Source organism: Patescibacteria group bacterium, from assembly GCA_028716045.1.
Taxonomy (GTDB): Bacteria; Patescibacteriota; Patescibacteriia; order JAQUQO01; family JAQUQO01; genus JAQUQO01.
This window is the reverse complement of the sequence record JAQUQO010000001.1, coordinates 115,344-228,560: the sequence shown is the minus strand read 5'-3', so window position 1 is coordinate 228,560 and position 113,217 is coordinate 115,344. Positions and strand designations below refer to the sequence as shown.

Below are 113,217 nucleotides of genomic sequence, written 5' to 3'. Positions count from 1 at the left end.
AAACATTGGTTGTCCCTAAATCTATTCCGATTTTTTTGATAAACATATTAATTAGAAATTGATGTTAAAACTGCACTAGGGATTCTCTGTCTTGCCGCAGGGTATAAATAAACTTTATCTGCTTATCGCTTTGCTGGCGGGAAGAATATCCGAGCGGCAGCCAGGACTTAATCTTTTTATCAAAATTAAGGTCTATTGTCAAACTGTGTCCTTCCGTGCCAGATTGTTTTTGAACAAAAAGTTTATACAGCCCCAGGTCGTATTTGGTTTTTACCCATTTGGGCAAACGATACTTCACGCTTAAACTCCTTGTCTCTCCGGGTTCTACGGCAACAAATGCTCCGAAATAAGTTTTCCCTAACTCTTCGCCAACATCGGCTTGCCCTGGTTTTCTTTCGGGATCTTTAACTTTATCATTCTCCATTGCGCCCCTAACTTCAATGAGCTCACTCCCCTGCGGCACATAAAAACGAGTATACGTGCGATAACGAGTTGTCTTCCAGCTAAAATTGCCATTATTGGTATAAGTGATTCCCGCTTCGGCAATCAAATCGTCTCCTTCTACGCTGACGGTATAATTTATTTTTCGAGCCATCACCTGGTCGGTTTTTAAGCTGGCCATATTGGAATCAATGACCGAGAGATAATCTCCGTCATATTTTACCAACGCCCCGCCCCAATTGTTCTCATCAACAAGCATCTGCAAATCCGCGCTATTATCATAAACCAAAACCTGCTTTTCGTTTAAATTCTTTTTCAGGATATCCAGGGCCTCAGGCCACCGCGAGGATGGTAATTCAAATAAACGTTTTTTGAGTTCCACCGCCAGTTTGCCTACGATTTCCTTGCGTTGGATATCCGGTACCCCCTGCTCGTAATAACCCTTTTCTACCTGATATTCCAGGGCCTCCACTAAATTTTCAGCGTCAAAAATTTGCCCGTCAATTTTAATCTGTCCAACCAACTTTAAAAGGTCTCGAATAAGATTGGGCGTAATGGCAATCACTCCGTCAATTTTCGGCTCCACCGTCGCTTTCCAGATATCATCTTCTCCCTTATTAAGATGCGACTGAATTTCTTGATTATAAAACCACTCTGCCTGACGGGCGCTGGTGGGAAAATCCGGCGACCAATTGGAATCGCGCAAGAACCAGCCGTTCTGGCCCAATAAATATTTTTTAAGCGGTTCGGGCGGATTAACTTTCAAAGTATTGATTACCGAAAAATCCAATTTATAAATATTGTCCGTGGCAAAAGTGACCAAATCCCCGCTGTCTAATTTGACAATGCCAAAAGTTCCGATAAATCCGCCGGTGGGACGAATTTCGTGGTTATTTTGCAGAAGAAATAAATATGTCTTGGGATATGGATATCCCAAAACCTGCGGTAAAATTTCCGAAGCCGGAATGGCTTTACTGATTGTTTCCTGCAACGCCGGAAGTTTATCGCGCAACGGTTCAATCGCTTTTTTAAACGGATAAAAAATTTCATCTTCCGGTATCTGGTTAAAGGAAAGCATCGCCAAGTCTATCTTGGCTTTGGCGCCCTGAAGCTGCGGTGAGGACTCAAATAAAGTTTTTAAAATTCTTTTTTTCTGTTCTTTGGAAATTTTGTCAAAAGACAAATCGCCCTCGCCAAAATCAGTCTGCCCGCTCAATATTGAAGCCATCTCAACGGTTTTAAAAATATCCTTCGCAACCAAAACGATTTCCTTAACGGCCGAGGTGGTTTCTATGCCGGTGAGCAGAAGATTGTCCAGGGCGGAAACTTGTTTCCCGATAATCGGCAATTTTTTAAAAAGATAAAACTTTGCAAATTTTTCCCGGGCCGCAGATAAGTCGCTTTCCGCTTTTATTAAAAAAATTTCGGCATTTTCCAAATCTAATCTCCCGGCGTAATCCTCGGCCTGCTCCAAATTATTTCTCCCCTCTTTGGCTAAAGCATAGATATCCCGCGCCGTGCCGATAAAGGGGTAAATAAAAAATCCTCCGGCGATGATTATAATCACGACTGCTAAAAAAAACGCTTTAACAATTTGAAAAAACTTTCTGCGCCGGCGCTGCCAAGGAAAAATCAAATGGCGTCTTAAAAAATCTCCTTTAATTTCCATAGATTTGGGGAGTATCGCTATTTTTATATTTTCTCAAATACTTAATCCAATCTTTAATATGAATGCGGGTAAGGGGGTTAAACACAGAGGCCAAACCCTTGTTTTCCGCCGACTCGCGGCGATGATAATGAACCATCGGCGCTTCCGCCACGTAATAAACCTTATAACCGTTTTCCCAAAACCGGCGGCACCAGTCAACGTCAGCAAAATAGACAAAGAACCTTTCATCCATCAAACCAACTTTCTTCATCGCCTCTCGCCTCACCATAATGGCGCTGCTCATCACCCATTCTACGGGGCAGCTGCGATCATGGCAAAAGTCTGCCATAACATAACGACTTATATCCGCTTTAGCAAAAGACCAACGTCCCAAAAAAGTGCGGCGGAAAAGCGGCGTGAGTTTTGAGGGAAAACGCAAACAGGACTGTTGCGGCGTTTTGTCGGGATTTAATAATTTAGCCCCGGCCAAACCAATATCCGGCGTCTTTTCCAAAAAGTCATACAGATTCTTTACCCCTCCTTCAAGCGGAGCAATGTCGGTATTTAAAAGTAAAATGTATTTGCCTTGCGCTTCTTTTATTCCTAAATTATTTCCTTTGGCGTGGCCTAAATTCACCGGCGCTTCAATCAACTTAACATTGGGAAAATTTTCCTTAATCATTTCCGCCGAACCGTCGCCCGAGGCGTTATCCACTACTATTATCTCATAATTTAGCCCATGGTTAAACATCTCTATCCCGCGGATACAGGTCTTTAAAAATCCTCTGGTTTTATAATTTAGAATTACTATGGAGAGGTCCATAATTTAATGACAATTTTCGGTTAAATACAATATATTACTCTGTATCTCTTTTATATCATTAAAAAAACTTTCATAATATTGGTCTGAGGCGAGGTCAGCATTCTTTTTTTGATTAGTATTCCACCCCGACCCCATTAATAAATTGTATATAAAATGGATGGAATCATTAATTTTATTAGCCCCCTCCATTTTAGAAAGAGTAACCAAAAACTTGTACTGACATTTATCTGACATATTATCGGTAATACGACTAGAATTATTAAATAATATGTCGGTATGAAAATAATTATTATATAACAATTTTGTCTGATTATTAAGAATATAATTTGCAATTGACAAATTATACTGAAAGACATTTCTTATGATGCCCACTTCTCGTGTAAAATAATTGTAGCTACTAAAAGAATAAGTTAAAAATATCAAAATAACTGATGATATTGTCAATATTGATATGGCCAAGTTTTCTCTCACATATCGTTTGCAATTCTTATTAATAAATAAAAAAATAAAAACTATCACCAGTAAAATTGTTAATATAAATATAAACTTATCAATTCTATAAATAAAATAAAAAAATGGTGCCATCACATACCAAAAAAATGACCCAATTAGAAATAGCACTGCCAGGGGAAAAAATATCTTACTTATTTTTAGCATATTTCGAAAATATTAATCTTCTCTTTTCTAAAGAGTTTGGCAATTGCCTAAAGAATTCGGGAATCGCTTTGAGAGTCGGCCATTCAAAAAATAAAATATATAAAAACTTTTTTAATTCGTACCAAAATATAAAAGGAAAATTTTTCAAAAAGTCGCCCCACCGCTCATTTTTTACTAAAGTCAAAAGGTGATTTTTGTAAGAATAATAATTAACTAATTTTGACTTTTCTTTTCTATTTTTAATAATATTAATTGCGCCAACTTTTTCACCACCCGCGGCACCGCGATAGTGATAAGCAACTGCTTTTGGTACCAACTCCGCCCCCCAACCCCTATTCTTCAACCGCCAAGCCAAATCAACATCTTCTTTATACATAAAATAATCTTTATCAAAATACTCTCCTTCAGCCAACCTAACCCCTTGTAGGGCGTTTAGACGGTAAAGCGCTAAGGCTCCGGAAATTCCAAAAACCTCTTTTTGACCATCAAATTGGCTATTATCAATTTCTCCGGCCCCACGGTCAACGGTTCGGCGAGAACGGAACATTTTTAAACCAGTAGAATCAATTATATCGGTTTTAACTATATTTTTCAAGTCCTCGCCAAATTCAAAGCGCTTCAACTTCGGGCCAACACTACCCAACTTCTCTCCTCCCTCCATCGCCTCCACCAATTTACCCAAACAATCTAGCTCCATCACAATATCAGGATTCATCACTAAAACATATTCAAATCCTTCTCCCATATTTCTTAGCCCATATTCTATATTTCTATTATGCGCCACATATCCTTCGTTTCTACCGTTCCTGATTAATTCCGCCTCTGGATAATTTTTCAAAACAAAATCCGCTGTCCCGTCAGAAGAATCGTTGTCTAAAACAACTAACTGAAAATTATTATACGTCTGGCTATAAATAGCGGGTAAACAAAAGGGTAGAAATTTTTTACTATTCCAGGTTACTAAACTTATTAATATTTTTGGACTAATTGACATATATTTAAGATTTTCCTACAATCTAATTATCGCACCTTTACAAAGGAGGGATTATGAAGGATTTACTTAAAATACTAATAGGGTCTTTAATGATTACGACTGGCATGGGAACGGTAATGATTACGACTGGCCTAGGGGAAATTCTACCTGGCAATACCGACCCCCTAATAGTTATACCCATAGGATTTATCTTTTTGGGTCTAACCATCGGCGGTATATCCATTATTTTCTCAACCATCAAAAAAATAACTAACGCGCCTTAAAAAGACGCGTTTTATTTTCGTATTTTTTCCGTCACCCAAAATCCCAAATACTTGCCAAACATCAGGCGGGTTTGCGCGTCTATTGCCGGCAAAGACCCGAATATTATCAAAGTCACCGGTAAAAAAATCCACTGCAGGGCCAGAATAAGATAAGTATATCTGCCTTTTCCTGCCGGCGGTGGCGGCATCAGCAAAAGCCCAAAAATCGCCGAAACCAAAATACCAAGCATAGCCGCGACCATTAATTTTTCCAAGACCAAAGGAGCATTCTGAATAATTGCCTCGGTTTTAATTGTTTCTGACGCCACCAGCAAGGGTAATCGTCCTAAAACAAAAAGTAAAATCGGAGCGCTGGCCCACGAAAACATCCCCTCGGTTTGATTCCAGGTATATTTTATCTTTTTAAACAACGGGATTTTTTTATTACGCAGAAAATGATAAACCATGAAAGGAAAATTCTCTATACCCCAAGCCCATCTTCTCTGTTGCTTGTAGAGATTCTTAACGCTCTCCCAAATATTCCCCGCCATCACCGTATCCATGGAAATAGGAATGTGCATCGGCGCGACTGAATATTCTCCATCGTAATGTATAAGACATTGCAGAAAGATTCTGGAATCGTCGGAAACTATGTCTTTCTGCCAGAACCCAACATCCACCAACGCCTTGTAACTCATGGAATGGGAAGAAAAAGTAAATAATCGGTCGGGGCGAGCCAGCTCCGTCATCAGCCAAAAAGTAGTGCCGAAAGCGGTGATACGAGTGAAAAACAAAGCATTCCAGATATTGTTATTATAGAGAGCTACCGGTTGAAAAGAAGTGCGGGTGGGATTGGGGTGGGTGGCGTATTTATAAGTCAGACAAGAAAAATATTTCGGATGGACGCAGGTGTCACAATCAAAATAAGAAACAATGATTTTTTCATAGGGTATGCCCAACCCGTCAATAATTTTTTTAGATTCCCGGCCGGCATAATTGGCGTTTGAACCCTTGCCTTTGATTTCTCCAATCACTCCGTCGGGATGAACCGTCACTATAAATTTAAAAAATTTGCGGCCGTATTCTTTTTCTAAAATTTCGGCTTTGGGCAAAAAATCGTCCGCCTTCCTACCTTCGCCCGCCAAAACAAGAATAAATTTATCAAGCGGCATCTCGTTGGCGGTGATACTGTTTAGGGTGGTCCGAAGAACTTCCAGCGGCTCGCCGGCGGTAGGAATAAAAATCATATGATAATAATCGCGCCAATTGGAAAGTTCGTTTAGTTTGGCCATCCAATCGGTATTCACCTCGCACTTATATCTCCGCCAAGAATAAACCATGTAAAAAACAAAATAGGTCACGCGGAAAAGCCAGTAAACGGTAAAAACGATAATAAAGTAAACCACCCAAATCGGCCTGACAAAAGATAAGATGATTGATAAAATAAAAACTCCCCAAAGCAGAGCTCCCGGGAAAATTTCTAAAAGACGATATTTTTGCCTGTCAGTCAATGCCATAACACTAATAAATGTAACAAAAATCAAAGCTCTTGACAAGTCCTATTTTTTATGATAAGTTAAGGCGTTGGATAACCCAACCAGCCCCATCAGGGGTTAAAAATCAAGCTTTTTGACAACAAAGGAGGTGAGAAAGAATTGGGAAATACCGAGTACGTGGCGGAAGAAATGGCTAAGTACAAAGTAGAAAATCCGGTAATCTTTGAAATCCTTAGCCAAGCGCTGTTAGATAAAGGTTTTGTTAATAAACCAGAAGTGATGCTGTGTTTATTAAAAATCCTTGAACAAATCAAAAATCAAAGGATTTTAACGACCGAACTTATCATAACCCCAGAAACGAGTAAACGGGTCAACAAAGAAAACCAAGGTAAAAATCTCTATAGGGAATTTCTGAGAGAACTTGAAAAGTGGGGAAAGATAAACAAGGATTTGGCCATTTCCATTGGCATTGCCCTGACAATAGAAATCACTGCCACAAAAGACCAGGAAAAATCCCGGGAATATATGGGTGTCATTTTGAAAAACATTCGACTGGAATGCAAAAAATAAAACACCCAAACTGTAAAAATAGTTTGAGTGTTTTTTATTTTATCTAATAAATCTTACATCTTGAAACCCTCTATGGTTTTCCTTATCACGTTGTTTACTGCTTTTTCGAAAGCCTCGTTAGTTTGTCCATAGTTCTCCACGGACTCTAAATGAGTGGGCAGAGCGCGTCGTATAGCTTCTCTAAACCTATCTTCTTTTTTTATGCCGGTTTTACCTGTTTCCTCGCTAAGTAACCCCTTGGTCACAGGGTCTAACTGAGCAACCTTCATATTAATATAAGTGTCAATTTTATCGGGGTCATCTAGCATCTCCTGTGCCGTAGGTAATAATTGCTCAAGCTTGGCTTCTACAATTCTTGGCCTTTCAGATCTTGACCCTGAAGATTGTTGACTATTATTTGGCATAAATTCAAAACTCATAATTTTAACTTATTATTTATATAAATAATATAGCATAAAAAGCTGAATTTGTCAAGACACGTCAGTCGCGACCGACGTGTCAAGATTTCCGGCGGGTGATGTTTGGCTCTTTGCCGTAGAAAGGGGCGACTACCGTATCCCCTCCTTTTTTAATCTTGGCTATGCCCTTTTTAATAAGACCGCTTTGATTTTTCACTTCCTCCAAATTCATTCCAGCCACGGGGATACCCAAAGCGAAAGATAAAGTATTGGCTAAAACAACAGCTGACCGCAAACGGCTAAATCTTCCCGGACCGGTCACTACGATAATTCCTTTTATTTTTTCGGAAAAAAATTTGCTGGCCAATAATAATTTATCAACCAACCCTAACAACGATTCCCTTCTCTCCGCACCTTCCTTAATTTCCGCGGCTTTCAAAATTGTTCCAGTAGCGGAAATCAGCCCCGCCAGTAATCTCTCTTCTTCGGCTGTATTAATAAATAAAAACATAGCTTTTTATTTGCCCCACTTATCTACTAAAACTATCTTCTTGCCGTCCAGAATACCATATAAAAATCTATCCGTTATATTACGGCGATATTCAAATTCTTTCACCGCCATCAGTGTCACCCGCAATTCCATTCCCAGCTCCTTCTCAAATGTTCGCACTAATCTTTTCAATTTTCTTCTATCCATTTTGCCAACAATCAAAATATCGGTCGAGGAATTGTCCTGCCCGACAAAAACTCCGGATAAAGCCAAATAACTTAGGCTACCGAATTTTTTTAACTTTTTAATAAAATCATTCTCTAAAAGAACCTGTGCTTTGACCAAAAGATTTTTTAAATCTTTGTAAAGGATAAAACTTCTGTCCGCCTTAAAAAATTTCTTCTGGCTAGCGCGGCTCTTTTTTATTTTACCTCCCTTCTTTCCTTTACCCTTGCCCGGAGCCGACTCTTCCGCCGCTCCCCTATCCACCATAATGATGCCAATGGTTTCTAGGTTTTGCAATTCTCTTCTGATGGAATTAATCTGTAATTTCAAATAACGGCTAAGCTCCCGAACAAAAAATGGTTTATCCGGATTATTCAAAAACAGGCGCAATAATTTCACCCTGGCTTTTGAACCAAATAAGTGTTCAAGCATAAAATAAGATATTAACAAAGATTCTTTTACTTTTTAGCTATTTATATTATAATATAAATAAATGTGAATAACAAATACCACCCCAAAAATGATTAGACCCGCTGTCCAAATTGACCGTTTAATTATCACCTCCCCGCGAAGTCGTTCGACTTGCTATGCTTTTACTTCCAATATCACTCCCGATGAAAAAAATTCTCTCGGGAATCTTTTTGGTATCATCGAAATCAATTATCAGAGCAAAGACAGCCAAAAGATAATCAATACTATAATCGCTGAAATGGAAAATGCTTATTATGGAACCTTTAATAAATTGATGCTTAATCAACCGGCAGGAGCGACCCAACTTTATTTGGACGGGCTGGAAAATATAGAAACAATTTTTGAAGAATCCCTGCAAAAGATAAATCAAAAATTAACTCATTTGATAAAAGAGCAGAATCTCGATTTAGTTCCGGAAAAATTAAATGCTCTTATCGGGGTTATTAAAAATAAATATCTTTATTTTACAAACATTGGCCAAACCAATGCTTTTTTAATTCATAAAAAGAAAAATGACGATTACATCATGCTTAATGTCCTGGAAGGCGCGCCGAGTGAAAGCGAAAGATTAAACCTTATACGAATTTTTTCCAATATAATCAGCGGGAAAATCAATTCTGAAGATTCTTTACTGTTTTGCACTTCCGCTTTACTGGATTATTTCTCTTTGGAAAAACTTAAAACTACGCTCACCACCCTAACTGTCACTTCGGCTCTTCAACAATTGAAAAATCTGCTTAACGAGGCAAACCCCAATGTAAGCGTGGCGGCGATTGTGGCCAAATTAAGCGACCAAAGGGAAAAACCTTCAAACCAGCCATCTAAACTGACCTCCCAGACATCTATCGCCCAACTCCTTGGCACCGAAGAAAAAACCAAAGAATTCCTCTCTCCCTCTCTATTGTTGAACATCCGGAGGAATTTATCTAGAACATCTGGAATTTTAAATATGCGGAGCAAAATTTTCGTGAAAAAACTCCTGGAAAAAATCAAGGAATATAAAAAAGAATATCACACCGCCCGACAAAAAAAATTAAAAACCAGACAACTGCGAAAACAGCAATGGCTCTTGGAACAAAGAAAAATTGAAGAAGAAAAGAAAATGTTGATTTTAGAGCAAAGTCAAAAAATCACTATTGACGGGGAGGAGCAAAAAATAACTGCGGATGCGGTAGCGACGGAAATAATTCCCGAGCTGACTGAAATTCTCCCGAATAAACCCGGAAAAATTGCCCTTTTATGTGGGAACGTCTACGGCCGATTATTTAAGCTGGCCGGCTTTTTAAAAATTTCTTTCTTTAATGGCTGGCTGTGGATGGAAAAAACCGTTAAAAAAACAGCTGATGCGGAAAAAATCAGAAAATTCTCTCCGGCCCATATTATTGACAATGAAAAATTAAAAACGAAAACTAAAGAATTTGGGGAAAAATTCGCAAGATTACTGTATTACCTGAAATTTAAATTTAAACAATTGCCGCGCACCAGCCAAATTTTGCTTATCATAACTATTGTCTTGGGGATACTCTTTATTAGCAGTATCGCCGTTCTTTCTTTAAAACAAAAAAGTGAAGAATCTGCAATCGCCTACAATGACCAATTGCAAGAAATAGAAAATAAGAAAAACGCCGCCGAAGCAAGTATCATCTATAACGACGAAAATAAGGGTCGGGGCTTGCTTTGGGAAGCGAAAAAATTGGTTGAAACCCTCCCTGCTGGGCAAAAAAAACAAAGGGAAACAAAATCTAATCTTCTTGATGAGCTAAATGTCTTATTGGAAAAATTGAGAAAGGTGGAAAACATCTCTGCCCCAATAGTAGTAGCTGATTTTAAAACCGTTGACCCGACGATTCAATTATTTAAAATTATTGCCAGCGGCAATAAACTTTTCACTTTTAACCCCTTTAATAACGTGATCTATCGGCTCAATCTCGGAGCGGAAAATACGATTGATATTTTAAAAGAAAGCTCTACTTCACTCGGGCATCTTAATTTAGCTATAAATAAAAATGAAAACACAATCCTTTTTTACCGCAGTAACCGCAGCCTCGTAGAATTAAACATCAAAGATAATACCCTCAAAGATGTAGCTATTAACCTAAATAACAGCAGCGCGGATATTAAAGAAATGTCTCTCTATAATAATAGACTTTACTTATTGGATACTTTTAATCGCCAGATTTTCCGCCACAATGAAGCTTTGGACGGATACGCCCGCGGCAATGCCTGGATAAAAGATGAAACGGTAAACCTTGACGGCCTCGTTTCTTTCGCGGTAGACGGCGGCGCCTATGTACTCAAAAATAACGGCGAAATATTAAAATTTCTAAGCGGCTATAAACAAAAATTTGAACCAACTCTGCCTGACCCCGCTTGGGCCAATCCTTCTAAATTATGGACTTCCGCAAAGTCAAGCTACCTCTATGTTCTTGAACCCCCAGAGAAAAGATTGCTTGTTTTTGATAAAAACGGAAAGCTGACGGTTCAATATTATTCCGACAAATTTAACGACCTGAAAGATTTTACCGTTGATGAAACATTAAAAAAAATCTACCTGCTAAACGGAACGCAAATTTACAGTATTAATGCTACTCACTTAAAATAACCAATTCAAAAACTCTCCCGAGTATTCGGGAGAGTTTTTGAATTGTAAACTTTATTAACAATCTTATTTCAGGGCCACTTTGGCGCCGGCTTCTTCCAATTTCTTCTTCATTGTTTCAGCATCGGCTTTAGCGACTCCTTCTTTAACAACCTTCGGGGCTCCATCAACCATATCTTTAGCATCTTTTAGACCAAGACCAGTAACTTCACGAACCGCCTTGATAACGGCAATCTTATTGGCGCCAGATTCAGTTAATTCCACATTAAAGGAATCTTTTTCTTCCACGGCCGGAGCGGCGGCTCCCGGCATAGCGCCGACCATCGCCACCGGAGCGGCGGCGGAAACGCCGAACTTGTCTTCTAAAATTTTAACCAGCTCAGCTAAATCCAAAACGGACATTTTTTCGATTTCCCCAACTAAAGATTTAAACTTTTCGGGAACAATAACTTCTTTTTTTTCTTCGCTCATATGTTTTTTGTTAGTTAATTATATGATTAATTAGTTTTTTGATTTTTAATAGCGTTGAGCACGTTCGCTAAACCGCGTAAATTACCCGCGAGAACATTGACAAACCCGCTCACCGGAGCCTGAATACTGCCTACCATTTTAGCCAATAATTCTTTCTTTGAAGGCAACTTGGCAAGACCTTTGACTTCTTCGGCGGTCAAAATCTTATTTTCTAAAATACCGGATAAAAATTTAACCTGCTCGTGGTCTTTGGCAAAAATGTCTAAAATCTTAGCAGCGGCTACTTCGTCTTTTTCGGAAAAAGCCACGGCAATTTCACCGTCTAAGGGAAGATTAAAGCCGGCCTCATCTAAAGCTTTCTTTAACAAGGTCTTTTTGGCTACGCCGTAAAAAACCCCCTCCTTGCGGCATTTATTGCGTAAATCAGTTATGTCCTTAACGGTTAAACCGGTAAATTTGGCAAAAACAACCGCTTTAGCGGTGGCTAATTTATCTTTAAAACTTTTTAAAATTTCCTGTTTTTTTTGTTTAGTTTTGGGCATATTTTTATGGATTAAAAATAAAAAATCTGCGGAAAAACCACAGATACTAAGAATATCTTCTGCTAACCTCGGCAGGGTTTGGGTTTAATCCCGAACGCTCGGGACCCCGCTGTCTGTGGTTAAAAATTAACTAAATTATTAACTTTTAACTTATTATAACAAACCCTAAAAATCTGTCAAGACCAGTCAGTCGCGACTGACTGGTCAAGACCCATCGGTCGCGACCAACGGGTCAAGCGATTTAAAAAAGCGTCATTTTAGACGCTATAATCAACCCCCGGCTTAAATTTCGCCCGACCAGTCATCTATTTAATTACCGACCCCTTGAAACTTTTCCCGCCCAAACATCTTTCTAAATTAACAAAATTCCGGCCATTTAAAAACACCGCTCTTATTTTTTTCTTTTTCCCCAACTGGCTGGCAATGGGGTCAAACGGCAGATTGGACCCCGGCACCCATTTATTCCCGACTATTTTCAGATATTCTCTCCATGACAACTCTTTTTGGGGGCGGGCGGTTTTATATTTCAGGGGATTTTTATCGTAAATAAAATCAACATTGGATAAATTAACAACGGTTTTAATTTTAAATTTGTCTGCTAAATATACGGCATCATAATCTGTTGACCACCCCGGTTTCCAGCCGGCGGCTACCAAAACTTTTTTAGACCATTTTATCGTGCCATTAAGATTAATGGCTATTTGGTCTTCGCATAAATTACCGAGGGCGATTTTCACTAACGAAGCATTGGCTCGCGTCGCCATTATCCCCGCCCAATCAAGGTCAACATCGCTGGCGGTTTTTATCTTTCTGACAACCTCCTGATAGTTTCGCGCTAAAACTCCGCCACCGACGACAATAATGAATTTCACGTTTCTCTTAGTTTGCGCAACTATAAAATTTCTGAATTTTCTCAAAAAATTGTCATCAATCCCCGACTTGGTATACACCAAAGAACCGCCCAGGGAAATAACTACTTTTTTAGATGGCATATTTTATTCTCTCTTTCTTTTCTCTGCTCCCTTTGTGCGGTGTTTCTTCAACCGGCAAACTCGCTTTTTGGGGCTTATTGGCCAAAAAACGCGACGGCATCCGATAAGCGACCTCTTTTTTGTTTAAATTTCGGCGCGAATGGTTTTTCATAATCAACGGCAAATAATTTTAATCTTCTTTAAAAATCCAATTAACAGCTAAAGAAATAATCCACAAAAGCAAGGCCGCCCACAGAGCTGAACCAAAATCCGCTATATAAAAACCTTTAACCATAGTGCTGGCTAACCACAACATCAGGGCATTGATAATAAAAGTAAAAATCCCCAGACTCAAGATATTTATGGGCAAAGTCAGAATAATAACCAGCGGCCGGATGAGCGCGTTAATCAGTCCGAGAATCAGGGCGGCTATCAAAGCCGAATAAAAGCTGGCTACTGCCACGCCGGGAATCAAATAAGCCGCTAAAATAAGGGCGGCGGCGTAAATCATCCAGCGCAAAAATAATTTCATAAACTATAATTTATTTTTTAATTCTTTGGACAAGGCATCGTACCACGAACAAAAGGGGCAAGCGGCAGACGGCTCCGGAATCTGGCCGCGTAAAATTTTAATCCCCTCCTCTATTCTCTTTAAAGTATTTTTGGTATTGGTTTTTAGTGTTTCCACGTGGATAATCATCGGGAAACCATTGTGCAGTTTTTCACTATGGTCGGGATAGAAATAAATAAGATGACCGATGCCGCTCGCCGGTTTCCCGTTTTTTTCCAAGAGAAAAGCGTAGGCGTCCAATTGCTCCTGATAAGCCGGCAAGGTTTCTTTTTCGCGCGGGTCGGAACTGGAAGTTTTGTGGTCCACCGGCGTATATTTACCGTCCTTACCGACTAAACATTCGTCCAGCTTGCCGTAAAAACCATAATCATTATCATAATCATAAAAATATATCTCCTGAAAAGGATTTTCTAATTTACCTTTCACTTTCCCCTCAATCATCGGCGGCAATTCTCCTAAAGGCCGATAAAGGTCAAAATAATTCTTAATAACATTGTCAAATCTGTTAGCCAAACGGGAAACTATTCCTTCGGGCTGGTAAATTCCTTTGTTATATTGCAGCCAAAAACACCTAGGACAACGTTCCTTGCCGGAAAGTCCGCTATGCGACAGCCATTTTTTCTTTTTCTTTATAGACATAATTATTTTAACTTTTTAAACTTCTGAATCAACTTTTTATACTCCCTGAGCAAACGATGGCCCCACTCATTGCTTAAAGACAAATAAACATTCTCATGAAATTTAATCTGTGCACTTCGCCCGCCGTGAAATTTTTTCCATAAATTTTGACCGGATTTTTTGTAAGTCTCGCAAAAACAGCTTAAATTATGAATTTTGTCGGCAGCCACGACCGCCTTGGCTCCGCTGGGAGCAAACCTTAATTTTTTTATGTATTCTTCCATTTTTTCCTCCCAAAACAGTCGATTGTTATGGGTAGCATATTCTACTATTTCTACAACGTCTTCCCCTACTTCTTTTATCATTTCCTCTTTGCTAAAATTAGTATCCTCAAAAACATCGTGCAGAATCCCCGCGGCCACAACTTTATCATTAAATCCTTCTTTTAATAAAATCATTCCCACCGAAATCGGATGGAAAATAAATGGCAACTTTTTGTTGTCTTTCCTTTTTTGATTGCCATGCGCCATCACCGCAATTTTCACGGCTTTTTGTATCAAATCGTACATAAAAAGTATTTAGTTATAATATCATTTATCGGCCGGCGGAGCAATTATAAAATAATCCACAGTATTATTGGGAGAAATAATAAAATATGGTATAATTACCCTGCGTTTTAAAAAATAAAATTAAACCTATGTTGAAACTAGGCGGCGGAAAGAAAATCTTCAAAAAAATAAAATTAAACTCCGGAAAAAATAATAAAAAAATCTCTCTGACCAGCGGAGCAATTATCATTCTAATCGCGCTTAATATCGGTCTGCTTTTTTGGATGGCGCTCCTCACCAGACAACTTCACATCGTTTCTAATTATTTTGCCGAAACTGCGGAGCAATACTACTCCCGCTACTCCGAACAGCAAAAAGATATTAACTCACAGAATAAAAAACTCGGAACACTGGCAGAGCCGACAACTAATAACTCCGCTTCAAATGCTCCGCAAATTTACACCAATGACATTTATAAATTCACCGTCCAATATCCAAAAAATTGGACTTACGCGAGTTCCACTTTTGACCCGGAGACTATCGCTGAATTTTATCCAAAATTAAAAATCGGGGGCGAGGGGACAATAAAATTTACTATCAGCCCGGAGAAAAGTTTAGAGGAGGCGGCAGAAAAAAGCTTGTTAACCGAAAATAAGGACTGGAAACTTTCTTCCAGCGAAAAAATTACTATTAATGGTTTCGACGGGCTGGAAGCATTTTATAAAAATAAAAACGGCCAAATCTTCGCGCACTACTTCTTTAAAATGGCCGACAAAATAATGGAAGGCGCTTTGGACAGCGACGACCGGGGATATAAAAAAGTTTTTGAAGACATGGTGGCTGGTTTAGAAATAAAATAAAAAGAAAAAGAACGTAGAGGAAAAGGAGAGTAAGAGAAATTTGGAGGGGAAACTATTAAGCTTAAAAAGCTTAAAATATTTTTTTGTGAGAGAAAACTCTCATGAAAAAATGTTTCCTTTAAATTTCTATATTGTTTTTTTACTCTCTTTCTACGTTCTTTTCTAAATTTTGACCCTCCTTCTCGGGGGGAAAATTTTGTGGGCTTAAGTAATGTGCAAATCCGTTATAGAGCCGGAAAAGGCTGAATAGCAGAAAAGACAAAACATAAGCTTTGACCCCCGAAGGGGCATCCCTCTCGGGATGGAAACTTAGCTATATTTTCTCTATTTATAGCCAAATTTTCATCCCAAAAGAGTGCTTTCCGCTAATCTTAGCCAACTAAATTTTCCAGGCACTATAACGTTATATCATAGCATGTTTTGAAGGATTTGTCAAGACCCGTCAGTCGCGACTGACGGGTCAAGACCCTGAACACTTTCAGCATCAAGGGTTCAAGGGTAAAATATAAAAAATCTCCCCCGTTTAACGGGGGAGATTTTTTTAGTAATATCTTATTTTAATCCCACTATTTCTTCCCAGGGATAGGCCGCATTGGTAAAGTGGCCATAAGCGGCTGTGGGTTGATAGATTGGTCTTCTTAACCCTAACCTTTCAATAATTGCTCTTGGCCTAAAGTCAAAATTTTTCTTAAGAACTTCCGTCAAATCTTGGCCGCCGGAAGTTTTAGCCACAAGCATCAAAGGGTCTTCTTTGCCGATAGCATAGGCTACTGAAACAAGACAACTTTTGGCCAACCCACTGGCCACTATATTTTTAGCGGCAAAGCGGCACATATAAGCGGCGCTTCTGTCAACCTTGGAGGGGTCTTTGCCGGAAAAAGCCCCGCCACCGTGAGGCAAAAGCCCACCGTAAGTATCTACCATTATTTTTCTGCCAGTGAGTCCGGTATCAGCCATAAAACCTCCGGTGACAAAACTGCCGCTGGGGTTTATCAAAATTTCAATCTCGGACAAATCGCCAACTAACGGCTCTATCAAACCCTTGATTAGTTTTTCTCTAATATCACCCTGACTCATATTATCTTCATGCTGGGTGGAAACCAAAACTGTTTTAATTTTCCCGTCGGCAAAAGTGGCTTGAGTTTTCCCGTCCGGCCGTAACCAAAAAAACTCCGGGTCATTTCTTCGCAAATAAGCCAAACGGCGAGCTAAATTATGAGCTAAAATTATCGACTTTGGCAAATACTCCCCCGTCTCCATGGTCGCATAACCATACATAATCCCCTGGTCCCCCGCTCCGCCAAAATCAACCCCCCGACCAATCTCCGGCGACTGCTGAACAATATGAGAAATAACTTCCAGCTCATCGTTATAACCGATTTTTTTATAAACCTCCCGAGCAATCTGTTCTGGATTAAAATTCGCCTCACTCGTCACTTCCCCGCCGATTACCAAAAGACCGTGGGCGCCAAAAGTTTCCACCGCCACGCGCGAGTTCGGGTCCTGCCTCAAACAGGCGTCTAAAATGGCGTCGGATATCTGGTCGCAAACCTTGTCGGGATGGCCTTCCGTCACGCTTTCCGCTGTTTTTAAATACATAAAGATATTCGCTTATAAATAAAAACTTCTGTTCATCTTAACCCGGCTTCAAAAAAAAGTCAATAAAACCCCGTTCCGAATTTATTCGGCAACGGGGTTAGCGTTTTTTAAAGGTCGTGGGAAATTGATTTGAGATAGCCGTAAGCAGTTTCAAAATCGTGCTGGCTTAAAAATTCATAAACGGAATCAAACCTGTTCCAGAAAGAAACTGTAAAAACTTTCTTTATAAATCCTTCGTCGCTTATCTTGCCCTTGATTCCTTTTTCAAATTCTTTCACTTTCTCTTTCGCTTGGAGAAAAAATTCTTTGCGGTTTTCAATGCCCTTTAAATTCTCGCCCTTAAACCACCAGATTATCCGTTCTAAATCGCGCTGGCGCAATTTGCATAGCGCGCCATTGCGGGTCAGAGAAATTTTCTGGCGGAATCCTTCGTAATCTTCATTGAGAAAAGCTGATAAAGCCCCCGATAAATCCAGTTCGCAATAATAAGCAGTAGCGGAAAAAGGCGCTACTTTTATATTATCAAGCTGGGCTTTAAATTTTCTCAAATCCTCAATTATTTCTTTCTGTCCGGAAAAAAATTCTGCTTCTTTGGAATTTAAGATGCGGGAAGTAAACTGTTCGGTTTCGTCAAAAACCCCGACTGACTCTTTAATGGTTTGGAGAAGAATTGTCTCCCAAAAATGAAGTTTTTCGGAGATTCGGTAAACTTCCTTGATTCTCGCTTCAAGACGCGCCCGGGCCGCCGAAAGTTTAGCGCTAGTCGCCGAAGGATTAATTCTCCCTAAGCTGTCAATTACGTCAAAGCTCTTTTCTATATAATCCCTCGCCTCATTCTTTAAAAGATTGCGGGATTTTGACAGACGGAGGTAGAGATTCTCTATGGATTTATTGATTTTTTCTTTTTCTTCATCGGATAGCGAGGAAAATCGCAAAATATCCGCAACCGCTTCGCGTAAATCATTTATAATATCTCCCAATTCTTTCTTCTCTCCGCCGCTCAGTTTTGTCTTACCATAACCAATCACCGCCGTCCTCTTACTGCGTAAGGCCTCATAAGCTCCGTAAGGAAAAAATTGATAATTACCCAAATTTGGTATTAAAATAGTCCCCCGCCCTATCTCAATCGTCTCTCCCCCGTTTTTAATCGCCCGGGGCTTAATAACAGCAAAAATGTTGGTATTTTCCAAAGACACAGCGTCAAATTTCTTTTCACCGTAAGCAGTTCTAACGACTATTTCCATTCTTAACCCTCCTTATTTTGATTGTTATTCAATTTTCAAAGAAATCTCTACAATTTATACCAAAACCGAAAAAATGTCAAGAAGGTGTTGACAAAATTTCACTATTATGCCAAAATATAATGAAACTTGAACTTTAACAACCAACATAAAGAGGTGAGAAATGAACCAAAAAGAAAAAATTGTTTCCTGGATTTTGTTTGGAATATTTCTTATAATTATGATTCCTTGGGGTGAAATTTCGAATCGTATAAAGGAAAACCAAAAAATCCGCGAAGAAAAAATCGCCGAGGCCGGCGAAACCATTATCCAGGCAGAAAAACTTTTTGAGCGCGTTCAAAATAACGTCAAAAAAGAAAGTTACACTGCCGAAATTTTTGCTCAAGATATTTACGACCTGAGAAAAACGGAAAGTGAGTTGAAATACCTCGAGGGCTACATGACGCTACCGCAGGGAAATCTCTACTACAAAAAATCTATAGCATATGTAAATTATCTTGCGGATACTTCCCTTGACCGACTTAAAAAAAATTACGAGGCTTCTATGGAGAATGGCAATAACTGGTGGAAAATGTATAATGACATTGCCATAGCAAGGGAAAAACTAGAGATCGTACCGAGGGTTAGCGACGGCATACTTAAAACTATAGGCTGGTGGTATTTATGTTTTATTCCTTTCGCTTTTCTGATACTTTGTTGCCGACTTTTTTATTCTGAACGCTATTCCCTGAAAGAAGAACTAATACTGGCTCCGCAGAAGATTATGCTAGCTTCAATCGTCTGGATACTTGGGCTATCGTTCTACCCGGATGGAACTCCGACTTTAGAGAAAAAGATAAACTCCTTATTAAGCAAAATGTTCCCTGACAAATTGCCGTGGGGATGCTCCAAAGAAGAAGTTTTGTTAGCGGAAGAAATCGCAAGGGTCCCATTAGAAAGAATTGACAAAGTTGTTGAAGAAGCAACTAAAGTACCCGAATTAGCAAAAACTCAAGCCCGTACAGCAATAACCGTCACTTCCCTTTTCTCAACACTTTTATCTCCCATCTTCGCCTATGCCGACGATGTAATCACCACCGTGTTTTCTGGTAGTGGCAATGGCAATGCCATGTCTTTCCAATATGAGCACTCCGAGAAATCATGGCAAACTAACGCCGCCTTTCAACTCACAGGAAACTCAATAAACTTGCTAGGTGGACCGCGATTTACCGTTAACGGTTTCTCGTTTAAACCGGAGATTGGCGGAAAAATCAGCACAGAAGAAAAGCTCTCGCTTAATACGGGAGTAGCCGGATTTAAAATAATCGGAGAGAAAGAGGGGGTGAATATCTGGTCTATCAACAAATATTTTCTGAATTTTAAGGAAAAAGCACAACACGCCCTCTCACAAGAATTTGCTCTTCACTACTTTTTCACCACACCAATTGCCGCCGGATTTGGCATCTGCAACAACTGGACACCTTTCGCCCAAGAAAAAGACAGGGGTATAAGCGGAACACTAGGGCCAAGATTGCTTTTCAAGATATCCAAAAACTTGCCCATGCTTGAAGCGGCACTAGGACTTGATTTTTTAAATCAATTCCAGCCCAAAGAATTCCGTCTAATGGCATTTTTCGCTTTTTAACTTCAAAAAACAAAAGACCTCCGAATATTCGGCGGTCTTTTTTAATTCTAGCTCCTTATTTTAAATATCTACTTTTATTAGCCAAGTGCTCTTCGTAAGTGACGCTGTAAATAACTTTGTCATCGGGCGTCGTTAAAAAATACCAATAGTCATTCGGCGTCGGGTTAATCGCAGCTTCAATGGCCGCTAAACCCGGGTTGCAAATCGGCCCCGGGGGTAAACCGCGATAACGATAGGTATTGTAAGGAGAGGCGATATTAATATCATCGTATGTCGGCCTCTCCGTATTTTTATGAGTGATGTAATTGACGGTGGCATCGGATTGCAACGGCATACCGATTTTTAACCGCCGACCAAAAAGATAAGCGACCATTTTTTTATCCGCGTCGCTTTTAACTTCTTTTTCAATAATACTCGCCAGCGTCATAATTTCGTGAACGGTTTTGCCTTGATTCTTTATTTGCCCCTGAAGTTCCGTAGTTAATTTTTGCCCCAAATTATTAAGCGCTTTTTTAATAACCTCTTCCGCGGAGGAATTTTTATAAATTCTGTAAGTATCCGGAAAAACATATCCTTCCAGACCCACGCCCGTGGGTTTGCTTGATAAAAAATCATACTCGCCGCTCAAATCAGCTTCTGCGGATTTATAAAAATCCTCTGCCCTGGAAATTCCTTCTTTTTCAAGATATTCTCCGATATCACGCAAAGTCCAGCCCTCAATTAAAGTGATGACACGCTCATTGCTTAAAGAACTCCCTGAAACCAATTTGCTGGTCAATTCTTTTATGCTTAATCCCTTGTTTAAGCGATGCTCGCCGGCCTGGATATTTGTTTCCAACCCCTTCGCCCAAATAAAAAATTCAAAAACAAGCTTGCTTCTGACAAGCCCAGCGTTACTTAAATCTTGGCTAATTTTGTTAACTCCGCTGCCTTCCTTAATCATAAAACTTGCCTCCTCCCCGGGACGTGACGGCGCATAAATTAAAATGAGTCCGTAAATGATGGAAAGAACCGCGAAGATAAAAATAATCCGCCCAAGCTTGGCTAAAAACTTCATAAAAATTTTATAAATATTTTTTAAGTTTTTGTTTTTTTAGTTCTGCCACCACCTTTTTCACCTCCTGCGCCCGTTCTTGCGGACAGATTAAAATGGCGTCGCCGGTTTCCACGATAATATGATTTTTAACTCCCACTGTGGCAATTAATTTTTTGCTAAAACTTAAAACGAGATTCCCGCCGCTGTCAATCCCGATATATTCTCCGTTCGCGACATTTTCCCCCTCTTTTTTGGCTAAAATATCTCTGATTGTCCGCCAATGACCCACGTCCGACCAACCGAAATCCGCCGGTATCACCAGCATTTCTTGACCGATTTTTTCCATAATGCCGTAATCAAAGGAAATCGGTTTAATTTTCCGAAACTCTTCTCTGATAATTTTTTCTTCATCTTGACCGCCCAGGGCCTTATAGATATTCATCAATATATTATACATTTCCGGCAAATGCTTTTCATAAAGGTCCAATAGATGGTCAACCCTGAAAACAAAAATTGCCGGGTTCCAAAGATAATCCCATCTTTTAAAATATTTTTTAGCCGTTTCCAGATCCGGCTTTTCCACAAATTTCTCTCCGTAAAAAACCGCATCCTGACCGATTTTTCTCCACTGCCGACCGAGCTTGATATAACCATAACCCGTCTCGGGATAACTCGGATTAATGCCAACGAGAACAGCTCGTTCCGGATTCTCGCTTGCCACCCGTTCAGTCAACTTTAAAATTCTGACATACTCTTTGGAGTTTTTAATATGGGCGTCGGAATTAACTGTCACTAAAATATTGCGCGGATTATCATGATAAAGCTTCAAAGCGGCCAGCCCAATAGCCGCGGCCGTGTCTTTTCTCTCCGGATCCAAAATCAGGTTGACCAGATGTAAATTCGGCAGCTGCCTTTTTATATATTCTCTGTATTTTATATTGGAAGAAACAAAAATATCTTCTTTTTTAAAATCACCAGCCACGCGCTTCCAGGTCGCCTGAAGCAAGGTGTCTTTGCCGATTAGAGGATGGATTTGTTTGGGAGAATTTATGCGGGAAATGGGCCATAAGCGCGTGCCGCCGCCGCCGGCCATAATCACGAGTTTCATTTGGCCGCGGCGATTATTCAAAAAATCTTCCGCCTGCCTTAATAAATTTTTAGTATTAGAATACCCGGCTCTTCTCATCGCCTCTTTATAATCAACCCAAATATACCCCTTGTGTTCCGGCGGAGAAACCGTAATATTTTTTTCTTTGGTCTCGGCTAAAAAATATACAATGTCTTTATTAATATTTTTCTGCTTATTAACAAAGCCGCCGCGAACTTTAAACCCGGAAATGAATTTTAGATTTTTTAAACCTGTCTCTTCCTGAATTTCTCTTTTCGCCGCCACCACGTCCGTTTCCCCTTTTTCTATATGCCCACGTGGCAAACTCCAATAGCCATTCGTGGAATACAAAAGCAGATATTTTCTCCGACTATTGGCTTTTCTAAAAATAACCGCTCCGGCTGAATATTCTTTTTGATTCATATCTTAATTATTTTAATAATTTTAACATTTCTCCCAAGGGATAAGTATTAATGACATCTTCTTTTCTCGCCCAGCCCTTGCGCGCTTCGGCGATGCCCAATTCCATAAACCATAAATGGTCAACGGAATGAGCGTCCGTGCTGATTTCCAGTTTCACGCCAGCGCGCACCGCTTCCCTGATTCTTTCCGCCTCCATATCCAAACGGTTAAAATGGGCGTTGATTTCCAAAATCGTTCCGGTGTTTTCGGCTGTTTTAAAAACTCGCGGCCAGTCCATCGCGTAGCCCTCGCGCCTTTGAAGCACTCGCCCGCTCGGATGAACTATCACATCAACATTGGGATTACGCATGGCTCTTTCCATCCGCCGGGTCATCTCTTCTCCGCTTTGATTAAAATGCGAATGAACTCCCGCTAAAACTATATCCAATTTGTTTAACACACTATTCTCGATATCCAAATTGCCGTCTTTTAAAATATTGACTTCCACTCCCGCCAAAACTCGCATCCCTCTCAAGCGCCGGTTGATTTTCTTGATAGCCTCAATGTATTTTAAAATTCTTTTCTCGTCTAACCCATTAGCCATGGCCAGATATTTGGTATGGTCGGTGATGGCAATATATTCATAACCGATTTTTTTCGCCGCCATCACCATTTCTTCCAAAGAATTATGGCCGTCGGTCCAATTGGTGTGGAGCTGTAAATCGCCGCGAATATCTTTATAGGAAATAAGTTTGGGCAATTTGCCGGCAGCGGCGGCCTCTATTTCTCCGTTATTCACGCGCAATTCCGGTTCAATATAAGGCAAACCCAGGGTGGCATAGACATCTTTTTCAGTTCTGCTCGCCAAACACTTGCTCCCGCGAAACACCCCGTACTCGCTGATTTTCAAGCCCCGGCTTTTAGCCAAACTGCGCAAAGCGATATTGTGGTATTTATCACCGGTAAAATGATGTAAAACTGAACCATACTGGTTTTCCCGCACTACTCGCAAATCCGCATCCAGGCCATTATTTAATCTTACGGACGACAAAGTTTTACCCTTATCGTGAATCTCCGCCACCTCTGGCAGAGAAACAAAAAAATCCATCGCTTTTTCTGGATTGCCGGAAGCGGCGACAAAATCAAAATCGCCGATAGTCTCTTTGCGCCGGCGCACTGAACCCGCCACGGCCGCTTTCTTAACATAACCTAATTTATTAAGACGACTCTCAATTTCTCTCGCCAAGGGCAACGCCTGCCCCAAAAGCTTGCGCCCTTTGCTCTTTTTTAAAAATTCTACACCGCGCAAAATGTTTTCTTCTGATTTTTCTTTAAACCCCGGCAGGCGGTGAATTTTCCCCGCCCGAGCCGCTTTTTCCAGCGAAGCAAGGTCTGTGATTTTTAGACGACGATAAAGCTCCTTGGCCACCCTTGGCCCCACGCCTTCAACGGCAGTAAGTTCTTCAATTTTAATGGGTATCTGCCGACGCAAATCATTATAATACCTAACCTTGCCGGTTTTAATATATTCTTCAATCTTCCTAGCCATGCTCGCGCCGATGGCTGGCAGGGCTTCCAGCGCTTTAACCCCGCCCCTGTTATAAACATCCTCCGCGCTTTCATCTAAGGACTCTAAAAACTGGGCGGCCTTGGCATAGGCCCTTGGTTTAAACGGTATTTCATCCATCTCTAAATAATCGGCGACGTTATAAAAAATTTGAGCCAGCTGTTGATTAATCATCTTGTATTTTGGGCTTAGCTATGCTATAATTATAATAGAAAAACAAAAAAGATTCAAAGAATCCGGCGGGAAAGAATAAAAAAACAAAAATGAAAAACAAAAACAGCCAATTTTTAAAATTAATTTTACCTGCTCTAATCTTATTGGTATACTCAAGCGGTATACTTTTTTTATCCCCGCCAGTCGCGAGAGCGGATGTTAAAGAACAAAATCTTACGGCATCAATCAATGGCCTTAGAATCCAAAACAGATTATCCCCGCTTCAAGAGAATGAAAAATTAAACCGCGCCGCCCGGGCCCGGGCGGAAGATATGTTTAAAAGGCAATACTTCGCCCATCAATCGCCCAAAGGGCAAACTTTCATTGATGAACTATTAAAAGAAGAGTATTATTTTGAATCAGCTGGAGAAAATTTAGCGCAGGATTTCCGCGCTGAAGATAAATTGCTGGAAACCTGGCTTAATAGTCCGGCTCATAAACAAAATATCTTTAACCCAGAATTTGAAGAAACTGGAATTGCAAAAGTTGAAGGTATTATCGATGGCCAGCAAACAATTTTGGTGGTTCAAATTTTTGCCAAACCTTCTACCCAAAAAAATGACACTTTCATCTTTATTAATAATACTAAAAAACAAAATAACGTTTTAGGGGCTTACATCTCGCCTAATTTTGGCCGCCAGTGGAAAATTTTTGACTGGCTGCTCCTTGGCTCCATCGTTGTCGGCGCGGCTTGTTGCTTAAGAAAAACTTTTAAACATTATTGAAAATACTAATTATGTACGACATTTTAATCGCCACCTTAATCGCTGGTTTCGGCGCGCAAGTATTAAAAATTTTAATTGAAACAATCCAGGGCAAAAAAACCTGGAAAGACCCGTTTGTCTACGGCGGAATGCCTTCTTCCCACGCCGCTTTTGTCGGAGCGCTGGTCACCGGGGTAGGAATTGCCGACGGCCTTAATTCCACTACCTTTGCCATTGCCCTGATTTTTGCCATTCTCGTTATCCGCGACGCCGCCGGACTGCGCCGCCGCGTGGGTTATCACGGCATAGTTCTTAAAAAATTAATCGCAGACGTCAGAGATAAAAGTCAATTTCCGGAAATCACCACCCGCTTGGGCCATACGCCGCTGGAAATCACTGCCGGATTGGCCTTAGGATTTATCGTCACTTATTGGTGGATGCTATTGAGATAAAAAATAAAATAATAAAAACCGCTCAAATTATCAAGCGGTTTTTTAATAAAATTTTTCCTTCTTTAAACTGCGCATTAGGGGCCTAAAGAACTAGCCCAAAGAACTACCACTTGCGGACAACGAACGCGAAACCATCGTCACGACCCCACTTGTCGCCACGACTGTCGGAGCACGTACGCAACCAACAACCATCATCGTGCTGGTGCACACTCAGAAGGCGCTGAATGCCAAAGGAATCTTTGATGGGTTTGTGCATGGCAACAATCCACCGAAACCCCATGGCTTCCAGCTCCCCATCCGTAAACATCTCGCGGATGAGACAGGCGATTTCGGCGTTGGGTTCGGTCAGGTGGCGGCGGTCTGCCTCGGCGCAAATATTCTTCGTGAAGCGCTCGTTGTCATTGAACAGCCTTCCCCTGAGCACCGCAATCTCGGTCGTGACGCCTTTTGTGGGCTTAAAGTCCGACGAGCATAACACGTCCTCGGCATAGTTGCTCACACGGAAGCCTTTCTTTATCAAGCGTCTAATCCACTCTTCGCCGGTTGTGCCGTCAGAGGTCACCGAGAAATAGATAACGCCGTCTTTTTCGCGCCAACGAGGCTCCTTGGACACGATTTTTGCTTGACCGCGAACTACCTTGCGAACATCAGAAAGCTTTTTGTAATTCCGCAGACTTGTCACGTCTCCAGGCTGTAATGTACAAAACATTTCAATATATCACATTTTGACAATTTCGTCAAGACCCGTCGGTCGCGACCGACGGGTCAAGTTTAAAATTACAGCTAAATTACAGTAGTTGGTTCAATCTTTAAGATTGAACCAACTAATTTTAATATCCAATATCTCTTATTTCTATCTCCCCTATTGTTTTTTCAACTATTTCTTTAATATTCAAATTTTTTTCCGCCCCTCCCACTTCTTTCAAATCCGCTCTTGTTTCCGGATGGCGCGGTGCGAACAGCGAGCAACAATCGTCAAATGGTTCGGCGGAAATATCGTGCGTGCCGATTTTTTTAGCCAAGTTTATAATTTCCTCCTTATCCCAGGAAACAAGCGGCCGGTAAATCGGCAATGACACCGCCGCGCCGATGGCCAACATATTTTCCAATGTCTGCGAGGCCACTTGGCCCAAATTATCGCCGGTGACAAGCCCTAAAGCTTTTTCTTTTTGGGCTATGGCTTCGGCTAATCGCAACATCATCCGGCGATATAAAACAATCCTTAATTTTTCCGGCGCGTTGGCAAAAATCTCTTTTTGAATATCTAAAAACGGCACAAGATATAATTTGGCGCCAAACTGATAATGGCTCAAAATTTTAACCAACTCTCTGACTTTTTCCAAGGAACCCTTGGAAGTATTCGGGTAACTGTGAAAATGGACAAAAATAATTTCCGCCCCGCGCCGCATCATCTGCCAGGAGGCCACGGGCGAATCAAATCCTCCGGAAATAAGGGAAACTAGTTTGCCGGCGGTACCCACAGGCAATCCGCCCGGACCTTTTATTTTGTCAAAATAAATAAAAACGTAATCGTTGACTATTTCTATATGACAAGTGATATCCGGATTTTTTAGATTAACTTTTTTATCACCAAGAGATTCAAAAATATAACCGCCGACTTCCCGCTCTATTTCCAAAGATTTCAGCGGGAAATTCTTAGTACCCCGCCGCGCTCGCACGGCAAAAGTTTTAAAATCCCGATTTTTTAAAAGACGCAGCGACTCTTTTTTAATAGATTCCAAATCGGACCTAACCAAATAAGCAAAAGAAAAATAAGCAATACCAAAAACGCGCGATAACTTTTCACTCACTTCCGTTTCATCTTGCCATTCTCCAGTCAAGAGCAATCTCCCAAAAATATTCTTAATCCTAACATCAAAATCGCCGAGGGCCATTTGGATGTTGCAGATTAGTTTCTTCTCAAAAAAATCCCGATTGCCCCCTTTCAACCCAATTTCACTGTAATGTATTAAAATATGTTTGACCATGTTTTAGTTATATAAAAAATCCGGACGTTAGTCAACGCCCGGGGGTTCTTTTCAAAAATAACATTCCTATTTTTGGCAAACCGGGCAAAAACACGAGCTTCTGCCGCCTAGCTTTATTTTTTTAATGACTCCCCCGTCCCCGCGACGGCACTTGGCTCCGGCCCGCCCGTAAACTTTAAGCAAGGGCACAAAATTACCCTTTTCCCCTCTCGCGTCTACGTAGGTGTTGAAAGAAGTCCCGCGATTCTTAATGGCTGACTGTAAAATCTTTTTTATGCCCTGAAAAAGTTTTTTAAAATCCGCTGCCGACAAACTCGCCACTGTCCGCGCTGGTTTCACCTTGGCAAAAAAACAAATCTCGTCAGAATAAATATTGCCAATGCCGGCAATCAGCTCCTGCCTCATTAAAACTTGCTTGATTTTTCCGCGGGGATATTTTTTTACAAGCTCAATAAATTTCTTCAAAGTGAACTCTTTCTCCAATGGTTCTATCCCTATCCCCGCCTCAATTTTTTCCGATCCTTTTCCGTCCACCAATTTTATATAACCGAACTTCCGCACGTCATTAAAATACAAAATACTTTTATCATTAAAATAAAAAATGGCGTGTGTGAATTTATTCGGCAAATCTCTCTCCCCCGTGATCGGATGCCCGCCGGCGGTAATTTTCGCTTGGCGGACATAAACCAGCTGGCCGGTCATTTTCAAGTGGAAAAGAAGAAAAATCCCGCCGTTTAATCCCATAATCAACATTTTAGCGCGTCTTTCTATCTTTTTAATCTCACGGCCCTTTACCTTCCTTCTGACAGAATTAAAATTGGGGGTAAACATTTTGGGATTATCGGTGGCGATATCCCTTATCTTTTTACCCCTTAACTTCAAATCTAAATCACGGCGTATAGTTTCCACTTCCGGAAGCTCCGGCATAATAATAAATTGAACTTAAAAATTTATATCCCTAATTCTTTTTTAAATATCGCGTGATAAATATCGCGACGGCTCACTATTCCTAAAACTTTCCCCTCCTCGTCAACCACCGGCAAACGATTTAGTTTGCGGGAAAGCATAATAGCTCCGGCCCTCATTACTGCGTCATCAGGGCGGAGTGTAATCACCGGCGTTTTCATAAATTCTTCCACTTTTTTATCCTTAACCGCTTGAGCGCGACTCTCCATATCCTCGTAATCAGTAGATAATTCCGGATTTTCATAATAATCATTATACTGCGGATAAAGCAAACGATAAATGTCTTTTTCTGAAACAAAACCAACTAATTTTTCGCCAGCCATTACTAAAATCCCGCTAATCTGCTTTTTAAACAATGTCTGAGCTACGTCTTTAAGCGTAGCGCCCACTTTGATAGAAACAATGTCATTTTTCATTATGTCTTTAACTTTCATAAATATTTGATTATTTATTAAGTAAAGATTTGCCCTTCATTTCTTTCGGCTTTTTTAGATTCATCACCTTCAAAATGGTCGGGGCGACGTCAATTAAACTCCCGACTGGTTTTACCAAAGAAAGGTCTCCACCGGGCACTTCCACTCCGCCGGTTCTGCCTTCGTAAGCATCGCCGACAATCAGAAAAGGAACCGGATTGGCGGTATGGGTCTTTTTCGTTTGGCCGGTGCCGCTATGTAAAATTTCTTCGGCATTGCCATGGCTACCAACAATAAATAACACCCCATCTTTAGATAAAACTGTTTCTTTTATTTCTCCGATGCATTTATCCAAAACTTCAATCCCCTTTTTGGCCGCCTCCAAATCCCCGTAATGGCCGAGCATGTCGGCGTTGGCAAAATTTAGAACTATAAAATCCTCTTCTCCTTTGTTAATGGCGCGTATCACTCTGTCTTTTATTTCCCGAGCGCTCATCGCCGGCTCTTCAATACACGTGGAACCCTTGGAAGGAATTAGCTCCCACTCCTCTCCCTTTACCTTTTCCTCGTTAAAAGCGTCAAAATAATAAGTGGCGTGGGCGTACTTTTCGCTTTCGGCAACATGAAGCTGCTTCAATCCAGCCTCGTTTAATTCTTTGGCTAAATAATGTCTGGCGACTTCACGGGGGAAAGGCAAAGAAAGCGCCAGCCCCCTGTCTCGGCTCCAAAAAGAAACCAAATGAAGATTTTTTAACGGCTGTTTTTTAAAACTGTTGAATCTTTTATCAGCAAACGCTTTTATTAATTGTTCAAGACGGCTAATTCCGAAATTAAAGAAAATTACCGCATCATTATCTTTTATCTTTCCCAACGGCGTCCCCTGAGCATCAGTAAAAACAATTGGCGGGATATCTTCATCGTAAATTTTATTTTCATAAAAATTTTCAATGGCGGAGATAGCGTCGTTGAAATTTTTCTCGCTTTTCCCTTCGCTGATGGCCCGATAAGCTTTTTCGGTTTTCTCCCAATGGCCATCGCGGTCTAGGGCGTAAGAACGCCCACAAAGAGAAGTGATTTTCGCTTCCGGCGGCATCTTTTGCAGTAATTCCTTGATAAAATCTTCTCCGGAATTAAAAGCCACATCCCGACCATCTAAAAGCGCATGGATAAAAATTTTTCCTTGCCAACCCACGGAGCGCGCCATATCTAAAAGGGCGTAAAGATGTTCTTTGTGGCTTTCCTTACCGCCGTCACTTAAAAGCCCGACTAAATGAAGGTCGGAATTATGTTTTGCGGCATGTTTAAAAGCGCCGAGTAATTTTTTGTTTTTTAACAAAACGCCTTCCCTTATCGTTTTGCTAATCCGTACTAAATCTTTATAAAAAATCCGCCCGCTGCCGATAGTAGCATGACCGGCTTCCGAATTACCCGCCTCCCCTTCACCCAAGCCAACCACCTCGCCGGAAGCTTTCAAAACCATGGCTGGATATGAATTAACCATTTTATCAAAATTGGGGGTATCGGCCTCGGTAATGGCATTGCCCGCGCCCGGCGGAGCCACTCCCCAACCATCAAGAATAATGAGAACAATCGGTTTTGGAATTTTTATTACTTCATTCATAGATTAGCTTAGAGCTTATGGACTACCGACTACGGCAGCAGTTTCGACGGTAGTTCGTAGTCCATTAGCTATTAGCGATTAATTAGACTAAACTTTTCCCTGCCATTTCTCTTGGTTTTGATATATTTAAAATCTTTAAAATAGTCGGTGTTATATCTGCCAAAATACCTTTGGATATTTTCTTTCCCTTTTTAAATTTATATTTCTTGCCGGCCAAAATAAATGGTACCGGATTTCTTGAATGCTCCGTCAAAATTTCTTTTTTACTTTTATCATACATGCTCTCCGCGTTTCCATGGTCGGCGGTAATAATTGCCAAACCGCCGTTGCTAACCGCCTCACGGGAAATTTTACCAATACATTCATCAACCGCTTTTATGGCCTTAACTGCGGCCGCTAAATTTCCTGTATGGCCCACCATATCCGGATTAGCGAAATTAACCGCTATAAAATTATATTTGCCAGACTTTAAAGCCCCCACTGCCCGACTGGCTATTTTAAAAGCACTCATCTCTGGAATCTTATCATAACTGTCAACATGGGGAGAAGGAATCCTCATTCTCTCTTCTTTACCGATTGGGTCAGCATGGCCACCGTTGATAAAATAAGTGATGTGGGCGTATTTTTCACTTTCAGCGATATAGAGCTGTCTTAAACTATTTTTCCCCAAAACAAACGGCAAACTTTTTTCCACGTTATGGCTTGGAAAAGCCGTCCAAATGTGATTTAGGTCCGGACCAAAATCAGTCAAAGCGCAAAAACGGATATTTTTTAAAACTTTTTTTCTTTTGAAAACCCGGCCATTACTTTTTTCGAAATTCGCCTGCACAAACGGCTTGGCGAGCTGTCTTGCCCTGTCACTTCGTAAATTAAAAAATATTACGGCGTCCTTATCGCCAATCGTTGTCAAGGGCTTTCCGGCGGCGTTAACGATAACTGTCGGTTTGATAAACTCATCCGTTTCTCCGCGATTATAAGCGGAAGTGATAGCTTCCATTTCATTTTTTGCCTTAAGACCCTTGCCTAAAACCATAGCGTTATAAGCGGCTTCAGTTCTTTCCCAATATTTATTCCGGTCCATGGCGTAAAAACGCCCGATGATGGAAGCGATTTTTTGTTCTGGAAACATCCGTTGTTTTAATTCTTTAATCAGCCGCGGAGCGGCAAAGCGGGTCGTATCGCGCCCATCGGTAAAAAGGTGCAGAAAAACTTTTTTTATACCCGACTCATGAACTAACTTCAATAAAGAATATAAATGTAAAGGATAAGCGTGCGCGCTTTGACCATTAGAAAGCAGACCCATTAAATGAACTTTGCTATTATGTTTTTTCGCGTATTTTAAGGTCTCTTTAAAAGCGGTATTCTTAAAAAAAGTTCCGTTCTTAATCGCTTCGTTAATATAAACCACGTCCTGTTTGACGATTCTGCCAGCGCCGATATTCAAATGACCGGCCTCGGAATTGCCTTCTTGATTTGGCAAAAGGCCAACGTTTTTACCGTGAGCAAACAAAGTGGTGTGCCAATAATTATCCCAAAAATGATTGAAATTTTTGGGATTAGCCAAGGCAATGGCATTACCCTTTTTTTCTTTAGATAAACCCCAGCCGTCAAGAATAATCAAAACCAACGGGCTATTGTTCTTATTTTTTCTAATCTTTCCGCGTTTAATCATATTATGAATGAATAATAGCAAATATCAGCGATTTTTTCAAAAATAAAAACCGCCCGTTTATAATAAGGGCGGTGTTTTAATAAACTCAAAATGTACTGTCAACGATACTCGCATCGCCAGCCGTTACAAAAGTAGCCGGTACTTCTGTCAGGCGACATCTTTTGCTCCTCCTTGGTAGGAGCGGCAGACTTGCTTTTTTTGGCTTCAATAGCCTTAGTTACTTTTTTCAGGATGTCCGGATCGTTAGCAATAATCTCTTTTAACTGCTGGCAATCAAAATTTTTAACCTGCTCGATTTTACTGTCTTGCGAATTACTTGCTTGCTGATTCTGTTTTGACCCCTCCAATCTGTTTAAAAAACTGGCACACTGATCTTTGGGCACACACCAGTCCCTGCAACATATCTGGTTTTTCCCCGGGCAGCCGCTTTCGGTGTCAAAATTGCAACTGACGAAGGCAAGCATTACCTCGGCTTTTTCCTCGGGCAAAGGCGAGGGGGTTTTGGATTGCACGGCGACGCTTCCTTGAATCAAAAGCATAATAATCGCCAAATTAACGATAATAACCACCATCTTAAAAGCTTTCATTGACTTCTCCTTTCTGGTTTAAATAATTTCTCTCCAAAATTTTCTTTATAAAAGAACGTCTTTTTTGACTCTCCTCTCTTAATATACGTCAATTTTAAAAAATGTCAAAACACTAAAAGATTATCAGGGAAAGACAAGCGGAATAATTTTGTCCTTCTCTTTATTCAAAAGGTCAAGAATTGTCGTATATGTTTCGTGCATCTTTGGGGTGATGATACCATCTGACAATTTTTGATTAATCAAAAATTTTAGAATCTTGATTGCTTCTTCGTGAGTTTGAGAACTTCGTTCCCGAAAGGCCTGGTATTTATCAACTAAAATTAGCAACTGATAACGGTCAATGCTTTCAATGGCTGCCGCGCCGCCATGCCCTTCTTCCAAATTAATCTTGGCCGGATTATGTCCTTCGAGCAAATGGTGCGAAGCGGCAGTATTGATAATTTCCTCATCTAACCACTTGCTTTTGCCCTTTTCCAAAATCTTGTTCTCTTTTAAAATATCGTAGGTCCAATAAATATGGCGCGCCCAAAATTCTTGCATCTTTTCTTTGCCGATATCAATGCCCAAACGGGTGAAAAAAGAACCGCCAGAGGGGCTTAATTTAATCTTTTCACGTTTCAAGGCTTCTTTAATGGTTAGTTCTTTCATCCCCGTGAATTTTTTATTGTTAAACATAACACCGGCCACGAATAAACGTTCCTCGGAATTGGCGTCAGCCGGCCCGCTTTTGCCGATATCATGGAGAAGGGCAGTTATTTCAAGTTTTTGCGGAGAGAGGTTTAATCTAAGTTTTTCATTGAGCGGCTGGGCCAGAGCTTTAATAATTCTTGACATAATCACCGCATCTTTGAAATGCGGATATTCGGTCTGGTTAAGTTCAGTAAGACGTTCTGCTAAATCCGGATAATCTTCAATTTTAAAACCAGCTCTTTCACATTCCTGTCCGACATCAAACTCGGGCGAAGGATTAAGTTCAGGTCTTTCTTGGGGTTTTTCTTTCATATTTAAAATACTTGTTTAAGCATTATCTTAATTCCTCCTCAATTTCCATTAACCGATTATATTTTTCCACTCGCTCACTGCGGGACAGCGAACCGGTTTTGATAAATTCCGAATTGACTGCCACGGCCAAATCAGCGATGGTGGTGTCAGCTGTCTCGCCCGAACGATGGGAAATGCTGGTTTTATAGCCATGCTTCTGCGCTAATTTTATCGCGTCAATCGTTTCCGATAAAGTCCCGATTTGATTGACTTTGATTAAAATGGCATTGGCCACTCCCGTCTTTATCCCCTGCCGCAACCTCTCGCTATTGGTCACAAATAAATCATCGCCGACCAAAATCACTTTTTTGCCGATTTGGCTGGTCATCTTCCGCCAATTTTCCCAGTCGTCTTCCGCCAGCCCGTCTTCAATGGAAATTACGCCGTATTTTTTCGGCCACGCTTTATATTTAGCGATTAAATCTTTGTAAAACAATTCTCTGACTTTGCCGGTTTTATTCCAATCCGCTTTATCCCAGCGATAGCCGCCGGTTTTATCATTATGAAATTCCGAAGCCGCCACATCGCAGGCAGTAGCCACGTCTTTGCCTAATTTATAGCCAGCTTTTTTAATCGCTTGGATAATGAGTTCAAACGCCGCTTCGTTGCTTTTTAAATTCGGCGCGAAACCGCCTTCATCACCCACGGCCGTCACTTGCTTTTTGGATTTGAGAATTTTCTTTAACGCCTGAAATATCTCGGCGCCGACTCTCACCCGCTCTTTCATCTTCTTGCCAAGCGGAACAATCATAAATTCCTGCAGGGACAAATTGTTATCCGCGTGTTTGCCGCCGTTAATAATATTCATGGTCGGAACGGGCAATTTCCAGCCCTTATATTTTAAACGGTAAACGCCACGAATATATCTATAGAGCGGCTGTTTTTTATAATTAGCTCCCGCATGGGCGCAAGCCAAAGACACCCCCAAAATCGCATTAGCTCCCAGTCGGCTTTTGTTTTTCGTGCCGTCAAGCTTGAGTATTTTCTCGTCAATTTCCCGCTGGTTTATAATATTCATTCCTTTCAATCTGGGAAATATTTTCTTATTAACATTATTTACCGCCCTTAACACGCCCTTACCGCCGTATCTTTTTTTATCACCATCGCGCAATTCCAAGGCCTCGTGTACTCCGGTGGAAGCGCCCGAAGGAACCGAAGCAACGCCAACCGTTCCGTCAGTTAAAATTACTTTCACAGATATAGTGGGATTACCGCGGGAATCGAGAATTTCGCGGGCATGGATTTGTTTAATTTTCATAAAAAAGCTTACGGTCTACGGCTTACTGACTACAGCTAAAACCGCTAACCAATATAATTATTTCTTAATTGAATTTACCAAAGCATTTATCTTAGCCGCCAACATATTTGCTTCTGCATAAAGCGCATCAAAGTCATCTTTCATCATAAACTCTTGATCTAAAGCAATATACAAAGCGGCAATAACCTCATCTAAAGAAGCAACGGATATTCTTAAAAATCTAATAAATTCCATATCCGACTTTCTATCACTCCCCTCTGCGATATTTAAAACAATAGAAATGGCGGCACGTCTTAATTGAGAAACTAACCCAAAAATTTCTTCTTTGGGGAAATTCTTGGTTTTTCTGTAAATTTCTCCCGCAAAAGAACGACTTAATTGCCAAATTTCTAAATTTTCAAATCTAAAACTCATAAGCTGTAGTCGGTAGTCTGTTAGCTATCAGCTATTTTATCTCGTAAACCACCGTGGCGTAGACGCTGATTTCCAAACTGCCGCTTTGAATATCCGGAGACGGCATGCCTCCGGCGGATTCAGCGCTGATGGCCTTCATACTGTCATAACGATAATAAGGCGGCTCGACACCACCACTGCTCTCCGAAAAAGAAACGATTTTCCCCAACTTAACTCCCGATATATCTGCCAGCGCTTCAGCTTTTTCTTTGGCGTTTTCCAGGGCCTTTTCTCTCGCTTCCTGACGCAAAGACTCTGGCTCATCAATAGTAAATTCCAGCCCGCCTATTTGGTTAGCGCCGAGTTCCCCGGCCTTAGCGAGAATTGCTCCGACATTATCTAAATCGCGTATTTTAATCGTCAATTGCTGGCTAACCTCATACCCCAAAAGTTTGGTACCGCTTTCGGTATAATCATATTTGGGATAGATATTATAACTAGAGGTCTCCATATCTTTGGCCTCTATTTTTAAATCCTTAAACGCTTTGATAATAGTATTGACTTTCTCGGTATTTTCTTTTTGAGCATCGGCCACTTGTTTCTTCTCCGTGGTCAAACCAATGCGTACCATGGCGATATCGGGAATGGCGGTGACTTTGCCTTCGCCGGAAATGGTAATGGTATCACGCATAGCTTCGGGACGGCCGATGTAGGAATAAGATTTAATTTTGGAAACAATGGTCACCCCCAACCAGCCAATTACTCCTAAAAAAACTAACACAATTAAAATGGTACCGACTGCGCCAAACCATTTACACTTTGGACAAATTTTGTCTAACATAAGTTTTGAATTATGAATTAAGAATTATGAAACAAAAATTGTTTACTATACCCCCCCCTGACAAGGGGGGTTGGGGGGGGTTAATCAATTCTCAAACCCCCATAGTCCCTCTTATCAGGGGGATAAAATTAAAAACCCAACGCTTTAATCCCTGGTAATTTTTTTCCTTCCAAGAATTCCAGCATCGCTCCCCCGCCGGTGGAAACGTGGTCAATGTATTTAGCCATCTTGGTCGCGGCTAAAACGTCCAATGTCTCTCCCCCGCCGACTACGCCAAAAGCCCGACCCGATGAACGCGCGGCCACCAACCGGCCCAAGGCGATACTGCCGTGGCTGTATGTTTTATTCTCGTAAAACCCCATGGGACCATTCCAGACAAGCGTGTTGGCTTTACGAATTAACTTAGCAAAAAGCTTAATGGTCTCCGGACCGATATCTAAAATCATTTCGTTTTCCTTAACGGCTTTTATCTGGCGGACAATTGGCTTGCCGTTCTTATTTTTAGCCACTACCACATCAACCGGCAAAACTATTTTTCTATTGGCCAAAAACTTTTTAGCCAATCTGACGCCCTCTGGTTCTACTAAAGATTTCCCGACTTCATATCCCTTGGCTTTTAAAAAAGTGTTGGCTAAGCCCCCACCGAGTAAAATATAATCGGCTTTGGATAATAAAAATTTTATCATGCCGATTTTCGTGGAAACCTTCGCGCCGCCCATCATTACCAGCAGGGGACGACGAGGATTTTTCACTACGCGGTTCAACGCCTCCACTTCTTTCTCCATTAAAAATCCGGCGTAGCTCGGCAGATACTTGGTAATAGCCACCGTGGACGCCTCGGCGCGGTGGGAAACGCCAAAAGCGTCATCTATATACAATCTGCCTAAACCCGATAAAGAGCGCGCGAATTGGACGCCATTTTTATCCTCCCCCGGATGAAAACGTAAATTTTCTAAAAACAAAATTTCGCCCTTACCCATCAAATCAACGACTTTTCTGACGGCGGAAAAATTCCAGCTCTCCATATAACCGATTTTCTTCTTATCTTTTGGCAAAAGCCGCTTCAAACTCTCTACTGCCGGCGCCATTCTTAACCCCTTCGCAAACTTTCCTTCGGGACGGCCGAGATGAGATAGTAAAATAATTTTCGCGCCTTGTTTTAATAAAAACTCAATGGTCGGCAAAGACGCTTTTATTTTACTGTCATCGGCAACAATAATTTTACCCTTATTATCTTTGGCCAGCGGCGCGTTAAAATCCACCCGCAATAAAACTCGCTGACCGGATAAATCCTGAAGGTTTTTTATGGAACGCATATTTAAATGTTATTAAATTTTTCTGCCGACTTCCCTTGCCAATTCCGCCAAGCGGTGCGAATAACCTAATTCATTATCATACCAAGCGATGACTTTTACCAAATCGCCATCAACCACTTTTGTTAAAGATAAATCAACAACAGCCGAATATTCATTGCCGATAATATCAGATGAAACAATCGGCCTGTCGGTGACCGCGAGTATATTTTTGTAAAACGGGTGCTTGGCCATCTTTCTAAAAATGTTATTTACTCTCTCCACGGTCGTCTTCTTTTTTGTCAAAAAAGTGAAATCAGACAGCGAACCCACGGCCACTGGCACGCGGATAGCGAGGCCGTCAAATTTGCCCCTGATAGCCGGAATAATTTCGCCGGTAGAAATGGCAGCGCCGGTAGTGGTGGGAATAATATTGATGGCGGCCGAGCGGGCGCGGCGCAAATCCTTGTGCGGCCCGTCCACTAAATTTTGGTCGGCGGTATAGGCGTGAATGGTGGTCATCAACGCTTTTTTAATTCCAAAATGGCTTTGGATAATCGCCGCCACCGGAGCAATACAATTGGTGGTGCAAGAAGCATTGTTTATCACCTTTTCGCTTTTCTTGTATTTATGGCTGTTCACTCCCAAAACATAAGTCGGCACATGGCCGCCTTTGGCCGGAGCGGAAATAATCACTCTCTTGGCGCCGGCGGTGAGATGTTGGCTGGCTCCTTCTTCATTAGTAAAAATGCCGGTGCATTCCAAAACCACATCAATGTTCAATTCTTTCCACGGCAAATTCTTGGGGTCGCGTTCGGCAAAAACTTTGATTCTCTGGCCATCAACAATAATCTCGTTTTTGGTAGCTCTAACCTTACGGTGATACTCATGATAAACTGAATCATACTTTAAAAGATAAGCCAAGGTTTTAGCATCGGTCAAATCATTAACCGCTACCCACTCAATCCCCTCTTTGCCAAATCCGGCTTTAAAAGTAGTGCGGCCAATACGGCCAAAGCCATTGATAGCCACGCGTATTTTTTTAGACATAAGATATTGTGATTAGTTTTTAACTTATATTTATTATAGCAAATTTTAGAGAAAATAACCAAACTCCAAACACCAATAAAGAAGAGAGAAAATTGGATAATAATAAAAATTCTCCCCCTTAGCTAAGGGGGAGCGAAGAGGGAGTTTGTTATTTTAAAATCCAACCACCCCCTTCCCCTCCTTGTCTAAGGAGGGAAAAAATAATGATTGGTTCAATTTTAAACTGCGTTAAAATAAAAAACCGCCCATATTTATAAGCGGTTTTGAAAGAACAAATGGTTAAAAATTAAGCATCGTAATCTTGAACAATTTCTGTGTCATCAATAGTGCGGTGGAGTATCATCTTTTTCCGGACGGGAATTTTTAAGTTTGCCGCGCCTCCTCCAAGCTCAAAAACGAAATCATGCTCACTTAAACGTAATTCAACTTCCCTAAGTTTGACGTTTTGGGCATCTAAAACGGCTTCAATCCTCTCAAACCTTTTGTTTCGCGCCGTCAGTGCGGATTCAATTTTTTCAAACCTCTCGCGTTGCTCCTTTTGCATGGATTCAAGTATTTTTTTGAATTCTAACTCATCCATTACTACTCCCTCCTTCTCTATCTTTAAAAATTTTCCCAAATTAAAAAATCATTTATTATCAAGAAACAATCCATATGTCTTCAATATAACTCAAATTGCCAGTCAAGTCAAATTGTATTTACTATACCGCTATATCAATAAATCTATTTTTTTATCTCGTTCGCCGGCACTGTTATAATCGTATCCTCGTCCAACTGAACTTTTACCGCTTGCTTTAAAATCTCATGGCCAATCACCTTGCCCTTGCCTTTGGATGTCTTGACGGTGCTATCAATAGCCGGCAATTTCTTTTTTAATTCCTCGTAAATCGGCAATTCGTAGCGCAAACAGCATTTCAGTCGCCCACATTGCCCGGATAATCTTTCCAGCCCGCGATGCGCCACCTGTTGTTCATAAGCCATTTCCGTATTAACGCCGCCGTAATTTTCTCTAAGAATTTTTTTACAGCAAAGCGTCCGGCCGCAAGGGCCGACATCGCCGGATATTTTGGCTTCATCGCGCACGCCGATTTGGTGCATCCGGATGGATTTCTGAAAACGGCGAGTTAAATCTTTGACTAAATTTCTGAAATCAATGCGCCCGTCGGCGATAAAAGCGAAAGTTATCCGCCCGCCGTCATAAGAAAAATGAACGTCCACGAGTTTCATCGGCAAACTGTGTTTTTTGATGAGCTGACGACAAACCTCCATGGCTTCGTCATGACGCGACTCGTTCTCCCGCGCTTTGTCCAAATCTCCGGAAGTGGCGCGGCGGACAATCGGCTTGATTTCCTCCGGCGAACCGGCCTGTTTCTCTTCTTCCGACGGCTCTTTCAAGAGCTCCTTTACTCTTTCCATGGTAGTGAAACCATCTACTTTCCCCAGTTCCATTCCCAGTTCCGTTTCCACAATAACATAATCGCCGACATTGAGAGTTTCATCGTCGGTCGTAAAATAATAAACTTTATGCCAATGGGTGAATTGTACCTTGAGCACGCGCATAAAAATAAATTTTAATTTAGGAGTGAGAAATTGGTCTTAAATCCCTCTTTACCTCCCCTGCCTGCCGGCAGGCAGGCTTTTGAGAAAGGGAGATAAGAATGTCCTCCTCCTTTGTAAAAGGAGGTGCCCTGTCCTAAGCTTGTCGAAGGGGCGGGGCGGAGGATTTTAAACCTTTATGCTTTTTTAATTTAAACTAAAACGGAAAAAATCCTTAATTTTGACTCCCCGGCCGTCAAGCAGCTGGCCGACAGTCAAATCTTCATTTTTGATAAATACTTGATTGAGCAGACAAATTTCTCCGTAATATTTTTCCATCTTCCCCGCCAAAATTTTATCAATGATATTCTCCGGCTTGCCTTCATTTTTCAATTGCTCGCGATAAATTTCTTTTTCTTTGGCAACTTCCTCGGCTGGAACATTCTCCGGGCTTAGATATTTAGGATTGGAAGCGGCAATATGCATAGCCACGTCATAAGCCAGCTCATCCTCTCCGGATTTATCCAGCGCCACGAGCACGCCGATTCTCCCGCCCAGATGGGAATAAGCGGCGACTGTGCCGCCGGAGACAAGAGCGCATCTTTTGATGTCCAATTTTTCGCCGATAACACCGCTCAAACTGCCGAGAGAATCCTTTACCGTATTGCCGTCAGCCAGCGGCAAGTTAAATAAAGAATCTAAATCTTGCGGCTCTTTATTTTTAAAAAGATTAAAAACTTCTTCGGTAAATCCCAAAAATTTTTCGTTGCGGGCGACAAAATCGGTTTCGGAATTAAATTCCACCATATACCCCGTGGTCTTATCGCCATTAGTTCCGACTTTGACAATGCCTTCTTTGGCTTCTCTCTCGGCTCTTTTGGCGGCTTTGGCGATTCCTTTCTTTCTTAAAATTTCCTGTGCCTTATCCACGTCCCCGCCGGATTCTTCCAGCGCCTTTTTACAATCCAAAATTCCCGCGCCGGTTAATTCGCGAAGTTTGACAATATTTTGGTCAACGGACATATAAATATAACTATTAGTAATTGATAACTATTCAGCCCCCTGATAAGGGGGGAAGGGGGGGTTACGCTTTTTCTACGGTTTTAAACCCCTCTAACTCCCCTTGTCAGGGGAGAACCCCTGTTACTTTTTTTCTTTTTTGACTTTTTCTTCCTTCTTTTCTTCTTTGACAACAGCTCCTTTGCCTTCTTTGACCGCCGCCGACGCTAAATTTAAAATAAGTTCAATTGACTTGCTGGCATCATCATTGGCCGGAATCGGATAATCAGCCATTTCCGGATTGACATTAGTGTCGCAAACCGCGACTATCGGGATATTTTTAGCTCTGGCTTCCCTGATGGCGGTTTCTTCCTTTCTGACGTCAACTATAAATAAAGCCGTGGGAATTTTTTCTAAATTTTTAATACCACCAACAACCTTATCCATTTTTTCCGCTTCGCGATTAATAACCAACTGCTCTTTCTTGGTGTATTTTCCCAACTCGCCGGAAACGCGCTCGGCTTCCACCTTTTTCAATTTTTTGAGCAAACGGGAAATAACGCTGAAATTGGTAATTGTTCCACCCAGCCAGCGCTCGGTCACATAAGGCATACCGCAATCCTCGGCGGCTTTTTTCACCAGGGCCTGCGCCTGCTTTTTGGTGCCTAAAAATAAAATGACACCGCCTTTTTGGGCAGTTTCTTTGAGAAAATTCAGAGCTTCCTCAAGTTTAACCTGGGTCTTCTCCAAATCAATAATATTGACACCGTTTCTTTGGCCAAAAATGTATTGGCCCATTTTAGGATGCCAGCGCGACGCTTGGTGTCCGAAATGCACGCCCGCTTTGAGCATCTCTAAAAGAGATGGAATCTTGGTCATAAATTTTTTCCTTTTAGGCCTCCATTTTAGTCATCTTATTTGGCAAATCCCAATCCCGAATGCTCGGGATGAGACAAGGCCGCCAAATAATCCTAAAATGTGAGAGATTTAATAAGTAATACCGATTATAACATAGGGCAAAAATCTTGGCAATGGGTTGAATTTTTGAGGTGAATGGGATAAAATAAATATGTTCGTGAAAGTATTACTGTAAATAAAATACGGGAGGTTATACCCCTTGGGGGTATAACCTCAATTTACTAAAAATTTTATCATATCTTAGCGCAAAAAACAACAAGTTGGGATATAGGTAGTTATATGAAATATACTTTTCCTTTTCGCCAGACGGCGACATTTTTATATAACAAACGAATTCGATTTTTCAATTTAATAGGGGGATAAAAATGTCTACCAATAAAATATTGGCAGACATTTTTTAAATACTACTATTATTGCTAAATATATTGCGGACACTTGACAAAATTTTAGCAATAATATACAATAAGATTATTAATAATAAGTAACTAAAACTTAAAATCTATGCCAAAAGCAATCATTAAATCTAAGACGGGATCATCTATAACAATAGAAGGAACAAAAGAAGAGTTGGCCGCCATACTATCCGACTTTGAACGTTCATCTGTAGTACGAGAAATAAGAACAAAGGCAACCAAGTCTATCGTAAAGAAACGGGATGAAAATAAAAGACGCGCGGCTTCAGATCTTATTGTTGAGCTACGAGAAGAAAACTTTTTTTCTAAACCTAAAACTCTTGGAGAAATCGCATCTAAACTTGAACAAATGGGCTATATTTATCCCACTACTACATTATCAGGTGTAGTGATAGGGCTTGTACAAAAAAAACTTTTGGGTCGCAAAAAAAACGACGGGAAGTGGGTTTATGGTAGATAATTTTAAATATTATATATTATGAAAAAGAAACAACAAAAAGTCAGTCTTGCCGAAAAAATATTGAAGGTGATTAGCAAACATTCAAAAGCTGCCGAAGAAATCCAAAAAGAGCTTAAGGATAAGTTTGGTTATAAAGAAAAACCCGAAGACATCAGAGTAAATTTACTCTATTTGCTCAGAAGGGAAAAAATTAAACGTGAAAAAGATGACACTATTTATAAATATCATATTTAACTTCGCAACCTGTATGAAAATACAAAACATATGTAACAAGCTTACACAAATTATTACACTCGCCGAAGAATGTCGTTCTAATTTAGAAAAATTAAATTATAAAAATAATACCACGACACGCCAACCACACAAACCAGCTTTAGCCAATACTCAAAAATCAAAAATAAATTTCAACCAAAATTCGAGGGCATTTTTTAAAGAATACGGAAAAGGATTAACTGGCCCTAAAAGATTTGTACTGGTTGTGGCATATCTTTCAAAAAGTAAAAAGAAGTTGGATGTGACGAGCGAAGATGTAAAAACCTGCTGGAACAAACACAGTAGACTGTTGGGGGGGAAACTGACAACTGGTATATATGGCACCAGGGCAAAAGAGAATGGCTGGCTTGATGCCACAAAAAATGGTTCTTATCACCTCACTGCACGCTGGGATGAAATTTTCTAAACACGACCTATGAACTTCTCTAAAAACCTAAAAGCATTCTTAAAAACATTCCCGCTTAAAGATTTGAGCGGGCAGCAGATGTTTTTGATAATTGCTGCGCACTGTGCAAAAGGCCGGGTATCACATGAAATCACTATTTCAGATATTCGCAGTCACTGGCCGAAAGTGCTAACAAAAAAATCTTACAATCCGGTTTTTTACAACCGCGCCCAACAGCAGGGCTGGGTAGACCCAGTCAGACCTGGAATATGTCTCGTAAATGAATCTGGTATCCAACACCTCACCGATATAACTATTTTTGAACAAAATAGTATATTATCAACCTCTAGCCAGCTTTATATTTTTGACAAAAAAAGTACGCATACTTTTGATAAATTCTTGCGTAGCATATTCGCTAATACAAAGCTAAGGGTCATGGTGGCGGATTCGTGGGTTGATGAAACAATCTTTGATAATGTATTAGATAGTATACCAAAAAATCTAGAAATTAAACTAATTTATGGCCAAAAAAGAGGATCCTTCGACAGCCGCGTTGTCCGTTTTAAAAAAGAATATAAAAAATTTAACGATAAAAAGTATAGCGACTTACATGATCGCTGTATAATTATTGATGATATAGGTTATATTCTCGGTCCTTCTATCAAAGATGCCGCATCCAACAGTCCAGCATTAGTAGCAAAATTAAATAGCAAAGATTCAGCTATATTGATAAAATTTTTTAATGCTTTGTGGATGAAGGCGAAATAAACTAATCAACAAATTTAGCTATGGGGCATTCACCCCTATCCCCTCTGCCCCTTCGCTAAAATTGAAAAATCGAATTCGTTTGTTATACAAAAACAAACCCTAACGGGCCGAAAAAGAAAAACATACATCATATAACGGCGTATATCTGGTTACGGCTCTTGCAGAGCCTCCACCCATACCCCGCTTAGCGGGGCATCAGATACACGCAAACGTTATGTGGAATAATAAAAATTAAAAAATATGGAAAAATTTGAAAAGGAACATCCCAAAAGTCGAGTTGACGAAGCCAAAGATATGATTTCCGGGTCTCCAGAAAAAATTGAAAAGGAATTTCAAGAAACGGCAAATTCTTGGCTGGCGTGTTTTGGCAGTCGTGTTTTTGTCATAGAAACATATCTGTCTGGCAAAAAGGCCGAAGATGAACTCGGTTCTGAAAAATATAATGCCGTTATGGAAAAATTGGAAACTTTAAAACAAAAACTTTACGCTTTAAAACGGCAATATCCCGACAAAAGCACAACTCCGCCAGACAAAATCAAGCAAGAATTATTAGAGATGTTAGATGTACTAAAATAAAAAAGCTGGGTCAAGAATCGACCCAGCTTCGTAGTTTACGCACTTTCAGACAAGGGTTTTACCCCGGTCGGTAGTTGGCACGCCAGTCTTCATGGGCCCTGTTTACCCTCCTTGGTAATACAGCCGTCAAAACGGCCGTGAAACCGAGAAAGCACAAAAACCCAGAAAATTGTTCCGGCATATAACCAGACACCCCACATAAAAATACGCCTAAGATAAAAACGAACATTCTTTGCTTCATTTTTTAATCCTCCTTTTTATACTAGTATACTTACTGGATACCATCACAGTGTAGCACATTATTCCAAAAATGTCAATACTGACGCCAAAAATAAAAAATTTTAACCAAAAATTATGGATATTGAAGTAGATTACAACCCCACGCCCAGCACGATGTTTTTTATATCAGTTTCCGTGAATGAAAAGGAGGCTATTTCTTTTGACTATACAACCAAAGCCCATCGCGTAGTCAAACAAGTGTTAATTGATAAAAAACCATTCCCTGCTGACCGGCCGATATCTTCTGAATGGGACGCATTAGTTTTGAAAGACGGAAAATTTATACAAAAATATCATGTTAAATGGATAAATATGGGCAAACAAGATTGGTGCAATGATGAAATTTGGGAAACCGTGAAAGAACAACTCATTTCAGACGAACTATCAAAAAAGTTGCTTAATTATTCAAGAATCATTTCGGATAACTATGGGAATTTGCACAAATTTTCTAACGAGATGAAAAGCTTTGAGCAACTCTTATCAAAAGAAATGGCTAAATTTTAGTAAGCTATCATTATGAACGAAACCGGAAAAAGATTAGGGATTATTAAAAAATTATTTTTCTACTTTGATAAACATATTTTTGAGGGCATTTTACTTACCGGCTCAATGGTTCACGGAAAATTCTTTTCTGTCACGGCAAAATCTGATATTGATGTAATTTTTATTATTAAAAAGAAAAACGTCGGTCTGATTAAAAAAGAAAGTTTCTTTAACAATTCAAAATATTTTGTTGACGCTAAATTAGAACTTTTAAAAAAGGGCGTTCTTTTTTGGTGCGATCAGAAGATAAATAATGTAAAAATTAACATGGGTTTTTGTACTTGGGATTATTTTGAAAAATTTTGTAATCTGAATGCTAAACTTTGGAAAGGTTCTAGCCACCATGGAGATATTAAACCTTTGAAAATAAAAACAATCAACGGCTTACTTGTTGACGAGGCTATAAATGTTAAAGAATACAAAAAAATCTTCATACGGACATACAAAAATTACATCAATAATGTATTGGTAGCGAGACCCTTCTTTTCAAATTTGATTTGCTGCGATATTTTGTTTGACAAAAATAATCATATCAAGCAAAATTTAGATAAGTTAAAGAAAAAATTAATTAGACTATACGGTTTAGATAATGTATTTGAAAATATCTTGGATTCTGTTTTAAAAAAGTGTTCTTCTGATTACAAAAAAGAATTAAAGCTTAGCCTTCTGCGGGCTCAAAAATAAATACGCCCAAAAAATAACAAGTCGTAATATTGTTATTTTTTGAAAAGAAAAAGACGACCCCGCGTTGGTGGGTCGTCATAGCTTCCGTAGAAGCAAATCTTTTACGAGATTCATCCGAACAAAGTTTTCAAGGCTTTCCTTGCTGCCTTCTTGGTCGGCCAGGTAGCCGCATCGAAAACACTTTCGCTCCACTCGCCTTCAGGCGTCAGCCATTCGCCATCATGATTTTTACCGCCCCGCTGAATCATGTAGCCAGCTGCAATCTTGTCGGTTACAAAGGGCTTCTTATTGTCCTCCATTGTCTGCTCTCCTTAAATAGTTGATTGGTTATACTTAATTTATAGTATAATACTATAGCACATCATATAAAATAAGTCAAGGGTCTGAATAATATCCAACTTAGATTAATAAAAAAAATCCGTAGCTCTTTGAACCACGGATTTTTTGAGAAATTTACTTCTTTGCCATCTCCTCTTTTGCCCGCTGCTTTTAACTTTCCTTTACTCGCCGAATCAATTCCTTCATTGCTTGCTCGTTGGCTTTATCAGCCCACTCCGCTACTTCTTTGAGTGAATTGAAGTGATTTGCCGGTTTCTTTCCACGGCCCAGACCATCCGCGATTCCGCTAAAATAGCCAAGGGCTACATCTTCGGTTACTGGTTCAAAATCTTTAATACCCACATTAAGGTTGCGAAGAAAAAATTTGGCTTCTTTATCTCCGGGTTTAGCATCTTCGGGGCTAACAACCACAACGACTCCATAAGAAGAAGACGCACTTATAACTCTAAAGGTCTCTGTTTCGGCCATTACTTTATCCTCCTGCTTGTTATTAATTTACATCATAATAATATAACAAATCATGAGTATTCTGTCAACCCTCGGCTTGTCAAGACCCGTCGGTCGCGACTGGCTTGTCTTGACAAAAAAAGCCTACTTGACATAATTGTCTTTCGGCTTAAATATGGTTAGTTATATTGGCTTTTCTTGTAGCCCCAAAAATGTTGCTCCCGAAACTCTTTCCCGCTTCTCTCTGCCACTATAAATTTCATAGTGAACAGTGATTTTAACGTCTCCACCTGGATCAAGTTTGGGGGTGAGCCCAATAGCCCTTACTGCTGCATCTACCAATTTTTTCTTTAATTGATCGACTTGATCTGACATCAACCCTCTGTCTACCCAACATTCGATATTAATGTTAACTTCTTCCTTATTTTTGTTTGGCATTAGTGTCACCTCTTTCATTTTAAAATTTTGAAATGTACTACAAGTAAAATCCTCATCGCTTTTAACCTTAACATGTATTTAATTAAAGGTCAAGCCCCTGACCCGTCGGTCGCGACCGACGGGTCTTGCCAAAAAAATCGGGCTGTGATACACTGGGAATACTATAAAATTTTAAATGCCAATATGAAAAAAGGAATTCATCCTGAATATTTCAATGACGCCAAGGTGACTTGCGCCTGCGGCCATTCTTTTATTACCGGCTCCACGCAAAAAGAAATTAACGTTGAGCTTTGTTCGGCGTGCCATCCTTTTTACACCGGCAAACAGAAACTTGTTGACACTGCCAGGCGCGTGGAAAAATTCAAAGAAAAAGCTGGTAAGAAAGAAATCGCCTCCAAAACCAGAAAAGGCAAAAAGGCCAAACACGCCGCCCGTTCCGCCAAAAGAGCCGCTAAAAACGAAAAGTAGCTGATTTTAAAATACACCAAACCGTTCCGCGTAGTCGGGACGGTTTTTGTATGATAAAATAAACTAAATCCCCTCTCCCTTTCTCAAAAGCCTGTCTGCGGTTCGACTGAGCTCACCGAAGTCCGGTAGGCAGGGGAGGATTTAAGACCAACCCCATGCGCTATTATAGCCCTAAACTTAAAAACGCATCTAAGGCCCTGCGAGGCAACATGACTAAAACGGAAATAATTTTGTGGAGTAAAATCAAAAATAAACAAATAAACGGTTTACAATTTTACAGACAAAAGCCCCTTGGAAAATACATCGTGGATTTTTACTGCCCGACAAAGAAACTGATTATAGAAATTGACGGGGGACAACATTTTGACAAAGATAATATCATCAAAGATGCCGAGAGAGAAAAATATCTAAAACAGTCCGGCTTAAAAATTCTGCGATTTACTAACTTGGATATTTTTTACAATATGGAGGGTGTGATTGGAAAAATAATGCGGGAAACAGAAGAGGGCTAAAATCCTCCACCCCGCCCCTTCGACAAGCTCAGGACAGGGCACCTCCTTTTACAAAGGAGGAGGACATTCTATCTCCCTTTCTCAAAGGGAGTACCCCGGAGGGGGGAGGGATTTAAGACCAACCCCCTAAAAAAATATTTTATTTATGGACGAAAAAATACTAAAAAAATTAGACGAAGCGGTAGTTAAATTCCGCCAACTAGAAAAGGACCTTACCGACCCCTTGGTTATTAATGACCCAAAAAAATTAAAAGCCGCCTCGCAAGAGTTTGACGAATACCGAGAATTCGCGGAGCTCAAAAAAAAATTGGATAAAATAAAAAAAGGAATTAAAGACGCCGAGGAAACAATCAAAGAATCCGAGGAACCGGAAATGAAAAAGCTGGCCGAAGAAGAATTGGAAATTTTAAATAAAGATGAAGAAAAAATAGAAGCGGAAATAAAAACGGCGTTTAAACCCAAAAATCCTTTGGATAAAAAGAATGTCATTATGGAAATCCGCGCCGGCACCGGCGGAGACGAATCCGCGCTTTTCGCCGCCGACCTTTTCCGCATGTACTCCCGCTATGCCGAAAAGAGGGGCTGGAAAACCAAACTACTCTCTTCTAATAACATCGGCATCGGTGGATTTAAAGAAGTTATTTTCAGCATCAGCGGCAAAGACGTTTACGGCAACCTGAAATACGAAATGGGCGGACATCGCGTCCAGCGCGTTCCGGAAACCGAAAAAAGCGGCCGCATTCACACTTCCGCCGCCACCGTCGCCGTCCTGCCCGAAGCCGAGGAAATTGATTTTAAAATTGAACCGAAAGATTTGCGTGTAGACACTTTCTGCGCCGGCGGCCACGGCGGCCAAAGCGTTAATACCACTTACTCGGCAGTACGCATCACTCACCTGCCGACTAATACCGTCGCTTCCTGCCAAGACGAGCGTTCGCAATCGCAAAACAGAGAACGGGCCATGCAAATCTTGCGCTCGCGCCTTTTGGCTATGGCTGAAGAAAAAAGACAGAAAGAACTGGCCGCTCAAAGGAAAGAGGGCGGTAGCGGCGAACGCGGAGACAAAATCCGCACTTACAACTTCCCGCAAGACAGAATTACCGACCACCGCCTCAAACAAAGCTGGCACAATATCCAAACTATTCTAGACGGCGGATTGGACCAGATAATTGAGGCGCTAAAAGCACAGGAAGTTTAAAATTGACAAATTTTCAATATCTTGATAATCTATAAATACAACTTGTCCCCATTCTTTTGCCCTTATTTTAAGGGTTAAAGGAGGGCGAGCGAATTTTAAAGGGCGGGAACTGAACCTCCCCTCCCCGCAAAATTCGCTCTTTTTTATTTTATGTTTATACTATTGTAAGAGTCCAAAATTTGGTTTTAATGAACTCAATCAAGCCGTCGAGGGAGTAAATAATCTATATGTATTAGAGATTGCTTCACCCCGCTAAAGCGGGGTTCGCAATGACAATTTAAAATACTTTTTACGCCCCACCGGCAAGCAAAGTGGACTATCCTTTAGTTGGAATGTTTTTGTTTTTATGTTTTTATGTTCCCATGCTTCCATGTTATACTTAGGTCATGACTATCAAACAAGCGCTTAAGAAATACGCGACTGAACTGAAAAAATTCTCCTACTCCCCCGTTTTAGATACGGAAGTCCTTTTACAATTCATTCTGAAAAAAGACCGCGTTTTTCTTTACGCGCATCCGGAAATAAAACTTTCCGTCTCGCAAGCAAAAAAACTTAAAAAACTGGCAGCGCGAGCGAAAAAACACGAACCCATCGCTTATCTTGTCGGGGAACAAGAATTCTATAAATTAAACTTTAAAGTTAATAAAGACGTCCTCATCCCCCGCCCCGAAACCGAAACTTTAGTTGAAGAAGCAATCAACTATATTAAAAAATATAAATTAAAATCCATTGCTGACATCGGCACCGGCTCCGGCGCCATTATTGTGTCTATTGCCAAAAATACTGACCTTAAAAATTATTACGCCACGGACATTTCCGCCAGCACTCTGAAAATTGCCCGCCAAAACGCTGGTCGCCACGGCTTAGAAAAACAAATTACTTTTCTCCAAGGAGATTTACTAGAACTAATTCATAATTCAACCTTCGTCCCGAGCTCAGGTCGAGGGAAATTCCTAATTCCTAATTCTAATTTTATTATCGTTGCCAATCTCCCCTATCTCAACAAAAAAGAAATGGCCTTTCCTGGATTAAAATACGAACCGCGCGGAGCGCTTGACGGCGGCCCGGACGGCTTGGATAAATTCCGTGAATTCTTCGCGCAATTAAAATTGCTCAAATGCCAGCCCCAAATTATTATCTTGGAAATCGGCTGGAAACAAGCGGCGAGATTGAAAAAACTTGTCCCTAAAAATTACCGTGTCCAAATAAAAAAAGACCTCTGCGGCCGCGAGCGGGTGATGGTTTTGAAGTATTGTCAAAAAAAATAATATCTCTTGACAAAATAGTGATAATACGATAAGCTATGGAGAAGTTTGTTTTTTGAAATAACATAAAGGAATTGTTTTAAAAACCATAAAAAACCACAGGGAGAATTAGAACCATGAAAAAAATTTTAGTTGCGACGATTTTTTTTATTGCTTTTGCGAATCCGCTGGCGAAAGCTGAAACGGAGAAAAAAGTTTATCTGGAAGAAAGGACTCTTATTGTGTCCACAGTTGAGCAACGCATTCCCGACGTGCCTGAAGGCATTTCCGCCGAAATGGCCTACAAACTCGTAACGGGTGAACAAAAAGAATTTGTCATTAAAGATGTAAGGAGGGAAAACATCTATCGTTTTTCTTTCCCTATGCAAGAGATGGCTGTTTTCTCAAATCGGACAGTAGGCTATAGCCAAGAACACTGGGTTGAAATTTGGGATACCCGAACGGAAAGAAAGGCGGAGTGGGTACTCACCTTTTTTATGTTTATAATACCTGCCCTGTGTATTTTAATAGTCAGTTTAGTAAACCAGCTAAAGGCCAAGGGGGGTAGAAGACTTTTTGTTTTCTACGCTGCTATACTTATATCTGCCGCCTTAGCCGCGGGAGTAGGTTGGTTCGCGGATAAGGGCTGCCTGATGGATAAAAAAGATGCTATGTTTTTGAGTGCGTTAGTGGGTCTATCCGCGGGTGCGGTCGGGTGCGGATTTGCAGGTTCATTCGCGACCGAAATCACCCTAAACTCCTCAATCGCAGGACTAATAGCGGGTATGCTCGTAGGCGGATTTGTAGGTATATATGCAGTCCGTGGTATAATCGCCCCTTACATTATGCTTATTGTTGCCAGTGAAATAGTTGCCTTCGCCATATCCCTTAGTATTAAAAAATTGCTGCCAACAGTTAAAGGGTGGCTGACGACTGACTAAATTAAAAAACAAATTAAAGCCGACATCACAATGCCGGCTTTTTTAAAATTAAAAATTAGCTCCGCTACTCCCACTTCACCTCGTGCACTTTAGACACCACCTCCACCCAAGTAGTGCCGCGGTTAAACTGTATTTCCCCTGCCCCGAGCGAAGTCCCGCGCTCGTTGAGGGACGAAGTCGCGGGGTCGCCGGTAGAATCGTAAAACTTAGTGCGGCTGGTGCGCTTCTCTTTTTTCCAAGTGCCGTCAATAACCACTCCGTCTCTAAAAATAATTGCCCTGCCCTCCCCTGTCGTCTCAATCTTTTTGCGGCCATAATCGTCAATTGTCCACATTTTGACATATTGGACAACCACGTTTTTCGCTTTAATCTCCGAATTGTCTTCATCCGCGTGTTTTTCTTCAGCCACAAACCTCGCGTAATCATTAGTTTCTGGGTTATAGCTCCACTCCACTAAAAATTCCGGCTTGCCATAATCCACGGTTATCTTATCCGCCCGCGAATGCCATTCTTCCCCGCCCTCATCTTTATAAATCCAGGAATCGTAGGCCGGAATTTCTTTATCTAATTCTCTCGCCTCCAAGGCCCTACGGATAAAATCCGAGGAAGTATAGATATTGTGCGGACGTGGACGGCCGGAGCGCCAATAATATTTGCCGTAATAAAATTCGTTCAAATCATTAATGTCGTATTTTTTGATATCAATCAAAGATTCGTCACTGCCGCCGCAATGCATATACAAAGCGTCAAACTCGCTTACCCAGTCAAGATAATACGGACGCGCTGAGCGCACCGGACCGATTTTCTCCACCTCATCGCCGCTGGCGAAGACCGCGAGAAATCTGGTAATCCCCCCTTCGGTCATCACTTCATAAACCAGATTGGCTTTGGCGAGTCCGGACGGCGGACGAGCTTCCCAATGATTTTCTATCATCACCCCCACCGGGTAAACATTCTCCTTACCCGCCTCCACGAGCGTGCCGTCAAGACGCCGCGGCGTTAAATTCTTCTGCGGCTCAACGATTTCTTCCGTTGGCCCCGCCGGTTCCGGCGCCGGTTGGGTCAGCCAAAAACGATAAATAAAATAAGACAACAAAAGAACGGCCACCGCTAAAACCGGTATTAAAAATACCCACGGCCGTTCTTTAATATAGATAAAAACTTTTTTAAGACGTTTTATTTTTTTCACCTTATCTCCCTCCAGCATAGAAAAATTTTTATTTCTTGGCGGCTGGCGCTTCTTTGCCTGTTTCTTTGGAAGGCGCTTCAACCGCTTCCCCTGCCTCGCCTTCTTTCTTCTCCTTACCCACCAGTTCCGGCTCTTTCATTTCTTCAACCGGAGCCACTTCTTTTTCTTCTTCTCTCGGAGGAGCGACTAAGGCCACCACATCCTCTAAACCATTTTTAATAGTAAGTGAACTGGGAACGACTAAATCCTTAACGCGAATAATCTCGTCAAAAGTTTTTAAAGGAGAAATATCAACCTCAATCTCGTGTATCAAATCTCCCGGCAAACATTCCACTTCCAATTCATGCAGGTTGGTCACAAAAACACCCTGAAAATCTTTAATCGCCGGAGCCACGCCGACAAATTTAAGAGGAATGGAAGCGGTAATTTTCTCCTTCATATTAATCTGCCGGAAATCGGCATGAAGAATCGTATTTTTTACCGGGTCAAATTGCACATCCTGAATCAGGGTCTTAATCGGTTCGGCATCGCCAATTTTTAAATCAATCAGCGAACTTTCTCCGGCTTCTTTGTAAATTTTATTAAAAAGAGGATAATCAACCGTTAAATTCCGCGACTCAATCCCTTTGCCATAAATAACCACCGGGATTTTACCCTTTTCGCGAATCTTGTAAGATTTACCGGCATTTCTAACTTCAGCTGCCAACAAGTATGATTTCATAAAAATTTCTTATTTTTATTGTGTAGTTTTTATTCTAAAATAATCCGTCAAAGATGTCAAGGACATCTAAAATATCGGCGCCCGATGACCGCTTAAATTATATTTTAACTTCTCATTCTTATCCCCTCAACAATCCCGATGGTCAAAAGACTGGCAACAAGAGAACTGCTGCCTAAGCTCATAAATGGCAAGGTGACGCCCGTCACGGGCATTACCCCCAGATTCATGCCGACATTAATTAAAAACTGGCTTAAAAAAATCAGGCCCGCGCCCAAAATAAAAAATAAGGGGAAATCGTCACGGGCTTTTTTAGCCGCTAAAATCAACCGCCAAAAAAGCAACGCCCAAAAAATAAAAATAAAAATTACGCCGAGCAGGCCCAGCTCTTCCGCTAAAACGGCAAAAATAAAATCGGTCTGACTGGCGGGTAAAAATTTAAGCTGGCTTTGCGAACCAAAACCCAGCCCCCGCCCCAGCAGCTGCCCCGAACCGACGGCGATGATTGACTGACTGACATTATAACCGCTCTGCAGCGGGTCGCGTTCCGGGTAAATAAAAGTGAGGAGGCGGTCTTTTTGGTAATCTTGCAAAATAAAAAACCACCCGACTAAAAAAATAATCAAAAAAATTGTCAGCAGAATGAATAAGTGCCGGCGGCTGATGCCTCGTAATAAGAGCAACCCAAACCAAATAATAAAGAGCAGGGCGGCGGAACCCAAATCCGGCTGGCGAAGGACGAGGGCGCAAAGCGCCGCCGTCGCCACTCCGCTGACCGCGATTTGGCGAAAAGATTTTTCCCCGCGCGACTGTAAAGCAAAATAAGCGGCTAAAAAAATAATTAAAAACAATTTGGCCAGCTCCACCGGCTGAAAACTTAAACCACCAAAATCAAACCAGCCGGTGGTGCCGCGGATAGTTTTACCAAAAACAAGAACGGCCGCCAGCAGAAGAAAGGCGGCGGCGTAAAAAAATCGGTTGTAAATCCTGAAAATTTTATAATCAATGAGCGGTGCCAGAAAAAGAAACCCAAAACCGATAATCGCTCCGGCTATCTGTTTTTTAAAATTAAAAAAATTAGCCGTCTCTTGACTAAGGGCAATACTGTAAATGGCCGCCAGCCCGAAGCAAACCAAGAGAAAAACAGCTAAAATTAAAAGCCAGTCAAACCTCCTGAAATAAGAAAAAAAATTTCTAAGCATTTGAATTTATCTCCTCCACCCCTCCGACGTTCCCTTAAATTCCATGTAAACTTCCGGCGCCAGAATGTTCACTTCCGGCTCTATCCTCACTTCTGAAACCGAAGACAGCGGTTCAAACCAGCGCGCCTCCAGCGACACCCGGTCTCCGGATTTAAACTCTTTAGCGGTCACATAATTAACAGCGGCCAGTGTCCCCCCGCGGTATAACGACACGTAAAAACCGACCTGCCAATAATTATAAGCGGTATTGTTATAAACATCAAAAGTCGCGGAACTCACCGGCAATTTCTCGCCCAAGCCAAGGGCGCTTGAATAATTAAATTTGATATTCTCAATTTTCAAACCCAAACGGCTGTTATAAAAATCTTGATAATTCGTTATCTCGTGAGCGTTTACTCTTTGCCATCTGACATCGGAAATATCAACAATCACACCCGATGGGCGGCTGGAACTTATCGCCCCGAGTTTCATAATAAATTTTTCTTCACCGGGCAGAATAAATCCTTTGAGTTTTTCCGAATTAAAACCCGGGCTTCTGAATTGATAATTAAAAGAAGACACCGCCCAAGCGCTATTGGGATTTTTAATTCTGGCTACGAAATCATATCTCCCCTGCCCCGTGGAAATCACCTCTACTGAAGAAATTTCCGGCGCTGACGGTTCATTCTGCGCCCTTAAACCTTTGAAATTAGCCAGGTCCTGCGGCAAAATACTCAACAGGCGTTCCCGCTCCGGCAGATTGATGATAAAATCCTGCATAACCTTCCAAAACGAATAACCCCACACCATAACATTTAATAAAATCAAAAACGCCACCAGCAGGTTTTTAAAAAACTGTTTTTTGGTTAAAAACCAATAGCCGAATTTTAACTCTTTGTCGCTTATGGGCGAAATAGAATTCTTCTCTTCCATATTATTCGCATTATAGCATAAAATAACGCTGGGGACAAATTACTATCTTGTAAAAAGTTTAATGATTTAGTATTCTTAAAACACCATCTTACTTCGCTTCTCCTTAAGGGTAGTCCTGGCGATTCCGTTACGGTAGCCTGTATCTTGAGGGATACTTTGGGAATACCCGGAGAGCAAGCCAAGATGGATATCTAAAAAGCCGTACTTCTATGTGTAGGTACGGCTTTTCTTATAAATTTCACTTGACAAAAAACCCAATTGGTGTAAAATACAAAGTTACTAGGAACTTTAACAACAAGAAGGAGGGAGTATAAAATGACTCTCATTCAAGATATTCTTTGGTATATTTGGGAATATTTGGTGTTAATTAAAAAATTTGTGACTGCGCTTTGGCTTTACCGGAAACCCCTTAAAGAAGAACCTGGCGATAAAAATCTCGTAAACCTCGGCGAAGAAGGTCTGAAAGAATACTTTGCTAAAAATGGGTGCGGGATTAGAGTGCTTAGCGTGACACCGGGCGGCGCTCCTTGGCGGAAAAGCCGCAGGAAAAAAGTGGAAGTGGAATTTAGCACCCGCAGTCGCTTCTTCAACGATTGGTGGGCGAAAATCAGATTCCTGCTCCATGGCAGCGATGGCAAGGCGTCCTTTTTCAAAATTAACGCGGTTATTGATGAAAAAAACGAAGGTAAAACCTGCAAAAGCCGCCTGACGCTTGTGCCGCAGAATATCGCCGCCAACCGAGACGCATTTAAATGGCTTTTTGATTCAAACTTCATAAAAGCCATAACCCTGCAATGGGGAGAAGACGGCCCGGAATTTAAATTTGTCTACCCGCCGGAGGAAGAAAAAATAAACGGCTATCGGACAAAAAACGGCAAAAACGGCAAAAGGCCAATTACCAACTCCCAAAAACTGGATAAAATCCTTGTATTCAAAAGCCCCGGCTAAAACCAGGGCTTTTTTATTTTAAACGGTTTTTAAAAATACGCTTAACCATTCCCTTCCTTGTTGAGGAAGGGCGTCCCGTCCCGAGGACTCGGTATCGGGACGGGGTGGTGAAAATTTTAAAATCAAGCTGCTTTTTCTTTATCCAAATTCGTTCTCTTTAAGGCCATCTCTAAACGGTCAATTAGTTCTGGCTGAGGGAAATGCTTAATCGCCCGGCGCGTTTTCTCCAGGGCCTCAGCGCCCAGGCATAACTTTAAGATTCTATCTTTTTGATTTAAATCGCTTAAAAATCCATCGTGGTCTTTTTTAAATTTTCTATAAACATTGACATTGCCCCTTTTTATCGCCTCCCACAAATTTCTACCCCCGCCCTGACCGATAAAAAAACCAAAATTATTTATCAGCTTATCCTGCAATTTCGTCACGGAGATAAAATCAATAAAATAATCCTTGGCCGAAAAATCAATCCTCTCGGCATTTTCTTTGTCTCTCCTTATCGCTTCCCTTATTTTGCTCTCCAGCGCATTTATTTCTTTTTTATAGAACGCCAGTTCCTCTTCCATCGGCCTCTCTCTGCTGGCGAACATTTCTCTCTCTTCCACCGGTGAAACTGAATCAGCCAGCTCCAGATAATTTTCCACGATATCCGTCTGGGCCGCCACGTCCTTATTTAAAACATTAAATTCTTTTACTGATTTTCTGTAGTTTTTATCAAACGGTTTGTTGAAAAAATTTTTAATCGGGTGGCCCGGCACAAATCCCTGGGAAACAAGTTCTTCTTCAAGGTCAAACAAACGGTTGCTTTTGGCTACAAATTCTTTGGGTTTGAAACCCTGGACTATTCCGGCGAGGTGCGGGGATTTTTTAACGCTCTTAATCTGGGCCTCTAATTTTTTTATAGCTTCTGCGTCGGCCGCCTCCATCTTTTTAATTTCCGCTTCGTAATCCGGCGCAATTTCCACTGTCTTTTCCGGCGAACGCAAACGTCTGGCGCGCTCTTTTATCTCCGCTTCTTTTTCTAGCCGTTGTTCTTCCGCCGGAGTAAGTTCGGGAGGAATTTCGCTCTCCTCAACCGGTTCTTCCGGAAGAAAATCGGCCTCGGTCACCCCGTGAACTTTCCATGGTTTTTCAACAACATCCCTTTCATCTGCGGTAAATTTCAAATCCTGAAAATTCTTAACCAAGGCGTTATAAGCCGTCCTTTTGATTTTAATCTCATCAGCGGTTCTATTATAATTAAGAATCCTGGACTTAAGTTCTTTGGAAATTTTTCTGCTGCCCATCGCTTCCGCCGCTAATTTTTTCTCTTCCGCATCAAGAAAAATCTGCTGGTCGTCCAGTTCTTTTTCTATTTTATCCAATTCCGCTTCCCTATTTCTGCCTGATAACTCATAAACTCTACTATAAAAGCGGCGATAATAATCACTCTTCTTCCCTAAACGCCGTTCAACTTTTTTGGCGGGGATTTTATCCAGTTCTTCTCTGAATTTGTCAAATTCAATTTCTTTATCAATTTCTTCTTTGAACCTTCCGATTTCTTCCGCACTCACCTCCGGAGCGGGAGATTTATCCAATTCTTTTAAAAATTCCCCATATTCTTTAGACCCTTTAATAGACCTTTTATTTTCTTCTAAATTACCCATAAAAAATGGTTATTTTTATTAGTAAAATATACCATATTTTTGCCGTTTTGTCAAACCAGTATAATAAAAAACCAAACTTCCCCTCCTGCCTGAGGAGGGGCGTCCCGTCCCGAGGACTTGGGATAGGGACAGGGTGGTGGGAGGGCATCTATAAACTAATTTATCCCCTGCAAAAAAAAGCAATAAACGCTTTAAAACCCCTTGCGCCCTACCTGTTTTTATGCTAAGATAATATAACAATTTTAATAAATATCAACGACAAGTAAATAGGCAAAATCGCTTATTTATTATACTTTTATGCCTATCAAAAAAACCGAAATAACTCCTGACAAAGAAAGGGCCATCAAAGAATATGGTGCCAAACAAATTACCGTTTTGGAGGGCCTTGAGCCGGTGCGCAAAAGACCGGGTATGTATATTGGTTCTACCGGCCCCTCGGGCTTGCACCATCTGGTTTGGGAAGTCGTGGACAATGCCATTGACGAAGCTATGGCTGGTTTTTGTAATGAAATCATAGTCACTCTTCTCCCGGGCAGCAAGGTGTCCGTCATTGATAACGGCCGCGGCATTCCGGTGGAAATTCATAAACAAACCAAAAAATCCGCTTTGGAAACCGTGCTCACCGTCCTCCATGCCGGAGGCAAATTCGGCGAGGGCGGCTACAAAGTGTCCGGCGGTCTCCACGGCGTCGGCGTTTCAGTGGTTAATGCTTTATCCATCTGGATGAAAGCCGAAGTGCATCGCGACGGAAAAATTTATCAGCAAGAATACAAACGGGGCAAACCGCAATACAAAGTCAAACCAGTGGGCAAAAGCAAACGCACCGGCACGACTATTACCTTTGAGCCAGACCCGGAAATTTTTGAAACCACACAATTTTCCCTAAAAACAATTTACGAACACCTGCGCCGCCAGGCCTATCTGACCAAGGGAGTAAAAATCAAAGTGCTTGATGAACGTCCGGAAGAAGAAAGAGCCGGAACCAGCCGCCCGCGCGAATACGCTTTTTATTTTGAGGGCGGCATTGCTTCTTACATCGTTCATCTGAATCACAACAATAAAATCAAACAGGAAAATGTTTTTTACGTTGATAAGGAAGAGGGCGGAACGCGCGTGGAAATCGCCCTGCAGTATGTTGATGATTACAAGGAAAGCGTTTTCTGTTTTGCCAATAATATTATCAACGCCGAGGGTGGCTCTCATCTCATCGGCCTGCGCACCGCCCTGACCCGCGTTTTGAATAACTACGGCCGCAAGCAGGGGCTCATCAAAGAAAAAGAGGAAAATTTAAGCGGCGAGGATACGCGCGAAGGTTTGGTGGCGATTGTGAGCGTCAAAGTCAAGGACCCGCAATTTGAAGGGCAAACTAAAGCCAAACTCGGCAACCCTGAAGTGCGCACGCACGTGGAAACGGTTTTTGGCGACGCTTTCCAGACATTTCTCGAAGAACATCCTAAGGACGCAGAAGCGGTTCTGGAGAAAAACCTGCTCGCCGCCCGCGCCCGCAAAGCCGCCCGCTTGGCGCGCGAATCCGTGCTGCGCAAGGGCGCGCTGGAAGGGATGACTTTGCCGGGCAAACTGGCGGACTGCTCTTCGCGCGACCCCAAAAGTTCCGAACTTTACATTGTGGAGGGCGACTCGGCCGGCGGTTCGGCCAAGCAGGGGCGCAATCGCGAGACCCAGGCCATTCTGCCTTTACGCGGTAAAATTTTGAATGTGGAAAGGTCGCGCCTGGACAAAATGCTTACCAACAACGAAGTCAAATCTCTGATTATCGCCCTGGGCACCAACATCGGCGAACAATTTGAAATAGACAAACTGCGCTATGACCGCATTATCATTATGACTGATGCGGACGTGGACGGCGCTCATATCCGCACCCTCCTGCTGACTCTTTTCTATCGTTACTTTCCGGAAATCATCCGCCAAAACCATCTTTATATCGCCCAGCCGCCGCTTTACCAAGTAAAATATGGCAAAGAATTTCAATACGCTTTCAGCGACGAAGAGCGCGATAAAATAGTGGCGCGGGTTCAAAATGAAAAACTGGCCAAAGGAAAAACTAAAGAAAAAATTAAGGCCGAGGAAATAAAGGTGATGGCCGAAGGCGAGGAAATCGCCGAGGGAGAAGAGAAAACGGAAAAATCCGCTGGCTACTCCATTCAAAGATACAAAGGCCTTGGTGAAATGAATCCGGAACAGCTTTGGGAAACTACCATGGACCCCGCCCGGCGCGTTATGAAAATCGTGACTATTGAGGACGCCGCTGCGGCTGATGAGGTTTTTGATGTTTTGATGGGCTCGGAAGTCGCTCCCCGAAAAAGATTTATCCAAACCCATGCGAAAAGTGTGAAAAATTTGGATGTATAAAATGGAAAGGTTTAATCTGCAAGATTGAACCTGAACCTACTCCGAATTCATTTTTAATACCAAACTATGTACTTAATACGCATTGTTTACACATAAGGACGAGTTATGTGCCATAGTGAAAAGCCAAAAATTGTTTGACAATTTTTAATATCTTTGGTAATTTACTTTTAGGCAAGGTCGCCATAACTTATCAAATAATTTATTAACTAACGAAAATATTATGTCAGAAAAATTTAAATTTAAAGGTGAAACGCCATCTCAAGGGCATGAAAGCAAAGCAACGTCTGAAACCGAGAAAATCACAATAGCAATGGATAAAGCTAGACAAGAAGCAATTGGTGCTTTAAAAGATTTACCAAAAGGTGAAATTCTTGAAGCCGCAATAAAATTCCAAAATAATTACAGCGAAATCATAAGGAAAAGGGAAACTGCGCAAAGATTTCACCCATTTTCTATACAGGAACAATTAAGGGATGTCTACCCAGATGCAAAGTTTCCGCAGATAGCTGAAACGGCTTCGGCTGTTGCCAACTTAATTCGTGAGAGAATGGGCGAAAGTGACGACGTATCACAACCAGATCTTATGGCAGCTTCAACAAAAAGAGATGTTGCCGTCGACGAATTAGCAAAGAAGATGACACCTGAAGAAGTAAAAAAACTTGACGGGATTATTCAAAAACAAGCATCTGAAGGAAAATTCGAATTGCCTGAAAATTATGATGAATATCGTGCAGGATGGCTGGCTGAATGGGTTGCAAAGGGTTATTTAGAGTTATAAAAAGTAAATTACCAAAAATATAATAGCCGCCCTTCGGGACGGCTATTGCTTTTCACTACAGCACATAACAGCGTATATCTAGTTACGGCTCTTGCAGAGCCTTCCGTTGGTTCAATCTTACAGATTGAACCATAACTTTCTTTTCATTTTAACTTTCTAAAATGCCATCGCCTCGCATCAGCAAAGAATTAAAAAACAAAATACATTTTCTAACTTTTACAGTTAAACGTTGGTACTACCTTTTTGACAGATATGACCGCTGGAATATCCTGCTTAATTCTCTGCAATACTGCCAGAATAATAAAAGTTTAAAAATATACGCCTGGGTCTTCATGCTTAATCACATCCATCTTATAGCTGAGAATAGTGATCTTGCGGGTTTTACAAGAGATTTTAAAACTTTTACTTCAAAAGAATTAAAGAAGAATCTATCAGAAACCGAGCCTCGCGTCCTTGAACTTTTTAAAGAAAATGATACTTATCAATTCTGGCAACCGAAAAATTGGCCGGAACTTATTGAAAACGAAAAATTCTATCTGCAGAAAGTAAATTATATAGAACAAAACCCGGTCAGAAAACAATACGTCAAACGTCCCGAAGATTGGATTTGGTCTTCGGCTAATCCGGAAAATTTGCTGGAATTGGCGGATAAGAGAAATTAAGAAAAGGTTCAATCTGCAAGATTGAACCAACTCGGAGGGATATAAAATTATTATTATGGACGAACATATCAATAAATTTGACGGGGCAAACATGGATATTGATTTAACCTCTGAGAAAAATGTGTCCTGGAAGCAAATGAAGTGTCCGTGGAATGTCGCAGAAAAAACCAACGAACATAAGTGCGCAGTCAAAAACACGTCTATCTGCAAATATTTTTGCGGCGTAGAATATTTAGATAACGTGCTTTGTTGTTATCCAAACGAAAATCCAAACAAAGGGAAAGAATAACTCTATTTTGTTCAGCAATATCGCTCTTTTATAAAATGCTTTTAGGAAAGAAGTTAAAAATACAAAACCAGCAAGAAGGAGGATAGTGATGAAAATTGTTGAGGTTAAAGCTAAGTGCTACGGCATTAAAATTTCAATGCGAAACAAAAAAGGTAAAGAGGTCGGCAGGACATTTTTGTTCATAATGTACAATGGTCTACACAAAAAGCCGTTTGGTCTCATGGAGGACGTGTATGTCATGGGGAAAATGCGTGGGAAAGGGCTGGGGACAGAGCTTGTTATACAAGTCATTAAAATAGCCAGAGAAAAGGGTTGCTACAAACTAATTGCCACCAGCCGGTATTCTCGAACAAAAGTCCACGACCTCTATACCAAACTGGGATTCCACGACCAAGGCAAAGAATTCCGTATGGATTTTTGACCTCTCTCGGGCGCAATAAAAATCTGCGCCCTTTTTTCCCAAAAGCATTTTGTATGTTTGTTAATTATAGAAAGAAAAAAGCCGCTAGATAAACTATGCGGCTTCAAATTGTTGAGTGGAATACGCTTCTTATCTTGCGTCATCTCTCTTGCGCAAGGCACGGGCCTTTTCAATCGCCTTTTTTAAAGACAACCCTTGGTCCAGGGCATCCTCGACATACTCGCAACAGGGTTGGCCTTTCGGATGAGATTTGTACGGTGACCAGCAACACGCTGTGAATGTCACCTCGTGCTTTGACCCTTTACCCGGTCCGGAATGTTTTTTCCCGTAATCCTGCCCACATACTTCACACTTATCTAGGGCATCTAATGACTCAGAACGTTCCGTATTACGTTTTTCCTCCCTCCTTGACCTAAAATGGTCTTTTCTCCAACATTTACCCATACTTCTCCTCCTTTTATATTTTGATGTAATTAAACGCCAAAATTGACATCAAATTAGTATAGCATAAAATAATATAAAAGTCAAGCCCTGTGCTGTTCCAAAAATAAAAAAGAACTAAAAAATTAAAGTAAGTCAAATCACCTTTATTTATCAATACTATGAGATGGATATTACGTTCCAAAATTCATAAGGCTACGGTTACCGAAGCCGATTTAAATTATATCGGCAGTATTACAATTGACGAAGATTTGGTTGAAAGGGTCGGTTTTTGGCCCGGTGAAAAAGTTTTAGTAGTTAGTAATACCTCTGGCGCAAGATTGGAAACTTATGTCATTGTGGGCAAAAAAAATTCAGGAATTATTTGTATGAACGGCGCCGCCGCCCATTTGATTAAAAAAGGAGAGGAAATAATCATCATGGGCTTTGAATTAACCGACAAACCAATCAAAGCTAAAAATATTTTGGTGGATAAAAATAACAAGTTCGTGAAATATTTATGAAAATGAACATCGCTGAACTTTGGGATATCTATATTTAAAAAACGCCTTTCTTTTGAAGGGCGTTAGTTATTTAAATTAAGGTCGTTGGAGGGACTTGAACCCCCGACCTCCCCGTTTAAGCATTAGCGCTGTCGGGGTGCTCTGCCTTTGAGCTACAACGACGTTAACAAACTTTAAAAGATATTATCATATACGCAAATTTTGTCAACCCCGTCCAGGCGGTCTTGACAAAATTTACCGAATCTGCTAAGCTGACACATCAACCTTGTTTCTTAAAAACCCAACAACAAAGGAGAGAAGAAAATGAAAAAAATTTGTTTGATTTTTGCCTTACTAACCTTAATATCTACACTCTTCGCTTACGCCGAGGCCAAAGAAGAAACTGACAACTGGTCTGACGCGAGTTTCCGATTGCTCGTGCATGCGGAAAAAAGATTAAATGATTTCTCCGCCCTCACTCTGCACTTTATCCCCGCGGGAAATCTCATCGGCGAGCTAAGCCCATATCTTTACGCCGGCGCGAAATTCAATCTTGGCCACGGCTTCGCTTTGGAACCGTCCGTGGGCTGGAATTTTCGTCCCGGAGATGACGCCGCCCCGATAATTTCATTGATGCCCTGCTATACTGACGACTATATTTTTTTCTGGGGAGACGTGGAATATAATCACTGGCCGATTGACGAGCTCTATTACTTCGGTATGATTGACTATAGACTCTTCAACAAATCGCTGATGGTCGGGCTGGAAGGAGAGGGCTGGGGAGAAATTGACTGGGATAAACAATCCATCGGCGGAGGGCCAAATATGACTCTAAGCTATGGACAAGTAGAGCTTAATTTAGCTATCCACTATCGCCGCTTCCCCGATTCACCAAATGCCTTCGTACCCGTCGGCCGTTTACACTTCTCTTTCTAAAATCGCCAAACATAATAACCGCCCCAATCTCGCAAATGCGTAACAGGGCGGTTTTTTATTTTCCTTGATATTAAATGTCTAAATACTTAATGCCATCTCATAATTCCAGCCTTCTTTTCTCCCCTTGACTTCTCCCCGCTCTCCCATTATAATAGATTTAATAAAGGCCCGCGGGCCTTTTTAAAGACCTTAAAAAAGTCATTTTAGCCGATTTCTTGGCTAAAATAAGCTTAAAAAAATAACTCGTTCTATGGGTAACAAAGTTGTTGAGTACGTGAAAAGCGCCAAAACGGAATTAAAAAAAGTTATTTGGCCGACCAAAAAAGAAACCACCAACTACACGATGCTGGTTATCGGCATCAGCTTGGGCGTGGCCATCTTTCTTGGCGCCTTGGATTATCTTTTCACTTTGGGCGTGGAAATTTTAATTAAATAAAAATCGTCAGGGGGAAAAATATGCCAAAACAAATAGAACGCGGGCGACGCTGGTACGCCATTCACACCTACTCCGGATATGAAGAAAATGTCGCCGAAAATTTAAAACAAAGAATAGAATCCATGGGAATGGAAGACCGGATTTTTAATATCCTGATTCCGACGGAGAAAAAGATTAAAATAAAAAACGGCAAACGCCACACTGTCACCGAAAAAATTTTTCCGGGCTACGTGCTGGTGGAAATGCTGGTGACTGACGATTCCTGGTATGTGGTGCGCAATACGCCGAACGTCACCGGATTTATCGGCAGCGGCACCATCCCCACTCCCCTTTCCGAACAAGAGATTAAAAATCTTCAAACCAGAATGGGCGTGGAAGAACCGAAATATAGAATTGACGTTGAGGAAGGAACTCCGGTGCGCATTGTGGATGGACCTTTCAAGGAATTTGAGGGCAAAGTTTCCAGTATTGATGAATCGCGCGGCAAAATCAAAGTACTGGTTTCTATGTTCGGCCGCGAGACACCGGTGGAATTGGACTTTTTGCAAATCAAAAAAATATAGCTAGCGAATGGAATCGGCGCTCCGAATTTTCGGGGGCTTCTCGCCGGTGAAAAATTTAATAATAAATTAATCATAAGATATGGCTAAAAAAGTAATGACCATGGTCAAGCTCCAAATCCCCGCGGGCAAAGCCAATCCGGCGCCTCCGATTGGACCGGCTTTGGGCCAGCATGGAGTCAATATCGCCGATTTCTGCGCAAAATTTAACAATGCCACCAAAGATAAGGGCGGAGACATCACTCCGGTGGAAATTACTATTTACGAAGACCGCAGTTTCACTTTTATCTTAAAAACCCCTCCGGCCGCGGAATTACTGAAAAAAGCCGCCGGCATTACCAAGGGTTCGGGCAAACCGAATAAGGAAAAAGTCGGTAAGGTCACCAAGGCGCAAATCCGCCAAATCGCCGAAGCCAAAATGTCCGACCTGAACGCCAATGACATTGAAGCGGCAATGAAAATTATTGAAGGAACTGCCAGACAAATGGGGCTGGACGTCGTCTAAAAGTAAAATTATAAATAATTGTGGGAGTTCTACGCTCGGCCTAGCCCTGAGCTTGCCGAAGGGGACACTCGCACCACGAGGAAAAATATGTCACGTTCTAAAAGGTACCAAGAAGTCAAAGGGCAAATTGACTCTAAAAAAACCTATTCAATAGAAGAAGCTCTGGAATTGGTCAAAAAAACTTCCAACGTCAAATTTGATGCCAGCGTGGAATTACACATCCGCCTGGGAATTGACCCTAAAAAGGGAGAACAGCAAGTTCGCGGTTCTATCGCCCTGCCGCACGGCACGGGCAAAACCCAAAAAATCGCCGCCTTCGTTGACGGTGATAAAATCAAAGAAGCCAAGGAGGCCGGCGCGGATATCGTCGCCGATGACGAATACATCGCGGAACTTAAAAAGACCGAAAAAATAGATTTTGAAATCGCCATTGCCACGCCGCCGATGATGAAAAAACTCGCGGCTGTGGCCAAGATTCTCGGCCCCAAAGGTTTAATGCCTTCTCCTAAAGACGGCACGGTGACAGCGGACATCGGCAAAACTATCGGAGAATTAAAAAAGGGCAAAGTGAGTTTTAAAAACGATGACACCGGCAATGTTCATCTCTTAGTCGGCAAAATCTCTTTTGACACGAAGAATTTGATAGAGAACTGCAAAACGGCTATGGAAGCCATCCAAAAAGCCAAACCGGCGACTTCCAAGGGAATTTACATCCGAAACGCCGTTCTCACCTCCACCATGGGTCCGGCAATAAAATTAACCGTCTAATATAACAAATCCCACTCTACTATTTTGTCGGAGTGGGATTTGTCTTGTCTCACAATAATGTCAAAAAATAAAATAAAAATTCTGGACTCGCGGCGGGGTTATGATTTAGCCGCCGCCGACTATGACAAAAAAGGGAAATATCTGGACAGTTTTGAAAAAGAAAAACTGCCGGCGGCGTTGGGTGATATTAAGGATAAAAAAATTCTGGATGTCGGAGCGGGTACCGGCCGGTTGGCGCTTAAACTCGCCCGGGCCGGAGCCGAAGTCACCGCCTTGGATATTTCTCCGGAAATGTTGAAAATTCTCCGGCGCAAAAATAAACAAATCAAAACGGTGGGGGGCGACGCGGAACAACTGCCTTTCCCCGACGAAACTTTTGACATCATCACCGCCGCTTTTCTGATTGTCCATCTTAAAAATCCGGAACGATTTTTTGACGAGGCCTATCGCGTGCTCAAAAACGACGGACGGCTCGTTATCACTAATATCAATCAAAAAGAACCGCCGAAAATAAAAACTAAAAAAGGAAACGTAAAAATACAGTCGTTCTATCATTCCCCGGGGAAAATCCGGCAGTTGCTGAAAAATTTAGCTTTTGACGTGCAGGAAACGTTGGTGAAAGAAAAAGCCAACTGGATAAATCAGATAATCATTGCGGCAAAATAAGGCCGGGTTAAATCTGTTGCTAAAACTTTGTTAAAATAGTAAAATAATGAGGTCTAATAAAACATTTTAAACTACCAAAATATGGCGGAAGAAACGTATAAAAGGCCCTCGTGGGACGAATACTTTATGGAGGTAGCCCGGGCCGTGGCTAAACGCGCCACCTGCGACCGCGGGCGGAGCGGCTGTGTCATTGCCCGAGATAAAATGATATTAGTCACGGGATATGTGGGCTCACCCAAAGGCATGCCGCATTGCGACGAAGTCGGCCATCAGATGAAAACTATGGTTCACGAAGACGGCCACCAAAGCCAGCACTGCGTCCGCACCACTCACGCCGAACAAAACGCCATTGTGCAGGCGGCCAAACTCGGAGTGGCCATAGACGGAGCGACTTTATATTGTAAAATGACCCCCTGCTCCACCTGTGCCAAAATGATTATCAACGCCGGCATCAAAAGGGTGGTCTGCGAAAAGCGCTATCACGCCGGAGCGGAAACGGAAGAGATGTTCCGCCAAGTGGGCATAGAATTGGATTACTTTGACGAATCAGTGGAGAAATATGACAAGCAATAATATCATTATCGGGCTGGCCGGTAAAATCGCCTGCGGGAAAGAAACGGTGGGGAAATATATTCTCCAAAAAAATCCTGCCGGAACTAAAATCAAATTCTCCGACCCTCTGCGGCAAGCTCTGGATATTTTTAACATACCTAAAACGCGGGAAAATTTACAGGATGTTTCCACGATTTTGCGGGGAAAATTCGGAGAAGAAATTCTGGCGGAAGCTATGTATAAATTGACCACCAACTCCCCCGCCCCGCTGGTTATCGTTGACGGTGTGCGCCGGCTGGCGGATATTAAAAAATTAAAAGAACTTAATAACTTTTACCTGATTTATATTAAAACCGACGCGGCCAAACGCTACAAGAGATATATTACCCGGGGGGAAAATGTCGGCGAAGCGGAAATGACCTATGAGCAATTTAAAAACAGAGACGGGGCTGAAACCGAAGAGCAGATAGAATCTTTGGAAAAAGAAGCTGATTTTATAATTGACAACGACGACGATTTTGACGACCTTTACAAACAAATTGATAAAATTTTGGAAAAAATAAAGAAATAAAAAAGAGAGCTAATTTGCTCTCTTATACGGCTGATGTTTCTAACCGGCCCCTCCCTTAGCACCCTTAACCTCAAATAGAGAAAAGGGTAATACCTTTTGCGAGTTACTTTCCTCCTTAAGGATTCTCTCAATAACCGGCCGGAATTCATTAAGAAGAATTTCCACGCTCTTTATTTCTTTACTTAATGTCAATAGCTTCGGGAAACTATTTTTGAATACTTTACTGAAATTTTCATGGCCAAGATGATACTCCCGCCAAGCATACATTATGTATCCCAAAAGCTCCAAGGCATACCAAAGCTTTCCCTCAAAAGATTCTCTATCTTTCTGCAGATTATAAGCATCTTCAATACCTTCTTTAATAGCCGGGTGAAACCTTTTTATTAATTCTTGAGTTGCTTCTTCCTCCATCTCCTCTAACGCTTTCTTCACCCGCGCGTCATCTTTGACCTCTAAGGGGACATCAAAAAGTATCCCCTCGCCAATATCATGTAACGCGCCACAGGCGAGAACCTTAAAAGCATCAAAATCTTTCCTCCCGAATTTTTTTTCAAGAGCAACGGCACAAATAACAAGAAGTGTCGATTCAAAAGAATGGTTGAGCGACGATTCTATATAAGAACGGTTTTCGAATTCTTCTTTGTTCCACCGCTGTACACGAGACAAGCGCCTGATAATGTTGAAAAATATATCCGCCAAAGTTTTATCCATTTTTTTCTCCTAAATTTTTATGTTTTTAAAGAACGCTAATTAGATAACCTTACTCCAACGAAAATGGATAAGCAAATTGACTTATCCACAATTAATTTAATAATTTGGCTCCCGATTTTATGAGCGAAAAAAATAACCAACTTTCCGTTTACTCCTTGGACCACCTCAAACCCGAAGTATTGGCCGTGGCTTTTGCCAAATGTTCCCGTTCCCCGGAATCATTCAAAGATATCGCCGCGGAGCTGACTGATGAAAAATCCGCCGATTTCCATGAAAAGTGGGTGGTGGGATATGGACACAGCAGTGTGGCTGAACACGCCAATCTTCATTTAGCCATTGAAAATGTTTCTATTTTGGCCACCAAAGTTATTGAAGATAATCGCCTGGCTTCTTTTACGGAAAAATCAACGCGTTATCAGGTTTTCGACCGCAACCGCTATTACAAACCGGAAAAAATTATGAACTCGCCTCTGGGCAAAGAATATGAGGAAACCCTGAATTATATTTTCGACACCTACACCCGGCTGAACGAACCAATGAAGTCGTATATTTGTAAAAAATATCCTCAAAATCCGGAGGAAAATGAAAAAGTTTACCAAGCCAACATTAAGGCCCGTACCTGCGACAATATCCGCTATCTCCTGCCGACAGCCACTTTAACCAACCTTGGCATGACCGCCAACGCGCGCGCCTGGGAACACGCTATTGCCAAACTGCTTTCGCATCCGCTGGATGAAATGCGCGCCATCGGCAAGGCCATTAAAATTGAGGCGTTGAAAATTACTCCCACGCTCATAAAATTCGCTGATGTCAATCAGTATCTGAAGGAAACCGACGCTGCGCTGGCCGCCCTTGACCAAAAAACTTTGTCGCAAAATCCGGAAGCGACCGAACCGGTGGTGATTGTTGATTATGATGCCGAGGCGGAAGACAAATTAGTGGCCGCCATTCTATATAAACATTCCGTCTTGCCCTATAAACAAATTTACGCTGAAGTAAAAAAGATGAACCCGGAACGGAAAGTGGATATAATTGACGAATCCTTAAAGCGCCGCGCCGCCTTTGACCAGCCAATCCGGGAGCTTGAACATATTTATTACACTTTTGATATTTTGATGGACTACGGTGCGTTCCGCGATATCCAGCGCCACCGCATCTGCACGCAAACTAATCAGGCCGTGACTGTTTTACACGGCTATGCCACGCCGGAAGAAATAACGGAGGCGGGGTTAGAAAAAGATTATCAAGAAGTGATGGACCGCGCCGCCGAACTTTATAATAAAATTTATCCGCTCTTCCCTCATGAAGCGCAGTATGCCGTGCCCTTGGCTTTCAGAAAACGAACGCTCATCACCTGGAACTTGCGGGAACTCCATCATTTTATTTCTCTGCGCAGCGGACTCAAGGGCCATATTTCTTACCGCCGCATTGCCCAGGCCTGCTGGCAAAAATTAAATGAAATTCAGCCGCTCTTGGCCAAATATATCAATGTTAATATGGAAAGCGGTTCAGCTTCTTGGGCCTCAACTCTCTTCAAACCGGAATTTAATTACCGACCAAAAACCGACTCTTCGGGATAAATTGTTGGGCGGACAAAATATAAAGTGATAAAATGAAAAATATGAAAGGTAAATTCATCGTTGCCGATGGCATTGACGGCTGCGGCAAAGGGACAATCATTAATACCATCGCCGACTGGTGCGCCAAGCACGAATGCAGTATTTTTGACCTCAAAAGATACTGGCAGGAAAAGAAAAATTTCCCCGAAGCTGAGGATTTGAAAAATTATCACGTCATTATTTCCGCTGAACCGACTTTCGCCCTGGCCGGCGCCGCCATCCGCGAAGAACTGGTCAAAAAGAACGGCCGAAGTTATTCGGCGGAAACCATTGCCCAGGCCTTTGCCTTGGACCGCGAAATACTTTACAAAAGAATCCACCTACCGCTCCTTGAGTCCGGAAAAATAATTCTGCAGGAAAGAAGTTTTGTTTCTTCTTTTGTTTACCAGCCGGCGCAGGAAAATGGCTATCCCTTAGAAAAAATAATGGAATTGCCGGGAAACAAGCTGGCTTTAGAGCATTCCCCCAATCTTCTTATTATTCCGATTTTGAAACCAGAGACCGCCATAGAACGGCTTGGCAAACGGACGGAGAAACAGGATAATTCTCTGTTTGAAAAACTACCTTTTCTCACTAAGATAGACAAAGTTTACCGCTCGGCAGAACTTAAAGATTTATTGGAAAAACACGGCAGCCAAGTGGTTTATCTTGATACTGAAACGACTTTGGAAGAAACAAGGGAACAAACCCTGAAACTTTGGGAACAATTTATAAATAAATAAAAAATTATGGAATTAATCGGCATTTGGTCATTGATTGTCGCGGCGTGGCAATTAGTCACCAAGAATCTTAAAAACATCTCAAAAATCGTCGTCTATCTGCTTATCGCCACTCTGCTTCTTTCCTTTTCTCCTCTTTTGGGGGTTAGCGTCTGGGCCTCTGTTATTTTGGCTATCTTGGGGATTTTAATCGGGGTGGTAAGCATTTTGACAAACATCGTTCTGATGAAATCACTGGTCGGCTTTTATAAAAACGAAACGGTTAATCTGAAAGAGGATTTTCAAAAATCTTGGGGGAAATTTTGGGTTGTATTTGCCGGCTCTATGGTGGTTTCTTGGCTGACTTTGGGCGGTGTGATTTTATTAGTTATACCCGCTATAATTTTTTACGTTTGGTTTTCTTTTTGCCTTTATTTTATCATTTTGGAAAATAAAACCATTTTGGAATCATTAAAATCAAGCAAAGATTTAGTGAAAGGCAACTGGTGGAAAATATTTTGGAGATGGGTGCTCCCCGGACTTTTTTATATTGTTATCGGCATGATAGTGGGCGGAGCGGCCATGGAGCTTATTTATTTCTTTGCCGGAACGAACGAGCTAACCACTGTTATCGGCATGGTAATAAATAACATCCTCTCTGTCATAGCCACTCCGCTTTTGGCTGCCGCCGGAGTAATTCTTTTTATGGAGGTTAAAAAATATAAAGCTTCCGCCCCCGCTGTTTCGGAAACAAGTACACCAAATATATAATTAATAAATGGGCAAAACTGAAAGCGATAATCCGTCAGCCGAAGTCAATTCATAAGTTATGAATCTCCAACCGGTTATTGGGCTGGAAATTCACGTCCAGCTCAAAACTAAAAGCAAAATGTTCTGCTCCTGCCCGAACGCGGGAGACAGCGCCCCTCCTAACACCAATATCTGCCCCGTCTGCACTGGTCAGCCCGGAGCTTTGCCGGTGCTTAATTTGGGAGCTTTGAAATTCGGCCTCTTGGCCGGGCTGGCTTTAAATTGTCAGATTGCTGAATTTTCTAAATTTGACCGCAAAAATTATTTTTATCCGGACCTGCCCAAGGGTTATCAGATTTCTCAATTTGACCAGCCCATTGCCGCCGGCGGATATCTGACTTTTAGAATTTTCGACCGCGAGGAAAAAGAACCGCGCGAAATAAAAATAAATTTAACGCGCATTCATTTGGAAGAAGACGCTGCCAAGCTGGTACACGACCAAAAAAATGAATCGTCGCTCGTTGATTTCAACCGTTCCGGAACCCCGCTTTTGGAAATAGTCACTGAGCCGGATTTTCGCTCACCGGAAGAAGCCAAGATTTTCCTCCAAGAATTGCGCCTGCTAATGCGTTATTTGGATGTTTCCGACGCCGATATGGAAAAAGGCCAGCTTCGTTGCGATGCCAATATCTCTTTGCGGGAAATAAAAATTGATAAGAAAGAACGGCCGACGCTTTCCCCTCTTTCCGCTAAAACGGAAATAAAAAACATGAACTCCTTCCGTTCAGTGGAACGCGCTTTGGATTACGAAATCAAACGGCAGACCGAACTTTGGAAAAAGGGGCAACCACCAAAATTTCAAACCACACGCGGCTGGAATGATGAAAGACAAATGACCGAAGAACAACGGGGTAAGGAAGAGGCTCACGACTATCGTTATATGCCCGAGACGGACCTGCCGCCGCTTAATTTAAAAAAACTTTTGAAAGAAGTAAAAAATAGCCTGCCTGAATTGCCGGCGGCCAAGCGGGAACGATTTGCCGAGGAATACGGTTTTACTTCCGCCGACGCGCGAATTATCGTCAATGATAAAGAACTGTCAGAATACACTGAAGAGGTAATCTCGGAACTAAAGGATTGGCTGGATAATTTGCCGGAGATAGAAGGGACGGCGGAAGAAATCTGGAATAAAAATAAAAAGAGGTTGATAAAAATTTTAAGCGGCTGGCTCGTCAACCGTTTTGTAAAACTTCTTGATGACTCTAAAATTACCGCCCGAGAGTCGAAAATCACTCCGGAAAATTTTGCGGAATTTATCACTTTGATTTATCAAAACAAATTAAATACTACCACCGCCCAGACTGTTTTAGAGATGATGTTCAAAACCGGCATCGACCCTTCGCACGCCATTGAAGAAAAAGGATTGGAGCAGATTGATAATAGCGATGAATTGGAAAAAATTATTGATAAAGTGATAAAAAATAATCCTCAACAAGTTGCCGAGTTTAAAAACGGCAAAGAACCTATTTTACAATTTCTTGTCGGTATGGTGATGCGCGAAACCAAGGGCCGCGCCAACGCGCAAAAAGTGGCGGAGATGATAAAGATAAAACTGAATTAAAACCATATTAAAAAAGAGGAGTAATTTTGCTCCTCTTTTAAGGCGGCTACATATTAAATTATTTTTTGAACTTTTCGCGAGTTTTCTTTAAATTTTCAAAAACCGCTTCAATTGGTCGCCCGTAGCTAAACATCATGGCGATGTTTTTCAACTCCCCGTCGGTTGCTCCGGCAATCAATTTTCTTTGATTTATTCTCGCTTTCTCAACTTCTTCAGTGTTTTCACCGCAAATTAACAAAGCGACATTTTCAGCAAATTCCCAAAGAACACTACCCATTTTTACCTCCTGACTATTTAAACAATAAAAGCTGTCTTATAATTTAACAAAAGCGGTAAACTTTGTCAACAAGTTAACTTAAACTTTCATAAACTACCGTTTCTGACGATATTAATTAATACTCAGCACTTTGTGGATAACTCTTTAAAAATTAGCTAACCTTAGCAAATTTTGACAATCTGTACCAACGTGATATCCTTAATTCTTAGAATATGATTATCTATTATCCAAAAAAGATATTTACATACCGAGGAAAAATCTCCCCCGAGCGGGGAGATTTTTTTTATAGGTTAAATTCTCAGCCAATCTCCCGACTTTATAAAAAATATTTCTCTCCCCTTAATAAGGGGAGTACCCCAATCTCGAGTACTCGAGATTGGGGGGAGGGATTTAAGATTTTTAAATCCCCCTTTACTTCCCCCTTTTTCAAAGGGGGAAAATATCTAAAATTAATTCCCGCGAATTCCCATTCCCCTCCGTAAAATGGAGGGGATTTTTTATAAATAATAATAAAACGCTATGAACCAAACCTTAGTCAAACTCAACCATCAAATCATCAAATCCGGACGCGAGTATTTGGAACAAAACGGCTACACGGAAATCATGGTGCCGCGCATTGTGCGGGCGAGCGGCGCCTGCGAAAATATCAATACGCTTTTTGAAGTCAAGGTTGAAGATGACGACCGCTGGTTTTGCGGCCAAAAAGGATATCTCGCTCAAACCGGCCAGCTCTACCTTGAAGCCATGGTGCCGAAATTTAAAAAGGTCTTTTGCGCCGGCCCAAGCTTCCGCGCCGAACCCAAAGCCGACGCGCGCCACTTAACCGAATTCCAAATGCTGGAAATTGAACTGGAAACCGACTTCCATGGCTTGCTTAAAGAAATAGCGGGGATAATCCATAACATCGCCGTGGGCGTGGCAAAACATAAAGAAAAAATCGGGCTGGATGGCCCGACCACGGAAAGATTAAATAAGTGCCCGGAAATTTTTAACGAAATCACTTACGACGAAGCGATAAAACTGCTCATCAAACTTGGATTTAAAAAAGAATGGGGCGACGACATTTCGAGTTTAGAAGAGCAAAAACTCGTGGAATATTTCGGCGACCAGCCACTGTTTATCACCCGCTTCCCCGACCCGATGTATGATTTCAAAAAAAATATTGAGGTGGAAAAATTCTTCAATATGATACCGGACAAAGAAAATCCCGGGCGGGTGCTTTCCACTGACCTGATACTACCTTACGGCGGCGAATCGGTTGGCGCTGCGGCGAGAATTTATGATGCGGACACCCTGCAAAAAAGATTAAAAAATTCGCGGATGTTCAGAAGATTATTGGAAAAGGGCGGAAGCATCAACGATTTTGCCTGGTATATAGAACAGCTGGAAAAACATGGCAATGTGCCGCATGCCGGCTGCGGCATCGGGCTGGCCAGAGTGTCGCAGTGGATTTTGGGAGAATCGGATATCCGCAACTGCATAGTTTTCCCTTCCAATAGAGAGATATTAATATAAAATGGCTTACCGGTACTACCATGAATTTCAATTAAAAAAATAAAAACAGCCCGGATATTTACCCGGACTGTTAAATAAGGCTGCGCTGCTTAATTTTCATCCTTCTCATCCTCGCCGGTTTCATTAAGAAGCTCTTGATACACCTTCTCTTTCTGCTCTTCATAAATTTTGTTCAATTTCCTAAAATTCCTCCTCCGTATAATTAAAACTAGAATGAAAATGGGGAACAGTTCCACGCTGCTCCAAAAACTTTTCCGCCTCCGGACCCACCTTCCCTCCTGATCTCTTCCTTATTTCCTTTTTTATTTCTTCCACTGTCTTATATCTGCCACTCATTTGTGTCTCCTTTCACATTTTTTTAAATTTCAATGTTCTGCTTTTATAATAACAAATTTCTAAAAATCAAGCAATGGCTATCTCGCTAAAAACCTTTTTACTAATCTCTCGGCTTTTTTATAATCCTTTGCCCATTTTATCCTTTTGTCCTTCCTCCACCAAATCATCTGCCGGCGGGCATAGTGGCGGGTATCGCGCTTCAAAATTCTCACGGCTTCGTCCCATGAAACTTCCCCGCGCAAATACATTCCCATTTGTTTATAACCAATCCCGCTCATGGCCGGCAATCCCCAACCGAAACCTTTTTTAACCAACTTTTTTGTTTCTTGAAGCAACCCCGCTTTTATCTGCTCGTCCACGCGTTTATTGATTCTATCGTATAACTTCTCTCGCGGCATCTTAATGCCGATTTTTAAAACATTAAAAAGTTTCTTACCTTTATTTCTCTGCTCCACGAAGGATTTGCCGGTAACCATTGCCACTTCCAACGCCCGCACCACTCTCCTCTTATTTTTCAGGTCAATTTTTTTGTAGGCCTTAAGGTCAAACTTTTTTAAAAGTTTAACTAATTCTCCCAAAGTTTTTTTCTCTAAATCCTGCCGCAATTCCGGCAATGATTCTGTCTCGGCAAAAGATAAATTATCCGCAATAGCAGAAATATAAAGCCCCGTGCCGCCGGCGATAAACGGCATCTTGCCTCTTTTTAAAATATCGTAAATATTTTTTAACGCTTCTTTCTTAAAAGACCCGGCGCTAAAGATTTTATCCGGCTCTAAAAAATCAATAACATAATGCCGGATTCCTCCGGCCACGTACACTTTTTTACCGCCAATCTTTTCCCATTTTCCCGGCTCTTTGGCCGTGCCGATATTCATATATTTATAAACCTGCCGGGAATCGGCGGAAATAATTTCGCCTTTAAACTTTTTGGCCAATTTCAAAGACAGCCCGGTTTTGCCCGAAGCAGTTGGACCCAAAATGACGATAATTTTAGGCAGGATTGACATAATTTAAGATATCTGCTATGCTATGAGGTAATCTAAAAGCACATTTTTTAATACCCAAAACCCTAAATTCTTAGGGTAACCTATAAATCTAGCCCGACAAGCCAAGTAATTCCGCCATGCGGAGTTCCCCTGATTACTTTCGCGTTAACCTCCTTTTCGCGGAACGATCACTTGTTGGGCTTTTTATTTGTCTAACTCTCCCCGCAAAATCCACTCCTCCGCTTTTTCTATCTTAACACCAACTATCTTAGAAGTTAAATCCTCACCGCTCGGAAATTCCACTAATTTCATTTCGCTGGAATTGCCGTAGCAAAATCCGTTTTCATATTTATCAACCAAAACTGACACTTTTCTGCCAACATATTTTTGATTTTTTCTTAAAACTGTTTCTTCCATCAACTTCTGTAAAATTTCCCAACGACGCTTCTTCTCCTCGCGAGAAACATCATCTTTTAACGTCTTAGCAGCCACTGTTCCTGTCCTCTCCGAATACATCGCCGTATAGGAAATATCAAAATCCGCTTGTTTGTATAAATCCACTGTATTTTGAAAGGCCCCCTCGTTTTCGCCGCAAAATCCGACAATAATATCAGTGCCTAGGGCAATTTCCGGTTTTTTCTCCCGCAACTTTTTAACAACGCTTAAATAATCCTCGCGGGTATAATTACGATTCATGCGCCTTAATATTTCATTATCGCCGGATTGCACGGGCAAATGAAGATAATTGACTTGTTTAGGCAAAGTCAGGGCGTCAATAATCTCGTCGTTCATATCGCGCGGGTCAGCGGCGGTAAAATGGATTCTTTTGATGTTTGGAAATTGATTTATCTCCCAAAGCAAACGCGCAAAATTGTCTTGGTAAGGATTATTTTTTGAAAAATTTTCCTCATCTGCTGGCAAATAACGATTAACCACTTGTCCCAATAGAGTTATTTCTTTATAGCCCCGGGAATCTAAATCTTTGATTTCACTCAAAATATCCTTAACTGGCCGATATACTTCCCTGCCCCGACTATACGGCACCACGCAATAAGTACAAAAATTATTACACCCGTTACTAATCGGCACAAACGCTTGAAACGATGAATTGTAACGCGACTCTATTTTTAGATAATCAACTAGTTTATCGCCGGTGTTGCAAAGTTCCGGATGAAATTCGCGAAGCCATTTCGGTAAATAAATTAAATCTTTGGTCGGGAAAAATAAATCCACTTCCGGCAATCTTTTTTTGATTTGCCCGTCCCCATCTCGCCCAGCCATACAACCAGTCACGGCAATTACCAATCGCGGATTTTTCTCTTTTAACCGACGAAAATCCCTGTTCCTGCCAAGTACTCTGTCCTCCGCCGTTTGGCGCACAGAGCAAGTATTGAAAATTATTAAATCAGCGGAATCTATATCTTCCGCTTCTTTATAACCGAGAGCCTCCACCAGCGAGGCGATTCTCTCTGAATCGCTTTTATTCATCTGACAACCTAAGGTTATGATTTTGTAATAATATCGCGCTGAAAACATAGTTAGAGATATTCTAACATAATCAAGCTTTTCCTTCAATGCTCTCTTGCGAACGAGCGCTTGACTATATTTAACATCTGTGTTATACTCCCAAATAAGAGATAAAAAATCTCATCAAAAACCCCTTATTCGCCGGTTTTCCTCCTCTCCCGGCGTTATTTCCCTCGGGCCTGTTTCCAAAACGACAGGCCCGTCTTTTTATTTTTAAACAAACTAATGGCAAAAATATCCTTAATCTTAGCCAAATTTCGGCTATAACCGCTTGACCCGTCAGTCGCGACTGACGGGTCTTGACAAAATTGTTAAAATATGCTATAATTTTTAGTTAAATATAATTGAAAATTGAATAAAGGGAGGAGTAAAAATGACTAAACTAAAAAGAAAAGAAAAGGCCAAGGGCGCTGCAGCCGCAACCTCTGCCAAGGAAAATCGCTTGTTTGATATTATTGTCAAAGCCACGATGAGCGGGGAATGGGGTGAAGAGGCAAATGAAGCTTTTGATTATTTTAAGAAGCAAAACCCCCTTACGGCCGCATCTATGCTCCACGGTTTCAAAGACACAAAGTCAATTGAAAAACGGCGGCGCGCTTATGGGCTCGCCAAGATGAGCAAAAAATTCACTCCGGAGCAACTGAAAGCTTTCAGTTATCTGGAATAGGAAACGAAAAAATAAAAGCCGCTGGGAAAACCGGTGGCTTTTAAATTTCTCCCGCCTTGAAATCAGATACTGCGACCGCGCTCTTGACCTACTTTGAATTTTCAGATAAAATTATAAAAAGCACTTTACAAAGGAGGAAAAATGGACAAATTTTTTATTTTGGATTGCATTAAGAAAGTTTTACCCGGAACCACGGCGTTGATAGTTATGGGAATAATTATTATCCTTATTACTGCTATCATCCCCGCGGAACGGCAAATTGACTTTTTCCGAAAAATTTCGGACTTTCTTAACTGCCGGCGGCGATACTAAAAATCAACAAATAACGCCGGACAAAATCAAAACAGTCCCGAGCACTCGGAACTGTTTTTTATTTACTACGCCAGATTATTTTCTTTCAGCTATCTCTTTTTTGATTTTCTCAATAAATTCCTTTTTGGGCATTTCCACCACTTCCTTTTCACCGCGCACGCGCACCTGAAGGTTGGGCGAAGACATTTCCTTATCGCCGATAACCAGCATGTAAGGTATTTTTTGCTTCTCGGCTTTGCGGATTTTATTGCCCACGGTTTCATCGGAAACATCAAGCTCTGCCCTGATATTTTCCGCTCTTAATCCTTCAACTAATTTACCGGCAAAATCCGCATGTTTCTCCCCGACAGTTAAAATTACCACCTGCGCCGGAGAAAGCCACACTGGCCAAACTCCGCCGTAATGTTCAATGAGAAAAGCCAAAAAACGCTCGTGAGTGGATAGGGGCGCGCGATGGATAACGAACACTTCATTATTTTCTCTGCCAGTTTCGTCAATATAATTCAAATTGAACCTCGTTTTAGCCACAAAATCAAGCTGAATAGTGGACATTGTTTCCTCGCGGCCAATTATGGATTTAAATTGGACATCAACCTTGGGCCCATAAAACGCCGCCTCATTTTCCGCTTCCACATATTTGACGCCCATCTCTTCCAACACCTCGCGAATAACGTTCTGGCTATATCCCCAATTGTCCGGTTCATTGATGTATTTATCCAAATGTTCCGGACTCCATTTTGACAACCTAAACCAATAATCCTTATGGTTAAAAATTTTAAAATATCCCATGGTTAGCTCCATCACGTTTTTGAACTCCTCTTTTATCTGGTCTCTGCGGCAATAAATATGCGCATCATTCATGGCTAACCCCCTCACGCGTAAAAGTCCCGCCAAAGTACCGGAGAGCTCATTGCGATAGCAGGTGCCATATTCCGCGAGACGCATTGGCAGGTCGCGGTAGCTTCTGCTTTTGTGACGGAAAATTAAATGATGATGCGGACAATTCATGGCTTTGAGATAATACGTGCCATCATCCATCACCATAGCCGGATACATACTTTCTTTATAATACGGTAAATGTCCGGAAGTAAGATACAGTTCTTCTTTGGCCATATGGGGTGTCACCACACGCACATAACCCGCCCGACGTTCCATCTCCACCACCAATTTTTCTATCTCGTTTCTGATAATTACACCATTTGGTTGCCACATCACGAGACCCTTACCTACTAAATCGTCTATAAAAAACAGTTCCTGCTCAGCGCCGATTTTACGATGGTCCCGTTTTTCCGCTTCTTCCAGCATCTTTAGATGCTCCTCCAAATCTTTCTTCGAGGCGAAGGCTAATCCGTAAATACGTTGTAGCATCTTATTTTTCTCACTGCCCCGCCAATAAGCTCCGGCCAGCTTGAGAAGTTTAAAGCCCATTTTTGACAACTCCTTGGCCGAAGCAACGTGCGGGCCGCGGCAAAGGTCAATAAAATTCCCCGTACTGTAAACGGACACTGCTTCCGGCTTAAAACCGCTTATTTCCTCAAATTCATCTCCTTTTATCTTGGTAGTGCCTTTTTCTTTAATATCTTTTAAAAGTTCCACCTTGTAATCCTGACCGAGTTTTTTAAAAAGTTTAATAGCCGAAGCCACATCCATTTCTTCCCTTGTAAAAACTACATCTTTTTTTATAAGTTCTCCCACCCTTTTTTCTATTTTTAATAAATCTTCGGGAGTCAGCTTTTCCGGCAAATCAAAATCGTAATAAAAGCCGTTTTCAATCACCGGCCCAATACCAAATTTGGCTTCGGGATAAAGTTCCTGCACGGCCGCGGCCATCAAATGCGCTAATGAATGGCGTAAAATTTCTGTGTCTTTATTCATATTAAAATGATTTAATTATTTAAATTCTTTTATCTGCTATTCATATTTTATAAACAAAAAACCCAACCAATCCTAACGACTGCTTGGGACCCCGACGCTATATCGGGGCGGTTCCACCCAACTTCCCTTTTAGGGCGCTTAATTAAGGGTTTAGCCTCGCCCCGCAAAGGCGGAGTCGGGGTCCTATAAACGGAAAATAGTTGGTAACTACTTCAATCACCCTTTAACTATTTAGTATAGTATCACTTTACAAAAACTTGTCAAACTCTTTAAATAATCCCCGGTATAAAATATTAAAGCTAAATTACTTTATCTCCATTTTAATATGGTCCTTCAGTTTTGGCACTTTCGTCACCCAAAAAGGGGAAAAATGAACTTCTACTTTATCTATGGAATCAAAACCCTTCAAATAGGCCTCGGCTTCGGCCCTGCTTCTACCCGTAAGGTTATCCTTATTAAAAATCAAACTCGTTTCTCTTAAAACGGTTTCGCCCTCCAAATAAACGTTGAGCGTGGCCGTTCCGTTTTCCAAATCATATTTCCCTAAAGAATACCGGGCGCTGTCCTTATTTATTTCCACCAATCTTCGGTCGGAAGAAAGACTATTTTTCATTTTTGTTTCAGCCAAAGACAATAATTTATCCTCATCTACGTCAACGGCCACTAATTTCAATTTTATCGCCATGGTAAATTCTCCCACTTCATCGCCCGGCATCACATCAGTAGAACTTTCTAAAATTTCTTTAAAAATTAAATTATTGTTTAAATTTTTGCCCGCTAATTCATTTAATTTACTTACTCCTTCTTCAAAAAATTTCTTCTCCAATTCTTCCTTGCCCTTCGCAATATCATCTTCGTTAATAATCTTCACCGCTTTAACGCCTCCCGACATTTTTTCAAAACTTTCGGCGAAAATTTTATCCTGCAGGCCCTCCCAAAGTCCGGGGATAGTAAATTTTGACGGGCCAACTTCATAAGCTTTGCCCGCCTTGTCGGCATACACTTCGGCTTCTACTTTGCCGCCAGCCGGCACTAACGTCCCCTTTTTCAAACGAAATAATAATCCGTCTTTGGTTAAAAATCTCGTAGTGGTCACGAGCGGCTGGTTTCTGTTGTAATTATTAAAAATGGTTACCTTGCCCTCAGCCACCCCTTCCACTTCTTTGCCTCCGGTAGGAGAAAAATTTCCTTCTCCTTCTACGGTAATTTCAAACGTATCCCCCGCCAATACACCTTCTATTTCCGAATTTCTAATAATATCAACCAATAAATCAGCACTGGTCATCTTTTTAACCGGCCAGATGCTTATCTTCGCCTGCGAAAAAGAAAGATATAAAATCAATATCACTAAAATCAGGGTAAGGGTGATAAAACTCACGGCAATCTTTTTGTAAAGACTGACCGAAAAGCTTTTGGATGATGTTTTTGTAACCATAAAAATATACTTAAGATTACTTATCTCTAAGGAAATTATAGCATATTTCGAAAAAATTAACCACTAAAAACCGTCCCCGGGCCGGCGATTTCCTCCAAGCCGGATTTTATCTCGTCATTAAAGCTGATTTTAAAATTGGTTTCAATCGTTTTGACTGATTCCGAATTTCCGGTTATTTTTAAAAACACTTTTCTTTCTCCGGGATAACGGAAACAAAATTCTTTTAATTTTTTGATAACCTGGCCGTTCGCCGAAGCGGGAAGATTTATAATTATGGAAAATTGCGGGATATTTCTTGCCGTTAAATCGGCGACGGATGTCTTAGGGGAAAAATCGGGACGATGAGAAATATCAATGGAGGGATATTGGCTATAAAATTTTTGATAAACAACTTCTTTATTTTCCGAAGTTAATTCTTCCGCCCGCTCCACTAAAATTTTTACTTCCCCATCCTTGTCGGAAATTCTGCCGTTCAAAATAACCATTTTCCCGTCTTGCCATAACGCGTAAGTATTCTGCAAAAGTTTTGGGAAAACAATGGCCTCGGTGCTACCACCGCCATCCTCTATTTTAGCAAAAAGCATCTGCTCGCCGCTGCGGGTCAGAACTTTTTTGATGTTTCCGACAACACCCAGAATGTTGACAAATTTATTCGTTAAAGACCTTTCTAAACTCCCAATCGGTAAAACTAAATTTTTAAAAGAAGCCGCAAATTCATTGGCGGGATGCTCGCTCACGTAAAGACCGAGTAACTCTCTCTCCCAGGCCAGTTTCTGCTTATCAGTAGCTGGTTCGGCAAAATCTAATTTTAGAGAAGGGGCCATGGAAAAAGCCGGAGCGAGACCGAAAAGATTACCCTGATTATTATTTATTTCTTCGTGTGTTTCTTTTATAAAAGCCAAAATTCTCTCCGTATTTTGGAGCATTTGATTGCGCTCCCCAAATTTATCCAGCGCCCCGCATTTAACCAAACTTTCCAGAGATTTCTTGTTTAAATCCTTGGTCTTCACTCTGGTTAAAAAATCCTCTAAATCTTTATACGGCCCATTGGTTTTCCTTTCGGTAATAATGGTTTGCACCACATTCTCCCCGACATTTTTTATAGCCAAAAGCCCGAAACGAATGCGCGACTTGTCCGAGGCCATAACGGCCGTAAATTGTTTATAGCTCTCATTGATATCCGGTGGCAAAACTTCAATCCCCATTTGATTGCATTCCTCAACCAAAATAGCGATGCGGTCAATATCATTCTGCTCGGCGGTAAGGAGCGAGGCCATAAACTCTTTGGGATAGTTGGCTTTCATAAAAGCGGTTTCATAAGCAATCATGGCATAGCAAGTGGCGTGAGCGCGATTGAAACCATAGCCGGCGAATGGCTCAATAAATTCAAAAACCGTTCGGGCAGTACTTTCATCAATACCGTTTTTAACACAGCCGTTGATAAATTTGGTTTTTTGTTCTTGAAGAAGCTCGGCGATTTTTTTACCTACCGCCTTGCGTAAAACATCGGCCTCGCCCAAAGTGAACCCGGCTAAATCGCGGGCAATCTGCAACACCTGCTCCTGATAAATAGCCACGCCAAATGTCTTGCTTAAAATCGGTTTTAATTTGGGATGCAGATATCTAATCTCTTTTTTGCCATTCTTACCGGCGATATAATCCGGAATCCACTCCATCGGTCCCGGACGATAAAGCGCCACCATGGCGATAATATCTTCAAAATTAGTCGGTTTTAACTGTTTTAAATAACGTTTCATCCCCGAACTTTCCAACTGAAAAACTCCGGTAGTCAGCCCGGCCTGCAAAAGCTTGAAGGTCTTTTTATCTTCCAAGGGGAGTTTATCAACATCCAACTCTATGTTTCTACCCTTTTTTAAAATCTCCAGTGTATTTTCCAAAATGGTGAGATTTTTCAACCCCAAAAAATCCATTTTTAAAAGGCCTAAATCTTCTATGGGATGAAGAGAATACTGCGAAACAATAGTTTTATCTCCACTGCTGGCATATTGGAGCGGCACGTATTCCGTCAGCGGGTCTTTGGTAATCAAAACTCCGCAGGCATGAGTGGAAGCGTGCCTAGCGGAACCCTCCAAACGTTTTGCTAAATCTAATAATTTCTTGGCATCGGCTTCTTTATTGTAAGCGTCCTTGAGTTCAGAAATTTTCTCCAAGGCATCGCTTAAATCCATCATCATGGGAATCATCTTGGCGATTTTATCACAATAACTGTAACTTAACCCGAGCACGCGGCCGACATCGCGCACCGCCGCCCGCGCCGCCATTGTTCCAAAGGTAATAATTTGCGCCACATGGTCTTTGCCATACTTGCCCTCAACATAGCGGATAACCTCATCGCGGCGAGTATCGGCAAAATCCAAATCAATATCAGGCATGGAAATTCTTTCGGGGTTCAAAAATCTTTCAAAAAGCAAATCATATTTCAGTGGGTCAATATTAGTGATATTGGCGAGATATGAAACAATACTGCCGGCGGCGCTGCCTCTCCCCGGCCCCACGACAATGCCGTTATTTTTTGCCCAATTTACAAAATCCTGCACAATCAAAAAATAAGAAGCAAAACCGGTTTTGCCGATTACCGACAATTCATAATTTAAACGCTCAATAATCTCCGGATAATTTTTTCTATTTTCCGGCGTTATGCCATATCTCTTTTCAAGACCACCCTCGCAAAGTTCTCTTAAGTATTCTTCCGGGGTCTTGCCGCCGGGAACTTCAAAAAAAGGCAAATGAACTTTTTTAAGTTCTAATTCCACATTGCATCTTTCAGCTATCTTTAAAGTATTGGCAAAAATTTCCGGATGATCACTAAAGTGTTGCAGCGCTTTTTCAAAGGCGCTGAAAGAATAATCTTCGCCCATCATGCAAAGTCGGCGATCTTCATCGTTTAAAGTGGTCTTATTCTGCAGACAAAGTAAAATATCTTGGGCAATATTGTCCTCTGGATATAAATAATGACTGTCCACGGCCGCAATTACCGGCACGTCCAATTCCTTGCTTAAAGAAAAAATCGCTTTATTCACTTCCTCCTGTTCGGGCATAGACGGATGATAATGGACTTCCAGATAAAAATTTTCCGGACCGAGAATATTTTTATACCTTTTGATAATTTCTCTGGTTTTATTTAAGTCGCCGTTTAAAATTGAACGTGGGATTTCTCCGGCAAGACAGGCGGAAGTGGCAATAAGGCCTTCGTGATACTGTTCCAAAACTTCCCAATCAATACGCGGTTTGTAATAAAAACCCTCCAGATGAGCGATAGTCACTATTTTAAGAAGATTTTTATATCCCTGATTATTGTAAGCCAAAAGAACAAGGTGGTAAGGACGCTCGTCAGTTTTTATATTTTTACTATGACGCCCATTGGGCGCCATGTAAGTTTCCACTCCTATAATCGGCTTAATTCCCGCCTTTTTTGCCTTTTGATAAAACTCCACAGCGCCATAAAGCACGCCATGGTCAGTCAGGGCCAAGGATTTCATATTATAATCTTTGGCGCGCAAAACAAGGTCGTCTATTTTAGACAACCCGTCAAGCAAAGAATAATGGCTATGAAGATGAAGATGAACAAACTCCATAAATCATTAAAACAAAATAAAAAATGAAAATACAATCCCCCCGACGAGAATTATTTTTTCATTTTTTATTTTATTTTTTATTTTTTCTTCCCCCTGCTTTTCGCGCTTTTCTTTTCTTGTAAATAACCAATCCCCTCCTTGATGCCCGTAAAAATCAACGCTAAAACATTAGAGGTGAGGTCAAGTTTTTCTTTGGCAAAATCAACCAGGCCGCTGAATTTTTCCACAACATTGGAAACGCTGTGTAGGGTCTTATTAAACTGCTTTAAAATCATGGCGAAGTAATATATGGCCCAACAAATAAAAATTGTGAACCATAAAATACAAAACGCCAAAATAACATAGAGCAGGTCTTTGCTTGTTTCAAACATAATTATATTATTTTATTTTCTAGTTTCCGCGCTGAATTTTTCTTCCAGCTTTTTGATAATCTGTTTTTGGACTTCCTCAACTTCTTTGGTTTCAAGCGTGCGATCGTCCGCGCGGTAAACGATATGAAAAGCTAAGCTCTTCTTGCCCGCGCCTAAATTTTCCCCGCGATATACGTCGAATAATAGCACATCTTTAATAATGTGTTTATCAAGGTCAAATATGGCCTTGGCCACTTCTCCCCACGCCACACTCTCGCTAACGACTATGGCTAAATCTCTCTTAATCTCCGGATATTTCAGCAACGGGGAATACTTTTTCTTTCCTCGGCCAGCGGCCAGGACAAAGGATAGATCAATTTCAAAAAAAGCTATTTTCTTTTTAATGTCAAAATTATTGGCCGTCAACGGATTTATCTCGCCGAGCGCCCCGACAATTTTACCGTTAATTATAATTTCAGCGAAACGCGCCGGATGAGCAAAAACGGCAATGTCCCCCGCTTTAGCGAATTCCGCGGCAACACCCAATTCAGAGAATAAATTCTCCACTACCTTTTTAATTTTAAAGAAAAAATCTTTCTCTTCGCCGACCATTAATCCCGCCACATGATATGGTTCGCGGGGCAAAAATGCTCGGTTTTCTCCGCCGACTAAAAATTCTCCGTCGGGCGGCTCAAAAATTCTGCCGAACTCAAAAATACCAAAATGATCAAAATATTTTAAATTCTCCACCGCATTTTTTAGTAATCCCGGGATTAAACTTGGACGCAAAACATTTAATTCTTCGGATAAAGAGTTGGCTAGCCCGATAGCCGAGGCAGAGGAAAATCCGCTTTTTTGTAAATCTTTCTCGCTTAAAAAAGAATAATTATAAACTTCATCCATCCCTTCTCCCAAAGATAAAATCGTCTTTATTTTTCTTTCCCCTTCCCTCTCTTTGTTTACTTCCGGAACTTCCAGCATCACCGACGGCATTTCTCCTTTGATATTATCAAAACCATAAATCCGTATAACTTCTTCCACTAAATCTTCGGGTATTGAAACGTCCTTAGCGGCCCGCCAAGAAGGAATTCTGACCGACAATTTTTTACCGGAAATTTTCACTCCAAAACCCAAATCTTTTAAGATTTTAACGATAACCGGCGGTTTGATACTCTCCCCGATTTGTTCTTGGAAAAAATCAATATCGGTCTTAATCGGCCCTTGATTTAATTTAAACTTTCTAATATCTGCTACTTTACTGGCCTCACGCGCTCCGGGTATTAATTTTTTGACAAGCTCCACAGCGCGCGCCAAAGCGACTTCCGCTAAATTCGGGTCCAATGATTTTTCAAAGCGCATGGAGGACTCCGTGCGCAATCCGAGCTTGCTTGAAGTTTGGCGGATATTGGCCGCGTCAAAAGAAGCTGACTCAAAAATGATTGATGTCGTCTCTTCTTTAATTTCGCTCTCTTCGCCGCCCATAATCCCCGCTAGCGCTACCGGGTGCTCTTCGTCAGTAATAACAAGCATGGAGCTATCCAAACCGCGGCTGGCGCCGTCTAAAGTGACAAACATCTCCCCGGCTTTGGCCCGACGAACTACGATTGATGTTGACTTTTGACCCATTCGGCTTTGCTCTGCTTCGACAGGCTCAGCATTCGCCCCGAGCGAGCGAAGCGAGTTGATAGGCTCAGAGTCAATCCTGAGCCTGTCGAAGGATTGATTTTTAAATCTTAAATTAAGACGGCGGGTATCAAACGCGTGCATCGGCTGACCCAATTCCAAAAGAACATAATTAGTTATATCGACGATATTGTTGACGGGACGAAAACCGCAGGCCGAAAGACGTTTACTCAACCATTCCGGAGAAGGTCCGATTTTTATATTTTCCATCGCGACGGCCATATAACGCGGGCAAAGTTTTGGCTCTTCAACCCTGGCTTCTAAATTAAGGGACCCGCCCGGCTTGATTGGCGGAACTTTGTATCCTTTAAACTGACCGCCGGTAAAAGCCGCCACTTCGCGAGCCAGCCCATAATGCCCAAAAAGGTCCGGACGATTAGTTAATGATTTATTATCAATATCATAAATGACATCGTCATAACCAAGCGCCGTTGCTAAATTTTCTCCAATTTTTAATTTCAAATCACTTAAATCCAAAATCTCATGGTCGTCATGGGGATAAATTTTTTCCAGACCTATTTCGCTCGCGCCGCAAATCATGCCTGCACTCTCCACCCCGCGCACCTTAGCCGGTTGAAGCTCGACCAAATCGCCCTCCCCGTGCCAGCGGACTTTCGCCCCCGGCAAAGCCACGGCCACGAGCTGACCCAATTTTAAATTTGTCCCGCCGCAAACCAGTTCAATATCTTTCTGACCAATATCTACTTTAACAATCTTTAACTTGTCGGCATTGGGATGATTGCTGATTTCTAAAATTTTTCCGACAACGATATTTTTAAAACTCTCGCGTAAATTTTCTATACCCTCCACTTCAACCGTATGGGCGGTAAATTTTTTTCCAATTTCTTCGGGAGAACCCTTGATGGCAACAAAATCTTTGAGCCAGTTATATGATATTTTCATAATATTAAAATTGTCTTAAGAATCTTAAATCGCCGCTTTCCAAAAGTCGCACGTCTTCAATGTCGTATTTAAGCATCACCAGGCGCGTCAAACCAAAACCAAAAGCAAATCCCCGATATTTTTTATAATCTATTTTGCCGGCCTTTAAAACATTGGGGTGAATCATGCCGGCGCCAAAAATCTCCAGCCAGCCGGTATTTTTGCATAAACGGCAACCCTTGCCTTTGCACAAGAAACAACTCACTTCGCCGTTCACTCCCGGCTCCACAAAAGGATAAAATTTCGGACGCAAACGAACCTTGGTGTCATCGCCGTATAAATATCTTGCCACTGCCTCCACCATCCCCTTCAAATGATTAAAGCTTATATTTTTATCTATCATCACTCCTTCCAGCTGGTAAAAAGTGTGCTCATGGCGCACGTCAGTATTCTCGTTGCGAAAGCATTTCCCCGGCACAATCATCCGCAGGGGCGCGCCGTATTTCTCCATTGCCCGCACCTGAACCGGGGAAGTATGAGTTCTCATTACCCAATCGGGGTGACCATTGATATAAAAAGTATCCTGCATATCTCTCGCCGGATGTCCGGGCGGGATATTGACAGCGGTAAAATTATAGAAATCCGATTCCAACTCCGGCCCGTCTAAAACCATAAACCCCAAAGATTTAAAAAAATCTTCCAGACCGTATTGAATAGTGGTGTTGGGATGCAAATGCCCAAATTCTCTCCCTCGTCCGGGTTCCGTGATATCCACGGCTTCTTTCCCCAACTCCTCCTTAAAACTTTCATCTTGAAGCCCCCGCTCTTTTTCCGCCAATAGCTTGGTAATAAATATCTTAACCTCATTAGCCAAAGGCCCTGTTTCTTTTTTTTCTTCAATAGATAACCCTCCCAAGCCGCGCAGGACTTGCGTGAGTTCGCCTTTCCGTCCAAGATATTTTATTTCCAGCTCGCGCAAAGAATCCAAATTCCTGCAACCAAGGATTTCTTTGTTCGCCGAATCTTTAAGATTTTGTAATTTTTCCTTCATAAGGTAATAGGAGTTAACCGCTAATATTTTAACAAATTTAACGCTCTAATGAAAGGGGCTAAAACTAATTAATAATCTTCTGCCAAATTTCCAAGAATTTTCCGCCGAATCTGACGATGTCCTGATAAGTGACAATTATCACAAGAAGCATCAAGAGGAGAAAGCCGGTGTTATGCACAAAATTTTCTATTTTTTGATTAACTGGTTTGCGGCGGATTTTTTCTATGATTAAAAATAAAAATCTGCCGCCGTCCAACGCGGGAAACGGTAAAAAATTAATAATCGCTAAATTCACGGAAAGAATGGCAGTAAACTGCAATAAATGTAAAATGCCCATCCGCGCCACTTTGCCGGTCACCACCGCTATCCCCACGGGTCCGGATAATTCCGCCGTTAAACCGTAACCTAAAATTAAATTTTTAAACAATTCGTAAAAAGCTAAGATTATCGCCTTCAACAATATAATGGTCGCCTTCAGGCCTTCCCAAAAGGCCAAATGCCAAGGATAAGAAATTTTGCCGCTTTCCACCAGCCCCACTCCGATTCCCGCGTAACCCTCTTCCAATATTACTGGCGCAATTTCTTTTTCCATCACTTCTTCGCCCCGTTGAATTTTAAAAATAACCGGCTGACCGTTTTTATCAGCCAAATAATTTTGCATCTCCGTGATTTTTTTGTATTCATTGCCATCAATAGATGAAACTACATCTCCGAGTTCTATCTCCGCCGCCTTAGCCGGATAACCGTCAATAACTTCCATAATGTTAATTTTTTGGTCACTGACTTTGGCGTAAGACGGCAAATTTTCATCAATCGCCTGCGGGATGCCAAAAATGAACCCGATACCCAAAAGCAGAGCGGCAAGCAAGATGTTCATTATAACTCCGGCGCTGATAATTAAACTGCGTTCCCAAATTTTCTTATGAGCAAAACTATCCAAATCTTCCGTGTCCTCACCGCCTTCGCCTTTTAATTTCACAAATCCGCCGAGCGGCACCCAATTGATAGAATAAATCGTCTCGCCTCTTTTAATGCCCCATAAGCGCGGCGGGAAACCGACGCCAAATTCTTCCACTTTCACGCCTCGTTTTTTGGCAACAATAAAATGCCCAAATTCATGGGCTAAAACTAAGATGCTTAAAACCGCGATAAAGATGATAATGGTGTAAAACATGTAAAAATTTTAATTTGCGTAGAGACGCGATTAATCGCGTCTCTACTTGACAAAATTGTTAAAATATGGTATTATATTATATTAATTTAGAATAATAAAATTTAACTTTTAAACCATAAAAAGGAGGAAAAACAATGGAAAAAAGGTTACATCTCGTAATTTCCGAAATGGATATTGGCCTTTTAGTAATATGGATGTTTAAAGTATATAAAAATGGTGAGGGTAATGGCGAGGATGCCGTCGAGGAAATATTTTTTAACGAGAAAGATGCCGACGCAGCATTGAAAATTATGGAATGGTTCTTAAAGAATGAAGGATATGAAAAAGATACGGAGTATCCCGCCAACAGTCACCACTTCATCAAACGTTCGTAAAACTCTTTTTTTCAATATCTCCCAGCGCTCGACTCATCGGGCGCTTTTCTTTTTTAATCAAAGAACATCAACCCGCTCCAACTCCACTTTTTTACTAAGCCACTTTTCGGCGATATTTTGAAAACGAGCCGAAACATCTGAAGCTAAATACTTCGCTTGGCTGGTTTTACTTAATTCAGCGTCTATTTTAGGATTATCTTTTAAAAATTGCTGGAATTCTTTAACCACCTCTTCGGCTGAATCCACGAGATTAACCCGCTTGCCAATCCGCGGCTGAATTATTTTTTTAAGCAACGGGTAATGCGTACAGCCCAGAATCAAGGTACCAACGCTCTTCGTCCGCAAAGGATGCAGATATTTTTTTACTATCATTTTGGTCTCGCGAGTATCCAGCCACCCTTCCTCAACCAAAGGCACAAGGAGCGGGCAAGCGGCGGAAAAAACCTCTATTTTTTCTCTGCCCTCTTTAAGCAACTTTTCGTAAATACTGCTATTGATAGTGGCAGTCGTGCCAATCACGCCGATTCTCTTGTTCTGCGTTAATTCCAAGGCCCGCCTGACTGCCGGCGTAATCACTTCAAAAACCGGTACTTTGAATTTTTCTTTCAAGGTCTCATAAGCCACGGCCGAGGCAGTATTACAGGCAATAATTATCACTTTCGCTCCCCTATTAAGTAAAATTTGCGCATCCTCCAAAGCGTATTTAACAATGGTTTCTTTACTTTTGGTGCCATAGGGAGTGCGCGCTGTATCGCCAAAATATATTAAATCGTATTTGGGGAGTTTTTTTTGCAGTTCCCGGACGACTGTAAGCCCGCCGATGCCAGAGTCAAATATACCGACCATAAATTACCCCTTTATGACATTTAAGATTTCATCCCTTTTTTCTTCCATTATCTCCTTAGTTTCCGCTTCTAAATTAAGGCGTAGCAACGGTTCGGTATTGGAGGGCCGGACATTAAACCACCAGCCATCCAAATCAATCCTAATTCCGTCAATATGGGAAATACTTTTTGCTTTTAGGCCGTAAATTTCTTCCAATTTTTTCATTATCTCTTCTTTATTCTCCACTTCGGAATTAATTTCTCCTGACTGGAAATACTTTTTAAGCGGGGCTGCCAGGGCTGACATTTTTCCTCCGGAACGCGAAAGAAGCGATAAAACAAGAAGTAGGGTTAAGTCCCCTGATTCCACATTATAAAAATCGCGATAATAAAAATGAGAAGAAAGCTCGCCGGCAAAAAGCGCCTTTTTTTCTGCCATTATTTTTTTAATAGTCGCATGCCCCACGGCGCACATCTCCGGTTCTCCTCCCGCCGCTTTAACTACTTCGGAAACAATATTACTGGAACGCAAATCATATAATACTCTCCCGCTCCCCTTTATTCTTAGTAATTCTTGGGCAATAAGAGCGGTGATAAGGTCGCCGGAAATCGTTTCTCCTTTTTCATCAATAAAACCAACCCGGTCGGCATCGCCGTCAAAAGCCACTCCTAAATCAGCGCCAACTGCTAAAACTTTTTCTTTTAAAGCGACTAAATTTTCCTCTTTCAAAGGATTGGCTTCGTGATTAGGGAAAGTGCCATCAAGTTCAAAATAAAGAGGCACGAGCTCCGGCGGTATTCTTTCAAAAACTTTTGACATTGTTAAACCTCCCATGCCGTTTCCTGTATCAACCACTACTTTTAATTTTTTTATTTCATTTTTATCAACTAAGGTAAAAACTCTCTCCAGATATTCCAAAAGATAATCCCGCTCCTTTACCGCCCCCTTTTTAGGAGCTTCCTTAAAATTGCCGACCGATACCAAATTTTTAATTTCTTCCATCCCCGCGCCCCTACTCACAGGCAATCCATCATTAAAATCCATTTTAAACCCATTGTATTCTGCGGGATTGTGCGAAGCTGTCACCATAATTCCGGCCTCAAAATCGATGTTCTCGGCTACCGCAAAATTAAAAATCGGGGTGGAACAAAGTCCGATATCCACCACGTCCGCGCCCATAGAAATTACGCCTTCAACCACAGCGCGGCTAAGTTCTTCACTGCTTTCCCGAGCGTCCCTGCCCACCACCACGATTTTGGCTTTGGTAAACTCCACCACGGCCTGGCCGACCCTTTTAGCCACTTCCGGATTGATTTCTGTCGGGCAAATCCCCCTGATGTCATAGGCCTTAAAAATGGCCTTGCTAATCTTACTCATATAAATTGACTTTTAACCGATTTTTACTTATAATTTAAATAAGAAATGCTTATTTTTATTTTATATTAAATCGCTAATTTAATCAATATAAATAATCCCCCAAATTGAGGGTTAAAAAAGAAAATTTATGGAAATTATTTACGCGCTTTTAGGGCTTTTGGCTCTAATAATCGTTTGGCTCATTTTTACCTACAACGGGCTTATCAGCCGCCGCAATCAAGCTGATGAGGCCTGGTCAGACATTGATGTCCAGCTGAAAAGGCGTTATAACCTGATTCCAAATTTAGTGGAAACTGTGAAGGCCTATGCTAAGCACGAGTCCTCGGTTTTTGAAAAAGTGACTACCGCCCGCGCCGCGGCTATGGGGGCCAAAACCATGGAAGAACACGCCCAGGCGGAAAACATGCTTTCCAACACTTTAAAATCTTTATTTGCCGTGGCCGAGGCCTATCCTGACCTTAAGGCCTCAAATAATTTTATGCGTTTACAAGATGAACTGACTGACGCTGAAGATAAAATCCAGGCAGCGCGAAGATTCTATAACAACAACGTCCGCATCTTTAACACCAAACTGCAAAAATTTCCCGCCAACATGGTAGCAGGAATGCTCGGCTTCAAAGCCAAAGAATTTTTTGAAGCGGCTGAGGGAGAAAAGGAATTGCCGCGAGTGGCATTTTAACACGAGAACACAAAAACATTAAAACAATATAAAAAAATAAAAGACCCCTCCGATAAAATGTCGGAGGGGTTTGAGTTTGATAATAAACTGTAACTACGGTTGGAGACAAATAAAAACAAATGGACAATTAGGGCCCCAGCTTTCTTTTTTATGAGAAATCGCATCGGAAGTAGAAATATCTAGCTCGCCACCCCTGGTGCCGACTACAAATATATAACTATCCCCTCCGAAGACAGTAATAGGGTTCATGGCAATCCAAAGAAATCCCCGACCAAAATACTGCCGACGGAGCTGTGGTCCTACTTCTGGAGGGCAAAGTGTTAACCCCATCTTTATACCGCGAGTACAAATATCTTGATAGGAGCATACTCCATCTTCAAAACCAAGCTCTTTAACAGTGACAATCACAAGATTCACTTCTAACTCTTTAAAGGCCACAAAAAACTCTGACGGATTACCAATTAAAGCAGATGCTAAACCGCTGATCTCCATACGCGGACTCATCTTATTAAAATCTTTAATAATCTCGGTAGCAGTCCGAGGGCCAACGCCAAGGTTAATGGTTTTCCAAATAGAGAACTTTTTGGGCGGTGGAGTTCCTTGCTCTTTGACTTCCTGTTTGCCAGTGCCGAGAACAAGCTCGGCGATTTGGTGCGGGAGAGTTGACCCTTCGGCAATAATACACCGCAGGTTGTCATCCGTGCCGCCGCGGTCTAAAACCGCATTAATAATCACCTTTAAAATTTCATAACCTGTCCCAAAACCTTTCAAAAATTCACTTCCTCTTTTACTCATCTTTATTACCTCCTCGGCGTACTCCATATCCGCACCCTATGCGCGGACTTAGAGCTTACCATGTTTTGCAAGCCAGAAACCATTCCCGGCCTTGTTTTGATTATGATTCTTCTCCTCCCCTTAAGATAAGGGGAGGGTGGGAGGGGTTATGAAAGAAACAAGAAGGAATCGTAACCCCCTTTTATTCCCCCTTATCCTAAGGGGGAGAATAGAAAAACTAATACCTAAAGAAAGCCAGGAATGTTAATTTTAAAGAGCATTTTTCAATATCTAATAATTATGGCATATTTTAGACAAAATGTCAAGATATTGGTATAATAGAAGCAATAAAGCAAACTTGTTTTCTTGTTTTTTTGCTTTTATGCTTTAATGTTTCTATGCACGACCAAATCACCTCCAATAAACGAAAAACGGCTCTGTTGATTATTATTTTTGTAATTTTTATCTTATTCCTTGGCTGGTTTTTCGGGCAACTTTATGAACTGGGAAATTTCGGGCTGGTGATTGCCATTATTATCTCCGTGCTGATGAGTTTAACAAGCTATTACGGCGGAGATAAAGTGGCTCTTTGGACCGCCGGCGCCAAGCCGATTGCCAAACAGGATAATCCCTACGTTTATCGCCTGGTGGAAAATCTTTGTATTGCCGCGGGACTGCAAACGCCCAAAATATATTTAATCCCCGACCCCGCTCCCAATGCCTTTGCCACTGGCCGCGACCCTGAACACGCTTCCATCGCCCTGACCACGGGAATCGTAGAAAAATTAGAAAATGAAGAATTGGAAGGAGTGATTGCCCATGAACTCTCGCATATTAAAAATTATGACATTCGCCTGATGACTATTATTATCGTGCTAGTAGGAATTATCGCGCTACTGGCTGACTGGATGGTGCGTTTCCAATTTTCCGGACATAAAAACAATAACGACCGTGGCGGGCAAGTCGGCGCCATTTTATTTATCGCCGGCATTATTCTTGCCATACTCTCGCCTCTAATCGCCAAACTAATCCAACTCGCCATCTCGCGCAAAAGAGAATTTTTGGCGGACGCCGACGGAGCGCTTCTCACCCGCTATCCTGAAGGACTGGCCCGGGCGCTGGAAAAAATATCGCAGAACAAAACTCCGCTTCAAGGAGCTAACAACGCCACCGCCCATCTTTACATCGCCAATCCTTTCGGCTCTTCGCGCGCTTATTTTTCCAAACTTTTTTCCACCCATCCGCCGACAGAAGAACGGATAAGTATCCTTCGACAAATGGCTTAAAATTTATATGGCAATCGCCAATGAAGAACAAAGAAACTGGGCTAAAGAATTTAAACGGCAAAGAAAATCGGGTCTTAACCTCCCGCCAAGTCAAAGAACTCCGGAAGAAAAAACCGTGGATAACGCACCGACACCTCCAGTAGAAACGAAAAGTATGTTGGCTCGGTTACGCCAAGAAGCAAAGAAAAACAAAGGCCTGATTGAAGAATCTTTAAAAACCAAAGAAGGAGTTGCCGCAGTGGCTAGCCAAAGATTAACCGCCCAACTTTTAACTAAGGCCTGGCTGGCATTGGGGGCGCTCGGCTGGGGCACGCTGGTCGGAACAATCTACATCAATTTTCATTTTTTTATGGTGAGTGTCTTTAAATTAAGATATTTCTGCCCGTTTGGGGCCGAATGGTTTATAAATAAGGGGGATTTTAAAAAAGAATGGTTCAGCGGGTCTATCGGCATTTTTGAAATACTCTTAATGTTTGTGATTGATATTTTTTTACTTGTCATAATCTGCGGAATTTTTTCTTTGATTTACGCCCTAGTAAAGAATAACCTGACATTCCGCTTCATAGAATATCTTTACGGTAATTCTGACCAGATGCAGAAATTTCTAACTGATACGCTATTTTAATAAATAAAAATAAATTATATGAATTTTAATTGGAAAAAAATCGCGCTGATAATTTTATTTATCGCGGTGGTTATCGCGGCTGGATATTTGATTTACACGGCCTTTTTAAAGCCGGCAATTACTCCCCCGCCAGTCACTACTCCGCCAACAGTAACTCCGGGGTTGCTGCCGGCGGGAGAAGAACGGCCGGGAGGGATTACCGTTCCGGCGGAAGAAGTAACCCCGCCAAAAACCGCCGAGCCGCTGACCGCCCCCGAAGTATTACCCGAAGGCGTTTCCAAAACCGCCAAAGGCGGATTGACGGCAGTGACGACTTTAGTAGCCAATGCGACTACCGGAGTGACTTTGGATACTGACGGCCGCAATTTGCTTTATTACAATAGAAATGAAGGCAAATTTTATCGCCTCACTCCGGAAGGAAAACCAACCCTGCTTACCGATAAAACTTTTTATAACGTGAGCGATATCGCCTGGTCTCCGACAAGAGAAAAATCGGTGTTGGAATATCCCGACGGCTCTAATGTTATTTTTAATTTTAAAACCGGCCAGCAAATCACTCTGCCAAAACACTGGACAGATTTTAATTTTTCTCCAACCGGAGACGAAATCGCTTCTAAGAGTATCGGCGAGGATGTTAACAACCGCTGGCTCTTAATTGCCAATGGCGACGGCTCCGAGGCCAAGGCCATTCAAGAATTGGGAACGGAAGCTGATAAGGTCATTGTGGATTGGTCGCCTAACCGGCAAATGGTGGCGATGTACGCCAACGGTGCCGGCGCTGACAAACAAAAATTATATTTCATCGGGCCCAATCAGGAAAATTACAAACTTCTGACGCTTCCGGGCTACGGTTTTGCCGAACGCTGGGCGCCATCCGGAGAGCAACTTCTTTTTAGCGTCTATAACCAGCTTTCGGATTCCAAGCCGGAGCTTTGGGTCAGCAATATCGGCGGGGATGAAACCGGCAGTAACCGCCGTCCCCTGAATATCAATACTTGGGCTGATAAATGCGTTTTTGCCGAGGAAAACGTTGTTTATTGCGCTGTCCCCAAATCACTGCCCAAGGGAGCGGCCTTAGTGGCGGATTACAAAAATCAAACCGCAGACACTCTTTATAAAATTGACGTCGCTACCGGCATAAAAACTCTCCTGGCGGAAACCTATGGCGGAACTTTCACGGTCAAAGACATTATGGTTTCCCAAGACCAAAAATTTCTATTTTTTACCGATTACCAAACCGGCAATCTTCATAAAATACAACTAAGCGAATAAAATGAAAAATAATCTCTCATTTCTATTAATAAAAAAAACAGTATTTTTGATGTTACTTCTTTTTCTATCTCCAATAATAGTTAATGCCGCGGACTGTGTGGAAGAAAACATGGAATATAATGAAAACACCGGAAAACAATGCTGCGAAGGATTAGAAAAAAAACTTACAGGAACAGATGTGCGGATTGTAGGCGGCGAACCCTATACTTCCAACAAATATAAATGTATTAAACCTGCGGCCCCACAAACTCCGCCGCCTTCCGGCGAACCCGCGCCGAAAATTGTTCTGCCCGACCTGCAAATACCCATTGGCGATTTTAGTAAATTTTCCGGTCCTACCGAATTAGAAATCGGCGGGAAAAAATACCTGCAAATCCCGTGGATAGCCGAATACATCGCCGCTATCTACAATTACGCCCTAGGCATCGTCGGTATTGTGGCAATTATTATGATTGCCATCGGAGGTACAATTTGGCTGACGGCCGGAGGAAGCCCGGACAGGGTTAATCAGGCGAAAGATTATATCAAAGGAGCAGTCATCGGATTATTTTTAGCGCTGGGGTCATACCTGATTCTCTATGAAATAAACCCGGGGCTGGTAAAATTAAAACCGTTAAGTATTCGTTATTTGGAAGCTGCCGTTAAAGAAAGCATTGAAAGCGCCAAAGAATTAAAGGGCAGTGTTTTACCGTGCAAAGGATATGATGAAACCAAATTAGCGCAAGTTATTGATGCCGATGTTCTCACTGCGGCCAAGAGAGCGGCAGTGGACCCGCTAATCATGGCCGCGATTTTCCAACAAGAAAATCGCGGTAACGCCCAAGCCAAAAGGGGCCCCTGCGGAGAAGTAGGCGTAACCCAATTAATGCCCGACACTTTGGATGGCCTTGGTTATAGTTGCTCCACTAAAACAATACAAAAGAACGCTTCCGCAGAGGAAAAAACGTCCATTGGTCAAGGAAACGGCGACTATGGTTTTACTTGCCAAATCCCGCCTTGCGGCCACTGCGCGCAGGCTTCCTCATCTTGCGTAGATTTCTTCCACGGAACAAACGGCAAAACGAACTCCATGGAATATTCGGGAAAATTAATATCTCAAACTATCCTTCCTATGTCCGGAGGAGATATTGCCCTGACTTTCGCCGGCTATAACGGCGGAGCAAGCGGCGTCAAAGGCAAAAACGAACAAGCGGCAGAATACGCCAGAAGCGCCAGCAAATACTATAATAATTTCTGCCAACAGCTTGGCGGAAAACAGCAATAAAATTTTATGCCAAAATCCTTTTTAATATATGAATGTTCCAAATGCGGCGCGCAAACTCCAAAATGGGGCGGGCGGTGTTTGGAATGCGGGGCTTGGGGCACGCTGGAACAAGTGGCGACGACTACGACTAAGGAAGAAAAAAAATCCCTGGCGGTGGCCGGCAAAACTGTAAAATTTTCCGAAATAAACCACCTGCAATTCCCCAGAATAAAAACCAGCTTGGAAGAATTTGACGCAGTCGTCGGCGGAGGGATTGTTCCGGGCAGTTTAACTCTTCTGGGCGGGGAACCGGGAATCGGCAAATCAACATTGATTCTCCAAATCGCCGCGAAGGTGTCCGACACCAGAAACGTGCTTTATGTTTCCGGTGAGGAATCTGGAGAACAAATTAAACTGCGTTTGGAGCGGCTAAAACTCTCCGGAAAAAATATTTCATTTTTAGGAGAAACAGATGTTAACGCCATCGTGGCCACTCTGGAAAAAGAAAAGCCCATTCTCGCGATTATTGATTCCATCCAAACGATTTACTCTCCGGATATTCCGAGCGAGGCCGGAAGCATCAGCCAAGTCCGGGCTTCCACGGTCAGACTTCTGGAAACCGCCAAAAAAAATAATATCCCTGTATTCATCATCGGACACGTGACGAAGGAAGGATTGGTAGCCGGACCAAAAACTTTGGAACACTTGGTTGATACCGTAATTTATCTGGAAGGCGAGCGTTATCAATCTTATCGTCTGCTTCGCACGGTGAAAAATCGCTTTGGCTCCGCCGGCGAAGTCGGCGTTTTTGAAATGACGGGCGGTGGTATGGAAGAAGTAAAAAATCCATCTTTAATCTTTTTACAAAATAAAAATACTCCGTCACCGGGTTCAGCAATCACCTGTATTTTAGAGGGTTCGCGTCCGCTCCTTGTAGAAATACAGGCGCTGGTAAATAGAACTAACTTCGGCTATCCCCAAAGAAAATCCGAGGGCTTTAACCCTAACCGCCTGCAGGTTTTAATTGCCGTATTAACTCAAAGGGCTAAAATAAATCTTAATGCTTCCGATGTCTATCTGAACGTCGCCGGCGGGCTAAAAATCCAGGAACCGGCTGCGGACCTGGCCGTGGCCCTGGCCATTGCTTCAGCGGCCAAAAATAAGGGTTTAGACGCGAATACGGTCATTTTAGGGGAAATAGGCCTTGGTGGGGAAATACGCGGCATAAATCAACTGGAGAGACGATTAAAGGAGATAGAAAAATTGGGATTTAAAACGGTCATTTTACCTAAATTAAGCCAGAAAATCACGACTAAATTGAAACTGATAGAAGCCACTTCACTGTTTCAAGCTTTGGAATTGTTATAAGAATAAGAATTTAAATTATCTAAAACTTCCCACCCGACCCACAGCGCCTGCCTTATTGGCAAGCAGACTTCGGTCGGGATTTTCTTATGAAAAAACTGCCTCCAAAATTTTATAATCAGCCGACTCTAAAAGTCGCTAAAAAATTACTGGGGAAATATCTGGTGCGAAAAATCGGCAAGAAAAAATTAGTCGGCCGGATTGTGGAAACCGAGGCCTATGTCGGTCCGGAAGACAAGGCCAGCCACGCTTCCCGCGGCCGCACACCGCGCACGGAATTGATGTTTGGCGAAGCCGGCCGGGCTTATATTTATTTAATCTACGGTATGTACTATTGTTTTAATATCGTCACGGAAAATAGAAATTATCCGGCGGCTGTGCTCATCCGCGTCTTAGAACCAGTCGCCGGATTTAAAAATAATAATCCCAAATTAATGGATGGCCCGGGAAAACTTTGCCGCGAAATGAAAATTGATAAAAAATTAAATGGAAAAAAATTAAACGGCGACGAGCTTTATATTACGGAAGGAGAAAAAAATAATAAACGCCAAATTAAATCCGCCAAACGAATCGGCATTGATTATGCCGAGGAATGGAAACACAAACCCTGGAGATTTTATCTAAAAAACAGTCCGGCGATATCTAAATAATAAATGAAGGTGCAAATAAAAAAACCGCTCAAACCCCGAGTACTCGGGACGAGACGGTTTTATGTTTTAAATCCCCGCTAAGCACTTAATTTATAATGTGACTGAGGACCCAAAATGCAACGAGGGGGAAAACTTCTGCTGTTCCTCGTAGTCATCAAAATAAATCCTCAGCGCCTCACTGAAAGGACGGATATAATTGGTTCGGGCCCTCTTTTTTTTAATCGTACCTTTTATAATAAGGCGACCCAGTTTATTCAACCCCTCCACTAACGTCGTCGTATCTTCCGCTTTTAAAATTTTTCTTACCGCTATTCCTTCCTCCTTACTTTCCCGCTTTTTCCCATTTATCGCGGAACAAAGCCGATTTTTTATCTCCGGGAAATTGCGTCCGAGCGATACCATTATCCCTTTAAATGGATCGGGTTTAATCACGCACACAAAAAACGGGAATCTTGGTTCATACGAGGGGATTACTTCTCGTGATTTACCACAAAACGCTGACTTTCCGACGTCTGCACTCATAATTCCCTTAATCTTTACCCTGCGGTCATTGCCATTGTTCCCATTACCATTTTTTCCCGACATTGACATTGAAAACCTCCTTTTTCCATTGTTTAATTTGGGGATTAGAAAGAACGATGTTTTTATGTTAACATACCCTTTCAATCTTGTCAAACTTTTAACTATTCCAAATGAACCGCTTCTTCCGCTAATCTTAGCCGAGCTTTTATCTCCGCGTACTTTTTAAATTCCGGGTCGTCGGCAATAATCTTTTCCGCTTCTTCTTTGGCTTGTTTAATAATTAAAAAATCGGTTAATTTGGCTAATTTTAAATCAATAATCCCCGACTGTTGCGTGCCATAAACCTCCCCTGGGCCCCTTAAAGCCAAATCCTTTTCAGCCAAAGCAAAGCCGTCGTTACTACTGACTAAGGCGCGCAATCTTTCTTTAGTTTGCCCAACAAGATTGTCACTGAAAAGCAAACAATAAGATTGGTGTTCTCCTCTGCCCACGCGCCCGCGAAACTGATGAAGTTGGGCCAGCCCGAATCTTTCCGCTCCTTCAATCATCATAATCGTGGCGTTGGGAACATCAATACCGACTTCCACCACCGAAGTGGAAACTAAAACATTTATTTTATTTTCCGAAAACTCGGTCATAATTTTCTCTTTGGCCGCGCTTGGTAATTTGCCGTGCAGAGCTTCTATTTTAAATTCTGGAAAAATATCTTTCCTTAATTTTTGATATTCTTCAGCTACTGATTTTACGCCTAATTTATCAGACGGATTAATCAACGGGCAAATGACAAAAACCTGCCTCCCCTCTTTTACTTTTTCTCTGATAAACTCGTAAGCCCCGCTTCGATTTTTGGAGTCAACAATTTTGGTTAATATCTTCTTCCTTCCTTTGGGCATTTCTTTAATGATAGATAAATCCAAATCGCCATATAGAGCAAGGGCCAAAGAGCGCGGTATGGGCGTGGCGGTCATAGATAGAAAATGAGGAGTAATTCCGGATTGGCCGCTATTGGCTTTTAAAAACTTTCTTTGTTCCACGCCGAAACGATGTTGTTCGTCAATAATGGTAAGGGCTAAATTCTTAAACTCAATTTTATCCTGCCCGCCAGAGGCGGGTCCGTGCCTGTCGGCGGGCACGGCGCCTTTGGCGGAAATTAAAGCGTGCGTGCCGATAATTATATCCGAATTATGAGTTACGAATCTTGAATCAAAATTTTTTTTACCCCCTACTGGATTTCTAGCTCCTAATTTATAATTTATCTTCTTCTCGCTTCTCGTCACCAGCCCGATTTTTATATTAAAATCGGCCAACAATTTACAAATGGTTTTATAATGCTGTCGCGCCAAAATGTCCGTGGCGGCCATCAAAGCCGCTTGGTGTTTATTTAAAACGACATTGAGCATCGCCATGGCAGCCACCACGGTTTTGCCGGAACCCACATCACCTTCAAGTAATCGGTTCATCGGCCTATCGCCCTCTAAATCCTTGATAATTTCCCAAGCGGCCAAACGTTGGTCATTAGTGAGCTTAAACGGCAAGCTATTTACAAATTTTACGGTTTGTCTTTTCTTAAATTCAATCGGGATAGCCCGACTCTTTTTTAATAAATGTTTTATCCTTTGGGCCAAAAGCTGAAATAAAAATAGTTCGTCAAACTTTAATCTGGACTCCGCTTCTTCCACTTCCGCCCAAGACGCGGGAAAATGAATTTGCCTTAGGGCCTCGGTGATAGAAATAAAATCGCGTCTTTTAATAATATCTTTAGGCAACCATTCCGGCACTTCGCCGATGAAGTCCAATGAATGTTTAATTAAAAAACGCAATTGCTTTTGGGTTATCCTGCCAGTCAGATGATAAACCGGCACAATAGCCGCGGTATTCAAGGGCGCTCCTCTTCTTACTATTTCATATACCGGATTGACGAATTCTATCTCCCGATAATCAAAGTTCGCCTTGCCAGCCAAATAAATCACATCACCGGGCCTGATATTTTTAGTTAAAAACGGCTGATTAAACCAAACAACCTTGAGGGAGCCGGTGTCATCGGAAACAATGGCTTCGGTGAGGATTTTCTTTTTCACCGGACTGCGGCGATTTTTTATGAGCTCTACCCGCCCCCGAACGGTCGCCTCAACCCCGGGGAATAACTTATCTATGGTCAAAACCCGGCTTAAATCGTCATAGCGAAAAGGATAATAAAAAATGAGATCCTCAACGGTCTCAATGCCTATCTTCTCTAATTGCTTAGCTGTAACCCTGCCAACGCGGGTCAAATGGGATACTGGGGTGGCAAGAACAAACATATGACCCTAAACTTTAATATCTAATAAATAAAATATGCCTGCCAATTCAGTAATCTTAAAATTATCAGTAACTCGGTTAGCTAATTTTGTTAATTCTTTTTTAGTGAACCTCTTAAATTCTCCTACGTTAGTAATAACAATATTATTTCTAATATCTTTAACCATATCTCCTATAGAGGAATAATATTTTTTAGCAAAATCTAACCCTTTATCACTCCAAACAGAAAATACAGTGTGCCCGCCGGGATTTGTATTATCCACCATTTTATTTATAAAAACTTCTTTCTGATTTTCTAGTATCTCGCTCGACCCTAATAAATTATAAGAAGCGAAAGTCAAATCAAATTTATCTTTAAAATTAGTTCTAAAAAAATCTTCGAGCAAAAGTTTGACATTCTTATTGGCCGCCAAATTTTTCTCTGCTTCTTTTATCATATTTTCATCATAATCTATACCAACAATTTCTCTAACGAAAGGAGATAAAAATTTCATAGTACGGCCATTGCCGCAACCAACATCAAGAACCTTGCTATTTTTATCTACTAGCTCTTTTAAATAATTATTCTCCTTTTCAAAATATTCGACCATCTCCGGTAGTGGTTTCTTAACTGCCCTGATATAATTTTCAAAATAGTTATTCATATTTTAATTTCTGGTGCTCCCGGCAGGAATCGAACCTGCATTGCAAGATCCGCAATCTTGCGTCCTATCCATTGAACGACGAGAGCGTATATATAAACTACAAAATCCTAACACCGGCTGTCAAATTGTTCAAGCTATTTGACACTGCCCCCCCATGAGGGATCTCCCGAAGGGAGAGAAATTAGGATTTGAGTATTGATTTTCTATATTTTTAACCAACGCGCAACTTCATCGGAAAACGGCTCTTCTTCTCTCTCTAAATTTTCTTCTATGTGTTTCAGCAAAACTTCCCTTACTTTTAACGGGTTCTGGTCCCCTAAATTAACCGTTAACTCTGGCCTGATACTGCTTTTAAACTCCAAAAACAATTTTTTTACCAACGGGGGGTTATAAACAATCCAAAAATTTTTTAACTGCTCAAAGGAATAAAACTTACTATTCACTCCCACCCCTTCATCGGTTATGACAAAATTAACTTCTTCCGGTTCTTTGACAGAATACGTGAACATTATAATGATAGCAATAAGGACAATTAAAACAAAAAGGTAATTATTCACCCAAACGGCATAAATCAAAAATAATAAGCCAAAAAATAAAACACCGGCATACCACAACCATCCCCTTTCATAGCTTTCCGACTCCGGAAAACTCCAGGACATCAGGGTATTTTCGTATTTATTTTTTCTCTCTTTAACCTCCTCCATATTTTTAAATTAAAAATAACTTTTTTTACTCCGCCTCAACAATCTCGGGCGGAGGCGGGAGGATTCGTCCGCCCTAAGGCGGTGGGAGTGAGATTCGAACTCACGAGAGACTTTCATCTCTAACGGTTTTCAAGACCGTCGCCTTAAACCGCTCAGCCATCCCACCGCTCTGGGGCGGATTCAAGACTGGTACATTCAACCGCTTTACCGCGCCTCCCTAAAATGTAAGATTAAAACCGTCTTTTTTTCTGGTTGGCGGAGAGGGCGGGATTCGTCTACAACTCTCGTCGGCTTCCGCCTCCTCGGTCGCAGACCGCCCCTCGCCGTCCTCGTCGCCGAAAATCTCCTCGGACATGGCTGCGGTCTTCGAACCCACCACGCCCCGCAAGCAGTTGCGGGGCTCTCTCCTCCACTCCCTTAAATTCCGTTGCGGAGAGGGCGGGATTCGAACCCGCGGAAGGTTTTACCCCTCAACACGTTAGCAGTGTGCCGCCTTCAGCCAACTCGGCCACCTCTCCAAATTTTATTTACCTTTATCAATAATATCTCTGTACTGTTGTTTTAGCAATCTTCTGCCCTCCGTGGTTTTTAAAAACGCCTCTCTTCTTACGGCATCGCTTTTTAGTAGATATGCTTCATAACCAATTAGTTTTGCGGGTCTAAAATTTCTAGTCGCTCCTACCTTTCCCCTGTCGTGCTCTTCTAATCTCCTTTTTAAGTCGCCGCTAAATCCTTTGTAGATATCCCCGTTAATTAATAACAACAAATATACATAAAACATACACTAAAATCAAATTCCTAAAAGGATTCGCCACGGGATAAACCCGTGGCGTCCCGTCGGATGACGGGACGAACCCGCGGAAGGTTTTACCCCTCAACACGTTAGCAGTGCCCAGTTATTCAACCGGGCAAGTGCCGCCTTTTTCAATCCGGTCGGATGACCGGACAGCCAACTCGGCCACCTCTCCAAAAAGTATTATAACCTTAGCATAATTTATAATAAATGTAAACCCTTAACCGCTACGGGCAATGGTTAGCCCCCACACCAAGGCCGCGCCTGATTTTTTAAGAACTCTCGCGCATTCGTTAAAAGTGCTGCCAGTGGTAAAGACGTCATCAATCAGCAAAATCTTTTTATTATGTAAATTAATTGACGGGTCGCAATAAAAAGCGTCTTTTAAATTAACCCTTCTCTTCTCGCCATCAAGGGACACTTGCGGAGGGGTATATTTTACCCTTTTTAGAACATCACTGCGAAAAGGAAGAGATAAAAAATCGGCAACTTCTCGCGCTAATAGTTCTGACTGATTAAAACCTCTCTCTGCGCGTCTTTTTAAATGAAGCGGAACCGGCACAATATAATTAAAAAAATTATTTAAATCAACCAAACCGCGCAATCTCTCTAAATGATTTGTTAATAGTTTAGCCAAATCGCCGCTTAGATCTTCAACAAAATTATATTTCAACAAACAAATAGCTCTTTCTATTAATTTTTCTTTGTAATCGCAAGCGCTCCAAATCCCGTCCAGATAAAAATTATGCCTTTCGCATAATTCTCCCGGTATTTCACTCTCCGCCACCTTTCCGCAAAAAGGGCAAGCGGCAAAATTTGAAAGAATCGGCTTTATTTTTCTAAAACAATCGTCACAAAGCCATTGGCCTTCTCTCTTGCAACCGAGACACTCAACGGGGAATATCAAATCCAAAAAAAATTTTCTAACTTCAAAAATTTTTTCACGCCACCCTCCTGTGCTGTTCATATTTCCAAATTACTGCCACCAGGCGCCGTTAATTTTCCAAATATCACCCTCTTTTTTCAGTTTAATTAAAATATCTTGATAATAAATCTTGGCATTGCCGGTGTCGCCCATTGCCTCGCGGCGCTGGGTTTTTACCAAAATCTCGGCCGTGCCGCCGGCTTCGTCGTATTCAGAAAGTTCCGCTTTCAAAGCTTTAGTGGTAATTCCGTAGTAAATACTGCTATCGCCGCTCTTGACCCGGCTATCTTCAATAAAAGATTCTGACCACTCCTCCATGGAGTCGGTCATAAAAATCTGGAGATCCCTGATATTATTAAAATCGCTCTGATTAGAATAGCTGCCGAATCTTTCGGCAAAAGCAGAAGCCAGTTTTACGAGATTGCTGACGTCGGGGCGCTCCTCCTCAACAATTACGATTCCTTGCTTTGGTATTTCCACGGCGGGAGTTGGTCCGACTTCTTCAATAATACCCGATGTTTCTCCGCCGGGAGGGAGGGTAATTAAAGCAGGCTTTTCTCCTTTATTAAAAAATAAAATCCAAAGTATAATTAAGACCAAAATAATAGCGGCGGCTATTAAAATTATTTTTATTTTTTTATTCATAATTTCTTTATAACTGGGTCTATTTATTTTTTCTGGCAAACTCTTTTTTCGCCTCCTCTATTTCTATTAATTGCTGGGGATTAGTGGTAACGATTTGGTCTTCGGTATAAGAGGCGACTATTTTTATGGCCGCATGCTTGGAGCCGGCGAAAAATATTCCCTCGCCGACGCCGCATTCCAAAAGCAGGTATTTCTCGCCTTCGGTTAAAAGAAATGTTTTTTGCACTAAATCAATGGCTGCCGGCGATTGCTTTAATAAAAGTTGTAAAGAGGAATTAGTCACAATGGCTTTACCATAATCAGAAGTCAAAAAATCACTGACATCCTGCGTAATCGTGGTGACTCCCATGTAATATTTGCGGCAACGTTTCACAAGAGCAAAGATAAACTTGGCTGAATCTTCATTCTGCATCAGCCACCAGGCCTCATCAACTACTAAAATCCTCTTTTTGCGCTCGCTCCGGACAACATTCCAGATAAAATTGACGATGTTGTAAATAGCCAAGGGCCTTAACTCATCTTCTAAATCCCTAACACTGAAAACCACTAACTGATTTTTGATATCCACATTAGTCGGATGATTGAACAATCCGGCGAAAGTTCCCTCGGTATACTTTCTTAAACGCATTACTAAATCCCCTCCGCCTTCCATGCCTTCCAGAATATTTTCAAAATCTTTCATTAGCGGGACTTCCACCCCCTGCGATAAATCGGTTTCCGGCGTAATATCTTTTTTGGCGTAGGTCTGGAGCAACGCTTGGTCAATAATCGTATCTTCCTGCGGCGAAAGTTTGCCAAGCATCAGGCGTACCAAACCCTTGATAGTGATGACGGCGCTTCTGATAATATCTTCTGCGGTAGTGTCTTCCCCCATCGCCCGCGGCAAATCAAAGGGGTTAATTTTGCTGTCAGAGCCAAGAGAGATATCAATATAAGCCCCGCCTACCGCCTCCGCCAGATGCTTATATTCCCTCTCCGGGTCAATCACCAACACGTCTGTCCCCATCATCATACTGCGCAGGACTTCCAATTTGATGGCGTAGCTCTTGCCGGCGCCGGAAGTGGCAAAAACCACGGCGTTGGCATTGGGTAAAGAAAATCGGTCAAATAAAATCAAGCTGTTATTGTGCCTGTTGATACCGTACAAAATGCCGTTGTCCGACGTTAATTCCGAAGAAATAAAAGGGAAAGAAGAGGCGCAAGGAGAAGTGTTCATATTAAAGGTAATCATCAACTCATCGTTGGCCAAAGGAAGCGTGGAATTAAATCCTTGCTCCGCCTGATATAAAACTTTTTTGGAATAAATAAGTTTTCCTCCAAATAATGATTCTACATCCTCAGAGATATTATCCAGGGCTTCTTTACTATCAGCATAAATAGTGATGTAAAGAGCAAATTGAAAAAAATGCTCCACCCCTTGGGTAAGGTCATCGCGCAATTTTTCTATGTCCCGCAAAGCCGTTTCTCTGATGGGGTCGCGGGGAGCGCCCTTTTCGGAGTCGGAAATAATCTGCGCTTCCAAAGCCCCGACTTTCTTTTTCAACTGTTTCAAAATAATTTCCGATTTAACCGGATAAAAATACATCGCCACATCCAAAGTCACATTAAGATTAATAATGGGGGCAAACCAGCCGATATTGATATACCTCGGATAAGTCATTATAAATATGGTGCGGACGAATTTGTCACCTAAGACTATAAAAGTCGGCTCCACTTTCATTGATTCCGGAGCGATGATATCGCGGACCGAAATAATCCCACGGCGGTAAATTTTTTCCTCTTCCAACAGAATTCTTTCACTCTTGGCCGCTTCTTCCGCCGCTTGACCGCTTGGCTTTTCGGGAGATTCTTTCTTTTTAAACAAGGCAAAAGCCATATTAAAATTTTATATTAAGCACTTAATCCTCAACTTGAAGCTTGCTTATCTCAACTAATTTCTGGACTTTGGAGGTTGCCGGATTATAAGCATTATAATAAAGCTCGATTAAACTTTGGGTATCTAATAATTGCGAATGAAGGCCAATACTCTCAAGGCCCGACTGGATATGACCAACCCTTTGTATCAAATAATGTCTTCTTTTTTGAAATTTATCTTCTCCCAATCTTAAAATTATCGCCGGAGTAAAGAGTTCCTGCGCTCTTGTCCAAAATCCTTTGCGTTTATCAGTAAGAGGGTTATAAGGTATAACCACATAAAAACTCTTGCTCATAATGTCTCCGATTTCTACTAACTCGGCTATAAATTCGCGATAGTCGGCAATTTGTATTTTTAATAATTCGTTGGTTTGAGTTTTTTCCGTATCTTTCAATCTTTCCAAATAGCCCTCAATATCCAGCTTGCGTGACTGAATCACGATTTGCAGGGGGAAATCAAAAGAATTTAGAAAACTCATATAAGCGGAAATCAAAGCATTCTGCTCATCTTCGGATTTTAGGGCAAAATTGATAGAGGAGGCCAACAAAACAGCTCGCAAAGTTCCATCCTTTAAAATAACGCAATCATCTCTGATTTCGGAAATATCAAGAAACTTTTGGGTTGATGGGGCTAATTTTTTAGGAGTTTTTTCCGGCATGGCAGTTTTATTTTATATTTGGAATCCAAAATTTTGATAATTAATCTTGCCCTTCATAAACGCCGCCAGTATTGACAATCAAGCTAAGCTCGGCCAGCCGCGAGGCGGAAATTTTCGGTTTAACTTTGGGTTTTTCCGGTAATTTCACTTCCGTTATTTTTAGTTTTTCCTTTATTTCCCAATTTTCCAGTTCCTTGTTCCAAATCTTCAGCCAAGGCCGGCGGTAGGTTTGGATTAAGTTCAACATAAAAAAATGAAACGGCTGGCCATTAACTTTAAGGAAGGCTATCGTTCCTCCAATACCAAACAAAATTAATCCAACTATCACGAAAAGGGCAAAATCAAAAAGTTTATACGACAAAAATATCAACCCCGCGTCCACCAGCATAATAATAAACTGTCTGACGGTAACCGGGCCGATTATTTTATCCTCAACGTCAATAAATTGTGGAACAACAAACTGGCGCATGATAGACAAATTAAAAATTATAATCTGATTCTCTTATTCAATCCCATTATAGCATTAAATTCCGCTTTATTTAAGCTTTCTTTTGATTTACTTAAATTTTCCGCGATTATTTGTTCAACGGATTTGCCCTCCAGCAAGCTCTTCTGCCCCACCTTCAAATATTCCTGATTGAGAGGACTTTTCTGCCAAGCCCTCGCTCCTTCCATCCTTTTGGCAAAGGATTCTTCTTCTAAAAGGTTAATCTTATTTTGAATTTTCTCTGTGGCGATTTTCGGGTCTTCTGAAAGCTTGCGAAAATCGCGGAGAGTCAAAGTTCGAAGTTCTTCTATGGGACCGACCAGCCGCGGTTTATATTTTATATCCTGAATCTGCGGTTTTCTTTCTACAACCAAGGTCTGCTTTAAAGGTGCGGAGGCTGGCGGCGGCTGGGGCGTTATTTTGGGGCGAAGCGGTGGAACAAATTTTTGTAACCCCGGCTTTGACAGTTCTTTTTCCAATGCCCTTGAGGGAAGCTCAGCGCCTTCTTCCTTCTTAACAATGGCCAGCGGGGGCGGCGCTAAATATTTATCTTTCAAAATAACTGACTCCTTAAAGGCCTCCCTTTCTTTAGCCACAAATTGAGAAACATCCGCCTTGTTGCTTGACTCACCGACCAACGCTTCTTTCACGGGAACAGCCAGGAATTCTTTTTTAGGTGATGGAAATTCTTTTTTCAGCCCCATCTCCCCCGCTTGACGACGTTTTTCTAAATCGTCAATAAAATTAACCAGCTTTTCCGCCCGCCCCTTTTCAAACGACATTCCGCCCTTGGCTATTTGCCTCTCTAGTGTTTCACGCGTTTCTCTTTTATCTCTAATATCTTTAAGATATGTCAATATTATTCCTCTTAATCTCATCTCTAGCTCTTTGGGATAATCCTTTTTGATAATCCCCACC

Annotated in this window: 121 protein-coding genes, 4 tRNA genes and 1 other annotated feature (2 of these 126 running past the window's edge); of the genes, 49 read left to right on the top strand and 76 right to left on the bottom strand. The window is 41.6% G+C overall.

Annotation, left to right across the window (positions count from 1 at the left end; all coding sequences use genetic code 11):
- The 4 genes from PHG22_01130 to PHG22_01115 form a co-directional block, all read right to left on the bottom strand.
- Nucleotides 1-46, bottom strand: partial view of a rod shape-determining protein gene (locus PHG22_01130; GenBank protein ID MDD5490382.1) — the 5' portion only. 962 nt of this gene lie to the left of the window's left edge; 46 of the gene's 1,008 nt are visible here — the first part of the coding sequence; its start codon is at nt 44-46; its stop codon lies off the left edge, out of view.
- Nucleotides 47-64: 18 nt separating this feature from the next.
- On the bottom strand, nt 65-2,110 hold the full coding sequence (locus PHG22_01125) for a DUF4012 domain-containing protein (GenBank protein MDD5490381.1): 2,046 nt from the start codon (nt 2,108-2,110) through the stop codon (nt 65-67).
- Nucleotides 2,100-2,912, bottom strand: a complete 813-nt coding sequence (locus PHG22_01120) for a glycosyltransferase family 2 protein (protein MDD5490380.1) — start codon at nt 2,910-2,912, stop codon at nt 2,100-2,102. Before PHG22_01120 ends, PHG22_01125 begins: the two co-directional genes overlap by 11 nt.
- 640 nt (nt 2,913-3,552) lie before the next feature.
- Nucleotides 3,553-4,563 carry a glycosyltransferase family 2 protein gene (locus PHG22_01115; GenBank protein ID MDD5490379.1) on the bottom strand — a complete coding sequence of 337 codons (1,011 nt, stop codon included), beginning with the start codon at nt 4,561-4,563 and terminating at the stop codon, nt 3,553-3,555.
- 53 nt (nt 4,564-4,616) lie between these two features.
- On the opposite strand from PHG22_01115, the gene PHG22_01110 reads away from it, so the two are divergent.
- Entirely contained in the window at nt 4,617-4,826 is a 210-nt protein-coding gene (locus PHG22_01110; GenBank protein ID MDD5490378.1) for a hypothetical protein, read from the top strand.
- A gap of 11 nt (nt 4,827-4,837) precedes the next feature.
- Here PHG22_01110 and PHG22_01105 read toward each other — a convergent pair whose 3' ends face one another.
- Nucleotides 4,838-6,322, bottom strand: coding sequence for a glycosyltransferase family 2 protein (locus PHG22_01105; protein ID MDD5490377.1), 1,485 nt, complete (start codon nt 6,320-6,322; stop codon nt 4,838-4,840).
- Between the two features lie 168 nt (nt 6,323-6,490).
- On the opposite strand from PHG22_01105, the gene PHG22_01100 reads away from it, so the two are divergent.
- Nucleotides 6,491-6,871: a hypothetical protein gene (locus PHG22_01100; GenBank protein ID MDD5490376.1), complete on the top strand. Its 381-nt coding sequence runs from the start codon at nt 6,491-6,493 to the stop codon at nt 6,869-6,871.
- A gap of 53 nt (nt 6,872-6,924) precedes the next feature.
- On the opposite strand, the gene PHG22_01095 is transcribed toward PHG22_01100, so the two are convergent.
- From PHG22_01095 to PHG22_01085, 3 genes are all read right to left on the bottom strand, one after another.
- Nucleotides 6,925-7,290, bottom strand: coding sequence for a hypothetical protein (locus PHG22_01095; GenBank protein MDD5490375.1), 366 nt, complete (start codon nt 7,288-7,290; stop codon nt 6,925-6,927).
- Between the two features lie 79 nt (nt 7,291-7,369).
- Nucleotides 7,370-7,780 carry a hypothetical protein gene (locus tag PHG22_01090; protein ID MDD5490374.1) on the bottom strand — a complete coding sequence of 137 codons (411 nt, stop codon included), beginning with the start codon at nt 7,778-7,780 and terminating at the stop codon, nt 7,370-7,372.
- 6 nt (nt 7,781-7,786) lie between these two features.
- On the bottom strand, nt 7,787-8,416 hold the full coding sequence (locus PHG22_01085) for a hypothetical protein (protein MDD5490373.1): 630 nt from the start codon (nt 8,414-8,416) through the stop codon (nt 7,787-7,789).
- An 88-nt stretch (nt 8,417-8,504) separates the two neighbouring features.
- On the opposite strand from PHG22_01085, the gene PHG22_01080 reads away from it, so the two are divergent.
- Nucleotides 8,505-11,057: a hypothetical protein gene (locus tag PHG22_01080; protein ID MDD5490372.1), complete on the top strand. Its 2,553-nt coding sequence runs from the start codon at nt 8,505-8,507 to the stop codon at nt 11,055-11,057.
- A gap of 63 nt (nt 11,058-11,120) precedes the next feature.
- On the opposite strand, the gene rplL is transcribed toward PHG22_01080, so the two are convergent.
- From rplL to PHG22_01045, 7 genes are all read right to left on the bottom strand, one after another.
- Nucleotides 11,121-11,525 carry a 50S ribosomal protein L7/L12 gene (gene rplL / locus PHG22_01075; GenBank protein MDD5490371.1) on the bottom strand — a complete coding sequence of 135 codons (405 nt, stop codon included), beginning with the start codon at nt 11,523-11,525 and terminating at the stop codon, nt 11,121-11,123.
- Nucleotides 11,526-11,551: 26 nt separating this feature from the next.
- The gene (gene rplJ / locus PHG22_01070; protein ID MDD5490370.1) at nt 11,552-12,067 is read right to left on the bottom strand and encodes a 50S ribosomal protein L10; all 516 of its coding nucleotides are present in this window, start codon (nt 12,065-12,067) and stop codon (nt 11,552-11,554) included.
- Between the two features lie 9 nt (nt 12,068-12,076).
- Nucleotides 12,077-12,204 (bottom strand) — a sequence feature (ribosomal protein L10 leader region).
- A 168-nt stretch (nt 12,205-12,372) separates the two neighbouring features.
- The gene (gene pyrH / locus PHG22_01065) at nt 12,373-13,059 is read right to left on the bottom strand and encodes a UMP kinase (protein ID MDD5490369.1); all 687 of its coding nucleotides are present in this window, start codon (nt 13,057-13,059) and stop codon (nt 12,373-12,375) included.
- The gene (locus PHG22_01060) at nt 13,049-13,210 is read right to left on the bottom strand and encodes a hypothetical protein (GenBank protein MDD5490368.1); all 162 of its coding nucleotides are present in this window, start codon (nt 13,208-13,210) and stop codon (nt 13,049-13,051) included. Before PHG22_01060 ends, pyrH begins: the two co-directional genes overlap by 11 nt.
- Before the next feature lie 18 nt (nt 13,211-13,228).
- Nucleotides 13,229-13,570, bottom strand: a complete 342-nt coding sequence (locus PHG22_01055) for a phage holin family protein (protein MDD5490367.1) — start codon at nt 13,568-13,570, stop codon at nt 13,229-13,231.
- A 3-nt stretch (nt 13,571-13,573) separates the two neighbouring features.
- Nucleotides 13,574-14,248, bottom strand: coding sequence for a PD-(D/E)XK nuclease family protein (locus PHG22_01050; GenBank protein ID MDD5490366.1), 675 nt, complete (start codon nt 14,246-14,248; stop codon nt 13,574-13,576).
- 2 nt (nt 14,249-14,250) lie between these two features.
- Complete coding sequence (locus PHG22_01045; GenBank protein MDD5490365.1) at nt 14,251-14,796, bottom strand: HD domain-containing protein; 546 nt, start codon at nt 14,794-14,796, stop codon at nt 14,251-14,253.
- Between the two features lie 128 nt (nt 14,797-14,924).
- Between PHG22_01045 and PHG22_01040 the strand changes: the two genes are divergently transcribed.
- A complete protein-coding gene (locus tag PHG22_01040; protein ID MDD5490364.1) occupies nt 14,925-15,635 on the top strand; it encodes a hypothetical protein in 711 nt (236 codons plus the stop codon).
- Between the two features lie 552 nt (nt 15,636-16,187).
- Here the strand turns inward: PHG22_01040 and metK are convergent.
- On the bottom strand, nt 16,188-17,234 hold the full coding sequence (gene metK, locus PHG22_01035) for a methionine adenosyltransferase (protein MDD5490363.1): 1,047 nt from the start codon (nt 17,232-17,234) through the stop codon (nt 16,188-16,190).
- Between the two features lie 107 nt (nt 17,235-17,341).
- Nucleotides 17,342-18,478 carry a hypothetical protein gene (locus PHG22_01030; GenBank protein ID MDD5490362.1) on the bottom strand — a complete coding sequence of 379 codons (1,137 nt, stop codon included), beginning with the start codon at nt 18,476-18,478 and terminating at the stop codon, nt 17,342-17,344.
- Nucleotides 18,479-18,638: 160 nt separating this feature from the next.
- On the opposite strand from PHG22_01030, the gene PHG22_01025 reads away from it, so the two are divergent.
- Complete coding sequence (locus PHG22_01025; GenBank protein MDD5490361.1) at nt 18,639-20,099, top strand: hypothetical protein; 1,461 nt, start codon at nt 18,639-18,641, stop codon at nt 20,097-20,099.
- Nucleotides 20,100-20,154: 55 nt separating this feature from the next.
- Here the strand turns inward: PHG22_01025 and mltG are convergent, their stop codons facing one another.
- The 3 genes from mltG to polX are packed head-to-tail and all read right to left on the bottom strand — an operon-like array spanning nt 20,155 to nt 24,386.
- Nucleotides 20,155-21,156, bottom strand: coding sequence for an endolytic transglycosylase MltG (mltG, locus tag PHG22_01020; GenBank protein ID MDD5490360.1), 1,002 nt, complete (start codon nt 21,154-21,156; stop codon nt 20,155-20,157).
- A gap of 7 nt (nt 21,157-21,163) precedes the next feature.
- Nucleotides 21,164-22,666, bottom strand: coding sequence for a sugar phosphate nucleotidyltransferase (locus tag PHG22_01015; GenBank protein MDD5490359.1), 1,503 nt, complete (start codon nt 22,664-22,666; stop codon nt 21,164-21,166).
- A 7-nt stretch (nt 22,667-22,673) separates the two neighbouring features.
- The gene (polX, locus tag PHG22_01010; GenBank protein MDD5490358.1) at nt 22,674-24,386 is read right to left on the bottom strand and encodes a DNA polymerase/3'-5' exonuclease PolX; all 1,713 of its coding nucleotides are present in this window, start codon (nt 24,384-24,386) and stop codon (nt 22,674-22,676) included.
- An 89-nt stretch (nt 24,387-24,475) separates the two neighbouring features.
- On the opposite strand from polX, the gene PHG22_01005 reads away from it, so the two are divergent.
- Together PHG22_01005 and PHG22_01000 are read left to right on the top strand one after the other, a co-directional pair.
- Nucleotides 24,476-25,150 (top strand): CAP domain-containing protein, encoded by a 675-nt coding sequence (locus PHG22_01005; protein ID MDD5490357.1) that lies wholly within the window; start codon nt 24,476-24,478, stop codon nt 25,148-25,150.
- 11 nt (nt 25,151-25,161) lie between these two features.
- On the top strand, nt 25,162-25,581 hold the full coding sequence (locus tag PHG22_01000; protein MDD5490356.1) for a divergent PAP2 family protein: 420 nt from the start codon (nt 25,162-25,164) through the stop codon (nt 25,579-25,581).
- A gap of 103 nt (nt 25,582-25,684) precedes the next feature.
- Here PHG22_01000 and PHG22_00995 read toward each other — a convergent pair whose 3' ends face one another.
- From PHG22_00995 to rpsB, 17 genes are all read right to left on the bottom strand, one after another.
- Nucleotides 25,685-26,290: a hypothetical protein gene (locus tag PHG22_00995; GenBank protein ID MDD5490355.1), complete on the bottom strand. Its 606-nt coding sequence runs from the start codon at nt 26,288-26,290 to the stop codon at nt 25,685-25,687.
- Between the two features lie 121 nt (nt 26,291-26,411).
- The gene (gene thiI / locus PHG22_00990) at nt 26,412-27,569 is read right to left on the bottom strand and encodes a tRNA 4-thiouridine(8) synthase ThiI (protein ID MDD5490354.1); all 1,158 of its coding nucleotides are present in this window, start codon (nt 27,567-27,569) and stop codon (nt 26,412-26,414) included.
- A 66-nt stretch (nt 27,570-27,635) separates the two neighbouring features.
- Nucleotides 27,636-28,496, bottom strand: coding sequence for a bifunctional DNA-formamidopyrimidine glycosylase/DNA-(apurinic or apyrimidinic site) lyase (gene mutM, locus PHG22_00985; GenBank protein ID MDD5490353.1), 861 nt, complete (start codon nt 28,494-28,496; stop codon nt 27,636-27,638).
- 23 nt (nt 28,497-28,519) lie between these two features.
- Entirely contained in the window at nt 28,520-28,969 is a 450-nt protein-coding gene (locus tag PHG22_00980) for a CBS domain-containing protein (GenBank protein ID MDD5490352.1), read from the bottom strand.
- A 10-nt stretch (nt 28,970-28,979) separates the two neighbouring features.
- On the bottom strand, nt 28,980-30,569 hold the full coding sequence (gene gpmI / locus PHG22_00975; GenBank protein MDD5490351.1) for a 2,3-bisphosphoglycerate-independent phosphoglycerate mutase: 1,590 nt from the start codon (nt 30,567-30,569) through the stop codon (nt 28,980-28,982).
- Between the two features lie 82 nt (nt 30,570-30,651).
- A complete protein-coding gene (gene gpmI / locus PHG22_00970; protein ID MDD5490350.1) occupies nt 30,652-32,241 on the bottom strand; it encodes a 2,3-bisphosphoglycerate-independent phosphoglycerate mutase in 1,590 nt (529 codons plus the stop codon).
- Nucleotides 32,242-32,339: 98 nt separating this feature from the next.
- Entirely contained in the window at nt 32,340-32,828 is a 489-nt protein-coding gene (locus PHG22_00965; GenBank protein ID MDD5490349.1) for a hypothetical protein, read from the bottom strand.
- A gap of 123 nt (nt 32,829-32,951) precedes the next feature.
- Nucleotides 32,952-33,830 carry a hypothetical protein gene (locus PHG22_00960; protein MDD5490348.1) on the bottom strand — a complete coding sequence of 293 codons (879 nt, stop codon included), beginning with the start codon at nt 33,828-33,830 and terminating at the stop codon, nt 32,952-32,954.
- Between the two features lie 22 nt (nt 33,831-33,852).
- On the bottom strand, nt 33,853-35,127 hold the full coding sequence (gene eno, locus PHG22_00955) for a phosphopyruvate hydratase (protein MDD5490347.1): 1,275 nt from the start codon (nt 35,125-35,127) through the stop codon (nt 33,853-33,855).
- A 57-nt stretch (nt 35,128-35,184) separates the two neighbouring features.
- A complete protein-coding gene (locus tag PHG22_00950; protein MDD5490346.1) occupies nt 35,185-35,541 on the bottom strand; it encodes a four helix bundle protein in 357 nt (118 codons plus the stop codon).
- A gap of 31 nt (nt 35,542-35,572) precedes the next feature.
- On the bottom strand, nt 35,573-36,361 hold the full coding sequence (locus PHG22_00945) for an SIMPL domain-containing protein (GenBank protein ID MDD5490345.1): 789 nt from the start codon (nt 36,359-36,361) through the stop codon (nt 35,573-35,575).
- A 128-nt stretch (nt 36,362-36,489) separates the two neighbouring features.
- Complete coding sequence (locus PHG22_00940) at nt 36,490-37,677, bottom strand: phosphoglycerate kinase (GenBank protein ID MDD5490344.1); 1,188 nt, start codon at nt 37,675-37,677, stop codon at nt 36,490-36,492.
- Between the two features lie 12 nt (nt 37,678-37,689).
- Nucleotides 37,690-38,703, bottom strand: a complete 1,014-nt coding sequence (gene gap, locus PHG22_00935; protein MDD5490343.1) for a type I glyceraldehyde-3-phosphate dehydrogenase — start codon at nt 38,701-38,703, stop codon at nt 37,690-37,692.
- Between the two features lie 286 nt (nt 38,704-38,989).
- Nucleotides 38,990-39,283: a hypothetical protein gene (locus PHG22_00930; GenBank protein MDD5490342.1), complete on the bottom strand. Its 294-nt coding sequence runs from the start codon at nt 39,281-39,283 to the stop codon at nt 38,990-38,992.
- Between the two features lie 143 nt (nt 39,284-39,426).
- Complete coding sequence (gene ricT / locus PHG22_00925; GenBank protein ID MDD5490341.1) at nt 39,427-40,263, bottom strand: regulatory iron-sulfur-containing complex subunit RicT; 837 nt, start codon at nt 40,261-40,263, stop codon at nt 39,427-39,429.
- A gap of 183 nt (nt 40,264-40,446) precedes the next feature.
- Nucleotides 40,447-41,262, bottom strand: a complete 816-nt coding sequence (gene tsf, locus PHG22_00920; GenBank protein MDD5490340.1) for a translation elongation factor Ts — start codon at nt 41,260-41,262, stop codon at nt 40,447-40,449.
- 120 nt (nt 41,263-41,382) lie between these two features.
- Complete coding sequence (rpsB, locus tag PHG22_00915; protein MDD5490339.1) at nt 41,383-42,117, bottom strand: 30S ribosomal protein S2; 735 nt, start codon at nt 42,115-42,117, stop codon at nt 41,383-41,385.
- 540 nt (nt 42,118-42,657) lie between these two features.
- Here rpsB and PHG22_00910 point away from each other — a divergent pair.
- The 7 genes from PHG22_00910 (at nt 42,658) to PHG22_00880 (ending at nt 46,537) form a co-directional block, all read left to right on the top strand.
- The gene (locus tag PHG22_00910) at nt 42,658-43,029 is read left to right on the top strand and encodes a hypothetical protein (protein MDD5490338.1); all 372 of its coding nucleotides are present in this window, start codon (nt 42,658-42,660) and stop codon (nt 43,027-43,029) included.
- An 18-nt stretch (nt 43,030-43,047) separates the two neighbouring features.
- On the top strand, nt 43,048-43,263 hold the full coding sequence (locus PHG22_00905) for a hypothetical protein (protein ID MDD5490337.1): 216 nt from the start codon (nt 43,048-43,050) through the stop codon (nt 43,261-43,263).
- Between the two features lie 13 nt (nt 43,264-43,276).
- Nucleotides 43,277-43,708: a hypothetical protein gene (locus PHG22_00900; protein MDD5490336.1), complete on the top strand. Its 432-nt coding sequence runs from the start codon at nt 43,277-43,279 to the stop codon at nt 43,706-43,708.
- A gap of 9 nt (nt 43,709-43,717) precedes the next feature.
- The gene (locus PHG22_00895; GenBank protein MDD5490335.1) at nt 43,718-44,455 is read left to right on the top strand and encodes a hypothetical protein; all 738 of its coding nucleotides are present in this window, start codon (nt 43,718-43,720) and stop codon (nt 44,453-44,455) included.
- A 240-nt stretch (nt 44,456-44,695) separates the two neighbouring features.
- Nucleotides 44,696-45,031, top strand: coding sequence for a hypothetical protein (locus PHG22_00890; protein ID MDD5490334.1), 336 nt, complete (start codon nt 44,696-44,698; stop codon nt 45,029-45,031).
- Nucleotides 45,032-45,385: 354 nt separating this feature from the next.
- On the top strand, nt 45,386-45,814 hold the full coding sequence (locus PHG22_00885; GenBank protein MDD5490333.1) for a hypothetical protein: 429 nt from the start codon (nt 45,386-45,388) through the stop codon (nt 45,812-45,814).
- A gap of 12 nt (nt 45,815-45,826) precedes the next feature.
- The gene (locus PHG22_00880) at nt 45,827-46,537 is read left to right on the top strand and encodes a hypothetical protein (GenBank protein MDD5490332.1); all 711 of its coding nucleotides are present in this window, start codon (nt 45,827-45,829) and stop codon (nt 46,535-46,537) included.
- 110 nt (nt 46,538-46,647) lie between these two features.
- Here PHG22_00880 and PHG22_00875 read toward each other — a convergent pair whose 3' ends face one another.
- The 3 genes from PHG22_00875 to PHG22_00865 form a co-directional block, all read right to left on the bottom strand.
- Complete coding sequence (locus tag PHG22_00875) at nt 46,648-46,836, bottom strand: hypothetical protein (GenBank protein ID MDD5490331.1); 189 nt, start codon at nt 46,834-46,836, stop codon at nt 46,648-46,650.
- 190 nt (nt 46,837-47,026) lie between these two features.
- Entirely contained in the window at nt 47,027-47,344 is a 318-nt protein-coding gene (locus PHG22_00870) for a hypothetical protein (GenBank protein MDD5490330.1), read from the bottom strand.
- A gap of 162 nt (nt 47,345-47,506) precedes the next feature.
- On the bottom strand, nt 47,507-47,761 hold the full coding sequence (locus tag PHG22_00865; GenBank protein MDD5490329.1) for a hypothetical protein: 255 nt from the start codon (nt 47,759-47,761) through the stop codon (nt 47,507-47,509).
- Nucleotides 47,762-47,944: 183 nt separating this feature from the next.
- Here PHG22_00865 and rpmE point away from each other — a divergent pair, with 183 nt between their 5' ends.
- From rpmE to PHG22_00840, 5 genes are all read left to right on the top strand, one after another.
- Nucleotides 47,945-48,229 (top strand): 50S ribosomal protein L31, encoded by a 285-nt coding sequence (gene rpmE, locus PHG22_00860; GenBank protein MDD5490328.1) that lies wholly within the window; start codon nt 47,945-47,947, stop codon nt 48,227-48,229.
- A 155-nt stretch (nt 48,230-48,384) separates the two neighbouring features.
- Nucleotides 48,385-48,741 carry an endonuclease domain-containing protein gene (locus tag PHG22_00855; GenBank protein ID MDD5490327.1) on the top strand — a complete coding sequence of 119 codons (357 nt, stop codon included), beginning with the start codon at nt 48,385-48,387 and terminating at the stop codon, nt 48,739-48,741.
- A 145-nt stretch (nt 48,742-48,886) separates the two neighbouring features.
- Nucleotides 48,887-49,939 carry a peptide chain release factor 1 gene (gene prfA / locus PHG22_00850; protein MDD5490326.1) on the top strand — a complete coding sequence of 351 codons (1,053 nt, stop codon included), beginning with the start codon at nt 48,887-48,889 and terminating at the stop codon, nt 49,937-49,939.
- A gap of 386 nt (nt 49,940-50,325) precedes the next feature.
- Nucleotides 50,326-51,207 (top strand): peptide chain release factor N(5)-glutamine methyltransferase, encoded by an 882-nt coding sequence (gene prmC / locus PHG22_00845; protein ID MDD5490325.1) that lies wholly within the window; start codon nt 50,326-50,328, stop codon nt 51,205-51,207.
- 113 nt (nt 51,208-51,320) lie between these two features.
- Nucleotides 51,321-52,124 carry a hypothetical protein gene (locus PHG22_00840; protein MDD5490324.1) on the top strand — a complete coding sequence of 268 codons (804 nt, stop codon included), beginning with the start codon at nt 51,321-51,323 and terminating at the stop codon, nt 52,122-52,124.
- A gap of 64 nt (nt 52,125-52,188) precedes the next feature.
- Here PHG22_00840 and PHG22_00835 read toward each other — a convergent pair whose 3' ends face one another.
- From PHG22_00835 to PHG22_00820, 4 genes are all read right to left on the bottom strand, one after another.
- Entirely contained in the window at nt 52,189-53,394 is a 1,206-nt protein-coding gene (locus PHG22_00835; protein ID MDD5490323.1) for a DUF3048 domain-containing protein, read from the bottom strand.
- The gene (locus PHG22_00830) at nt 53,342-54,034 is read right to left on the bottom strand and encodes a 50S ribosomal protein L25 (GenBank protein MDD5490322.1); all 693 of its coding nucleotides are present in this window, start codon (nt 54,032-54,034) and stop codon (nt 53,342-53,344) included. The genes PHG22_00835 and PHG22_00830 overlap by 53 nt, the downstream gene beginning before the upstream one ends.
- A 104-nt stretch (nt 54,035-54,138) precedes the next feature.
- Entirely contained in the window at nt 54,139-55,233 is a 1,095-nt protein-coding gene (gene rodA / locus PHG22_00825; protein MDD5490321.1) for a rod shape-determining protein RodA, read from the bottom strand.
- 6 nt (nt 55,234-55,239) lie between these two features.
- On the bottom strand, nt 55,240-56,145 hold the full coding sequence (locus PHG22_00820) for a hypothetical protein (protein MDD5490320.1): 906 nt from the start codon (nt 56,143-56,145) through the stop codon (nt 55,240-55,242).
- Between the two features lie 315 nt (nt 56,146-56,460).
- Here PHG22_00820 and PHG22_00815 point away from each other — a divergent pair, with 315 nt between their 5' ends.
- Complete coding sequence (locus tag PHG22_00815; GenBank protein MDD5490319.1) at nt 56,461-57,093, top strand: hypothetical protein; 633 nt, start codon at nt 56,461-56,463, stop codon at nt 57,091-57,093.
- Between the two features lie 122 nt (nt 57,094-57,215).
- Here the strand turns inward: PHG22_00815 and PHG22_00810 are convergent, their stop codons facing one another.
- On the bottom strand, nt 57,216-58,736 hold the full coding sequence (locus PHG22_00810) for a hypothetical protein (protein MDD5490318.1): 1,521 nt from the start codon (nt 58,734-58,736) through the stop codon (nt 57,216-57,218).
- Nucleotides 58,737-59,033: 297 nt separating this feature from the next.
- Between PHG22_00810 and gyrB the strand changes: the two genes are divergently transcribed.
- From gyrB to PHG22_00785, 5 genes are all read left to right on the top strand, one after another.
- Nucleotides 59,034-61,106, top strand: coding sequence for a DNA topoisomerase (ATP-hydrolyzing) subunit B (gene gyrB / locus PHG22_00805; protein ID MDD5490317.1), 2,073 nt, complete (start codon nt 59,034-59,036; stop codon nt 61,104-61,106).
- Nucleotides 61,107-61,326: 220 nt separating this feature from the next.
- Entirely contained in the window at nt 61,327-61,884 is a 558-nt protein-coding gene (locus PHG22_00800; protein ID MDD5490316.1) for a hypothetical protein, read from the top strand.
- A gap of 161 nt (nt 61,885-62,045) precedes the next feature.
- Nucleotides 62,046-62,546 carry a hypothetical protein gene (locus tag PHG22_00795; GenBank protein MDD5490315.1) on the top strand — a complete coding sequence of 167 codons (501 nt, stop codon included), beginning with the start codon at nt 62,046-62,048 and terminating at the stop codon, nt 62,544-62,546.
- 55 nt (nt 62,547-62,601) lie between these two features.
- Nucleotides 62,602-62,835, top strand: a complete 234-nt coding sequence (locus tag PHG22_00790; protein MDD5490314.1) for a hypothetical protein — start codon at nt 62,602-62,604, stop codon at nt 62,833-62,835.
- Between the two features lie 88 nt (nt 62,836-62,923).
- Entirely contained in the window at nt 62,924-63,256 is a 333-nt protein-coding gene (locus PHG22_00785) for a GNAT family N-acetyltransferase (GenBank protein MDD5490313.1), read from the top strand.
- A 129-nt stretch (nt 63,257-63,385) separates the two neighbouring features.
- Here the strand turns inward: PHG22_00785 and PHG22_00780 are convergent, their stop codons facing one another.
- Nucleotides 63,386-63,700 carry a hypothetical protein gene (locus PHG22_00780; protein ID MDD5490312.1) on the bottom strand — a complete coding sequence of 105 codons (315 nt, stop codon included), beginning with the start codon at nt 63,698-63,700 and terminating at the stop codon, nt 63,386-63,388.
- A gap of 158 nt (nt 63,701-63,858) precedes the next feature.
- Between PHG22_00780 and PHG22_00775 the strand changes: the two genes are divergently transcribed.
- Nucleotides 63,859-64,200 (top strand): aspartate 1-decarboxylase, encoded by a 342-nt coding sequence (locus PHG22_00775; protein MDD5490311.1) that lies wholly within the window; start codon nt 63,859-63,861, stop codon nt 64,198-64,200.
- Between the two features lie 79 nt (nt 64,201-64,279).
- Here PHG22_00775 and PHG22_00770 read toward each other — a convergent pair.
- A tRNA-OTHER gene (locus tag PHG22_00770) sits at nt 64,280-64,362 on the bottom strand.
- A 141-nt stretch (nt 64,363-64,503) separates the two neighbouring features.
- Between PHG22_00770 and PHG22_00765 the strand changes: the two genes are divergently transcribed.
- The 8 genes from PHG22_00765 to PHG22_00730 all read left to right on the top strand — a co-directional run bounded on the left by PHG22_00765 (nt 64,504) and on the right by PHG22_00730 (nt 69,173).
- A complete protein-coding gene (locus tag PHG22_00765) occupies nt 64,504-65,115 on the top strand; it encodes a hypothetical protein (protein MDD5490310.1) in 612 nt (203 codons plus the stop codon).
- A gap of 250 nt (nt 65,116-65,365) precedes the next feature.
- On the top strand, nt 65,366-65,551 hold the full coding sequence (gene secE / locus PHG22_00760) for a preprotein translocase subunit SecE (protein MDD5490309.1): 186 nt from the start codon (nt 65,366-65,368) through the stop codon (nt 65,549-65,551).
- A gap of 20 nt (nt 65,552-65,571) precedes the next feature.
- On the top strand, nt 65,572-66,114 hold the full coding sequence (gene nusG, locus PHG22_00755; protein ID MDD5490308.1) for a transcription termination/antitermination protein NusG: 543 nt from the start codon (nt 65,572-65,574) through the stop codon (nt 66,112-66,114).
- A gap of 79 nt (nt 66,115-66,193) precedes the next feature.
- Nucleotides 66,194-66,616 (top strand): 50S ribosomal protein L11, encoded by a 423-nt coding sequence (gene rplK / locus PHG22_00750; GenBank protein ID MDD5490307.1) that lies wholly within the window; start codon nt 66,194-66,196, stop codon nt 66,614-66,616.
- Nucleotides 66,617-66,703: 87 nt separating this feature from the next.
- Entirely contained in the window at nt 66,704-67,384 is a 681-nt protein-coding gene (gene rplA, locus PHG22_00745; protein ID MDD5490306.1) for a 50S ribosomal protein L1, read from the top strand.
- Between the two features lie 57 nt (nt 67,385-67,441).
- Nucleotides 67,442-68,050: a class I SAM-dependent methyltransferase gene (locus PHG22_00740; GenBank protein MDD5490305.1), complete on the top strand. Its 609-nt coding sequence runs from the start codon at nt 67,442-67,444 to the stop codon at nt 68,048-68,050.
- 81 nt (nt 68,051-68,131) lie between these two features.
- Nucleotides 68,132-68,623 carry a cytidine/deoxycytidylate deaminase family protein gene (locus tag PHG22_00735; GenBank protein ID MDD5490304.1) on the top strand — a complete coding sequence of 164 codons (492 nt, stop codon included), beginning with the start codon at nt 68,132-68,134 and terminating at the stop codon, nt 68,621-68,623.
- Nucleotides 68,610-69,173, top strand: a complete 564-nt coding sequence (locus PHG22_00730; GenBank protein ID MDD5490303.1) for a hypothetical protein — start codon at nt 68,610-68,612, stop codon at nt 69,171-69,173. Before PHG22_00735 ends, PHG22_00730 begins: the two co-directional genes overlap by 14 nt.
- A gap of 39 nt (nt 69,174-69,212) precedes the next feature.
- Here the strand turns inward: PHG22_00730 and PHG22_00725 are convergent, their stop codons facing one another.
- Nucleotides 69,213-69,884 (bottom strand): HD domain-containing protein, encoded by a 672-nt coding sequence (locus tag PHG22_00725; GenBank protein ID MDD5490302.1) that lies wholly within the window; start codon nt 69,882-69,884, stop codon nt 69,213-69,215.
- Between the two features lie 119 nt (nt 69,885-70,003).
- Here PHG22_00725 and PHG22_00720 point away from each other — a divergent pair, with 119 nt between their 5' ends.
- From PHG22_00720 to gatB, 4 genes are read left to right on the top strand one after another with little or no spacing between them, the layout of a single operon-like run.
- Nucleotides 70,004-71,464 carry an FAD-dependent thymidylate synthase gene (locus PHG22_00720; protein ID MDD5490301.1) on the top strand — a complete coding sequence of 487 codons (1,461 nt, stop codon included), beginning with the start codon at nt 70,004-70,006 and terminating at the stop codon, nt 71,462-71,464.
- 32 nt (nt 71,465-71,496) lie between these two features.
- Complete coding sequence (locus PHG22_00715) at nt 71,497-72,225, top strand: hypothetical protein (GenBank protein MDD5490300.1); 729 nt, start codon at nt 71,497-71,499, stop codon at nt 72,223-72,225.
- A 6-nt stretch (nt 72,226-72,231) separates the two neighbouring features.
- Nucleotides 72,232-72,972: a hypothetical protein gene (locus tag PHG22_00710; protein ID MDD5490299.1), complete on the top strand. Its 741-nt coding sequence runs from the start codon at nt 72,232-72,234 to the stop codon at nt 72,970-72,972.
- Between the two features lie 58 nt (nt 72,973-73,030).
- A complete protein-coding gene (gene gatB / locus PHG22_00705) occupies nt 73,031-74,572 on the top strand; it encodes an Asp-tRNA(Asn)/Glu-tRNA(Gln) amidotransferase subunit GatB (protein MDD5490298.1) in 1,542 nt (513 codons plus the stop codon).
- Nucleotides 74,573-74,630: 58 nt separating this feature from the next.
- On the opposite strand, the gene PHG22_00700 is transcribed toward gatB, so the two are convergent.
- On the bottom strand, nt 74,631-74,849 hold the full coding sequence (locus tag PHG22_00700; protein MDD5490297.1) for a hypothetical protein: 219 nt from the start codon (nt 74,847-74,849) through the stop codon (nt 74,631-74,633).
- A 519-nt stretch (nt 74,850-75,368) separates the two neighbouring features.
- Between PHG22_00700 and PHG22_00695 the strand changes: the two genes are divergently transcribed.
- On the top strand, nt 75,369-76,364 hold the full coding sequence (locus tag PHG22_00695) for a hypothetical protein (GenBank protein ID MDD5490296.1): 996 nt from the start codon (nt 75,369-75,371) through the stop codon (nt 76,362-76,364).
- A gap of 180 nt (nt 76,365-76,544) precedes the next feature.
- Here PHG22_00695 and PHG22_00690 read toward each other — a convergent pair whose 3' ends face one another.
- From PHG22_00690 to miaB, 3 genes are all read right to left on the bottom strand, one after another.
- On the bottom strand, nt 76,545-76,700 hold the full coding sequence (locus tag PHG22_00690) for a hypothetical protein (protein ID MDD5490295.1): 156 nt from the start codon (nt 76,698-76,700) through the stop codon (nt 76,545-76,547).
- 77 nt (nt 76,701-76,777) lie between these two features.
- On the bottom strand, nt 76,778-77,707 hold the full coding sequence (miaA, locus tag PHG22_00685; protein MDD5490294.1) for a tRNA (adenosine(37)-N6)-dimethylallyltransferase MiaA: 930 nt from the start codon (nt 77,705-77,707) through the stop codon (nt 76,778-76,780).
- 183 nt (nt 77,708-77,890) lie between these two features.
- Complete coding sequence (miaB, locus tag PHG22_00680; protein MDD5490293.1) at nt 77,891-79,222, bottom strand: tRNA (N6-isopentenyl adenosine(37)-C2)-methylthiotransferase MiaB; 1,332 nt, start codon at nt 79,220-79,222, stop codon at nt 77,891-77,893.
- Nucleotides 79,223-79,586: 364 nt separating this feature from the next.
- Here miaB and PHG22_00675 point away from each other — a divergent pair, with 364 nt between their 5' ends.
- Both PHG22_00675 and PHG22_00670 read left to right on the top strand, forming a co-directional pair.
- Nucleotides 79,587-79,880 (top strand): hypothetical protein, encoded by a 294-nt coding sequence (locus PHG22_00675; protein ID MDD5490292.1) that lies wholly within the window; start codon nt 79,587-79,589, stop codon nt 79,878-79,880.
- Nucleotides 79,881-80,021: 141 nt separating this feature from the next.
- Complete coding sequence (locus PHG22_00670; GenBank protein ID MDD5490291.1) at nt 80,022-80,192, top strand: hypothetical protein; 171 nt, start codon at nt 80,022-80,024, stop codon at nt 80,190-80,192.
- Between the two features lie 75 nt (nt 80,193-80,267).
- On the opposite strand, the gene thrS is transcribed toward PHG22_00670, so the two are convergent.
- From thrS to rseP, 7 genes are all read right to left on the bottom strand, one after another.
- The gene (thrS, locus tag PHG22_00665; GenBank protein MDD5490290.1) at nt 80,268-82,067 is read right to left on the bottom strand and encodes a threonine--tRNA ligase; all 1,800 of its coding nucleotides are present in this window, start codon (nt 82,065-82,067) and stop codon (nt 80,268-80,270) included.
- Nucleotides 82,068-82,371: 304 nt separating this feature from the next.
- Complete coding sequence (locus PHG22_00660) at nt 82,372-83,502, bottom strand: hypothetical protein (protein MDD5490289.1); 1,131 nt, start codon at nt 83,500-83,502, stop codon at nt 82,372-82,374.
- Nucleotides 83,503-83,558: 56 nt separating this feature from the next.
- Nucleotides 83,559-87,098, bottom strand: coding sequence for a DNA polymerase III subunit alpha (locus tag PHG22_00655; GenBank protein ID MDD5490288.1), 3,540 nt, complete (start codon nt 87,096-87,098; stop codon nt 83,559-83,561).
- 77 nt (nt 87,099-87,175) lie between these two features.
- Nucleotides 87,176-87,469: a hypothetical protein gene (locus PHG22_00650; protein ID MDD5490287.1), complete on the bottom strand. Its 294-nt coding sequence runs from the start codon at nt 87,467-87,469 to the stop codon at nt 87,176-87,178.
- Between the two features lie 12 nt (nt 87,470-87,481).
- Nucleotides 87,482-90,034 (bottom strand): phenylalanine--tRNA ligase subunit beta, encoded by a 2,553-nt coding sequence (gene pheT, locus PHG22_00645; GenBank protein MDD5490286.1) that lies wholly within the window; start codon nt 90,032-90,034, stop codon nt 87,482-87,484.
- Nucleotides 90,035-90,038: 4 nt separating this feature from the next.
- A complete protein-coding gene (gene pheS, locus PHG22_00640; GenBank protein MDD5490285.1) occupies nt 90,039-91,064 on the bottom strand; it encodes a phenylalanine--tRNA ligase subunit alpha in 1,026 nt (341 codons plus the stop codon).
- A gap of 64 nt (nt 91,065-91,128) precedes the next feature.
- Nucleotides 91,129-92,238 (bottom strand): RIP metalloprotease RseP, encoded by a 1,110-nt coding sequence (gene rseP / locus PHG22_00635; GenBank protein ID MDD5490284.1) that lies wholly within the window; start codon nt 92,236-92,238, stop codon nt 91,129-91,131.
- A 134-nt stretch (nt 92,239-92,372) separates the two neighbouring features.
- On the opposite strand from rseP, the gene PHG22_00630 reads away from it, so the two are divergent.
- Nucleotides 92,373-92,612: a hypothetical protein gene (locus tag PHG22_00630; protein MDD5490283.1), complete on the top strand. Its 240-nt coding sequence runs from the start codon at nt 92,373-92,375 to the stop codon at nt 92,610-92,612.
- A 57-nt stretch (nt 92,613-92,669) separates the two neighbouring features.
- Here the strand turns inward: PHG22_00630 and murI are convergent, their stop codons facing one another.
- Both murI and PHG22_00620 read right to left on the bottom strand, forming a co-directional pair.
- Nucleotides 92,670-93,458 (bottom strand): glutamate racemase, encoded by a 789-nt coding sequence (gene murI, locus PHG22_00625; protein ID MDD5490282.1) that lies wholly within the window; start codon nt 93,456-93,458, stop codon nt 92,670-92,672.
- Between the two features lie 3 nt (nt 93,459-93,461).
- The gene (locus PHG22_00620) at nt 93,462-94,814 is read right to left on the bottom strand and encodes a phosphomannomutase/phosphoglucomutase (protein ID MDD5490281.1); all 1,353 of its coding nucleotides are present in this window, start codon (nt 94,812-94,814) and stop codon (nt 93,462-93,464) included.
- A gap of 127 nt (nt 94,815-94,941) precedes the next feature.
- On the opposite strand from PHG22_00620, the gene PHG22_00615 reads away from it, so the two are divergent.
- A complete protein-coding gene (locus PHG22_00615) occupies nt 94,942-95,493 on the top strand; it encodes a LemA family protein (GenBank protein MDD5490280.1) in 552 nt (183 codons plus the stop codon).
- 93 nt (nt 95,494-95,586) lie between these two features.
- Here the strand turns inward: PHG22_00615 and PHG22_00610 are convergent, their stop codons facing one another.
- On the bottom strand, nt 95,587-96,315 hold the full coding sequence (locus tag PHG22_00610) for a hypothetical protein (GenBank protein ID MDD5490279.1): 729 nt from the start codon (nt 96,313-96,315) through the stop codon (nt 95,587-95,589).
- A gap of 350 nt (nt 96,316-96,665) precedes the next feature.
- On the opposite strand from PHG22_00610, the gene PHG22_00605 reads away from it, so the two are divergent.
- The 6 genes from PHG22_00605 (at nt 96,666) to PHG22_00580 (ending at nt 102,708) form a co-directional block, all read left to right on the top strand.
- The gene (locus tag PHG22_00605) at nt 96,666-97,553 is read left to right on the top strand and encodes a M48 family metallopeptidase (protein MDD5490278.1); all 888 of its coding nucleotides are present in this window, start codon (nt 96,666-96,668) and stop codon (nt 97,551-97,553) included.
- Nucleotides 97,554-97,560: 7 nt separating this feature from the next.
- Nucleotides 97,561-98,178, top strand: coding sequence for a hypothetical protein (locus tag PHG22_00600; protein ID MDD5490277.1), 618 nt, complete (start codon nt 97,561-97,563; stop codon nt 98,176-98,178).
- An 18-nt stretch (nt 98,179-98,196) separates the two neighbouring features.
- On the top strand, nt 98,197-99,450 hold the full coding sequence (locus PHG22_00595) for a hypothetical protein (GenBank protein ID MDD5490276.1): 1,254 nt from the start codon (nt 98,197-98,199) through the stop codon (nt 99,448-99,450).
- A 1-nt stretch (nt 99,451) separates the two neighbouring features.
- Nucleotides 99,452-100,714, top strand: coding sequence for a hypothetical protein (locus PHG22_00590; GenBank protein MDD5490275.1), 1,263 nt, complete (start codon nt 99,452-99,454; stop codon nt 100,712-100,714).
- Nucleotides 100,715-100,720: 6 nt separating this feature from the next.
- Nucleotides 100,721-102,061 (top strand): DNA repair protein RadA, encoded by a 1,341-nt coding sequence (radA, locus tag PHG22_00585; protein ID MDD5490274.1) that lies wholly within the window; start codon nt 100,721-100,723, stop codon nt 102,059-102,061.
- A gap of 86 nt (nt 102,062-102,147) precedes the next feature.
- Entirely contained in the window at nt 102,148-102,708 is a 561-nt protein-coding gene (locus PHG22_00580; protein ID MDD5490273.1) for a DNA-3-methyladenine glycosylase, read from the top strand.
- 90 nt (nt 102,709-102,798) lie between these two features.
- Here the strand turns inward: PHG22_00580 and PHG22_00575 are convergent, their stop codons facing one another.
- From PHG22_00575 to PHG22_00510, 14 genes are all read right to left on the bottom strand, one after another.
- Entirely contained in the window at nt 102,799-103,293 is a 495-nt protein-coding gene (locus PHG22_00575) for a hypothetical protein (GenBank protein MDD5490272.1), read from the bottom strand.
- A 98-nt stretch (nt 103,294-103,391) separates the two neighbouring features.
- Nucleotides 103,392-105,530 (bottom strand): ATP-dependent DNA helicase RecG, encoded by a 2,139-nt coding sequence (recG, locus tag PHG22_00570; protein MDD5490271.1) that lies wholly within the window; start codon nt 105,528-105,530, stop codon nt 103,392-103,394.
- 6 nt (nt 105,531-105,536) lie between these two features.
- A complete protein-coding gene (locus PHG22_00565; protein MDD5490270.1) occupies nt 105,537-106,172 on the bottom strand; it encodes a class I SAM-dependent methyltransferase in 636 nt (211 codons plus the stop codon).
- 11 nt (nt 106,173-106,183) lie between these two features.
- Nucleotides 106,184-106,258, bottom strand: a tRNA-Arg gene (locus tag PHG22_00560).
- 117 nt (nt 106,259-106,375) lie between these two features.
- Nucleotides 106,376-106,876 (bottom strand): hypothetical protein, encoded by a 501-nt coding sequence (locus PHG22_00555; GenBank protein MDD5490269.1) that lies wholly within the window; start codon nt 106,874-106,876, stop codon nt 106,376-106,378.
- Nucleotides 106,877-106,955: 79 nt separating this feature from the next.
- Nucleotides 106,956-107,042, bottom strand: a tRNA-Ser gene (locus PHG22_00550).
- A gap of 264 nt (nt 107,043-107,306) precedes the next feature.
- Nucleotides 107,307-107,394, bottom strand: a tRNA-Ser gene (locus PHG22_00545).
- A 5-nt stretch (nt 107,395-107,399) separates the two neighbouring features.
- A complete protein-coding gene (locus tag PHG22_00540) occupies nt 107,400-107,657 on the bottom strand; it encodes a GIY-YIG nuclease family protein (protein MDD5490268.1) in 258 nt (85 codons plus the stop codon).
- Between the two features lie 232 nt (nt 107,658-107,889).
- Nucleotides 107,890-108,636: a ComF family protein gene (locus tag PHG22_00535; GenBank protein MDD5490267.1), complete on the bottom strand. Its 747-nt coding sequence runs from the start codon at nt 108,634-108,636 to the stop codon at nt 107,890-107,892.
- Between the two features lie 9 nt (nt 108,637-108,645).
- A complete protein-coding gene (locus PHG22_00530) occupies nt 108,646-109,239 on the bottom strand; it encodes a hypothetical protein (GenBank protein ID MDD5490266.1) in 594 nt (197 codons plus the stop codon).
- A gap of 19 nt (nt 109,240-109,258) precedes the next feature.
- Nucleotides 109,259-111,115: an ATP-binding protein gene (locus PHG22_00525; protein ID MDD5490265.1), complete on the bottom strand. Its 1,857-nt coding sequence runs from the start codon at nt 111,113-111,115 to the stop codon at nt 109,259-109,261.
- A gap of 22 nt (nt 111,116-111,137) precedes the next feature.
- Nucleotides 111,138-111,812: a hypothetical protein gene (locus PHG22_00520; GenBank protein MDD5490264.1), complete on the bottom strand. Its 675-nt coding sequence runs from the start codon at nt 111,810-111,812 to the stop codon at nt 111,138-111,140.
- Nucleotides 111,813-111,852: 40 nt separating this feature from the next.
- Nucleotides 111,853-112,281, bottom strand: coding sequence for a PrgI family protein (locus PHG22_00515; protein ID MDD5490263.1), 429 nt, complete (start codon nt 112,279-112,281; stop codon nt 111,853-111,855).
- 17 nt (nt 112,282-112,298) lie between these two features.
- A protein-coding gene (locus tag PHG22_00510) for a hypothetical protein (protein ID MDD5490262.1) crosses the window boundary here: on the bottom strand, nt 112,299-113,217 show its 3' portion. The gene runs 497 nt beyond the window's last position; the window shows 919 of its 1,416 coding nt (coding positions 498-1,416); the start codon falls outside the window, past its right edge — the gene reads right to left on this strand; it ends in the stop codon at nt 112,299-112,301.

Excerpts from the sequence above, each read along its gene's own strand:
- PHG22_00960 (MDD5490348.1), bottom strand. The coding sequence starts at position 33,830 with ATGAAAGAAAAACCCCAAGAAAGACCTGAACTTAATCCTTCGCCCGAG.
- PHG22_00820 (MDD5490320.1), bottom strand. The coding sequence starts at position 56,145 with ATGGAAGAGAAGAATTCTATTTCGCCCATAAGCGACAAAGAGTTAAAA.
- PHG22_00605 (MDD5490278.1), top strand. The coding sequence starts at position 96,666 with ATGCACGACCAAATCACCTCCAATAAACGAAAAACGGCTCTGTTGATT.
- PHG22_00775 (MDD5490311.1), top strand. The coding sequence starts at position 63,859 with ATGAGATGGATATTACGTTCCAAAATTCATAAGGCTACGGTTACCGAA.
- PHG22_00810 (MDD5490318.1), bottom strand. The coding sequence starts at position 58,736 with ATGGGTAATTTAGAAGAAAATAAAAGGTCTATTAAAGGGTCTAAAGAA.
- PHG22_00615 (MDD5490280.1), top strand. The coding sequence starts at position 94,942 with ATGGAAATTATTTACGCGCTTTTAGGGCTTTTGGCTCTAATAATCGTT.
- PHG22_00965 (MDD5490349.1), bottom strand. The coding sequence starts at position 32,828 with ATGAAAGCTTTTAAGATGGTGGTTATTATCGTTAATTTGGCGATTATT.
- rplJ (MDD5490370.1), bottom strand. The coding sequence starts at position 12,067 with ATGCCCAAAACTAAACAAAAAAAACAGGAAATTTTAAAAAGTTTTAAA.
- PHG22_01110 (MDD5490378.1), top strand. The coding sequence starts at position 4,617 with ATGAAGGATTTACTTAAAATACTAATAGGGTCTTTAATGATTACGACT.
- rplA (MDD5490306.1), top strand. The coding sequence starts at position 66,704 with ATGTCACGTTCTAAAAGGTACCAAGAAGTCAAAGGGCAAATTGACTCT.
- PHG22_01040 (MDD5490364.1), top strand. The coding sequence starts at position 14,925 with ATGTTGAAACTAGGCGGCGGAAAGAAAATCTTCAAAAAAATAAAATTA.
- PHG22_00670 (MDD5490291.1), top strand. The coding sequence starts at position 80,022 with ATGGACAAATTTTTTATTTTGGATTGCATTAAGAAAGTTTTACCCGGA.
- PHG22_00580 (MDD5490273.1), top strand. The coding sequence starts at position 102,148 with ATGAAAAAACTGCCTCCAAAATTTTATAATCAGCCGACTCTAAAAGTC.
- PHG22_00725 (MDD5490302.1), bottom strand. The coding sequence starts at position 69,884 with ATGGATAAAACTTTGGCGGATATATTTTTCAACATTATCAGGCGCTTG.
- PHG22_01045 (MDD5490365.1), bottom strand. The coding sequence starts at position 14,796 with ATGTACGATTTGATACAAAAAGCCGTGAAAATTGCGGTGATGGCGCAT.
- PHG22_00950 (MDD5490346.1), bottom strand. The coding sequence starts at position 35,541 with ATGAGTTTTAGATTTGAAAATTTAGAAATTTGGCAATTAAGTCGTTCT.
- PHG22_00630 (MDD5490283.1), top strand. The coding sequence starts at position 92,373 with ATGGAAAAAAGGTTACATCTCGTAATTTCCGAAATGGATATTGGCCTT.
- PHG22_00795 (MDD5490315.1), top strand. The coding sequence starts at position 62,046 with ATGCCATCGCCTCGCATCAGCAAAGAATTAAAAAACAAAATACATTTT.
- prmC (MDD5490325.1), top strand. The coding sequence starts at position 50,326 with ATGACTATCAAACAAGCGCTTAAGAAATACGCGACTGAACTGAAAAAA.
- PHG22_01000 (MDD5490356.1), top strand. The coding sequence starts at position 25,162 with ATGTACGACATTTTAATCGCCACCTTAATCGCTGGTTTCGGCGCGCAA.
- prfA (MDD5490326.1), top strand. The coding sequence starts at position 48,887 with ATGGACGAAAAAATACTAAAAAAATTAGACGAAGCGGTAGTTAAATTC.
- PHG22_00765 (MDD5490310.1), top strand. The coding sequence starts at position 64,504 with ATGAAAAAAATTTGTTTGATTTTTGCCTTACTAACCTTAATATCTACA.
- PHG22_01005 (MDD5490357.1), top strand. The coding sequence starts at position 24,476 with ATGAAAAACAAAAACAGCCAATTTTTAAAATTAATTTTACCTGCTCTA.
- PHG22_00660 (MDD5490289.1), bottom strand. The coding sequence starts at position 83,502 with ATGGTTACAAAAACATCATCCAAAAGCTTTTCGGTCAGTCTTTACAAA.
- PHG22_01125 (MDD5490381.1), bottom strand. The coding sequence starts at position 2,110 with ATGGAAATTAAAGGAGATTTTTTAAGACGCCATTTGATTTTTCCTTGG.
- mltG (MDD5490360.1), bottom strand. The coding sequence starts at position 21,156 with ATGAAGTTTTTAGCCAAGCTTGGGCGGATTATTTTTATCTTCGCGGTT.
- PHG22_00515 (MDD5490263.1), bottom strand. The coding sequence starts at position 112,281 with ATGCGCCAGTTTGTTGTTCCACAATTTATTGACGTTGAGGATAAAATA.
- PHG22_00600 (MDD5490277.1), top strand. The coding sequence starts at position 97,561 with ATGGCAATCGCCAATGAAGAACAAAGAAACTGGGCTAAAGAATTTAAA.
- polX (MDD5490358.1), bottom strand. The coding sequence starts at position 24,386 with ATGATTAATCAACAGCTGGCTCAAATTTTTTATAACGTCGCCGATTAT.
- tsf (MDD5490340.1), bottom strand. The coding sequence starts at position 41,262 with ATGTCCGTTGACCAAAATATTGTCAAACTTCGCGAATTAACCGGCGCG.
- PHG22_00535 (MDD5490267.1), bottom strand. The coding sequence starts at position 108,636 with ATGAACAGCACAGGAGGGTGGCGTGAAAAAATTTTTGAAGTTAGAAAA.
- PHG22_00780 (MDD5490312.1), bottom strand. The coding sequence starts at position 63,700 with ATGGGTAAATGTTGGAGAAAAGACCATTTTAGGTCAAGGAGGGAGGAA.
- rodA (MDD5490321.1), bottom strand. The coding sequence starts at position 55,233 with ATGCTTAGAAATTTTTTTTCTTATTTCAGGAGGTTTGACTGGCTTTTA.
- PHG22_00930 (MDD5490342.1), bottom strand. The coding sequence starts at position 39,283 with ATGGATGAGTTAGAATTCAAAAAAATACTTGAATCCATGCAAAAGGAG.
- PHG22_00555 (MDD5490269.1), bottom strand. The coding sequence starts at position 106,876 with ATGGAGGAGGTTAAAGAGAGAAAAAATAAATACGAAAATACCCTGATG.
- PHG22_00995 (MDD5490355.1), bottom strand. The coding sequence starts at position 26,290 with ATGTTTTGTACATTACAGCCTGGAGACGTGACAAGTCTGCGGAATTAC.
- PHG22_00730 (MDD5490303.1), top strand. The coding sequence starts at position 68,610 with ATGACAAGCAATAATATCATTATCGGGCTGGCCGGTAAAATCGCCTGC.
- mutM (MDD5490353.1), bottom strand. The coding sequence starts at position 28,496 with ATGCCGGAGCTTCCGGAAGTGGAAACTATACGCCGTGATTTAGATTTG.
- thiI (MDD5490354.1), bottom strand. The coding sequence starts at position 27,569 with ATGGTCAAACATATTTTAATACATTACAGTGAAATTGGGTTGAAAGGG.
- PHG22_00520 (MDD5490264.1), bottom strand. The coding sequence starts at position 111,812 with ATGCCGGAAAAAACTCCTAAAAAATTAGCCCCATCAACCCAAAAGTTT.
- gpmI (MDD5490351.1), bottom strand. The coding sequence starts at position 30,569 with ATGAATGAAGTAATAAAAATTCCAAAACCGATTGTTCTCATTATTCTT.
- PHG22_00610 (MDD5490279.1), bottom strand. The coding sequence starts at position 96,315 with ATGGAGTACGCCGAGGAGGTAATAAAGATGAGTAAAAGAGGAAGTGAA.
- PHG22_01120 (MDD5490380.1), bottom strand. The coding sequence starts at position 2,912 with ATGGACCTCTCCATAGTAATTCTAAATTATAAAACCAGAGGATTTTTA.
- gatB (MDD5490298.1), top strand. The coding sequence starts at position 73,031 with ATGAATCTCCAACCGGTTATTGGGCTGGAAATTCACGTCCAGCTCAAA.
- PHG22_01030 (MDD5490362.1), bottom strand. The coding sequence starts at position 18,478 with ATGGAAATAGTCGTTAGAACTGCTTACGGTGAAAAGAAATTTGACGCT.
- PHG22_00785 (MDD5490313.1), top strand. The coding sequence starts at position 62,924 with ATGAAAATTGTTGAGGTTAAAGCTAAGTGCTACGGCATTAAAATTTCA.
- rpsB (MDD5490339.1), bottom strand. The coding sequence starts at position 42,117 with ATGACCAAGATTCCATCTCTTTTAGAGATGCTCAAAGCGGGCGTGCAT.
- PHG22_00940 (MDD5490344.1), bottom strand. The coding sequence starts at position 37,677 with ATGCGTTCCATAAAAAACCTTCAGGATTTATCCGGTCAGCGAGTTTTA.
- rseP (MDD5490284.1), bottom strand. The coding sequence starts at position 92,238 with ATGTTTTACACCATTATCATCTTTATCGCGGTTTTAAGCATCTTAGTT.
- PHG22_00790 (MDD5490314.1), top strand. The coding sequence starts at position 62,602 with ATGGACGAACATATCAATAAATTTGACGGGGCAAACATGGATATTGAT.
- PHG22_00855 (MDD5490327.1), top strand. The coding sequence starts at position 48,385 with ATGCGCTATTATAGCCCTAAACTTAAAAACGCATCTAAGGCCCTGCGA.
- PHG22_00830 (MDD5490322.1), bottom strand. The coding sequence starts at position 54,034 with ATGAAATCATACTTGTTGGCAGCTGAAGTTAGAAATGCCGGTAAATCT.
- secE (MDD5490309.1), top strand. The coding sequence starts at position 65,366 with ATGGGTAACAAAGTTGTTGAGTACGTGAAAAGCGCCAAAACGGAATTA.
- PHG22_00880 (MDD5490332.1), top strand. The coding sequence starts at position 45,827 with ATGAACGAAACCGGAAAAAGATTAGGGATTATTAAAAAATTATTTTTC.
- PHG22_01080 (MDD5490372.1), top strand. The coding sequence starts at position 8,505 with ATGATTAGACCCGCTGTCCAAATTGACCGTTTAATTATCACCTCCCCG.
- PHG22_00890 (MDD5490334.1), top strand. The coding sequence starts at position 44,696 with ATGGAAAAATTTGAAAAGGAACATCCCAAAAGTCGAGTTGACGAAGCC.
- PHG22_01095 (MDD5490375.1), bottom strand. The coding sequence starts at position 7,290 with ATGAGTTTTGAATTTATGCCAAATAATAGTCAACAATCTTCAGGGTCA.
- PHG22_00715 (MDD5490300.1), top strand. The coding sequence starts at position 71,497 with ATGAAAAATATGAAAGGTAAATTCATCGTTGCCGATGGCATTGACGGC.
- PHG22_00865 (MDD5490329.1), bottom strand. The coding sequence starts at position 47,761 with ATGCCAAACAAAAATAAGGAAGAAGTTAACATTAATATCGAATGTTGG.
- nusG (MDD5490308.1), top strand. The coding sequence starts at position 65,572 with ATGCCAAAACAAATAGAACGCGGGCGACGCTGGTACGCCATTCACACC.
- PHG22_00695 (MDD5490296.1), top strand. The coding sequence starts at position 75,369 with ATGAACCAAACCTTAGTCAAACTCAACCATCAAATCATCAAATCCGGA.
- PHG22_01050 (MDD5490366.1), bottom strand. The coding sequence starts at position 14,248 with ATGTCTATAAAGAAAAAGAAAAAATGGCTGTCGCATAGCGGACTTTCC.
- miaA (MDD5490294.1), bottom strand. The coding sequence starts at position 77,707 with ATGTCAATCCTGCCTAAAATTATCGTCATTTTGGGTCCAACTGCTTCG.
- PHG22_00620 (MDD5490281.1), bottom strand. The coding sequence starts at position 94,814 with ATGAGTAAGATTAGCAAGGCCATTTTTAAGGCCTATGACATCAGGGGG.
- PHG22_00595 (MDD5490276.1), top strand. The coding sequence starts at position 98,197 with ATGAATTTTAATTGGAAAAAAATCGCGCTGATAATTTTATTTATCGCG.
- PHG22_01105 (MDD5490377.1), bottom strand. The coding sequence starts at position 6,322 with ATGGCATTGACTGACAGGCAAAAATATCGTCTTTTAGAAATTTTCCCG.
- PHG22_00735 (MDD5490304.1), top strand. The coding sequence starts at position 68,132 with ATGGCGGAAGAAACGTATAAAAGGCCCTCGTGGGACGAATACTTTATG.
- recG (MDD5490271.1), bottom strand. The coding sequence starts at position 105,530 with ATGTTTGTTCTTGCCACCCCAGTATCCCATTTGACCCGCGTTGGCAGG.
- miaB (MDD5490293.1), bottom strand. The coding sequence starts at position 79,222 with ATGTTTTCAGCGCGATATTATTACAAAATCATAACCTTAGGTTGTCAG.
- metK (MDD5490363.1), bottom strand. The coding sequence starts at position 17,234 with ATGTATTTAAAAACAGCGGAAAGCGTGACGGAAGGCCATCCCGACAAG.
- gap (MDD5490343.1), bottom strand. The coding sequence starts at position 38,703 with ATGTCTAAAAAAATACGCGTGGCTATCAATGGCTTTGGCCGTATTGGC.
- PHG22_00720 (MDD5490301.1), top strand. The coding sequence starts at position 70,004 with ATGAGCGAAAAAAATAACCAACTTTCCGTTTACTCCTTGGACCACCTC.
- PHG22_00885 (MDD5490333.1), top strand. The coding sequence starts at position 45,386 with ATGGATATTGAAGTAGATTACAACCCCACGCCCAGCACGATGTTTTTT.
- PHG22_00980 (MDD5490352.1), bottom strand. The coding sequence starts at position 28,969 with ATGAAAGTTAAAGACATAATGAAAAATGACATTGTTTCTATCAAAGTG.
- radA (MDD5490274.1), top strand. The coding sequence starts at position 100,721 with ATGCCAAAATCCTTTTTAATATATGAATGTTCCAAATGCGGCGCGCAA.
- PHG22_01115 (MDD5490379.1), bottom strand. The coding sequence starts at position 4,563 with ATGTCAATTAGTCCAAAAATATTAATAAGTTTAGTAACCTGGAATAGT.
- pheS (MDD5490285.1), bottom strand. The coding sequence starts at position 91,064 with ATGAAGGAAAAATTACAAAATCTTAAAGATTCGGCGAACAAAGAAATC.
- PHG22_01100 (MDD5490376.1), top strand. The coding sequence starts at position 6,491 with ATGGCTAAGTACAAAGTAGAAAATCCGGTAATCTTTGAAATCCTTAGC.
- PHG22_00905 (MDD5490337.1), top strand. The coding sequence starts at position 43,048 with ATGAAAAAGAAACAACAAAAAGTCAGTCTTGCCGAAAAAATATTGAAG.
- PHG22_00740 (MDD5490305.1), top strand. The coding sequence starts at position 67,442 with ATGTCAAAAAATAAAATAAAAATTCTGGACTCGCGGCGGGGTTATGAT.
- PHG22_00590 (MDD5490275.1), top strand. The coding sequence starts at position 99,452 with ATGAAAAATAATCTCTCATTTCTATTAATAAAAAAAACAGTATTTTTG.
- PHG22_00655 (MDD5490288.1), bottom strand. The coding sequence starts at position 87,098 with ATGGAGTTTGTTCATCTTCATCTTCATAGCCATTATTCTTTGCTTGAC.
- PHG22_00565 (MDD5490270.1), bottom strand. The coding sequence starts at position 106,172 with ATGAATAACTATTTTGAAAATTATATCAGGGCAGTTAAGAAACCACTA.
- gpmI (MDD5490350.1), bottom strand. The coding sequence starts at position 32,241 with ATGATTAAACGCGGAAAGATTAGAAAAAATAAGAACAATAGCCCGTTG.
- PHG22_00540 (MDD5490268.1), bottom strand. The coding sequence starts at position 107,657 with ATGTTTTATGTATATTTGTTGTTATTAATTAACGGGGATATCTACAAA.
- PHG22_00575 (MDD5490272.1), bottom strand. The coding sequence starts at position 103,293 with ATGTCGGGAAAAAATGGTAATGGGAACAATGGCAATGACCGCAGGGTA.
- PHG22_00525 (MDD5490265.1), bottom strand. The coding sequence starts at position 111,115 with ATGGCTTTTGCCTTGTTTAAAAAGAAAGAATCTCCCGAAAAGCCAAGC.
- rpmE (MDD5490328.1), top strand. The coding sequence starts at position 47,945 with ATGAAAAAAGGAATTCATCCTGAATATTTCAATGACGCCAAGGTGACT.
- PHG22_00675 (MDD5490292.1), top strand. The coding sequence starts at position 79,587 with ATGACTAAACTAAAAAGAAAAGAAAAGGCCAAGGGCGCTGCAGCCGCA.
- PHG22_01055 (MDD5490367.1), bottom strand. The coding sequence starts at position 13,570 with ATGAAATTATTTTTGCGCTGGATGATTTACGCCGCCGCCCTTATTTTA.
- PHG22_00700 (MDD5490297.1), bottom strand. The coding sequence starts at position 74,849 with ATGGGTAGTGTTCTTTGGGAATTTGCTGAAAATGTCGCTTTGTTAATT.
- PHG22_00530 (MDD5490266.1), bottom strand. The coding sequence starts at position 109,239 with ATGAATAAAAAAATAAAAATAATTTTAATAGCCGCCGCTATTATTTTG.
- PHG22_01060 (MDD5490368.1), bottom strand. The coding sequence starts at position 13,210 with ATGAAAAACCATTCGCGCCGAAATTTAAACAAAAAAGAGGTCGCTTAT.
- rplK (MDD5490307.1), top strand. The coding sequence starts at position 66,194 with ATGGCTAAAAAAGTAATGACCATGGTCAAGCTCCAAATCCCCGCGGGC.
- PHG22_01025 (MDD5490361.1), top strand. The coding sequence starts at position 18,639 with ATGAACCAAAAAGAAAAAATTGTTTCCTGGATTTTGTTTGGAATATTT.
- pheT (MDD5490286.1), bottom strand. The coding sequence starts at position 90,034 with ATGAAAATATCATATAACTGGCTCAAAGATTTTGTTGCCATCAAGGGT.
- PHG22_01015 (MDD5490359.1), bottom strand. The coding sequence starts at position 22,666 with ATGAATCAAAAAGAATATTCAGCCGGAGCGGTTATTTTTAGAAAAGCC.
- murI (MDD5490282.1), bottom strand. The coding sequence starts at position 93,458 with ATGGTCGGTATATTTGACTCTGGCATCGGCGGGCTTACAGTCGTCCGG.
- PHG22_00800 (MDD5490316.1), top strand. The coding sequence starts at position 61,327 with ATGTCAGAAAAATTTAAATTTAAAGGTGAAACGCCATCTCAAGGGCAT.
- PHG22_00710 (MDD5490299.1), top strand. The coding sequence starts at position 72,232 with ATGGAATTAATCGGCATTTGGTCATTGATTGTCGCGGCGTGGCAATTA.
- PHG22_01090 (MDD5490374.1), bottom strand. The coding sequence starts at position 7,780 with ATGTTTTTATTTATTAATACAGCCGAAGAAGAGAGATTACTGGCGGGG.
- PHG22_00840 (MDD5490324.1), top strand. The coding sequence starts at position 51,321 with ATGAAAAAAATTTTAGTTGCGACGATTTTTTTTATTGCTTTTGCGAAT.
- eno (MDD5490347.1), bottom strand. The coding sequence starts at position 35,127 with ATGAAAATTAAACAAATCCATGCCCGCGAAATTCTCGATTCCCGCGGT.
- pyrH (MDD5490369.1), bottom strand. The coding sequence starts at position 13,059 with ATGCCATCTAAAAAAGTAGTTATTTCCCTGGGCGGTTCTTTGGTGTAT.
- PHG22_00690 (MDD5490295.1), bottom strand. The coding sequence starts at position 76,700 with ATGAGTGGCAGATATAAGACAGTGGAAGAAATAAAAAAGGAAATAAGG.
- PHG22_01085 (MDD5490373.1), bottom strand. The coding sequence starts at position 8,416 with ATGCTTGAACACTTATTTGGTTCAAAAGCCAGGGTGAAATTATTGCGC.
- PHG22_00945 (MDD5490345.1), bottom strand. The coding sequence starts at position 36,361 with ATGTTAGACAAAATTTGTCCAAAGTGTAAATGGTTTGGCGCAGTCGGT.
- PHG22_00815 (MDD5490319.1), top strand. The coding sequence starts at position 56,461 with ATGACTCTCATTCAAGATATTCTTTGGTATATTTGGGAATATTTGGTG.
- PHG22_00650 (MDD5490287.1), bottom strand. The coding sequence starts at position 87,469 with ATGTTTGAAACAAGCAAAGACCTGCTCTATGTTATTTTGGCGTTTTGT.
- PHG22_00895 (MDD5490335.1), top strand. The coding sequence starts at position 43,718 with ATGAACTTCTCTAAAAACCTAAAAGCATTCTTAAAAACATTCCCGCTT.
- ricT (MDD5490341.1), bottom strand. The coding sequence starts at position 40,263 with ATGCGCGTGCTCAAGGTACAATTCACCCATTGGCATAAAGTTTATTAT.
- PHG22_00875 (MDD5490331.1), bottom strand. The coding sequence starts at position 46,836 with ATGGAGGACAATAAGAAGCCCTTTGTAACCGACAAGATTGCAGCTGGC.
- thrS (MDD5490290.1), bottom strand. The coding sequence starts at position 82,067 with ATGAATAAAGACACAGAAATTTTACGCCATTCATTAGCGCATTTGATG.
- PHG22_00870 (MDD5490330.1), bottom strand. The coding sequence starts at position 47,344 with ATGGCCGAAACAGAGACCTTTAGAGTTATAAGTGCGTCTTCTTCTTAT.
- PHG22_00900 (MDD5490336.1), top strand. The coding sequence starts at position 43,277 with ATGAAAATACAAAACATATGTAACAAGCTTACACAAATTATTACACTC.
- rplL (MDD5490371.1), bottom strand. The coding sequence starts at position 11,525 with ATGAGCGAAGAAAAAAAAGAAGTTATTGTTCCCGAAAAGTTTAAATCT.
- gyrB (MDD5490317.1), top strand. The coding sequence starts at position 59,034 with ATGCCTATCAAAAAAACCGAAATAACTCCTGACAAAGAAAGGGCCATC.
- PHG22_00910 (MDD5490338.1), top strand. The coding sequence starts at position 42,658 with ATGCCAAAAGCAATCATTAAATCTAAGACGGGATCATCTATAACAATA.